86 protein-coding genes and 1 pseudogene (1 of these 87 only partly in view) are annotated in these 100,102 nt (G+C 70.6%); 42 read left to right on the top strand and 45 right to left on the bottom strand.

The window, feature by feature from the left end; genetic code table 11:
• Window positions 1–2,824: pseudogene (locus ACRWK7_RS21220) on the bottom strand (hypothetical protein); the annotation flags it as partial.
• 384 nt (window positions 2,825–3,208) lie between these two features.
• Here ACRWK7_RS21220 and ACRWK7_RS21215 point away from each other — a divergent pair.
• Window positions 3,209–3,916, top strand: a complete 708-nt coding sequence (locus ACRWK7_RS21215; RefSeq protein WP_431858274.1) for a LuxR C-terminal-related transcriptional regulator — start codon at window positions 3,209–3,211, stop codon at window positions 3,914–3,916.
• A 22-nt stretch (window positions 3,917–3,938) separates the two neighbouring features.
• Here ACRWK7_RS21215 and ACRWK7_RS21210 read toward each other — a convergent pair whose 3' ends face one another.
• Window positions 3,939–6,254 carry an ATP-binding protein gene (locus ACRWK7_RS21210; protein ID WP_431858273.1) on the bottom strand — a complete coding sequence of 772 codons (2,316 nt, stop codon included), beginning with the start codon at window positions 6,252–6,254 and terminating at the stop codon, window positions 3,939–3,941.
• A 182-nt stretch (window positions 6,255–6,436) separates the two neighbouring features.
• Window positions 6,437–7,297: a DMT family transporter gene (locus tag ACRWK7_RS21205; protein ID WP_431858272.1), complete on the bottom strand. Its 861-nt coding sequence runs from the start codon at window positions 7,295–7,297 to the stop codon at window positions 6,437–6,439.
• Window positions 7,298–7,435: 138 nt separating this feature from the next.
• Between ACRWK7_RS21205 and ACRWK7_RS21200 the strand changes: the two genes are divergently transcribed.
• Window positions 7,436–8,830 carry a PLP-dependent aminotransferase family protein gene (locus tag ACRWK7_RS21200; RefSeq protein ID WP_431858271.1) on the top strand — a complete coding sequence of 465 codons (1,395 nt, stop codon included), beginning with the start codon at window positions 7,436–7,438 and terminating at the stop codon, window positions 8,828–8,830.
• A gap of 55 nt (window positions 8,831–8,885) precedes the next feature.
• On the opposite strand, the gene ACRWK7_RS21195 is transcribed toward ACRWK7_RS21200, so the two are convergent.
• From ACRWK7_RS21195 to ACRWK7_RS21185, 3 genes are all read right to left on the bottom strand, one after another.
• Window positions 8,886–12,212 carry a DUF2126 domain-containing protein gene (locus tag ACRWK7_RS21195; RefSeq protein ID WP_431858270.1) on the bottom strand — a complete coding sequence of 1,109 codons (3,327 nt, stop codon included), beginning with the start codon at window positions 12,210–12,212 and terminating at the stop codon, window positions 8,886–8,888.
• Window positions 12,213–12,405: 193 nt separating this feature from the next.
• On the bottom strand, window positions 12,406–12,741 hold the full coding sequence (locus ACRWK7_RS21190) for a cupredoxin domain-containing protein (RefSeq protein WP_431858269.1): 336 nt from the start codon (window positions 12,739–12,741) through the stop codon (window positions 12,406–12,408).
• A 12-nt stretch (window positions 12,742–12,753) separates the two neighbouring features.
• Window positions 12,754–13,698, bottom strand: coding sequence for a metallophosphoesterase family protein (locus ACRWK7_RS21185; protein ID WP_431858268.1), 945 nt, complete (start codon window positions 13,696–13,698; stop codon window positions 12,754–12,756).
• A gap of 178 nt (window positions 13,699–13,876) precedes the next feature.
• On the opposite strand from ACRWK7_RS21185, the gene ACRWK7_RS21180 reads away from it, so the two are divergent.
• Together ACRWK7_RS21180 and ACRWK7_RS21175 are read left to right on the top strand one after the other, a co-directional pair.
• Window positions 13,877–14,446, top strand: coding sequence for a sigma-70 family RNA polymerase sigma factor (locus tag ACRWK7_RS21180; RefSeq protein ID WP_431858267.1), 570 nt, complete (start codon window positions 13,877–13,879; stop codon window positions 14,444–14,446).
• Window positions 14,436–15,203 carry an anti-sigma factor family protein gene (locus tag ACRWK7_RS21175; RefSeq protein WP_431858266.1) on the top strand — a complete coding sequence of 256 codons (768 nt, stop codon included), beginning with the start codon at window positions 14,436–14,438 and terminating at the stop codon, window positions 15,201–15,203. The genes ACRWK7_RS21180 and ACRWK7_RS21175 overlap by 11 nt, the downstream gene beginning before the upstream one ends.
• Before the next feature lie 136 nt (window positions 15,204–15,339).
• Here the strand turns inward: ACRWK7_RS21175 and ACRWK7_RS21170 are convergent, their stop codons facing one another.
• Genes ACRWK7_RS21170 through ACRWK7_RS21155 form a run of 4 tightly spaced genes read right to left on the bottom strand, consistent with a single transcriptional unit; the run spans window position 15,340 to window position 18,935 of the window.
• A complete protein-coding gene (locus ACRWK7_RS21170) occupies window positions 15,340–16,029 on the bottom strand; it encodes an ABC transporter ATP-binding protein (protein ID WP_431858265.1) in 690 nt (229 codons plus the stop codon).
• Between the two features lie 4 nt (window positions 16,030–16,033).
• Complete coding sequence (locus ACRWK7_RS21165) at window positions 16,034–17,167, bottom strand: ABC transporter permease (protein WP_431858264.1); 1,134 nt, start codon at window positions 17,165–17,167, stop codon at window positions 16,034–16,036.
• On the bottom strand, window positions 17,164–18,309 hold the full coding sequence (locus ACRWK7_RS21160; protein ID WP_431858263.1) for an efflux RND transporter periplasmic adaptor subunit: 1,146 nt from the start codon (window positions 18,307–18,309) through the stop codon (window positions 17,164–17,166). The genes ACRWK7_RS21165 and ACRWK7_RS21160 overlap by 4 nt, the downstream gene beginning before the upstream one ends.
• An 8-nt stretch (window positions 18,310–18,317) precedes the next feature.
• A complete protein-coding gene (locus tag ACRWK7_RS21155; RefSeq protein WP_431858278.1) occupies window positions 18,318–18,935 on the bottom strand; it encodes a TetR/AcrR family transcriptional regulator in 618 nt (205 codons plus the stop codon).
• A gap of 415 nt (window positions 18,936–19,350) precedes the next feature.
• On the opposite strand from ACRWK7_RS21155, the gene ACRWK7_RS21150 reads away from it, so the two are divergent.
• Window positions 19,351–20,325 carry an NADPH:quinone oxidoreductase family protein gene (locus ACRWK7_RS21150; protein ID WP_431858262.1) on the top strand — a complete coding sequence of 325 codons (975 nt, stop codon included), beginning with the start codon at window positions 19,351–19,353 and terminating at the stop codon, window positions 20,323–20,325.
• Between the two features lie 90 nt (window positions 20,326–20,415).
• Here the strand turns inward: ACRWK7_RS21150 and ACRWK7_RS21145 are convergent, their stop codons facing one another.
• The 13 genes from ACRWK7_RS21145 to ACRWK7_RS21085 form a co-directional block, all read right to left on the bottom strand.
• Window positions 20,416–21,327, bottom strand: coding sequence for an SDR family NAD(P)-dependent oxidoreductase (locus ACRWK7_RS21145; RefSeq protein WP_431858261.1), 912 nt, complete (start codon window positions 21,325–21,327; stop codon window positions 20,416–20,418).
• A 24-nt stretch (window positions 21,328–21,351) separates the two neighbouring features.
• A complete protein-coding gene (locus ACRWK7_RS21140; protein ID WP_431858260.1) occupies window positions 21,352–22,212 on the bottom strand; it encodes a TauD/TfdA dioxygenase family protein in 861 nt (286 codons plus the stop codon).
• A gap of 13 nt (window positions 22,213–22,225) precedes the next feature.
• A complete protein-coding gene (locus ACRWK7_RS21135) occupies window positions 22,226–23,062 on the bottom strand; it encodes an ABC transporter permease (protein ID WP_431858259.1) in 837 nt (278 codons plus the stop codon).
• Window positions 23,059–23,877: an ABC transporter ATP-binding protein gene (locus ACRWK7_RS21130; protein ID WP_431858258.1), complete on the bottom strand. Its 819-nt coding sequence runs from the start codon at window positions 23,875–23,877 to the stop codon at window positions 23,059–23,061. Before ACRWK7_RS21130 ends, ACRWK7_RS21135 begins: the two co-directional genes overlap by 4 nt.
• Window positions 23,864–24,388, bottom strand: coding sequence for a hypothetical protein (locus ACRWK7_RS21125; protein ID WP_431858257.1), 525 nt, complete (start codon window positions 24,386–24,388; stop codon window positions 23,864–23,866). The genes ACRWK7_RS21130 and ACRWK7_RS21125 overlap by 14 nt, the downstream gene beginning before the upstream one ends.
• Window positions 24,385–25,674 (bottom strand): 3-isopropylmalate dehydratase large subunit, encoded by a 1,290-nt coding sequence (locus ACRWK7_RS21120; protein WP_431858256.1) that lies wholly within the window; start codon window positions 25,672–25,674, stop codon window positions 24,385–24,387. The genes ACRWK7_RS21125 and ACRWK7_RS21120 overlap by 4 nt, the downstream gene beginning before the upstream one ends.
• 4 nt (window positions 25,675–25,678) lie before the next feature.
• On the bottom strand, window positions 25,679–26,545 hold the full coding sequence (locus tag ACRWK7_RS21115; protein ID WP_431858255.1) for an isocitrate lyase/PEP mutase family protein: 867 nt from the start codon (window positions 26,543–26,545) through the stop codon (window positions 25,679–25,681).
• A 46-nt stretch (window positions 26,546–26,591) separates the two neighbouring features.
• Window positions 26,592–27,665, bottom strand: a complete 1,074-nt coding sequence (locus tag ACRWK7_RS21110) for an ABC transporter substrate-binding protein (RefSeq protein WP_431858254.1) — start codon at window positions 27,663–27,665, stop codon at window positions 26,592–26,594.
• Window positions 27,666–27,735: 70 nt separating this feature from the next.
• Entirely contained in the window at window positions 27,736–28,569 is an 834-nt protein-coding gene (locus tag ACRWK7_RS21105; RefSeq protein WP_431858253.1) for an IclR family transcriptional regulator, read from the bottom strand.
• Between the two features lie 179 nt (window positions 28,570–28,748).
• Window positions 28,749–29,525 (bottom strand): enoyl-CoA hydratase/isomerase family protein, encoded by a 777-nt coding sequence (locus ACRWK7_RS21100; protein ID WP_431858252.1) that lies wholly within the window; start codon window positions 29,523–29,525, stop codon window positions 28,749–28,751.
• A complete protein-coding gene (locus ACRWK7_RS21095) occupies window positions 29,522–30,859 on the bottom strand; it encodes a phenylacetate--CoA ligase family protein (protein ID WP_431858251.1) in 1,338 nt (445 codons plus the stop codon). Before ACRWK7_RS21095 ends, ACRWK7_RS21100 begins: the two co-directional genes overlap by 4 nt.
• Window positions 30,856–31,497 carry a TetR family transcriptional regulator gene (locus ACRWK7_RS21090; protein ID WP_431858250.1) on the bottom strand — a complete coding sequence of 214 codons (642 nt, stop codon included), beginning with the start codon at window positions 31,495–31,497 and terminating at the stop codon, window positions 30,856–30,858. Before ACRWK7_RS21090 ends, ACRWK7_RS21095 begins: the two co-directional genes overlap by 4 nt.
• On the bottom strand, window positions 31,494–32,729 hold the full coding sequence (locus ACRWK7_RS21085) for an acyl-CoA dehydrogenase family protein (protein ID WP_431858249.1): 1,236 nt from the start codon (window positions 32,727–32,729) through the stop codon (window positions 31,494–31,496). Before ACRWK7_RS21085 ends, ACRWK7_RS21090 begins: the two co-directional genes overlap by 4 nt.
• 185 nt (window positions 32,730–32,914) lie before the next feature.
• Here ACRWK7_RS21085 and ACRWK7_RS21080 point away from each other — a divergent pair, with 185 nt between their 5' ends.
• The 5 genes from ACRWK7_RS21080 to ACRWK7_RS21060 are packed head-to-tail and all read left to right on the top strand — an operon-like array spanning window position 32,915 to window position 38,597.
• A complete protein-coding gene (locus ACRWK7_RS21080; RefSeq protein ID WP_431858248.1) occupies window positions 32,915–33,799 on the top strand; it encodes a MaoC/PaaZ C-terminal domain-containing protein in 885 nt (294 codons plus the stop codon).
• The gene (locus tag ACRWK7_RS21075; RefSeq protein WP_431858247.1) at window positions 33,792–34,955 is read left to right on the top strand and encodes an acyl-CoA dehydrogenase family protein; all 1,164 of its coding nucleotides are present in this window, start codon (window positions 33,792–33,794) and stop codon (window positions 34,953–34,955) included. The genes ACRWK7_RS21080 and ACRWK7_RS21075 overlap by 8 nt, the downstream gene beginning before the upstream one ends.
• A 10-nt stretch (window positions 34,956–34,965) precedes the next feature.
• The gene (locus ACRWK7_RS21070) at window positions 34,966–35,898 is read left to right on the top strand and encodes an SDR family NAD(P)-dependent oxidoreductase (RefSeq protein ID WP_431858246.1); all 933 of its coding nucleotides are present in this window, start codon (window positions 34,966–34,968) and stop codon (window positions 35,896–35,898) included.
• Between the two features lie 13 nt (window positions 35,899–35,911).
• Window positions 35,912–37,381 carry a 3-oxoacyl-[acyl-carrier-protein] synthase III C-terminal domain-containing protein gene (locus tag ACRWK7_RS21065; RefSeq protein WP_431858245.1) on the top strand — a complete coding sequence of 490 codons (1,470 nt, stop codon included), beginning with the start codon at window positions 35,912–35,914 and terminating at the stop codon, window positions 37,379–37,381.
• Window positions 37,382–37,397: 16 nt separating this feature from the next.
• Complete coding sequence (locus ACRWK7_RS21060) at window positions 37,398–38,597, top strand: acetyl-CoA acetyltransferase (RefSeq protein ID WP_431858244.1); 1,200 nt, start codon at window positions 37,398–37,400, stop codon at window positions 38,595–38,597.
• Between the two features lie 132 nt (window positions 38,598–38,729).
• On the opposite strand, the gene ACRWK7_RS21055 is transcribed toward ACRWK7_RS21060, so the two are convergent.
• Together ACRWK7_RS21055 and ACRWK7_RS21050 are read right to left on the bottom strand one after the other, a co-directional pair.
• On the bottom strand, window positions 38,730–38,939 hold the full coding sequence (locus tag ACRWK7_RS21055) for a hypothetical protein (RefSeq protein ID WP_431858243.1): 210 nt from the start codon (window positions 38,937–38,939) through the stop codon (window positions 38,730–38,732).
• Between the two features lie 11 nt (window positions 38,940–38,950).
• Window positions 38,951–42,397, bottom strand: coding sequence for a pyruvate carboxylase (locus ACRWK7_RS21050; protein WP_431858242.1), 3,447 nt, complete (start codon window positions 42,395–42,397; stop codon window positions 38,951–38,953).
• 488 nt (window positions 42,398–42,885) lie between these two features.
• On the opposite strand from ACRWK7_RS21050, the gene ACRWK7_RS21045 reads away from it, so the two are divergent.
• From ACRWK7_RS21045 to ACRWK7_RS21020, 6 genes are all read left to right on the top strand, one after another.
• On the top strand, window positions 42,886–43,872 hold the full coding sequence (locus tag ACRWK7_RS21045; protein ID WP_431858241.1) for an ABC transporter substrate-binding protein: 987 nt from the start codon (window positions 42,886–42,888) through the stop codon (window positions 43,870–43,872).
• A gap of 7 nt (window positions 43,873–43,879) precedes the next feature.
• A complete protein-coding gene (locus tag ACRWK7_RS21040) occupies window positions 43,880–44,692 on the top strand; it encodes an ABC transporter permease (RefSeq protein ID WP_431858240.1) in 813 nt (270 codons plus the stop codon).
• Window positions 44,689–45,390, top strand: coding sequence for a Crp/Fnr family transcriptional regulator (locus ACRWK7_RS21035; RefSeq protein ID WP_431858239.1), 702 nt, complete (start codon window positions 44,689–44,691; stop codon window positions 45,388–45,390). Before ACRWK7_RS21040 ends, ACRWK7_RS21035 begins: the two co-directional genes overlap by 4 nt.
• A 126-nt stretch (window positions 45,391–45,516) precedes the next feature.
• Window positions 45,517–47,742, top strand: a complete 2,226-nt coding sequence (locus tag ACRWK7_RS21030; RefSeq protein ID WP_431858238.1) for a TonB-dependent receptor family protein — start codon at window positions 45,517–45,519, stop codon at window positions 47,740–47,742.
• Window positions 47,743–47,744: 2 nt separating this feature from the next.
• Window positions 47,745–48,497 (top strand): ABC transporter ATP-binding protein, encoded by a 753-nt coding sequence (locus ACRWK7_RS21025; RefSeq protein ID WP_431858237.1) that lies wholly within the window; start codon window positions 47,745–47,747, stop codon window positions 48,495–48,497.
• Window positions 48,494–49,705 (top strand): NnrS family protein, encoded by a 1,212-nt coding sequence (locus tag ACRWK7_RS21020; RefSeq protein ID WP_431858236.1) that lies wholly within the window; start codon window positions 48,494–48,496, stop codon window positions 49,703–49,705. Before ACRWK7_RS21025 ends, ACRWK7_RS21020 begins: the two co-directional genes overlap by 4 nt.
• Window positions 49,706–49,798: 93 nt before the next feature.
• Here ACRWK7_RS21020 and ACRWK7_RS21015 read toward each other — a convergent pair whose 3' ends face one another.
• The 14 genes from ACRWK7_RS21015 to ACRWK7_RS20950 form a co-directional block, all read right to left on the bottom strand.
• The gene (locus tag ACRWK7_RS21015; protein WP_431858235.1) at window positions 49,799–50,533 is read right to left on the bottom strand and encodes a methyltransferase; all 735 of its coding nucleotides are present in this window, start codon (window positions 50,531–50,533) and stop codon (window positions 49,799–49,801) included.
• A gap of 99 nt (window positions 50,534–50,632) precedes the next feature.
• Complete coding sequence (locus ACRWK7_RS21010; protein WP_431858234.1) at window positions 50,633–51,106, bottom strand: TadE/TadG family type IV pilus assembly protein; 474 nt, start codon at window positions 51,104–51,106, stop codon at window positions 50,633–50,635.
• A 69-nt stretch (window positions 51,107–51,175) separates the two neighbouring features.
• Window positions 51,176–51,610, bottom strand: coding sequence for a TadE/TadG family type IV pilus assembly protein (locus ACRWK7_RS21005; RefSeq protein WP_431858233.1), 435 nt, complete (start codon window positions 51,608–51,610; stop codon window positions 51,176–51,178).
• A gap of 8 nt (window positions 51,611–51,618) precedes the next feature.
• Complete coding sequence (locus tag ACRWK7_RS21000; protein WP_431858232.1) at window positions 51,619–52,890, bottom strand: pilus assembly protein TadG-related protein; 1,272 nt, start codon at window positions 52,888–52,890, stop codon at window positions 51,619–51,621.
• Window positions 52,891–52,898: 8 nt separating this feature from the next.
• The gene (locus ACRWK7_RS20995; RefSeq protein ID WP_431858231.1) at window positions 52,899–53,717 is read right to left on the bottom strand and encodes a tetratricopeptide repeat protein; all 819 of its coding nucleotides are present in this window, start codon (window positions 53,715–53,717) and stop codon (window positions 52,899–52,901) included.
• A gap of 9 nt (window positions 53,718–53,726) precedes the next feature.
• The gene (locus ACRWK7_RS20990) at window positions 53,727–54,665 is read right to left on the bottom strand and encodes a type II secretion system F family protein (protein ID WP_431858230.1); all 939 of its coding nucleotides are present in this window, start codon (window positions 54,663–54,665) and stop codon (window positions 53,727–53,729) included.
• On the bottom strand, window positions 54,662–55,603 hold the full coding sequence (locus tag ACRWK7_RS20985) for a type II secretion system F family protein (RefSeq protein ID WP_431858229.1): 942 nt from the start codon (window positions 55,601–55,603) through the stop codon (window positions 54,662–54,664). The genes ACRWK7_RS20990 and ACRWK7_RS20985 overlap by 4 nt, the downstream gene beginning before the upstream one ends.
• Entirely contained in the window at window positions 55,600–57,000 is a 1,401-nt protein-coding gene (locus ACRWK7_RS20980) for a CpaF family protein (RefSeq protein ID WP_431858228.1), read from the bottom strand. The genes ACRWK7_RS20985 and ACRWK7_RS20980 overlap by 4 nt, the downstream gene beginning before the upstream one ends.
• A complete protein-coding gene (locus tag ACRWK7_RS20975) occupies window positions 56,997–58,181 on the bottom strand; it encodes an AAA family ATPase (RefSeq protein WP_431858227.1) in 1,185 nt (394 codons plus the stop codon). The genes ACRWK7_RS20980 and ACRWK7_RS20975 overlap by 4 nt, the downstream gene beginning before the upstream one ends.
• Window positions 58,178–58,828, bottom strand: a complete 651-nt coding sequence (locus ACRWK7_RS20970) for a CpaD family pilus assembly lipoprotein (protein WP_431858226.1) — start codon at window positions 58,826–58,828, stop codon at window positions 58,178–58,180. The genes ACRWK7_RS20975 and ACRWK7_RS20970 overlap by 4 nt, the downstream gene beginning before the upstream one ends.
• Window positions 58,829–58,845: 17 nt before the next feature.
• The gene (locus ACRWK7_RS20965; RefSeq protein ID WP_431858225.1) at window positions 58,846–60,237 is read right to left on the bottom strand and encodes a type II and III secretion system protein family protein; all 1,392 of its coding nucleotides are present in this window, start codon (window positions 60,235–60,237) and stop codon (window positions 58,846–58,848) included.
• A 5-nt stretch (window positions 60,238–60,242) separates the two neighbouring features.
• The gene (gene cpaB / locus ACRWK7_RS20960) at window positions 60,243–61,106 is read right to left on the bottom strand and encodes a Flp pilus assembly protein CpaB (protein ID WP_431858224.1); all 864 of its coding nucleotides are present in this window, start codon (window positions 61,104–61,106) and stop codon (window positions 60,243–60,245) included.
• 7 nt (window positions 61,107–61,113) lie between these two features.
• Entirely contained in the window at window positions 61,114–61,668 is a 555-nt protein-coding gene (locus ACRWK7_RS20955; RefSeq protein WP_431858223.1) for an A24 family peptidase, read from the bottom strand.
• 28 nt (window positions 61,669–61,696) lie between these two features.
• Window positions 61,697–61,996: a Flp family type IVb pilin gene (locus ACRWK7_RS20950; protein WP_431858221.1), complete on the bottom strand. Its 300-nt coding sequence runs from the start codon at window positions 61,994–61,996 to the stop codon at window positions 61,697–61,699.
• Between the two features lie 539 nt (window positions 61,997–62,535).
• Between ACRWK7_RS20950 and ACRWK7_RS20945 the strand changes: the two genes are divergently transcribed.
• The 8 genes from ACRWK7_RS20945 to ACRWK7_RS20910 all read left to right on the top strand — a co-directional run bounded on the left by ACRWK7_RS20945 (window position 62,536) and on the right by ACRWK7_RS20910 (window position 71,360).
• Complete coding sequence (locus ACRWK7_RS20945; protein ID WP_431858220.1) at window positions 62,536–62,625, top strand: K(+)-transporting ATPase subunit F; 90 nt, start codon at window positions 62,536–62,538, stop codon at window positions 62,623–62,625.
• An 11-nt stretch (window positions 62,626–62,636) separates the two neighbouring features.
• Complete coding sequence (gene kdpA, locus ACRWK7_RS20940; RefSeq protein WP_431858219.1) at window positions 62,637–64,346, top strand: potassium-transporting ATPase subunit KdpA; 1,710 nt, start codon at window positions 62,637–62,639, stop codon at window positions 64,344–64,346.
• Window positions 64,347–64,404: 58 nt separating this feature from the next.
• Entirely contained in the window at window positions 64,405–66,486 is a 2,082-nt protein-coding gene (kdpB, locus tag ACRWK7_RS20935; RefSeq protein ID WP_431858218.1) for a potassium-transporting ATPase subunit KdpB, read from the top strand.
• A 10-nt stretch (window positions 66,487–66,496) separates the two neighbouring features.
• Window positions 66,497–67,102 (top strand): K(+)-transporting ATPase subunit C, encoded by a 606-nt coding sequence (locus tag ACRWK7_RS20930; protein WP_431858217.1) that lies wholly within the window; start codon window positions 66,497–66,499, stop codon window positions 67,100–67,102.
• A 19-nt stretch (window positions 67,103–67,121) separates the two neighbouring features.
• Complete coding sequence (locus ACRWK7_RS20925; RefSeq protein ID WP_431858216.1) at window positions 67,122–67,262, top strand: hypothetical protein; 141 nt, start codon at window positions 67,122–67,124, stop codon at window positions 67,260–67,262.
• Between the two features lie 205 nt (window positions 67,263–67,467).
• Entirely contained in the window at window positions 67,468–70,182 is a 2,715-nt protein-coding gene (locus ACRWK7_RS20920) for a DUF4118 domain-containing protein (RefSeq protein WP_431858215.1), read from the top strand.
• The gene (locus tag ACRWK7_RS20915) at window positions 70,179–70,877 is read left to right on the top strand and encodes a response regulator (protein ID WP_431858214.1); all 699 of its coding nucleotides are present in this window, start codon (window positions 70,179–70,181) and stop codon (window positions 70,875–70,877) included. Before ACRWK7_RS20920 ends, ACRWK7_RS20915 begins: the two co-directional genes overlap by 4 nt.
• Window positions 70,878–70,904: 27 nt before the next feature.
• Entirely contained in the window at window positions 70,905–71,360 is a 456-nt protein-coding gene (locus tag ACRWK7_RS20910) for a PTS sugar transporter subunit IIA (RefSeq protein WP_431858213.1), read from the top strand.
• A gap of 71 nt (window positions 71,361–71,431) precedes the next feature.
• Here the strand turns inward: ACRWK7_RS20910 and ACRWK7_RS20905 are convergent, their stop codons facing one another.
• Both ACRWK7_RS20905 and ACRWK7_RS20900 read right to left on the bottom strand, forming a co-directional pair.
• On the bottom strand, window positions 71,432–72,325 hold the full coding sequence (locus tag ACRWK7_RS20905; RefSeq protein WP_431858212.1) for a pseudouridine synthase: 894 nt from the start codon (window positions 72,323–72,325) through the stop codon (window positions 71,432–71,434).
• A gap of 442 nt (window positions 72,326–72,767) precedes the next feature.
• Entirely contained in the window at window positions 72,768–74,858 is a 2,091-nt protein-coding gene (locus ACRWK7_RS20900) for a 4Fe-4S binding protein (RefSeq protein ID WP_431858211.1), read from the bottom strand.
• Between the two features lie 505 nt (window positions 74,859–75,363).
• Here ACRWK7_RS20900 and ACRWK7_RS20895 point away from each other — a divergent pair.
• Window positions 75,364–76,959, top strand: coding sequence for a cytochrome D1 domain-containing protein (locus tag ACRWK7_RS20895; RefSeq protein ID WP_431858277.1), 1,596 nt, complete (start codon window positions 75,364–75,366; stop codon window positions 76,957–76,959).
• Window positions 76,960–77,080: 121 nt separating this feature from the next.
• Entirely contained in the window at window positions 77,081–78,091 is a 1,011-nt protein-coding gene (locus ACRWK7_RS20890) for an FAD:protein FMN transferase (protein WP_431858210.1), read from the top strand.
• Here the strand turns inward: ACRWK7_RS20890 and ACRWK7_RS20885 are convergent.
• The gene (locus ACRWK7_RS20885) at window positions 78,074–79,348 is read right to left on the bottom strand and encodes a glycosyltransferase family 4 protein (RefSeq protein ID WP_431858209.1); all 1,275 of its coding nucleotides are present in this window, start codon (window positions 79,346–79,348) and stop codon (window positions 78,074–78,076) included. The two genes, ACRWK7_RS20890 and ACRWK7_RS20885, sit on opposite strands and share 18 nt — an antisense overlap.
• 292 nt (window positions 79,349–79,640) lie before the next feature.
• Here ACRWK7_RS20885 and ACRWK7_RS20880 point away from each other — a divergent pair, with 292 nt between their 5' ends.
• From ACRWK7_RS20880 to ACRWK7_RS20810, 15 genes are all read left to right on the top strand, one after another.
• Window positions 79,641–80,171 carry an RNA polymerase sigma factor gene (locus tag ACRWK7_RS20880; protein ID WP_431858208.1) on the top strand — a complete coding sequence of 177 codons (531 nt, stop codon included), beginning with the start codon at window positions 79,641–79,643 and terminating at the stop codon, window positions 80,169–80,171.
• An 83-nt stretch (window positions 80,172–80,254) separates the two neighbouring features.
• A complete protein-coding gene (locus tag ACRWK7_RS20875; protein WP_431858207.1) occupies window positions 80,255–81,193 on the top strand; it encodes a FecR family protein in 939 nt (312 codons plus the stop codon).
• Between the two features lie 165 nt (window positions 81,194–81,358).
• Entirely contained in the window at window positions 81,359–83,794 is a 2,436-nt protein-coding gene (locus ACRWK7_RS20870; RefSeq protein WP_431858206.1) for a TonB-dependent siderophore receptor, read from the top strand.
• A gap of 2 nt (window positions 83,795–83,796) precedes the next feature.
• Complete coding sequence (locus ACRWK7_RS20865; protein WP_431858205.1) at window positions 83,797–84,657, top strand: alpha/beta hydrolase; 861 nt, start codon at window positions 83,797–83,799, stop codon at window positions 84,655–84,657.
• Between the two features lie 17 nt (window positions 84,658–84,674).
• Complete coding sequence (locus tag ACRWK7_RS20860; RefSeq protein WP_431858204.1) at window positions 84,675–85,793, top strand: ABC transporter substrate-binding protein; 1,119 nt, start codon at window positions 84,675–84,677, stop codon at window positions 85,791–85,793.
• A 14-nt stretch (window positions 85,794–85,807) separates the two neighbouring features.
• Window positions 85,808–86,854: a FecCD family ABC transporter permease gene (locus ACRWK7_RS20855; RefSeq protein WP_431858203.1), complete on the top strand. Its 1,047-nt coding sequence runs from the start codon at window positions 85,808–85,810 to the stop codon at window positions 86,852–86,854.
• On the top strand, window positions 86,854–87,651 hold the full coding sequence (locus ACRWK7_RS20850) for an ABC transporter ATP-binding protein (protein WP_431858202.1): 798 nt from the start codon (window positions 86,854–86,856) through the stop codon (window positions 87,649–87,651). The genes ACRWK7_RS20855 and ACRWK7_RS20850 overlap by 1 nt, the downstream gene beginning before the upstream one ends.
• Window positions 87,648–87,941 (top strand): DUF2218 domain-containing protein, encoded by a 294-nt coding sequence (locus ACRWK7_RS20845; protein ID WP_431858201.1) that lies wholly within the window; start codon window positions 87,648–87,650, stop codon window positions 87,939–87,941. The genes ACRWK7_RS20850 and ACRWK7_RS20845 overlap by 4 nt, the downstream gene beginning before the upstream one ends.
• Before the next feature lie 227 nt (window positions 87,942–88,168).
• Window positions 88,169–88,828, top strand: a complete 660-nt coding sequence (gene paoA / locus ACRWK7_RS20840) for an aldehyde dehydrogenase iron-sulfur subunit PaoA (RefSeq protein WP_431858200.1) — start codon at window positions 88,169–88,171, stop codon at window positions 88,826–88,828.
• A complete protein-coding gene (locus tag ACRWK7_RS20835; protein ID WP_431858199.1) occupies window positions 88,825–89,775 on the top strand; it encodes an FAD binding domain-containing protein in 951 nt (316 codons plus the stop codon). Before paoA ends, ACRWK7_RS20835 begins: the two co-directional genes overlap by 4 nt.
• Before the next feature lie 3 nt (window positions 89,776–89,778).
• A complete protein-coding gene (gene paoC, locus ACRWK7_RS20830) occupies window positions 89,779–91,974 on the top strand; it encodes an aldehyde oxidoreductase molybdenum-binding subunit PaoC (RefSeq protein ID WP_431858198.1) in 2,196 nt (731 codons plus the stop codon).
• Between the two features lie 116 nt (window positions 91,975–92,090).
• The gene (locus ACRWK7_RS20825) at window positions 92,091–92,918 is read left to right on the top strand and encodes a phosphogluconate dehydrogenase C-terminal domain-containing protein (RefSeq protein WP_431858197.1); all 828 of its coding nucleotides are present in this window, start codon (window positions 92,091–92,093) and stop codon (window positions 92,916–92,918) included.
• Between the two features lie 95 nt (window positions 92,919–93,013).
• The gene (gene nanR / locus ACRWK7_RS20820; RefSeq protein ID WP_431858196.1) at window positions 93,014–93,733 is read left to right on the top strand and encodes a transcriptional regulator NanR; all 720 of its coding nucleotides are present in this window, start codon (window positions 93,014–93,016) and stop codon (window positions 93,731–93,733) included.
• Window positions 93,734–93,819: 86 nt separating this feature from the next.
• On the top strand, window positions 93,820–95,088 hold the full coding sequence (locus ACRWK7_RS20815) for a ribulose-bisphosphate carboxylase large subunit family protein (RefSeq protein WP_431858194.1): 1,269 nt from the start codon (window positions 93,820–93,822) through the stop codon (window positions 95,086–95,088).
• Window positions 95,085–96,446: a four-carbon acid sugar kinase family protein gene (locus tag ACRWK7_RS20810; RefSeq protein ID WP_431858193.1), complete on the top strand. Its 1,362-nt coding sequence runs from the start codon at window positions 95,085–95,087 to the stop codon at window positions 96,444–96,446. The genes ACRWK7_RS20815 and ACRWK7_RS20810 overlap by 4 nt, the downstream gene beginning before the upstream one ends.
• Window positions 96,447–96,459: 13 nt before the next feature.
• Here the strand turns inward: ACRWK7_RS20810 and ACRWK7_RS20805 are convergent, their stop codons facing one another.
• Entirely contained in the window at window positions 96,460–97,749 is a 1,290-nt protein-coding gene (locus tag ACRWK7_RS20805; RefSeq protein WP_431858192.1) for a dicarboxylate/amino acid:cation symporter, read from the bottom strand.
• A gap of 352 nt (window positions 97,750–98,101) precedes the next feature.
• On the opposite strand from ACRWK7_RS20805, the gene ACRWK7_RS20800 reads away from it, so the two are divergent.
• The gene (locus ACRWK7_RS20800) at window positions 98,102–98,767 is read left to right on the top strand and encodes an aldolase (RefSeq protein ID WP_431858191.1); all 666 of its coding nucleotides are present in this window, start codon (window positions 98,102–98,104) and stop codon (window positions 98,765–98,767) included.
• 303 nt (window positions 98,768–99,070) lie between these two features.
• Here ACRWK7_RS20800 and ACRWK7_RS20795 read toward each other — a convergent pair whose 3' ends face one another.
• Together ACRWK7_RS20795 and ACRWK7_RS20790 are read right to left on the bottom strand one after the other, a co-directional pair.
• Window positions 99,071–99,952, bottom strand: a complete 882-nt coding sequence (locus ACRWK7_RS20795; protein ID WP_431858190.1) for a LysR substrate-binding domain-containing protein — start codon at window positions 99,950–99,952, stop codon at window positions 99,071–99,073.
• Window positions 99,953–99,987: 35 nt separating this feature from the next.
• A protein-coding gene (locus ACRWK7_RS20790) for a zinc-binding alcohol dehydrogenase family protein (protein ID WP_431858189.1) crosses the window boundary here: on the bottom strand, window positions 99,988–100,102 show its 3' portion. 929 nt of this gene lie beyond the right edge of the window; only the last 115 of its 1,044 coding nucleotides appear in the window; the start codon falls outside the window, past its right edge; its stop codon occupies window positions 99,988–99,990.

Below are 100,102 nucleotides of genomic sequence, written 5' to 3'. Positions count from 1 at the left end.
TCTGGGTCAGCGCGATGGTGGCGGCGCTGTAGGGCGTGGCGAGCCCGACCCCGCCGGCGAGGCTGACCCGCGCGCCGGTGGCGATGGCGCCGGAGGAGTCGTCGACCAACCGCACGGTCAGGGCCGGCGTCGTACCGTTCCAGTCGGCGGCCGGCACGAAGCGCAGCAGCGCGCCGGCACCGACCAGCAGGGCCGATCCCTCGGACACCGTCCCGACGGCGGCCCAGGCCGAGCCGTCCCAGTACTGCCAGACGCCCTGCGCGGCGGTCGCCGCGTTGCCGACGACGGCGACGCCGGCCAGCCCGTTGGCCGAGGAGCCCTCCGCGACCGCGTCGGCCGCGTCCGAGAACAGCCCCCCGACCAGCGACGACACGGAGGCGCCCGCCGGACCAACGGTGTCTTCCGCGATGGTGCCCAGCATCGCCGCGGTTCCGGTCGCGACGGGCGCGTCGTTCACCGGCGTCACCTGCAGCGACAGGGCCACGGCGTCCGCCGACACGGGCGACGTGCCGCCGACCTCCGTCAAGGCGAACAGCGTCTTGCCCGTGCCGCTGAAACCGCCGCTCCAGCTCTCGTTCAGGGCGCGCACGCCGAGGGCGGGGGCCGTGCCGGACATGTCGTCGGCGGGCAGGAAGCGCAGCAGCGCGCGGCCCGGCAGCACCAGGGCGGCGCCGTCGCCGACCGTGCCGACCGCCTGCCATGCGGAGCCGTCCACGCTGTACTGCCAGACGCCCACTGGCGACCCGGGGTTCGCCACCACGGCCAGCCCGATCACCGTGCCGTCGGCCGTGCCCGGCCGGAACATCGCCTCGATCAGGTGGAAGACGGTGAAGCCGGCCGGCGCCGCCGTTCCTTCGGCGATGGCCAGGGCCTTGGCGAAGGCCGCGGCGTCGAAGCCCGGTGCGGCGACGGGCGCCGGGGTGAGCATGTCGCCCGGCGTGGCCGTGACGGCCTTCGTGACGGCCTTCGTGACGGTCTGCACGACGTTGCTCGGCGGCAGGGAAAAGGGATCCGCAACCGAGGCCGTCTTCGCCGAGGGCGCCGTGCCGCCGCCGACCGGCGGTGCGGCCGGTGCGCCCGGCGCACCGCCGGCCGCCGCCGCGCCGCTCTTGCCGGTGGCGGGGGTGAAGGCGGCCAGATCCACCATTTTGGGCGCGTCCGCCTTCGCGGCGGCCGGTGCGTCCGCCGCCGGCTTGTCGCCGCTGTCGGCCTTCTCGGCCGCCGTGTCTTTGGGGGCGCCTTCTTCCCCCTTCACGGCGCCTTCGCCCGTCGCCTGGCCGTCCGCCGCCGGCTTCTCGGCGTTCTCCTTGGCGGTGTCGCCGTCCTTGGCGGCGTCCTTCGTCGTCTCCTTGGTGTCCTTCGCGTCGGCGACCTGCTCCGGGGCTGCGTCCGGCGCTGCGCCGTCCTGGGCCTTGGGCGTGGCGAGATCGGCCATCGCCTTGTCTTCGGCCGACATCGGAACCGCGGTCTGCTGGGCGTTGTGCTGCGCGGTGTCCGCCGCCTGCCGGGCCGCGGCCATCGCCTGCCCGAAGGGTTGGCCGCTGGCCAGGGCCTGCCCCAGGGCCGCGCCGAACGTCCCGCCGCCGCCGAGCGCCTGGACCGCCGACGAAACGTTCTCCCCGCTGGCGAGCGCGGCCATGAGCGGGTCGCTCTTCACGCCCTGCGCCGCACTGGACAGAACCGACGCGGTCGCGACGGCGTTCTGCTGGGCCGCGCCCAGCGCGTTGGCGGCGTCGCTGCCGGACGACAGGGCCGCCGCCAACGCCCGGCCGAAGTCGCCGGCCACCGCCGGGTCCACGCCGGCCGCCGCGGCGAAGGACGTTACCGTCTCGGCGACATTCCGGCCGGAGGCCAGCGCCGCCGTCATGGCGTCGCCCGGCTTGGATGCCGCCGCCGCGCCGTCCATCAGCGCCGTCATGTCCGCCTGCGCCTTGGCGGAGGCGCCGAGCGCGGTGTCCGGCATCGCTCCACGGGCAAGCGCGTCGTTGAGCGTGCCGAGGAAGGCGCCGCCGTGGCTCCCGCCGGCCGCCGGCACGGCGTCGCCCTGGCCGCTGGCCAGGGCCGTCAACAGCCGGTCGCCGCCCGACGTTTCCACCGCGGCCGTGCGGGCCAGCGACTCGGCCTGCCCCGACCGGGTGGCGGCGGTGGCGATGGACGATTCGACGTCGCCCCCCGAGGACAGGGCACGCTCGACATCGCTCATGAAATCGGCGGACGCGTTCGGTCCCAGCGCCTGGATGGCCTCCGGCACGGCTCCGCCGGACGCAAGCGCCTGGGCCAGCTTCTCCGCCGGCGACAGCAGGACCGGAGCGGGCGCCGGAGGTTCCGACGGCACGTCGTTCAACGCCTGCGACAACGCCGAGATCGGATCCGCGCTCCCGGCCGGCCGGGACAACCGGTCCATGACGCCGTCGAACAGGGCCCGGTCCAAAGGTGCCGGTCCCGCCGGAGCGGTCGCCGGGCCGGCGATATCCGGCCCCTGGGTCAGGGCGGTCATCAGGCGCTGCTCGGCGGTCGGCGGGGTGGCGTCGCCGGCCGCCTCCGCCATCCGGGCGGCCGTGGCGTTCACCAGGCGCGAGGCCTGCGCCATGGACGCCTCGGGCGTCTCGGACGCGCCGACGCCCTCGACGAAGCTCTTCACCCAGCGGTCCGCCAGATCGCCGGCCGCCCGCCCCGACACGCCCTGGTCCTGCAACGCCGCCGCAATCTTGTGCTGCACGGCTTCGATCCCGTCGGCCTTCCCGCCGAGCAGCATCGTCGATGCCTCGGCGGTCAGCTCCGTCGGAATGAGCAGGCGCGAATGCGTGTCGGCGGACTCAACCATGTCGCGAGTTTCGGGCACAACCACTCCGATATGCGCAGGCAATCGCCCTTGGTCGTATCGGATATCGCAAAATATAATTAAAGAATCCTTTCGTTATTAAAAATTAGATATTCATCATTTATATCTATAGATGACCACCATGTGTCGGTTGTGAGCCCTATTTCTGTGTGGTTATTCATGGATACTCCCGAGACGATCAAATAGCTTTCGGGCGAAGCCGCGTGGCATCGTCGCGTGGGCGGTGTGGGGTTTGATGAGAAAGTCCGTCGAGCCCGTAATACGCACCGGCGCGGCGTGCCGATTGCGCGTTTCGTCTGTTTCCTTTCCGACCCCCCGGGGGACACGTCCGCAACTGGACGACGGGGACGAGAGGGAGGACGGATCATGAACCATCCGGTCGGCAACGCGCGGGTGCCGGTAGACAGCGCGTTCGCCAAGGCCCCGGCCGCGGCCGGGGCGCTGCGAGTCCTGATTGCCGACGACCATGCGCTGATGCGCCGTGGCCTGGCGCTGGTGATCAAGCTGCGCTTTCCCGGCACGACCGTGATCGAGGCCGGATCGCTGGCCGACGCGGTACGATGCGCGCAGGAAGAGAGTGATCTCTCCGCGGTCCTCTTCGACCTGCGGATGGGCGACACCGACGGATTGCCCGGGGTCGAGGCGATGCTGCGCGTCCTCGACGGCGTGCCTCTGGTGGTGATTTCCGGCACGCTCGACGCCTCGCTGATCTCCGCCTGCATCCGGGCCGGCGCGCGCGGGTTCCTGCCCAAGGGCAGCGAGGCCGAGGCGCTGGACCACGCGCTGCCGGTCGTCCTGGGCGGCGGCATCTACGCCCCGCTGCCGCGCGGTGCGATGGCTTCGCCCTCGCCGCCCGCTCCGCCGCCGCCCGGTATCCTCGACAGTCTCACCGCGCGCCAGCGCGAGATCCTGGCGCTGCTGCTGGAGGGCCGCTCCAACAAGGAGATCGCCCGCTCGCTCGGCATCCTCGAAGGCACGATCAAGGTGCACCTGCGCAGCGTCATGCAGCGCCTGGGCGTGCACAACCGGACGCAGTTGGCGCTCCTGGTCTCCAGGGCGGGGCCGCCGGCCTGACCGGGGCGATCCCCGCCGCCGTTCAGGCGTGCAGCGCCTCGCTCAGCGCCTGGACCAGCTCGAAGGGCTGGACCGGCTTGTGCAGCAGGCGGCAGCCGAGCGAACTGGCCTCGCGCAGGCGCTCGGGCGCGGTGTCGCCGGTGATGATGACGCCCGGCACGTCCCAGCGCCGCCGCACCAGCTCCACCACCGTGCGGCCGGTGGCGCCGCCGGGCAGGCGGTAGTCGGTCAGCACCACGTGCGGCCGGCTGCGCAGGCGGGGCAAGCGGGCCGCCAGCTCCTCGCTCGAGGACACCGCGACGACGCGCACGCCCCACCCCTTCAGCATCAAGGAGAGGCCGCGGCGCACGCGCTCGTCGTCCTCCACCAGCAGCACGGAACGGCCCTTCAGCCACGCCGCGGCGCCTTCGTCCAGCGATGGCGCGGCAAGGCGGAGCGGCTCCGGCGCGCGGGCGCGCGCAACGGTGACGGCGAAGACCGACCCGCGCCCGACCTCCGAGCGCACGCTCACCTCCAGACCGAGCAGGCGGACGATGCGGGCGACGATGGAGAGGCCGAGGCCGAAGCCCTGCGTCGGGTTGCGCTCCGGATTCTTGAGCTGGCGGAACTCCTCGAAGATGATGCCCTGCGCCTCCGGCGGGATGCCCGGGCCGTTGTCCCAGACCTGGAACTCGACTGCCCTCATCCGCCGCCGGACGCCGAACAGCACACGCCCGCGTCCCGCGGTGGCGCCGTGGGTGATGGCGTTGGCGATCAGATTGCGCAGCATGCGCTCCAGGAGTTGCGGATCGGTGGCGACCGCTTGCGAGGAGGTGACGCAGCGCAGCTCGACCCCGGTAACCCCGGCAACCCCGGTGAACTCGGCGGCGAGGCGGCGCATCAGGTTGTCCGGCACGAAGTCGACGACCGACACGTCCACCGCGCCCGCCTCTAGCCGCGACAGGTCGAGCAGGCCGCTCAGCATGCCGTTCAGGCTCTCGATGGAGGCCTTCAGCAGGTCCAGCGCCTCGGTCGCCGCCGGGTCGGGGCCGATGGAGGCGCGCAGCACGTGGGCGTAGAGCGCGGCGGCCTGGATCGGCTGGCGCAGGTCGTGGCTGGCGGCGGCGAGAAACCGGGTCTTGGCGCGGTTGGCCGCCTCCGCCGCCTCCTTGGCGCGGCGCAGCTCGTGCTCGGCGGCCTTGCGGTCGGTGACGTCCCAGACCAGGCCGGCGATGCGCGGCTTGCCGGTGAGCGGGTCGGGAGAGACGGTGGCGCGTTCCTCCAGCCACGCGGTCCGGCCGTCGCGCGGGCGTCGGATGCGGAACTCGCAGTGCCAGCTATCGCCGCGGGCAACGGCCTTCTCGACCAGACCGCGGTAGTGGGCGAGGTCGTCGGGGTGCACCAGCCGGAAGTTCTGCACGGCGTCCCGGAAAACCGCGCCGGGGTGCAGCCCGAGGACCTCCGCCGCGGTGTCCGACGCGGTGACGAGGCCCGTCTGAAGGTCCCAGGTCCACGCCGCCATCCCGCCGGCGGTCAGCGCCTCGCGCAGCATGCGCTCGCTGTCCTGCAGCGCGCGCTCGGCGCGCCGACGCTCGGTGACGTCGTGGAAGGTGACGGCGACGCGCCGCTTGTTCGGACCGCCGACCTTGAAGACGTAGAAGTCGAACCAGGCGCCCAGCGGCGCGGCGAACCGCTCCATCCGCGCCGGCTCGCCGGTCGTCGCGACGCGGCCGAGCACCTCATGCCAGTGCGGCTCGAAGCGCGGGTCGATCTCGCGCAGGCGGCGGCCGGTGACGTTCTGCCCCGTCATCCGCACGGCAGCGGGGTTGGCCTCCAGGTACAGGACGTCGGTCGGGTGGTCGCCGGCCATGATTACCTCGGCGAGGAGGAAGCCCTCGTCCATCGCCTCGAACAGCGTGCGGTAGCGCGCCTCGCTCTCGGCGAGCTGGGCGGTGCGCTCGCCGACTCGCTGCTCCAGCGTGGCGTTGCCGCGCTCCAGCTCCTCGATGAGCATCTGCAGCTCTTCGTAGGAGGCCTGGAGCTCCTCCTCGAGGTCGGATTCCTCGTGCCGCTTGGTGATCCGCCGCCGGTCGGCGCGGTCGAGCGCGTCTCGCAGCAACTCGCGCTCCGCCTCGACCTGGGCGAGGCGGTGGTGCAGACCGGCGATGGCGTGGCGTTGCTCGGTCAGCTCGTGGTCGAGCGCACCCCGCTCCTCGGCGAGGAGACGGGCCTCCTCCTGCGCATCCTCGGCGGCGACCAGCGCCTGCTCCAGCTGCTGGTCCAGCTCGTTGACGCGCCGCTCCAAAGCCGCCCGGTCAGCGTCGTCGTCGCGATCCTGGGTCGGCGCCGCGTTCGCCACGCTTCCTCCATCCGCACGTTGTAACACGCACCATCACACACACGTGTCCAACAGAGCAGCCCGTGATTCGTCCTAGGATGAAAGCGGCAAATCCGATGTGGTGGCGATCGCTCGCGGCGCGGCGGGTTTAATGCACCATGGACGCGCGCGACATCCTGGTGATCGGCGCCTCGACCCGCCGCTCAGGCGAACCGCTTCGCGCCCGCCACGCACAGCACGACCAGCCCGGTCACCGCGACCATCGTCCACGCGACCGCCTCGCCCAGCAGCAGCCCCGCCAGCGTCAGCCCGAAGAAGGGCTGGAGCAGTTGCAGCTGTCCGACGCCGGCGATGCCGCCGAGCGCCAGCCCCCGATACCAGAAGACGAAGCCGACCAGCATGCTGAACACGGAGACGTAGCCGAGCCCGATCCAGGCCGGGGCGCCGATGCCGGTCCATGCCTCCGGCATCGTGGCGAGCGCCGCGACCACCGTCGCGGGCGACGCCAGCACGAGCGCCCAGGAGATGACCTGCCAGCCGCCGAGCCGGCGGGCCAGGGTCGCTCCCTCCGCGTAGCCGAGGCCGCACAGCAGGATCGCCAGCACCATCAGCAGATCGCCGGCGAGCGACGCGCCGCCGCCCTGTGCCAGGGCGAAGCCGGCGACGGCGAGGCTTCCCGCCCCCGCGAACAGCCAGAAGGCCGGCTTCGGCCGCTCCCGGCCGCGAAGCACGCCGAAGGCGGCGGTGGCGAGCGGCAGGAGCCCGATGAAGACGATGGACCGCGCCGAGGTGATGTGCTGAAGCGCCAGGGCGGTCAGCAGCGGAAAGCCGGCGACGACGCCGAGCGCCACGATGGCGAGCGAGCCGAGGTCGCCGCGCGCGGGCCGCGCCTGCCGCAGCGCCGCCAGCAGCGCCGCCGCCAGCGCGGCCGCGATCACCGCCCGCGCCGCCGTCAGGAACAGCGGCGTGAAGCTGCCGACCGCGACGCGCGTCGCCGGCAGCGAGCCGCTGAAGATCACCACGCCCAGCATCCCGCTGCCCCATCCCGCCGTCGCCCGCTGCATGCCCGCTCCCTTTCCGTCCCCGCGCTCCGTTCATCGCGAGCCTAGCGTGGCGAGGGCTGGCGCGGATAGCGACAGTTCCATACACTTCCGCCGAACTGTATTGGGTATGGAAGCAACACAGTGGACGGCAGCCGACGCATGGAAGGCAGGGCGGGGACACGCACCGGCGAGGTGATGGACGCGATCCGCCGCAAGATGGCGAGCCGTGCGCTGTTGCCCGGGGACAAGCTGCCCTCGATCCGCCGCTTCGCCACCGCCATGGGCGTGTCGCCGTCGACCGTGGTGGAGGCCTACGACCGCCTCGCGGCGGAAGGCGTGATCCGCTCGCGGCCGGGCTCCGGCTTCTACGTGTCCGGCGCCCTGCCGCCGCTCGCGGTGGCCGAGGTGGAGCCGCGGCCGGACCGGGCGGTCGACCCGTTCTGGGTGTCGCGGCAGTCGCTCGACGCGGGTGCCGAGACGCTGAAGCCCGGATGCGGCTGGCTGCCGGCCGACTGGATGCCGAACGCCGCCCTGCGCCGCGCGATCCGTCGCCTCGCGCACGCCGACGACGCCGTGCTGGCGGACTATGGAGGCACGCGCGGATCGCCGGCGCTGCGCCGACTCCTCGCGCGCCAGTTCGCCGAGGAGGGGATCGCGGCGGGCGCCGACCAGATCCTCCTGACCGGGTCGGGAACCCAGGCGATCGACCTGATCTGCCGCTTCCTGCTGCGCCCCGGCGACGTGGTGCTGGTCGATGATCCGTGCTACTTCAACTTCCAGGCGCTGCTGCGCGCCCATCAGGCCCGGATCGTCGGCGTTCCCTACACGCGGGCGGGGCCGGACGCGGCCCTCTTCGCCGCGGCGCTGGAGGCGCACCGGCCGCGCCTGTACATCACCAACTCCGCGCTCCACAACCCGACCGGCGCGACGCTCTCGCCGCAGACGGCGCACAGGCTGCTCAAGGCCGCAGCGGCCCACGACGTCACCATCGTCGAGGACGACATCTTCGCCGGTTTCGAGCCGGAGCCATCGCCGCGTCTGGCCGTCCTCGACGGGCTCGCCCAGGTCATCCGGATCGGCAGCTTCTCCAAGACGCTCTCCGCCTCGATCCGCTGCGGCTACATCGCGGCGCGGCCGGACTGGGTGGAGTCGCTGGTCGATCTCCAGGTCGCGACGAGCTTCGGCGGCCCGAGCCCGGTCGCCGCCGATCTCATCCTCGCGGTGTTGAGCGACGGCAGCTACCGCAAGCACCTGGAGGGGCTCCGCCGCCGGCTGGCGCGGGCGCGGCGCGAGGCGGCCGAGCGGCTCGAAGCTCTGGGCCTGCGGCCATGGCTGATGCCGCGCGGCGGCTTCTACCTCTGGTGCGGCCTGCCGGGCGGCCGCGACGCCGCCGAGGTCGCGCGCGCTGCGCTGCGCGGCAACGTGCTGCTCGCCCCCGGCAACGTCTTCAGCGTCTCGCAGACGGCCGCGGACCATCTGCGCTTCAACGTGGCCCAGATGACCGATCCGCGCGTGTACGAGGTGCTGGCCCGTGCGCTGGCCGCGGGCGGGTAGGCTCGTCCGCGACGGAGCCGGCCCCCGCCGCGCGCTCGGCCGGCGGGGTGTCCGATCACCCCCACCGCAGGTCCAGGCACAGCGGCAGGTCGGGGTTGCCGGCGTCCGAGGGTGCCGCCATCCGTCCGTGGCTGTGCCCGTGGTCGAAGAAGCGCGCCCGGCGCCGCGCCTCCGCCTCGAAGGCGTTGACCGGGAAGGTGTCGTAGTTGCGGCCGCCCGGATGCGACACGTGGTAGGTGCAGCCCCCCACCGCGCGCTCCGACCAGCCGTCCACGACGTCGAACACCAGGGGCGCGTGCACCGGGATCGTCGGATGCAGGGCCGAGGCCGGATGCCAGGCGCGGTAGCGCACGCCGGCCACGTGCTCGCCGGGCACGCCGGTCGGGTGCAGCGGCACGCGGCGGCCGTTGCAGGCCACCCAGTGCCGGCTGCCGATCAGGTTCGACACCTTGACCTGCAGGCGCTCCACCGAGGAATCCACGTAACGCACGGTGCCGCCGCCGCCCGGCTCTTCGCCCATGACGTGCCAGGGCTCCAGCGCGGTGCGCAGTTCCAGCGCGAGGCCGTCGCTCTCGACGCTGCCGACCCGCGGGAAGCGGAACTCCAGGTGCGGGGCGAACCAGTCGTCCTGGAAGGCGAAGCCGGCGCGGCGCATGTCGGCCAGCACATCCCGCAGGTCTTCCGCCACGAAGTGCGGCAGCAGGAAGCGGTCGCGCAGCATGTTGCCCCAGCGCACGGTGGGCCGCGTGTACGGCTCGTCCCAGAATCGCGCGATCAGGCCGCGCAGGAGCAGCTGCTGGGCGAGGCTCATGCGCGCGTGCGGCGGCATCTCGAAGGCGCGGAACTCCACGAGGCCGAGGCGCCCGGTCGGGCTGTCGGGGGAGAACAGCTTGTCGATGCAGATCTCGGTGCGGTGGGTGTTGCCGGTGACGTCGATCAGCACGTTGCGCAGCACCCGGTCGACCAGCCAGGGCGGCACCGGCTGGCCGGTCGGGTCGAGCTGCCGCAGCGCGATGTCCAGCTCGTACAGGGAATCGTCGCGCGCCTCGTCGACGCGCGGCGCCTGACTGGTCGGGCCGATGAACAGGCCCGAGAAGGCGTAGGACAGCGCCGGATGGTTCTGCCAGTAGCGGATCAGGCTGGCCAGCAGGTCGGGGCGGCGCAGGAACGGGCTGTCCGGCGGTGTCTCGCCGCCCACCACGATGTGGTTGCCGCCGCCGGTGCCGGTGTGCCGGCCGTCCAGCATGAACTTCTCGGTGCCGAGCCGTGTCTGCCGGGCGTCCTCGTACAGGCCGGTGGTGATGCCCTTGAGCTGGTCCCAGTCCGCCGCAGGGTGGATGTTCACCTCGATCACGCCGGGGTCGGGCGTCACTTTGATGACCTTGATGCGTGGATCGTAGGGGGGCGGATAGCCCTCGATCTGTACCGGCGCAGCCAGCTCGCGCGCCGTGTCCTCGATGGCGGCGACGAGATCGAGGAAGTCGTCGATGCGCTCCACCGGCGGCAGGAAGACGCGCAGCTGGCCGTCGCGCGGCTCGATGCACAGCGCGGTGCGCACGCCTTCGGCCACAAGGCCGCGCGGCCCCGGCCTGGGGTCGAGCGCACCGGCCCGGCGCTGCTCGCGCACCGCGCCGGAGACCGGCTGCGGCGGGCCGTGGCGGTAACGCTGACCGGACTTGTCGGGGTTCGGCAGCGGCGGCAGCTCGCCCATGGGGTCGGCGGGCACGATGTGCGGGTAGTCCGCCGGCGCGATCCACGGCAGCGACGGCAGCGGCAGGCGGAAGCCCATCGGCGAATCGCCGGGCAGCAGGTACATGCGCTCGCGCCGCACCGGCCACGGCCCGGTCACCCAGGCGCGGCCGTCGGCGGCGTTCCAGCGCTGGATCGGCAGCGTGTAGCCGGTGACACTGGTCAGCCCCCTGGAGAAGACGCGGGCCAGCCGCACCCGCTCCTCCGGGTCGTCGAGGCGGGAGTCGAACGGATCGACGTTGGTCGGCAGCGCCTGTTCGCGCAGGATGTAGTGCACCGGATCCTCGTAGCCCGGCACCGCGTAGGCGGGATCGACGCCGAGGCGCCCGGCCAGCGTGCGGGCGAAACGTTCGGCCGCCTCGGCCGTCGGCCTGTAATCCGTCGCCTCGTCGCCGACCAGGGCCGGGTCGCGCCAGACCGGCACGCCGTCCTTGCGCCAGTACAGCGCGAAGGCCCAGCGGGGCAGCGATTCGCCCGGATACCACTTGCCCTGCCCGAAGGTCGGCAGCGCCCCCGGCGCGAAGCGGTCGCGCAGCCGGCCGAGCAGGTCCGCACCCAGACGCCGCTTGTTCGGCCCCATGGCGGCGGTGTTCCACTCCGGATCGTCGACGCTGTCGATGGACACGAAGGTCGGCTCGCCGCCCATGGTCAGGCGCACGTCGCCCGCCTTGAGGCGCTCGTCGATGGCGTGGCCGAGGGCGTCGATGGCGGCCCACTGCTCCTCGGTGTAGGGCTTGGTGACGCGCGGCGCCTCGCGAACGCGGGTGACGTGCATGTCGTGGCCGAAGTCGACCTCGCATTTCTCGACGGCGCCGGAAATAGGCGCGGCGCTCGACGGATCGGGGGAACAGGCGAGCGGGATGTGCCCCTCCCCGGCGAACAGGCCGGAGGTCGGGTCGAGGCCCACCCAGCCCGCGCCGGGCAGGTACACCTCGGCCCAGGCGTGCAGGTCGGTGAAGTCGGCGGCCGGCCCCTCCGGCCCCTCCAGCGGCTTCTGGTCGGGCACCAGCTGGATCAGGTAGCCGGACACGAAGCGCGCAGCCAGCCCCAGGTGGCGCAGCAGCTGCACCAGCAGCCATGCGCTGTCGCGGCATGAGCCGCTGAGCTTCTCCAGCGTCACCTCGCAGGTCTGCACGCCGGGTTCCAGGCGGATGGTGTAGCGGATCGCCTGCTGGAGCTTCTGGTTGAGATCGACCAGGAAGCCGATGGTTGGCGTCGCCGTGCGGTCGACAGTGGCGAGGTAGTCGGCGAACAGCGGCCCGACGTCCGGATCGCGCAGCAGGTAGGGGGCGAGTTCGTGCGCCAGCCCCGGATCGTAGGCGAAGGGGATGTGCTCGGCCTCCGGCTCCAGAAAGAAGTCGAAGGGGTTGATGACCGCCATGTCGGCCACGAGGTCGACGGTGACCGAGAACTCCCATGTCTTCTCGGGAAAGACCAGCCGCGCCAGATAGTTGCCCTGCGGGTCCTGCTGCCAGTTGATGAAGTGCTCCTTGGGAGTCACGTCCAGGGCGTAGGACAGGATCGGCGTGCGCGAGTGGGCCGCCGGACGCAGCCGCACGATCTGCGGCGACAGCGTCACCGGCCGGTCGTACCGGTACACGGTCTTGTGGGTGAGGGCGACGTGGATGGTCATGTCCGGGTCCCGGGTGGCGGAATGGCTGGGCGGGACGCGGGCGTTGCAAATCGCAGGCCGGCCGGGGCGGTGGATGCAGCGGCGTTTCCGGTGGACGGGTGAGCAAAGGCTGTGCAGGGCGCTTAATTCGCGGGCGGAAGGTCGGGCGGATCATTCCACACCCCCACATCCCTGCACCACCCTGACCGATGCCTCATTGGTCGGTAACGGTGACGGTGCCGGTCATGTGCGGATGCAGCGAGCAGAAATAGGCGTAGCGTCCCGGCTCCGTGAAGGTGAAGGAGAAGCGTTCATCGGTATCGAGCACCGGTGATTTCCATGGCCGGTCGTTGCCGGCGATCTTGTGGGGAATGTCGTCGGCGTTCAGCCAGGTCACGGTGGTTCCCTTGGAAACCGTGATGGCCGGCGGGGTGAAGGTGAAGTTGTCGATCCGCACCTGGACCGGCTCGGCGCCGACGGCCGTGAGCGGTAGTACGGGACCGAGAAGAATCGCCAGCGCTGCTCCGGTCAGCCGGGACATCGGGATCATGGCGGCCTCCCTTCAGGAACCGGTGACCAGCGGCGTGTCGATGAGCGCCAAGGGCGCCTTGCCGGCAACATACTCGACCCGGCTGACCCCCAGCATCCGGCGCAACTGGTCCGACGGCACCTTCATCGGCCCCGGCGAAGGCGCCGTGCCGGGGGCGGGCTGCGGAAACGCGGTGGACATGGCGGTGTGGAAGGCAATGTTGCCCTCGACCTTCTGCATCACTTGGTGAATATGGCCGTTGAGCACCGTGACGGATCCGAACCGCCTGAGCGCGGCCAGTGCACGCGCCGAATCCGCCGTGCCCCAGCCCCACTCGGGATAGACCGACCAAAGCGGAATGTGCGCCAGCACGACGATGGGCGTGCTCGCCCCGCGCCCTGCCAGATCGCTCTCCACCCAGGCGAGCTGCTCCTCGCCGAGGTTGCCAAGGCCGCCAGCCTTGAGATTCATGACGTTGACCAGCGCCAGGAAATGCACACCGCCCTCGTCGAAGCTGTACCAGCCGGTTCCGTGCGATTCTCTGGCGTACCGCTCGCGGAAGGCGGCGCCGGTCTCGTCCAGCACGTCGTGCTCGCCGGGGACCACGTGAATGGAACCCGCCTTCATGCTCCCGAGGATCTGGTCGGCGGCGTCGAACTCCGCCGGCTTCGACAGGTGCGTGACGTCGCCGGTGTGGACGACGAAGCCGGGACGCGCGGGCAGGGCATTGACCCCATCGACCGCGGCGCGCAACGTGGCGCCCACGTCGGGGTTGGCCTCCTTGTTGAAGCCGATGTGACTGTCGCTGATCTGAACGAAGGTGAAGCCGGCCGTCGGGGCGGCGAGGGCTTCGCCGATCAGGCCGACGGAGCGCGGCACGCCGCCGTCGACCGTCCACAGTACCCCGGTGCCCACCCAGGCCATGCACTTCAGCAGGGTGCGGCGTTCAACAACGTACGTCTTGCTGTTCCCGGACATCGCGGGTCCTCCCGGTATGGGGCGATGTCCGGTCCTACCGGGCGCGGCCCGGGGATATTCCCGGATGCTTCCTATGATGCAGGCCGGGCACCGCATTATCATGCTGGAATAAGCGGGGGTGGCTTCCGGTAGGTCTTGCCGTGGGCGTCATGCCATCACGCTTCCCGAGGGGCCGCCCATGCCGAACCGCAGCCCGGCGACGCGCTTCGAAGAGACCGTCCTGCCGCACCTCGACGCCGCCTACAACCTGGCGCGCTGGCTGACCCGCAACCACGACGACGCGCAGGACGTGATGCAGGACGCCGTTCTGCGCGCCTACCGGTTCTTTGGCGGTTGCCGTCCCGGCGACGCGCGGCCGTGGCTGCTGCGCATCGTGCGCAACGCGGCGTACGACTGGTTGCGTGCCAACCGCCCGGCAGAGGTGCGCGGCTTCGCCGATGTCGCCCCCGATGACAGCGACGGCACCTCGTACACGGAAGACGTCTTTCACGAGGCCGCGGACGATCCGGAAGCCGCAACGCTGAGAGCCGCGGACCGGCAGCTCCTCAACCGGCTGATCGCCGACTTGCCGGCCGAGTATCGCGAAGCCGTCGTCCTGCGTGAGTTGGAGGATCTGTCCTACCGCGAGATCGCGGACGTGACGGGCGTACCGGTGGGAACCGTCATGTCCCGGCTGTCGCGGGCCCGGCACCGACTGCAGGACGGCTGGAACACGGTGAGCAAGAAGGAGGTGGGCCGTGGAGCATGAGGACGTTCGCCATCTGATGGACGCCAGCATCGATGGTGAGCTGGACCTGTCCACGCAACTCGCCGTGGACACCCACCTCGCCGGCTGTGCCCCCTGCCGTGCCGTCTACGCTGAGCGGAAGGCGCTCGTTGACCGGACCCGTATCGGAATGGAGCGCTTTGCCGTGCCGGATGAGCTGCGTGCACGCCTGCGCGCCGCGTTGCCCGGTGCGCCGGTCTGTCCCCGGCGCCATTGGACAGCGGTGTGGACATGGCCCTGGCTGGCCGGGGGGTTGTCGCTCGCGTCGGCGGCACTGGCGGCGGGCCTGACGTTGTTCCTCGTCGTGCCCATGTCTCAAGACACCCTGCCGCAGGAACTCGTCGCCGCCCAGGTGCGCTCCCTGATGGCCGATCACCTGGCCGACGTGGCGTCCTCGGACCAGCACACCGTGAAGCCATGGTTCAACGGTCGGATCGACATTTCGCCGCCGGTGCCCGACTTGGAGGCGGAGGGCTTCCCCTTGATCGGCGGGCGCCTGGATTACATCGCCGGACGGCCCGCGGCGGCGCTGGTCTACGGACGCCGGCGTCACGTCATCAATGTGTTCGTCTGGGCCGATCCCGGGGCTCCGTCCAACGTCCCTGATCTGCTGGAGCGGCACGGGTACAGTCTGCTGCGCTGGAGCCTGCCCGGCCTCACCCTCTGGGCCGTATCCGATCTCAATCACGGCGAGTTGGCGGAGTTCCAGCGGCTCTGGGTGCAGGCCGCTGCGCGGTAGAGAGTGCTGCCAGCTCTGAACGGCCGATCATGGAAGCATTCAAGCTCCGGCCGTATGATCCGGGAAGGAGCACCGAACATGGCCTTCGGCGCTCCTCACCGCCTAGCCGAGTCGCTCCGAGGTTTGGGTCGCGACCTCACGCAGCGTCCACCACCCGACCGTCGCGCAGGGCGATCCTGCGATCGAAATGATCGAAGATCTTCTCGTCATGGGTGACGACGAGGATCGCCGCCTGCTGTTCCACCGCCACCTTGCGCAGAAGGTCCATCACGATGCCGGCGCGCTCGGAGTCCAGCGCCGCCGTCGGCTCGTCGGCCAGGATGATGCGCGGCCGGTTGGCGAGCGCTCGCGCGATGGCGACGCGCTGGGCCTCCCCGCCCGACAGCCGGGCCGGAAGCACGGCGAAACGATGACCGACCTGCAGGTAATCCAGCAGTTCGCGCGCGCGCCCCTGCGCCGCCGATCGGGAGTAGCCGGCGAGGTCGAGCACCACGGCCACGTTTTCCGACGCCGTCAGGAACGGCAGCAGGTTGTGGAACTGGAAGATGAAGCCGATCTTCTCCAACCGCAAGCGGCGCAGGTCAGCGCGCAGCCAGCGGTCGTCGAAGACGGTCTCTCCATCCAGCACCACGCGGCCGCGCGTCGGCTCGACGATGCAGCCAATCAGGTTCAACAGCGTCGTCTTGCCCGAGCCGCTGGGGCCGAGCAACCCGACCACCTCACCCGCGTGGACCCGCAGATCGGTGTCTTGGAGCGCGTGCACGGCGGCCTCGCCGCTGCCGTACGTCTTCGCGACACCCTGAAGTTCGACGAGCGGCGCACCCATGTCCTCACCCTCCGAGCGCTGTGGCGGGATCGACCTTGAGCGCCAGGCGGACACCCAGACCGCTGGCCACGATGCAGATCACCAGCACCGCGAAAGCCAGCATCAGCCCGTCCTCCGGCAGGAGCACCACGCGGCGCGGGAAGTGGTCCTTGACCAGAGCGATGAGCATGGCTCCGGTCGCCCAGCCGATCACACCCATGGCGATCGCCTGCTGGACGATCAGGCCGACGATCGTTCGGTCCGGTGCGCCGATCAGCTTCAGCGTGGCGATCTCCTTCACCTTGTCCATGGTCAACGTGTAGAGGATCAGCGCGATGATCACCGCCGAGACAACCAGCAGGATGGCGGTGAACAGGCCGATCTGCCGGCGCGCCTTCTCCACCACCGACTGGAGCAGCAGCGCTTCCTGCTGGTCCTGGCTCAACGCCGTCAGGTGCTTCCAACGGGTCGCCACTTCGGCCACGTCCGCCGGACGCACGCCGGGCCGTACGCGGGCGACAATGGCGTTGACGATGGCGGTGCCGGCCGGCCTGGCGCCGCGCGCCAGTTCGCGCCGTGCCGCCGGCGGGTCCAGCTCGAACTGCAGGCGCTGGCTGTCCTGGAGGGTGAGATAGGCCACCGGATCACCCCCGGAGGCCACCACTCCGTCCGTCAGTCCCACCACTGTGTAGTCGGAGCGTCCCAACCGTACCAGTTCGCCCAGCTCCAGGCCGGTGCGGTGATCGGCGACCATCTCGTAATGTCCACGGGTGATCGGCCGGCCGGCAGCGACCCGCGCCGGTCCGCCCGGGCGCCCCAGTTCGTAGCCGACGACATAGAGACGCAGCGTGCGACCGCGGTGCACGGTTTCAGCCGATTGGAAGGTGAGCCCGCCGGCATCGGCCACCCCCGCGAGCCGGGCCACCGCATCGCGTTCATCGCCCGGGATGCGCGAAGCCTCGGCGAACGGGCCGCGCGTTCCGGCTTCGACCACCCACAGATCGGCGCCTGGAGCGCGGACCAGGGTCAGTGCCTCGTCCACCAGTCCCCGATAGATGCCGATCATGGACAGGACCACGGCGAGAAGCAGGCTGAGGCCCAGGCAGGTCAGCAGGAAGCGTCCAAGGTTGTGCCGGACATCGCGGAGGGCGAGGTTCATGGCTCGGCTCCCGCGGTTTCGGCCGACCGGCCCTCGCGAAGCCCTGCGATGGGCACGGTCACCGCCCGCGCGTTGTCCGGAAGTCCGTCCACGACCTCCAACCGCCCGTCCAGCGTTCGCCGGCCGAAGCCGAGAGTGCGGCGGGCGAGGCGACCGTCCTCCACCGTCCACACGGTGCCACGCCGGCCGTCGAAGCGGTCGACCGCCGTCTGCGGCACCAGGATGGTGCTCGGCAGACGATCCACCGCGATCGTCGCCTCCACCTGCTCGGCCAGGAAGACGCGTGGCGGGCAGGCCTCGCACTTCAGGTAGACCTTGCGCTCCTCCGTGATGCGGTCGCTCTCCAACTCGATGCGCGCCACGCGCGCCCGGAAGGTCTGCGCTGGCAAGGAGCGCAGGCGGACCTCTGCGGGTTGCCCCTCCATCAGGCCTCCGGCCGATGCCTCGTCCACATGCACCAGAGCCCAGATGCTGTCGGGTGCGACGAGCGTGAACAGCGGTTCGCCGGGATTCACCGCGGCGCCGAGTTCCTTGTGGCGGGCCACAACCAGCGCGTCGAAAGGGGCCGTGAGCGTGTAGCGGTCCAGGCGCGCCACCTCATAGCGCAGGCGCGCCTCGGCATCGGCCAGCGCCGCCTCGGTGACGGCGAGATCGGACTGCGCGACGACCAACTCGGCTTCCGCGACCTTCAGATCGGCCGCGCTGTCCTGGGCGGTCTCCACGGACACGCTGCCTTTGGTGAGCAGCGCCTGTCGGCGCTCATTCGTCTGCCGGCGCTTCTCCAGCAGTGCGCGGGCCCTGGTGACGGCCGCCACCGCCTTCTCGCGCGCGGCACGGGCTTGTCCGACCGCCGCCTTCGCCTCGGCGACGCGCGCCTCCTGCTGACGGGTGTCGAGGCGGGCGAGCACGGTGCCCGCCGGAACCCGGTCTCCATGGTCGGCGAACAGCTCGGTGAGCGTGCCCGCCATCTCGAGTCCGACTGCGGAGCGCACGCGGGCCTCCACCGTGCCGATCCCGTAGACCTCGATCGGAACATCCTGCTCGGGAACGGCCACCGAAACCGTGATGGAGCTGAACCGCATGGCATAGAGGCCGCCACCGACCAGAGCCGCGGCGAACGAGACAAGCAGGATGGTCCGCACAAGCCTCCTCATGACCGATTTCCTCCGCCAGCCGCCAATCCGCACAGGCCCAGGGCGAGCAGGCGTTCACCCTCCCGGCACAGATCGAAGCTGCGCCCGGAGAGCGACCAGCGGACGATCACCCCCTGCATGATGGCGATGATCATGAACGCCGCCTCGCGCGCATCCAGTTCGGTCCGGAACGCTCCCCGGGCGCGACCCTCATCGATGATGCCGGCGAGGAGATCAGCGAAACGGCTCATCAAACCCAGAAAGGCGCTGCGCAACACTGCGTTGTCGGTATGCAACTCCCTCGAGAACAGGATGGCGGGGATCGCCGGCGTCTCCTGCACCAGCCGCAGCTGACCGCGGACCAGATGCGTCACACGCTCGCGAGCGCCGCCGCCGCTGGCGAGGACCTCGGCCCAACGTCTTTCCATCCGCCCGGTGATGCTGGTGGCGACGGCGTCCCAGAGATCCTGCTTCTTTGGGAAGTGGCGGAAGATGGCGGCTTGGGTGATGCCGATCGCCTCCGCCACCGCGCCGGTGGTCAGCCGATCCGGGCCAGCCTGATCGGCGAGGGCGAGCGCCGTCTCAACGATCTGGTCGCGGCGCTCATCGGCCGGCTTGCGTATCCGTGTGGCCATCACGCTCAACAGAGTCTCAGTTAGTGACTGAGAACTAACTAATGGACCGAATTGCCGACCGCAAGAGGGATCGCGGTGACGTATTGCCGCACGATGGGCACCGGCACGGATGCGTGAAGTGGCAAGCGAACCGGGCGGCGGCCGGCATCGACCTCCGGGAACGCGTCTCAGAACGCCGCAGTGGCGCTTGCGGGACGAACAGTGGTGCCCCTAGAATGCTGGACGGACGACTGGTGGTGACAGCCACAGCCCTGCCAGACCGCGCCCCCGCCGCAACGTCCCTGTTCAGCTTAACGTCGCATCACGTCCAGCACGGGCCGGAACGGCCCTGCTGCCCACCGCTTCTGAAAGCCGAGCGGACCCCGCCGTAATCTCCAACGGGCCGAGCTTCCCATCCGACACGGAGTGCTTCGATATGAAAGCCATGCAATGCACGGCCTATGGCGATCCCCCTGAACTGCGGGTCGGCGAGATCGGCGACCCGGTGCCTGGTCCGGGAGAGGTGCTGATCGCGGTGGAAGCCGTCGGGCTCGGCTATTTCGACGCCGTGCTGGTGAGCGGCAAGTACCAGGAGAAGCCACCGCTTCCCTTCGTTCCCGGCCGGGAGCACGCCGGGCGCGTGGTCGGGTTGGGTGATGGGGTCGATCCTGCCCTGCTCGGCGCGCGGGTGGCGGCGATTGCCTTTCAGGGCGCCTTGGCCGAGAGGTCCGTGGCGCACGCCGCCCATTGCCTGATCCTGCCGCCGGGCATGGACGCTGTGACGGCCGGTTCCCTGCTGTCGGCCTATGCGACCAGCCTCTACGCGCTGGAGACCTGCGGCGCCCTGCGGGCCGGGGAGACGGTTCTGGTGCTCGGTGGTGCCGGAACCGTGGGGGCCGCGGCGATCGACGTGGCGAAGGCCCTCGGCGGCCGCGTCGTGGCGGCCGCGTCCTCGGACGAGAAGCGCGCGTATTGCCGCCGGCGCGGGGCCGACATGGTCATCGACTACACCCAGCCGGCGTGGCGGGACGCCTTGAGAGAACTCGTCGGCGGCGTCGACGTGATCGTCGACACGGTCGGCGGGCCGGTCTCCGAACCGGCGTTCCGCAGCATCAATCCCGGCGGCCGGCACCTCGTCGTCGGGTTTGCGTCCGGCGAGATCCCCCGCATGCCGCTCAATCTTGCCCTGCTGAAGCGGGGCAGCATCGTCGGCGTCGACTGGGGCGGGTTCATGCAAAAGGACCACGCCGGCAACCGCGCCCTGATGGGACGGCTGCGCGATCTCCTGTGCGCGGCCCGCCTGCATCCAGAGCCGACGTCGGTGCACCAGCTCGACGAGGTCGGGCTCGTGCTGCGCAGCCTGGTCGAGCGGCGCAGCATCGGAAAGCCGGTCATCGACATGCGGGCATAAGGGCGCCGCGCCACCGGTTGATGGATCGCAGCTGGAAACGGGGATGGGGATCCCGTTTCCAGCTGCGATCCCCCGACCGGCCGGAACCGGTCAGATCGGGTCCCAGGAGAACACGTTGGTCGAGCGTTCGAGCGGCGAGAAGGACGACGACATCGCACCGGGCAGCAGGTCGGCGATGGTCTCGGGGGTCCATCCGTCGCTGCGGTGAATGGAGCGGACCGGCCGGGGCTGGCTCATCAGGAAGATTTCGTTGTTGCGCACGGTGAAGATCTGTCCCGAAACGTCCCGCGCGCGGTCGGAACCAAGGAAGACCACCAGGGGCGCGATCTTGTCCGGCGTCATCTGCTGGAGCTTGGCGACGCGCGCCTTGTCCGCCTCCGTCTCGGTCGGGATCGAGCTGATCATCCGGCTCCAGGCGAAGGGCGCGATGCAGTTGGCCCGCACGTTGAAGCGCTGCATGTCCATGGCGATCGACCGCGCCAGCCCGACCAAGCCCATCTTGGCGGCCATGTAGTTCGCTTGGCCGTAGTTGCCGATCAGCCCGGCCGTCGAGGTCATGAAGACGAAGGAGCCCGTCTCCTGCGCGCGCATGACCGGCGCCGCGGCGCGGGAGACGTTAAAGCTGCCGTTGAGGTGGACGTCGAGGACGGCGCGCCACTCCTCCGGCTGCAGCTTGTGGAAGATGGCGTCGCGCAGGATGCCCGCGTTGTTGACGACCAGATCGACGCGGCCGAAGCGGTCCATCGCCGTCTCCACCAGCCGCGAGGCCCCTTCCCAGGTGACGATGGAGTCGGTGTTGGCGACGGCCGCGCCGCCGCGCTCCTCGATGGCGCGCACCACCTCGTCGGCGATGGTGGCGTTCTCGCGCTCACCGGTCAGCGACACGCCGATGTCGTTGACCACAACGCTGGCGCCGCTCGCCGCCAGCCCCTCCGCGATCGCCCGGCCGATCCCCTGGCCGGCGCCGGTGACGATCGCGACCTTTCCTTCCAGCAATGCCATGTCTTATGTCCTTGAATGGGGCGCCTAGGCGGCTTCCATGAGGCGGCCCGAAGGGGCGCCCAGCAGCGTCGTGCGGTACATCACCCGCCGCTCGGATTCGCCGTAGTCGGCCAGCGCGATGTGGATGGCGCAGCGGTTGTCCCACATGAGCAGGTCGCCGGGCTGCCAGCTGTGGCGGTAGGTGTTCTCCGGCGCCACCGAATGCTCGTACAGGAAGCGCAGGATCGGCGCGCTCTCCTCCTCGCTCATGCCCTCCAGCGCCAGCGTGGTCATCTCGGCGACGTAGAGGGCTTGGCGGCCGGTCTCGTCGTGCACGCGCGCCACCGGCTGCAGCACCGGCGGGTTGCGGCGGCGGATCTCCGCCAGTTCCTCCGGCCCGCGGCGCATCCGCGTCTCGCGGGCGGCGGTCATGTCGTGCAGCGCCCAGCGGTCCTCCAGCATGCTGCGGAAGGCGGGGGAGAGCGTCTCCCAGCTCCGGTACATGTTGGCGAACATGGTGTCGCCCCCGGCCGGCGGCGCTTCCTGGCAGTAGAGCAGCGAGCCCATGGCCGGCTGCGTCGTCGTCGACAGGTCGGAATGCCACTGGCGACCGACGATCAGGCGCTTGCCGGTGTTCTCGAAGTTGGTGACGAGCAGGATCTCCGCGTGCTCCGGGTGGCGGAACTTCGGGATGGTGTCGTGGGTGTCGAGCGCGCCGAAGCGGCGGCTGAAGGCGATGTGCTGCTCGTGGGTCAGGTCCTGGCCGCGGAAGACCAGCACGAGGTGTTCCAGCCAGGCGGCGCGCAGCGCGCGGATGGTGTCGTCCAACAGGTCGCGGCGGAGGTCGAGGCCGATCACCTCGGCGCCGAGCGCGCTCGCGCGCTTCTTGATGGTGAAGTCCGTCATGGTGGCGCCTCCCTTACACGCCGGTGATCTTGGTTTGATCGGCCCAGAACAGCAGACGTCGCTGGATGCGGTGCATGATGACGTGCAGCGCGATGCCCATGGCCGACAGGCACACCAGCGCGCCGAAGACGCCCGGCGTGTCGAGGTTGAAGTTCATTTGCAGGATCAGGTTGCCGAGCCCCTTGTTGGAGCCGACGAACTCGCCGACGATGGCGCCGAGGATGCTGAAGATGATCGCGACCTGGAGGCCGGCGAAGATCATCGGCAGCGCGCTCGGCAGGCGCACCATCCAGAAGATCTGCCAGCGCGAGGCCCGCAGCGAGCGCATCAGCTCGATGCGCTGCACGTCGGTGGAGCGCAGTCCGGCGATCACGTTCACCAGGATCGGGAAGAACGAGATGATCGCCGCGACGATGATCTTTGAGGTGATGCCGAAGCCGAACCACATGATGAACAGCGGCGCGATGGCCACCTTCGGCGTGGTCTGGATAGCGATCAGATAGGGATACAGCGTCTTCTCGACGATGCGGAACTGGGCGATGACGCTGCCGACGGTGATCCCGGCCACCGCCGCGGCCAGGAAGCCGAGCAGCGCCTCGGACAGCGTGTACAGCCCATGCTCGATGTAGACGCCGCTGCCCAGCCGCTCGACCAGCGCCCAGCCGATGTCGGAGGGGGCCGGGAAGATGTAGACCGGCACGTCGAAGCCGCGGATGACCGCCTGCCACGCTGTCGTGGCGATGACGAACAGCAGCGGCACCAGCAGCCATTCCGGCCGTTCCCGCAGGAAGCGCCGGAAACGGCTGCGCGGCTTCGACGGGGCGATGTAGGCCATGGTCTGCGTCGTCATTCGATTCCTCCCCGGGCGTTGAACTGCGCGCGGATGCGGCGCGTCACCTGGCCGAAACGGTCGCTGCCCATGCTGTCGAGGTCGCGGTCCTCGGACAGGTCGACCTCCACCAGATCGGCGATGCGTCCCGGACGCGGCGACAGCACCAGCACGCGGCTGCCGAGGAAGACCGCCTCCGGGATCGAATGGGTGACGAACACGATGGTCTTGCCGGACTCCCGCCAGATGCGGCGCAGTTCCTGGTTCATGGTCTCGCGGGTCATGGCGTCGAGCGCGCCGAACGGCTCGTCCATCAGCAGGATGCTCGGCTCGTGCAGCAGGGCGCGGGCGATCGCCACGCGCTGCTGCATGCCGCCGGACAGCTCCGACGGGTACTTGTCCTTGAAGGCGCCCAGCCCGACCATGTCGAGCAGCGATTCCGCCCGCTTGCGGCTGGTGGCCTGGTCGAGGCCGAGCACCGCCGCCGGCAGCATGACGTTGGCCAGCGTGGTCTTCCAGGGCAGCAGCACGGGGCTCTGGAACACCATGCCGATGTCCGGCTGCGGCCCGACGATGGAGGTGTCGCGCACCCGGATGTCGCCGGCGGAACGGTCGATCAGCCCGGCCAGCATGCGCAGCAGGGTGGATTTCCCGCAGCCCGACGGACCGACGATGGTGATGAACTCCCCCTCGGCGACGTCCAGCGAGATGGGGCCCAGCGCCTGGATGCGCTCGCCGTCGCGGGTCTCGTAGATCTTCTCCAGCCCGTCGATGCGGATGGCCGAGCGGCGTGCGGCGGGCTCCATGGCGACCGCCTGCATTCTAACGCTTTGCATGGTCTGTTCCCTCCGCCTCCAGGAGCGCGCGGGCGTAGCTCAGCCCGCCGCCCACGGCGACGATGTCCTGCAGAAAGGGGGCGAGCGGCTCCACGTCGAAGCGGCGCCCGGTGGTCTGGTTGCGGATGACGCCGGCGGCGAAGTCGACCTGCAGCGCGTCGCCGTCGCCGAGGGCGGCGATCACCTCCGGCCCGGCCACCAGCAGCGGGATGCCGACGAACACGGCGAGGCGGAACGGCCCGCGCGAGATCGTCTCGCAGATCAGCCCGACGCCCATCTCCTTCATCGCCAGGAACGGGTGGCTGTGGTGGCTGCCGTTGGCGAAGTTCCGCCCGGTGACCAGCACGTCGCCGGCCCTGGCCTCGGCGGACAGCTCCGGCCGGACCTCGGCCAGCAGGTGGCGGCGCAGGACGGCCGGGTCGTATTCGAAGACGTGCTGCGGCGGGATGAGCTGGTCGCTGGCGAGATCGTCGCCGAAACGCCAGCAGCGGCCCGAGAAGACCTCGGTCATTGCGCTGCCTCCTCCATGGGGGCCGGTGTGCGGGCGGGCAGGTAGTCGCGCGGGTCGGCGATGCGGCCGGCGATGGCCGACGCGGCGACGGTGAGCGCGCTGCCCAGGAAGATCTGCGCCTCCCGGCTGCCCATGCGGCCGGGGTCGTTGCGCGTGCTCGTGCTGATCCGCGCCTCGCCGGCGGCCAATTGCGCCAGCCCGCCGAAACATGGGCCGCAGGTCGGCGGCGACACCATAGCGCCCGCCGCCGACAACCGGGCCAGCACGCCGTTCTCCATGGCCTGCTGGTAGACGCGCCGGGTCGCCGGGATGACCAGCATCTGCACGTCAGGGTGCACCGTGCGCCCCTCCAGCAAGTCAGCGGCGGCGGTGAGTTCGGCCAGCGAGCCCGAGGCGCAGGAGCCGATGTAGGCGTGCTGGATGCGGGTGTCGGCCAGCTCGGCGACCGGCCGGACGTGCGTCGGCGACGGCGGGATCGACACCTGCGGCGACAGCGTCGCGGCGTCCAGCGTGATCACGGCGGCGTAGCGGCAGCCGGGATCGGCGCGCACCGGCCGGGCGTCGGCCACTCCGCGTTCGGCGAGGAAGGCGACGCAGCGCTCGTCCACCTCGGCCACCGCCGACTTGGCGCCCATGTCGATGCACAGGCCGCACAGCGTCATGCGCTCGGGAACCGACAGGGCGGCGACCGCCTCGCCGCCGAACTCGATGACGCGGTAGTTGGCGAGATCGGCGTCCACCCGCGCCATGGTGGCCAGCACGAGGTCGCGGGCGGTGACACCGGGCGGGCACTGGCCGCCGATCTCCACCCGCACCGTCTCCGGCACCTTCACCCAGATCCGGCCGATCGCCAGGATCATGGTGAGCTCGATGCTGAACGGCACGCCGAGCGCGCCGACGCCGCCCAGCGACGGCGTGTGCGTGTCGGCCGCGGCGACGAAGTCCAGGGGCCGCACGAGGCCGCGCTCGACCACCAGCGGGTGGGTGATGCCCTCGCCGTCGAACAGGTGGCCGACCCCGGTCTCGCGGGCGAGCTGTCGGGTGCGGCGGTTGCGTTCGGCGCCCTCCTTGGAATGGACGGGCACCTCGTGGTCGATGGCGACCACCACCCGCTCCGGCCGGGCGAAGCGGTCGATGCCGTTCTGGCGCAGCCGGTTCACGTAGGCGGGGAAGGACACTTCCGGGGTGGTGACGAGGTCGGGCGTGACCCAGACGATCTCGCCCGGCTCGACCCGGTCGCGGCCGCTGGCGCGCGCCAGGATCTTTTCGGCCAAGGTAAGGGCCATGACGTCATGCCTCCTGGGAGAGGGAGCGCTCGAACGCGGCCAGCCCGTCCACGCCGAGCAGCGCGTTGAGCGCGCTGAACGGGGTCATGGACGGCAGCGCGTGCGCGGTGGTGCCGGTCTCCAGAAGCTCCCGCAGCAGGGCGCTCTGGGCGGCGGCGGAGATCTGGATGAGGGAGAGGGCGTAGATGGCCATGGCGTACCCCAGCTCGCCGAGCTGCCCCAGGGAGAAGATCGGACGGATGGTCTCGGCGGTCAGGTAGATCACCGGCACCGACACCGCCCCGGTGATCGCGGCCAGTTCCGCCGGCGTGGACAGGGACGGCACCATCACGGCGTCCGCCCCGGCCGCCTCCATGGCCTTCACCCGGCGCACGCACTCGTCGAGACCGTGCAGGGTCATGGCGTCGGTGCGCCCGATGATCAGGAAGTCCTCGTTGCGCCGGGCCTTGCGCGCCGCGGCGAGGCGCAGCGCCATCTCCTCCGGCGGGACCAGCGCCTTGCCCGGCATGGCGCCGCAGCGCTTGGGCATGATCTGGTCCTCAAGATGGATGGCGGCCACGCCGGCCCGCTCGAAGGCGCGAACGCACTCGGCGATGTTGGCAGGCCCGCCGTAGCCGGTGTCGGCGTCGGCGATGACCGGCAGGTCGCTGGCCTCAACAATCTGGGCGGCCCGGGCGACCATCTCGGTCATCGTCAGGATGCCGACATCCGCCTTGCCGTGGCTGGCCGCCACCGCGAAGCCGGACATGTAGACGGCGGGGTAGCCGGCCTCGGCGATCAGCTTGGCGCCGAAGGCATCATGGCACCCCGGCACGGGCGTGGTGCCGCCGCGGGTCAACAGGTCGCGCACGACCGCTCCGGGATGCGTCATGATGCATCTCCTCAGGCAGGGTAGGGGGGAAGCCGATGCCGGCCGTTCAGTTCATCGCCTTGGCGGCCTGGACGGCGGCCTGCTGGTCGAAGGCGTTGACCGCGTCGATGAACTGGTTGGTGTAGAGGTCGGCCGGGTTGACGTCGCCCTTCAGCTCGCCGGTCGCCTTCATGAACGCGACCATGTCGGAGACCGACTGCGGCGGGAACTCGCCCCACTTCTCGCCCTTGTCGAGTTCGAGGAACTCCGCGCGCACCTTGAGGACGTGCAGCCCCTGGCGGAAGGCCTCGTCGTCGGCCACGCCGGTGGGCTTGGTGGCCGGGTAGACCTTCCAGTGCGTCTTGACCGCGCCCACGGGATTCTCCAGCGCCATCACCGTGCCCTTGGCGACGCAGCGCAGCACCTTGGTGATCACCTCCGGGTGCGACTTGATGTAGTCGTCGCGCACGAAGTAGGAGCTGCCGAACGTCAGCTTCTCGGCGTAGGGCGAGGTGAAGCGCCGCAGCTCCAGGCCCATGTTCTCGGCGGTGGCGATCTGCGAATCCCAGGTGCCCCAGACGTCCACGCGGCCGGACTTCAGCGCCGCGACGGCCTGCGCGCCGACGCCGGTCTCGACGATGGTGATGTCCTTCTGCGGGTCCATGCCCGCCTCGGCGACCATGCCCTTGATGATGGCGACGAGCTGCGCGCCGTAGGAGACGACGCCCATGGTCTTGCCCTTGAAGTCGGCGATCGACTTGATCGGGCTGGAGGCCAGGACCACCGGAAACTGGAAGTTCTTGCGCATGTTCATGTAGACGGCCTTGAGCGGCGCGCCCTGCGAGCGGGCGATCACCGCGCGGCCCGGCCCCATCAGCACGAACTGCGCCTGGCCGGAGAGCACCGCCTGCGTCGCGGCCGAGGAGTTCGTCGGCTGGATCGTCACGTCCAGCCCCTCGTTCTCCCAGCACTTGCTGGCGATGGGAACCGAGGTGTTGTTGGCCTGCGAGGTGTCCAGCACGTTGGTGCCGATGGCGATGGTCACCGCCTGACGCTCCGCGGCCGACGCGGAGCCCGCCGACGCGGCGAGAGCGCACAGGCCGGCGGCGAACGCCGTGCCGACCGTCAATGCCGATTTCATGTGTGTCCCTCCCATTGGGTTGATGCGTGGTGCGGAGCGCCGCCTTCTCGTGGGCGGCTGGACCGCACGGTCAGACCGGGCCGAGCGCCGCGACCGGCGCCAGTTCGCTCCTGGCGGGCTTGCGACGTTCGGTGTTCGGCGCGCCGTAATGCGCCGAGATGTCGTCGGCCGCCGCCACGACGGCGGCGCGCATGGAATCGTGCTGGCTCAGGAAGCGCTGGGTGACGGCGCTGAGGTTCAGGCCGGCGATCACCTCGCCGTCGCGCCCGAAGATCGGCGCCGACACGCCCGACGCTCCGACCTCCCGCGTGTCGATGGATTCCGCGAAGCCGCGGGCGCGGATTGCGGCGAGGTCGGCGCGCAGCGCCTCCGGCGTGGTCAGCGTGTTCTCGGTGAAACGTTCGAGCCGCGTCGCCCCGAGATACGCCTCGATCCGCTCCGGCGGCAGGAAGGCGAGCTGCACGCGCCCGATGGACGTGCAGTAGGCCGGGCGCAGCGGGCGGTCGTCGGTGTCGTAGCGCACCTCCTTCGGGCTGACGACCTTGTGCAGGACGCGGACCTGCAGATCGGCGCTCAGCGTGCCGAGGAAGCAGGTCTCGCCCGTCCGCTCGACCAGCGCCGCCATCACCGGGCGGGCGACGTGGAGCAGGCGGGCATGGAGACCGCCGACCCAGCCCGAAGCGTGCTGGAACAGCGGGTGCAGCCGGTAGCGCCCGTCCGGGCCGCGGGCGGCGTAGCAGCGCGCGTCCAGCGTCTTCATCAGCATCGTCGCGCTGCTCTTCGGGATCCCCAGCCGGTCGGCGATGTCGGTCAGCCGCAGACCGCGATCCTGCTCCAGCGAGAGCATTTCGAGCACGTCCAGAACCCGTTCCGCCGACTTGACCACCGCTGCCTCGCTGTTCATATATGTGAACGCTGATCATCAGCTCGTACAGCGAATGTGTACGCGGCAACCGCGGCCGTCAACGGTATTTTCTAAGTACAAGAACGAATTTTCGTTCACGAAAGCAGCCACGCACGATAAATGCCCATGACTCCGCCACACAAAGTGGCGGAGCGCATGAGTTGTTAACAATAATTCTGTCAGCGTCCGGAAAAGACCGGCGATCTTCGTTCCATGAAGGCGTTTCTTCCCTCGACGAAATCTTCCGTGCTGAAGAGAAGTGTTTGATGGTCGAGTTCGGCGTCGAGAATTTGGTCGAGCGCGGCCGGCCCGCGCGCGAGGACGGCCTTGGTCGCCGCCACCGCGAGCGGCGGCGCCTCGGCCAACCCGCGCGCCAGGATGCATGCTTCCTCGACCAGGGCTTCGGGAGCCACGCAGCGGTCCACGAGGCACAAGCCGAGCGCCGCGTCGGCGTCGAGCATTGCCGACGTGAACAGCAGGCGCCGGGTCTGCGCGACGCCGATCCGTTGCGGCAGCGACCACAGCAGGCCCATGTCGCCCATCAACCCGACCTTGCCGAAGACCGCTCCGAAGCGTGCCGCCGGCGACGCCAGCACCACGTCGCAGGCGGCGGCCAGCGACAGCCCGGCCCCGAAGGCGTGGCCGTTGACCGCGGCGATCACCGGCTTCGGCCCGGCGACGATCAGGCGGAGCAGGTCGTGCGAGCGGGCGAGGCGCCGGCGGATCGCCATGGGGTCGTGATCCGGCAGACTGTTCAGGTCGCCCCCGGCGCAGAAGGCGCTGCCCGCGCCGGTGAGCACGATGGCCCGGCACGCCGGCGACGCCACGAGGCCGGACAGCGCCTCCATCAGGGCGTCGCGCAGGCTCGGCGTCAGGGCGTTGCGGGTGGCCGGTTCGTTCAGCGTGACGATGGCGACGGCGTCCGCCGTCTCGACGAGGACGGAGGGGACGCTCATGGCGCCACCACCAGCCGTTTGGCCTTGTGCTGCGCGCGCGGCAGCGTGCCGGGGGGCAACGTCTCGACTACGGCGCGCACGCGCAGACGGTCCTTCACGGCCGCCGCCAGCGCCGCCGCGACGCGGGTGGCGTCGGCGTCCGCCAGGGCTTCCACCTGCAGGCGGATGGCGTTGGGCAGGCCGGTGTCGGCGCTGCGCACCGAGGCGTCCACGACGATGCGGTATTCGTCCGACAGGCCGGGCGTGCTGCGCACCACCTCCTCGACCGCCGAGGGGAACAGGTTGATTCCGCGGATCACCAGCATGTCGTCTGCCCGGCCGCGGACCCCGCCGACGAGGCGCGCGTGGGTCCTGCCGCAGGCGCACGGGCGGCTGTCGCGGCACACCACGTCGCCGGTCCACCAGCGCACCAGCGGCCCCGCCTCCTTGTCCAGGTGGGTCAGCACCAGCACGCCCGGCGTGCCGTCCTCCACCGGCTCGCCGGTCTCGGCGTCGATGATCTCGGCGTAGGCGAAATCCTCGGCGAGGTGCGGCCCGTCCTGCACCGGGCAATCGAAGCCGATGGGCTGGAACTCCAGGCTGCCGTAGGCGTCGCAGCAGCGCGCACCCCACAGCTCCTCGATCCGCCGCCGGGTCGCCGGCACCGCGCCGCCCGGCTCGCCGCCGACGATGATGCGGCGCACCGTCGAGGCCGCGGGGTCGTAGCCCATCTCTCGGGCGACCGCGCCCAGGTGCACCATGAAGGACGGCGTGCCGCACAGCACCGTCGTGCCGAACTCGAAGACGGTGCGGATCTGGCGTTCGGTCTCCTGGCTGCCGGCCGGGATGACCGTGGCGCCGAGGCGCTGGAACCCGGCCGTGGCGCCCAGCCCGCCGACGAACCACGTGTAGGTGAACAGGCACTGGAAGAGGTCGCCCGGCCCGATGCCCTGGCCGTGGGCGTAGCGGGCGTAGAGGTCGGCCCAGCGCTCCAGGTCCTTCGCCGTCCAGTACTGCGGCACTGGCGCCGCCGTGGTGCCGGAGGAGAAATGGATGCGGGCGATCCGCTCGCGCGGCACGGCGGCGAACTCGCCCCACGGCGCGGCCGCCGCGATGCTGGCGCTGTAGTCGGCCTTCTTGGTGAGGGGCAGCCGCCGCAGATCCTCAAGCGAGCGGACGTCCCGCGGATCGAAGCCCAACTCTGCGAAGCGCCGGCGGTAAAAGGCGCTGTCGCGCCCGACCCGCTCCAGCTGGCGCGTCAGGCTGGCGGTCTGATGCGCGACGAGTTGGTCGCGCGACCACGTCTCGCAGGGATCCCACGCCGCGGTCGCGACGGTGTCGTCAAGAACGGTCATAGCGTCGCTCCCAATCCGCGAAGCGCGAAGCGCGCGATCTGTTCCGCCATGCGGCGCCGTTCCGCCTGCGACTGGTTGCGCCGCTGGCGGTACCAGATGGTCGTCCAGTTCAGCGCGCCCATGAAGGGCTTCACCACCAGCCGCACGTCCTGTTCCGGCAGCGCTCCGGCCTCGGCCGCCCGCGCGATCTCGGCGGCGAAGAGCCCCTCGTACTCGTCGCGCAGCGCCAGGATTTCGCGCAGCGTGCTGCGCTGCTCCGGCGTCGTCTGCCCGGCGAGGTGCATCTCCAGCCCCTGCACGGCGACGCGCTGGTAGGCCAACTCGTTCATGATGACCATCAGGTGGGCGATGGCCATCTCCAGCAGCCGTTCGACGGGCGACTGGTCGTCGCGCATGCAGGCGCGGACGGCGGCGAGGTCCATCGCCATGCCGCGCTTGTGGACGTCGAAGAACAGGTCCGCCTTGCTGCGGTAGTGGTGGTAGATCCGTCCCTTGGTGCAGCCCAGCACCTCGGCCACGTCGTCGATGCTGGCCGCGGCGTAGCCCTTGCGCATGAAGGCCTTGGCGGCGGCGTCGAGGATCTCGCCGCGCGAGCGATCGCCGTCCAGGCCGGCGATGGTGTCTATCGTGGTGCTCATTGCGCCGCCATCAGTCCGGTGGGGGTTGCTTCGACCTCGGGGCGGGGCGTGTGCTCCGCCTTCACCGCGCGGGCGATGACCAGGCGCTGGATCTCCGAGGTGCCCTCGTAGATCTCGGTGGCGCGCTGGTCGCGGTACAGGCGCTCGGCGAGGTTCGGCTTGACGAATCCGGCGCCGCCGAAGACCTGGACGCCGACGTCCACCGCCTCGTGCGCCATCTCGCTGCAGAACAGCTTGGCCTGCGCGCCGATGACCGTGACGTCCTCGCCGGCGTCGAAGGCCGCCGCCGCCGCGTACGCCATCATCCGCCCGGCCGACAGCCGTGCCGCCAGATCGGCGAGCTGGAAGCCGACGCCCTGGTGGTCGATGATCGGTCGGCCGAAGGTGGTGCGCGTCGCGGCGTGCCGCGCGGCGGCGCGGAAGGCCGCCATGGCGATGCCGCAGGATTGCGCCGCGACGGAGATCCGCCCGACCTTGAGCGCGGCGAGCGCCAAGGCGAACGCCTCGCCCGGCGGAGCGAGCAGCGCATCGTTCTCGACGACCGTATCCATGACGAGGCGCGCGTTGACGGTGCCGCGCATCCCCATCTTGTCTTCGACCTCCGGCGCCGCCACGCCCGGCTGGCCGGCGTGCACGAGGAAGGCGGCGATGCCGCGGTGCCCGCTGCCGGGATCCGTCTGCGCGAAGACGACGTAGGAATCGGCGACGCCGCCGCCGCCGATCCAGCATTTCTCGCCGCGCAGCCGCCAGCCGCTTCCCTCGCGCGTCGCCGCCATGGTCATGGCGGCGGGGTCGGAACCGGCGTCCCGTTCGCTGAGCGCGAAGGACACGCCCTTGAGGCGGCCGTCGGCGTGGGTGAGGAACGCCGCCTTCTGGCGCTCGGTCCCGGCGAAGATCAGCGGGCTGGCGCCGAGCTGGAGCGTCGCGACGATTCCCGACGTCGAGGCGCAGCCCGCGGCGATCGCCTCGATCACCGCGCACAGCGCCGTGAGGGACGCGCCGTCACCATAGGGCTTCGGCAGGAACAACCGGTCGATGCCGGCCTCGGCCAGCAACGCCACGTTCTCCGTGGGATAGCGCTGGGCGGCGTCGACGGCCGCGGCGCGTGGCGCGAAATGCTCCTCCGTCAGGCGCCGGGCAACCGATTGCCAGCGCCGCGCCTCCTCGCCCAACACCGGTTCCCACACGGTCGCCGCGACCTTGCGGTCCCGTTCCTTCCGGGTCGTCTCCACGCGGCCTTCCCTCCCATGCTTATCAAATCCGCTTGCATTCAACGTACTCGGTAGTATGTTTGTCGTCAACATGGTTCGCCAAACCATTGATAAATCCCACGATACGCGGCCCAATGAATCGCATCACGGATCTGAGCCGTGAATGCCGGGGCGGCTGGTGGGCGGTAGGGAGGACAAGACACCCGATGGCCATCGACCTCGATCGCCTGATGAGCTGGCCGGTTCCCGAAGGGCGGCAGACGCTCACATCCAAGGACTGCATCCTGTACGCGCTGGGGATCGGGCTGGGCGCCGACCCGACCGACGAGCGGCAACTGCGCTTCCTCTACGAGAAGGACCTGCGGGCGCTGCCGACCATGGCGGCGGTGCTGGCCTATCCGGGCTTCTGGCAACGGGACCCCGCCCTCGGCCTCGACTGGGTCCGGCTGCTGCACGCCGAACAGGCGGTCGAGATCCACCGGCCGCTGCCGGTTAGCGGCACCCTGACCGGACGGACGCGCGTCACAGGTGTCATCGACAAGGGCGCCGCCAAGGGAGCCCTGCTTTTTCAGGAGCGCCGGGTCGAGGACGCGGACGGCAACCCGATCTGCACGGTATCGATGACCTCCTTCTGCCGCGGCGACGGCGGCTTCGGCGGCCCCGGCGGGCCGGTGCCCGAGCCGGCGGCCGTGCCGGACCGCGCCCCCGACACGGTCTGCGACCTGCCGACACTGCCGCAGGCGGCGCTGATCTACCGGCTGTCCGGCGATTTCAACCCGCTGCACGCCGACCCGGCGGTGGCGCGCGAAGCCGGCTTCGAACGCCCCATCCTGCATGGCCTCTGCACCTTCGGTGTGGCCGGGCACGCGGTGCTCGCGTCGTGCTGTGGCTACGACCCGGACGCCATCCGGTCGATCCGCGCGCGCTTCACCGCGCCGGTCTATCCGGGCGAGACGCTGCGCACGGAGATGTGGGTCGAAGGGCCGGACGACGTCCGCTTCCGCACCCGCGTCGTCGAGCGGAACGTGGTCGCGCTCAACAACGGGCAGGTGCGCACCTCGGCTCCCGTGCGGAGTGCGGCCGATGCTTGACGCCGACACCCGCCGTCAGATCGCGGAGACGCTGTCCCGCTTCGTCGCCGAGGAGCTGATCCCGGCGGAGCCCATCGTCGCCGAGGAGGGCGCCGTCCCGCGCCGCCTGATCGACGCCATGGCCGAATTCGGCCTGTTCGGCATGGCGCTGCCGGAGGAATGGGGCGGCCTGGGCCTGACCATGGAGGAGGAGGTCGAGATCCTCTTCATCCTGTGCCGGGCGAGCCTGTCCTTCCGCTCGGTGCTCGGCATCAACAACGGCGTCGGCTCCTTCGGCATCCTGAAGTTCGGAACCGAGGAGCAGAAGCGCCGCCACCTGCATCACCTCGCCAGCGGCGAGCGGATCGCCGCCTTCTGCCTGACCGAACCGGATTTCGGCTCCGACGCCGGCGCCGTGCGCACGCGGGCCCGGCGCGACGGCGACTCCTACGTGCTGGACGGCACCAAGCGCTTCATCACCAACGCACCGCACGCCGGCGTCTTCACCGTGATCGCCCGCACCGACCCGGAAAGCACCGACCACCGCGGCCTCAGCGCCTTCCTGGTTGAGCGCGGGACGCCCGGCCTGTCGGTCGGCCCCATCGACCGCAAGCTGGGGCTCGCCGGGTCGCACACCGCCGACGTGATCCTCGACGGCTGCCGCGTCCCGGCCGACGCGATGCTCGGGCGCGAGGGCGACGGCTTCAAGATCGCCATGTCGGCGCTGGAGCGGGGCCGCATCGGCATCGCCGCCTCGGCGGTCGGCATGGCGCAGCGCCTGATCGACGAGGCCCTGGCCTACGCCATGGAACGCCGCACCTTCGGCAAGCCGATCGCCGAGCACCAGCTCGTCCAGGCGATGCTGGCCGATTCCGAGGCCGAGGCCTTCGCCGCCCGCGCCATGGTGATCGAGGCGGCACGCCGCCATGACGCCGGCCTGCCGTGCGGCAAGGAAGCCTCGTGCAGCAAGCTCTTCGCCACCGAGATGGTCGGCCGCGTCGCCGACCGGGCGCTGCAGATCTTCGGCGGCGCCGGCTATATGCGCGACTACCCCATCGAGCAGCTCTACCGCGACGTCCGCGTGCTGCGGATCTACGAGGGCACCTCGCAGATCCAGCAGCTCATCGTCGCCAAACACATGATCCGCGACGGCGCCTCGCCGCTGCGCCGTCGCTAGAGGAGCATCCATGAGCGAACATCACGATCCCGACCGCATGCTGGACGGCAAGGTGATCCTGGTCACCGGCGCGGCGCGCGGCATCGGCCGCGGCATCGCCCTGCTGGCCGCCGCACACGGCGCGAAGGTCGTCGTCAACGACGTCGGCGCCAGCGGCGACGGCCAGGGACAGGACGCCACTCCCGGCGAGTTGGTGGTGGCCGAGATCCGCGAGGCCGGCGGCGACGCCGTGGCCAACAGCGATTCCGTCGCCAGCTATGCCGGCGCCGAGCGCATGGTCCAGCAGGCGCTGGACAGTTTCGGCCGCATCGACGGCGTGGTGAACAACGCCGGCATCCTGCGCGACACCATCTTCCACAAGCTGGCGCCGGAGGACTGGGACGCCGTGCTGGCGGTGAATCTCACCGGGCCGTTCAACGTGTCGCGCGCGGCGGCGCCGCATTTCCGCGCCCAGAACGGCGGCGCCTTCGTCCACATGACCTCGGCGTCGGCGCTGGTCGGCAACTTCGCCCAGGCGCACTACTCGGCCGCCAAGCTCGGCGTCACCGCGCTGTCCAAGTCGATCGCGCTGGACATGCAGCGCTTCGGCGTCCGCTCCAACTGCATCTGCCCCTTCGCCTGGACCCGGCTGGTCGCCACCATTCCCGGCGACACCCCGGCCGAGCAACAGCGCGTCGAGCGGATGAAGCAGATGGCGCCCGAGAAGATCGCGCCGCTGGCCGTCAGCCTGCTGTCGGACGCAACGGCCAAGGTGACCGGGCAGGTCTTCGCCTCGCGCAACCACGAGATCTTCCTGATGGGCCAGTCGCGCCCGCTGCGCGGCATGCAGCGCGAGGCGGGCTGGACGCCGCATCAGATCGCCACCCATGCCATGCCGGCGCTGGAGGCGATGTTCTACCCGCTGGACCGCTCCAGCGACGTCTTCGGCTGGGACCCGGTGTGAGGAGGGACGACCCATGGCATCCGACACGACCACGCCGTCCATCGGCATCACCGGCTACGGCGCCTGGATTCCCCGGCGCCGCATCGCCCGCAAGACCATCGCCGGGGCGCACGCCTGGTTCAACGCCGCCCTGATGGGTGGTGCCCGCGGGCGGCGCGCCCAGGCGGGCTGGGACGAGGACAGCGTCACCATGGCGGTCGCCGCGGCGCGCGGCGCCTTGGCCGGAACCGAACCGGCGCGGGTGGCCTCGCTGTGGCTGGCGTCCACGACGCTGCCCTTCCTCGACCGCCAGAACGCCACGTTGGTGGCGGAGGCCTGCGGCCTGCCGCCCGCCGTGCGCACGCTCGACCTCGGCGGGTCGCTGCGCGCCGGCACCGGCGCCCTGCTGTCCGGCTTGCTGGACGCCGGGCTGCCGGCGGGAGGGACCGCCGTCCACGTCGCCGCCGACACCCGCCGCGCCAAGCCGGCGAGCCCCGACGAGCTGGCGTTCGGTCACGGGGCGGTGGCCTTCACGCTGGGCCACGAGGGCGTCATCGCCCGGCTGTTGGGCTGGGGCAGCGTGAGCGACGACTTCGTGGACCATTACCGGGCGGCGGGCCAGGAGCACGACTACCGCTGGGAGGAGCGCTGGGCGCGCGACGAGGGCGTGGTGCGGCAGGCGCCGGCCGTCGTCCGCGCGCTGCTCGGCGACGCCGGGCTGGCGCCGGCGGACATCGCCCGGGTCATCGTCCCGGCCGCCGGTGCCGGCGACGCCCAGCGCATCGCCAAGGCCTGCGGTCTGGCGCCGGAGCGCGCCGCCGATCCGCTGGCCGACGGCTGCGGCCACACCGGCGCCGCGCACCCGCTGCTTCTGCTGGCGCGGGGGCTGGAGGACGCCGCCCCCGGCGAGCGGATCCTGCTCCTGGGCTTCGGCCAGGGCTGCGACGCGCTGCTGTTCGAGGCGACCGAGGCGATCCGTGCGTACCGGTCGGCTGCTCCGGTCAGCGCCGCCCTGGAGGGCGGCTGGGAGGACGACAACTACCTGCGCTTCCTGGCCTTCGAGGGCGCCATCGCGCTGGAGACCGGCATTCGCGCCGAGGCCGACCTCAAGACCGCGCATTCGGTGGCCTACCGTTCGCACGCCGCGGTCACCGGACTCCTGGCCGGGCGCTGCGCCGCCTGCGGCACCGTCCAGTTCCCGCCCGACCGCGTCTGCGTCAACCGCGACTGCGGCGCCATCGACCGCATGGAGCCGTACCGGCTGGCCGACCACACCGCGCGCGTCGTGTCCTTCACCAGCGACGCGCTGGCCTACCACCCCGACCCGCCCAGCCGCTACGGCATGGTCGAGTTCGACGGCGGCGGCCGGCTGCTGGTCGAGTTCACCGAATGGGAGCGCGCCGAGCTGACCGTCGGGGCCGCCGCGCGGCTGGTCTTCCGCATCAAGGACCACGACCGCACCCGCGGCTTCCGCCGCTATTTCTGGAAGGCCGTACCGGCTTGACACGGAGACCGACATCATGGCGAGTGGCATCAAGGACAAGGTCGCGATCATCGGCATGGGCTGCAGCCGCTTCGGCGAACGCTGGGGCGACAGCGCCGAGGATCTGATGGTCGAGGCGTTCACCGAGGCGCTGGGCGACGCCGGCATCGCCACGGCCGACATCGGCGCGGCATGGCTCGGCACCTCCTACGAGGAGATCGGCGTCGGCAAGTCGGCGATTCCCCTGGCGGCGGCCCTGCGCCTTCCGAACCTGCCGGTCACGCGGGTGGAGAACCTGTGCGCCTCCGGCTCGGAGGCGGTGCGCGGCGCCGCCTACGCGGTCGCCGCCGGGGCCTGCGACATCGCGTTGGCGCTGGGGGTGGAGAAGCTGAAGGACACCGGCTACGGCGGATTGCCGGTGCGCACCCGCGGGTCGTTCAACGATCTGTGGATGCCCAGCATGTCGGCGCCGGGGCTGTTCGCGCAGCTCGCCTCCGCCTACGCTGCCAAGCACGGGTCCGACCCGCGCGACCTCAAGCGGGCAATGGCCCATGTCTCGGTCAAGAGCCACCGCAACGGCGCGCTCAACGAGAAGGCCCACCTGCGCCGCGCCATCACCGAGGAGCAGGTGCTGAACGCACCGGTGGTGGCGGAGCCGCTGGGGGTCTTCGACTGCTGCGGCGTGAGCGACGGAGCGGCCTGCGCCATCGTCACCACGCCGGAGATCGCCGCCCGGCTGGGAAAGAACCCGATCGTCACCATCAAGGCCATGCAGATCGCTGCCAGCGACGGCAGCGAGATGTCGCACACGCTGTGGGACGGCACCACGGTCGCCAACACCCGCATCGCCGCCGCCCGCGCCTTCGCCGAGGCCGGCGTGTGCGACCCGGCGCGGGAGATCGGCGCCATCGAGGTGCACGACTGCTTCTCGATCACCGAGCTGGTGACCATGGAGGACCTGGGATTCTCGAAGGAAGGGCGCGCGGTCCACGACATCCTGGACGGCCGCTACGACCATGACGGGGCGGTGCCTTGCCAGATCGACGGCGGACTCAAGTGCTTCGGCCACCCCATCGGGGCATCGGGAATTCGTATGCTCTACGAGCTGTACCTGCAGCTTCAGGGACGCGCCGGGAAGCGCCAGCTCGCCGACCTGCGGCTGGGGCTGACCCACAATCTCGGCGGCGCACCGATGTCCAACGTGGCCAGCGTCAACATCATCGGCCGTCTTGAATAACGCGGTGGTGGGCCGAGGCCGGCGCAGCTACAGGTGCGGGAGGGACGCAGAACGCCCTCCCGCAACCGAATACCGTCATCCCGCTACGAGCGGGCCACCAGGCAAGATCGGGCGCAAGCAGTCCACGGTCGCTCAATGAGCGTCCGCTGTGCGTCCGTGCGCTTTCGGCCGAAAGCTGCTCATGGCGCGTTCCAGAAGCGCATCCTCGGTGAGGACGGTGTCGTCGAGCCAGTGGAGCCGCCGCCGCCGGTCGTGACAGCGCACCTCGTGGCCCAGCTTGCGGAGGTGCAGGACGGCCTCATACAGCCGGGCCGGCGGGTAGGCGGTGCGTCGCAGGGACATGCCGTTCCCCCTCAGTCGGACACGACGACGAGCAGGTCCTTGGTTTCGACGCTCCGCCCCTGCTCGATGGCGATGCGCTCGACCGTGCCGGCGCGCTCGGCGCGCACGATGGTCTCCATCTTCATGGCCTCCAGCGACAGCAGCGCGTCGCCGGCCTCGACCCGCTGGCCCGGCCGCACCAGGATCGCGGTGACCAGCCCGGGCATCGGCGCCCCGACGTGGGCGCGGTTGCCATCCTCCGCCTTGGGCTGCGCGGCCCGCGCCGGGGTCACCGAGCGGTCCGCCACCTTGACGGTGCGCGGCTGGCCGTTCAGCTCGAAGAACACCGCGCGCCGTCCGGTCTCGTCCGCCTCGCCGGTCGCGAGGTAGCGCACGATCAGCGTCTTGCCCGGTTCCAGGTGCAGCGACACCTCCTCGCCCTGCACCAACCCGTGGAAGAACACCGGGGTCGGCAGCACGCCGACGTCGCCATACGCCGCGCGGTGCTTGGCGTAGTCGGTGAACACCTTCGGGTACATCAGGTAGGCGGCGAGCTGGTGGTCGTCCACCGCGTGGCCGACCGCGCGCTCCGCCGCGGCGCGCTCCGCCTCCAGGTCGGCCGGCGGCATCAGCGCGCCGGGGCGGCCGGGCAGCGGCTCCCCGCCCTTCAGCACCTTGCGCTGCAACGCCGCCGGGAAGCCGCCCGGCGGCTGGCCGATCTCACCGCGCATCAGTTGCACCACCGAGTCGGGGAAGGCGATCTCCTTCGCCGGGTCGAGCACGTCCGCCTCGCTCAGCCCGCTGGTGACCATCATCAGCGCCATGTCGCCGACCACCTTCGACGTCGGCGTCACCTTGACGATGTCGCCGAACATGCGGTTCACCGCGGCGTAGGCCTCGACCACCTGGTCCCAGTGCTCCTCGACGCCGAGGGCGCGCGCCTGCTCGCGCAGGTTCGTGTACTGGCCGCCGGGCATCTCGTGCCGGTAGACCTCCGAGGAACCGGAGCGCACGTCGCTCTCGAACGGCGCGTAGCAGCGCCGCACCTGCTCCCAGTAGTGCGACAGCGCAGTGACCGCCCGCCCGTCCAGCCCGGTGTCGCGCGCCGTGTGCTCCAGCGCCGCGACGATGGAACCCAAGGGCGGCTGCGAGGTCAGCCCCGACAGGCTGTCCATGGCGGCGTCCACCACGTCCACCCCGGCCTCCACCGCCGCCAGCACGCTGGCCGCGCTGGCGCCCGAGGTGTCGTGGGTGTGGAAGTGGATCGGCAGCCCGACCTCCTCGCGCAGCGTGCGCACCAGCAGCGCGGCGGCGGCCGGCTTGCACAGGCCGGCCATGTCCTTGATGCCGAGGATGTGGGCGCCCGCCGCCTCCAGCTCCCTGGCGAGGGTCACGTAGTATTTCAGGTCGTACTTCGGCCGGCGCGGGTCGAGCAGGTCGCCGGTGTAGCAGATCGCCGCCTCGCACAGCGCTCCGGTCTCGCGCACCGCGTCGATGGCGACGCGCATGTTCTCGACCCCGTTCAGGCTGTCGAAGACGCGGAACACGTCGACGCCGCCGGCCGCCGCCTGCTGGACGAAGTGGCGCACCACGTTGTCCGGGTAGTTGGCGTAGCCCACCGCGTTCGAGGCGCGCAGCAGCATCTGCAGCAGCAGGTTCGGCATCGCCGCGCGCAGGCCGGCGAGACGCTCCCACGGGTCCTCCTTCAGGAACCGCATGGACACGTCGAAGGTGGCGCCGCCCCAGCACTCCACCGAGAACAGCTGCGGCAACAGCCGGGCGTAGGCCGGCGCCGCGGTGAGCAGGTCGGCACCGCGCACGCGGGTGGCCAGCAGCGACTGGTGGGCGTCGCGCATGGTGGTGTCGGTGACCAGCACCTTGCGCTGCTCGCGCACCCAGCGGGCCAGGGCGTCGGCACCGTCCAGCTCCAGACGTTGCTTGAGGCCCGGGGGCGGCGCGTCCGCGGACACGGTGGGCGGCTTCGGTTGAGCCGGGCGGGGGAGGGCCTTGCCCTTCAGCTCGGGATGGCCGTTGACCATCACCTCGGCGACGTAGGTCAGCAGCCGGGTGGCGCGGTCGCGGCGCGGCGGGCGCTGGAACAGCTCGGGCGTGGTGTCGATGAAGCGGGTGGTGTAGGTGGCCGCGCGGAATTGCGGGTGTGCGATCAGCGCCTCCAGGAAGGCGAGGTTGGTCGCCACGCCGCGGATGCGGAACTCGCGCAGCGCCCGGTCCATGCGGGCGATGGCCTCGTCCGGCGTCGGCGCCCAGGCGACCACCTTCTCCAGCAGGCTGTCGTAGTGCCGCGTGATCAGCGCGCCGGAGAACGCGGTGCCGCCGTCCAGACGAATGCCGAAGCCGTTGGCGCCGCGGTACAGGCTGATGCGGCCATAATCGGGGATGAAGCTGTTGTCCGGGTCCTCGGTGGTGACGCGGCACTGGATGGCGTGGCCGGACAGGCGGATGTCGGCCTGGGCCGGGACACCGCTCTCCTCACCGCCGATGCGGGCGCCGGCGGCGATGCGGATCTGGGCCTTCACCAGATCGATGCCGGTGACCACCTCGGTGATGGTGTGCTCGACCTGGATGCGCGGGTTGACCTCGATGAAGTAGAAGGCGCCGGTGTCGGCGTCCATCAGGAACTCCACGGTGCCGGCGTTGCGGTAGCCGGCGGCGCGGGCGAGCTTGAGGGCGGCCTCGCACAGCCCGGCGCGCTCGTCGGTCGTCAGGTAGACGGCCGGGGCGCGCTCGACGACCTTCTGGTTGCGGCGCTGGACGGAGCAATCGCGCTCGAACAGGTGGACGAGCGTGCCGTGCGCGTCGCCCAGCACCTGCACCTCGACGTGGCGGGCGCGGCGGACGAGCTTCTCCAGGTAGACCTCGCCGTTGCCGAAGGCGGCCTGCGCTTCGCGCCGCGCTGCGGCGAGCAGGTCCGGGAGTTCCTCGGCCGTCTCGACGACGCGCATGCCGCGCCCGCCGCCGCCCCAACTGGCCTTCAACATGAGTGGATAGCCGATGTCCGCGGCAAGGCGCGCCGCTTCGGTGACGTCGTCGGGCAGCGCGCCGGTGGCGGGCATGACGGGAACGCCGGCCGAGACGGCAAGCGCGCGCGCCGCCACCTTGTTGCCGAGCAGGCGCATGGTGGCGGCCGACGGGCCGATGAAGGTGATCCCCGCCGCGGCGCAGGCTTCGGCGAAGTCCGGGTTCTCGGACAGGAAGCCGTAGCCGGGGTGGATGGCGTCGGCGCCGGTGCGGACCGCGGTGGCGATGATGGCGTCGATGTCGAGATACGCCTCGATGGGCCCCTTGCCCTCGCCGATCAGATAGCTCTCGTCCGCCTTGAAGCGGTGCAGCGCGAAGCGGTCCTCGTGCGCGTACACCGCGACGGAGGGGATGCCCAGCTCGGTCGCGGCGCGCAGAACGCGGATGGCGATCTCGCCGCGGTTGGCGACGAGCAGTTTGCGGAAGGGGGGCGTGCGCATGCGGCGGCTCCTCGAAAGGCAAGAGTCGGTGGAAAGGCGCAGGACTGCGGATGAAGACGGGACGGGGTGGCCCCGGGTGGTCAAACCGGCGTGGCCGGGACGCGGGTTGCGGACGGGCAGCCGTCAGGCGTCGGAACGGCGTGGCGGGGGCGGCGGAACGGTGACCACGGCATGCTTTCCTCCCTTTGCGGCTTCGCGCCGGAGCGGTGCCGGACGGCCGTGCGGCTTGCGCCGGCGTTTCGTCCGCTGCCTCCCCTGACGATCAGCGCGTCGATCACCTTGCGCCGTTGGATATCTCATCTTACCAGATTCAACAATGGTAAAATGATTTGACCATAACTGACCTGAGCTGCCCCCATCCGGGGGGCGCTGCGTCATCACGCCGCACCTCTGCATATTATTGCGAATGACTCTCATCCGCATTATGTGCTAGGGAACGGATGCCGTGAGGGTTTCCGCACACGGCGTGTCTCTGCACAGGTCCGTCCATGCTCCCCATCACCCGCCGCACCATGCTCGCCGGCATGGCCACGACCCTGTCGGTGTCCGCCCTCGCCTCCGCGTCGGCGGCGAAGCCTCTGGACGAGTTGGTGCTCTGGGGGCCGCCGGCGGGACCGTCGGTGACCCTCCTGCACGCCATCGCCTCGGGGGCGTTCCGCGAGCTGGCGGGCACTGTGACGTTCAAGGCGTGGCGCAGCCCCGACGAACTGCGTGCCGGGCTGACCTCGGGCACCATGCAGACCTTCGTGCTGCCGACCCAGTCGGCCGCCAACCTGTTCAACAAAGGGCTGGGCGTCCGGCTGGTCAACGTGATGTCCAACGGGCTGCTGTACCTCGTCGCGGCGGACGCGTCGCTGACTTCGATCGCCGCCCTGAAGGGCAGGACGGTCGCCGTTCCCTTTCGCAACGACACCACCGACGTGCTGTTCCGCCGCCTGCTGAGCGCCGAGGGCTTGGCGCCCGACGCCGGCATCGCCGTCCAGTTCACCGGCACGCCGATGGAGGCGGTGCAGCTTTTGCTCACCGGGCGCGCCGACGCGGCGCTGCTGCCGGAGCCGGTGGCGACCGCGGCGATCCTGCGCGCCGGAATGGCCGGAACGGCGCTGACGCGGGTCATTGACGTCCAGCAGGCGTGGAGCAAGGCCACCGGCCTGCCGCCGATGCTGCCGCAGGCCGGACTGGGCGTCTCCGCCGCCTTCCTGGAGGCGCACGCCCCGGTGGTCGAGGCGCTGCACGAGGCGCTGGTCACCGCGACCGCCTCGGCGAACGCCGACCCGGCGCGCGCCGCCGGCGACGCGGCGGGCCCGCTGGGCCTGCCGGCGCCCGTGGTCGCGGCGGCGATCCCGCACTCCAACCTCGTGGCCCTCCGCGCCCGCGAGGCCCGTCCGACGCTGGAGGCGGTGTTCCGGGCGGTGGCGGACTCCGACCCAAAGATCATCGGCGGCAAGCTCCCCGCCGCCGAGTTCTACCTGTAGGCCGCGCATGACGGGGGCGGTCGCGGAGCGGTTGGGCCGGCTGGGCCGGTTCCTGTGGTCGGGCTGGGCTGGGCTGGCCGGGCTGGCGCTGTTCGCCGCCGTCTGGCAGGCCGGGCACGAGCGCTTCGGCGCGTTCATCCTGCCGGCACCCCTGGCGACGCTGGCTGCTGGCCGGACCATCGCCGGCGACCCCGCCTCCTGGGCGCTGGCGGCCACCACCACGCTGCGCGCGCTGGAGGGGTTCGCCCTGGCCGGGCTGGCGGGGACTCTCGGCGGCATCGCCGCGGGCTATTCGCCGGCGACCATGCGGCTGGCGCGACCGATCCTGACGGTGCTGCTGGGCGTGCCACCGATCGCCTGGATCGTGCTGGCCATGATCTGGTTCGGCTCGACCGAAGGGACCATCGTCACCTCCATCGTCGTCGCCTCGACGCCGGTGGTGTTCGTCGGCGTCGCCGAGGGCGCGCTGACCCGCGACCGCGGCCTGGACGACATGGCGCGCGCCTTCGGCGCCGGCCCGCTGGCGCGGCTGACCACGCTGGGGCTGCGCCACATCGCCGCCTTCCTGTTCCCGGCGCTCACCGTGGCGCTGGGGTCGGCGTTCAAGGTCGCGGTGATGGCCGAGCTGCTGGCCAACACCGGCGGCATCGGCGGCGCCCTGGCGATGGCGCGCGCCAACCTCGATGTCGCCGAGGCCCTGGCCTGGGTGCTGATCGCCGTCGGCGGGCTGATTCTGGTCGAATACGCGCTGGTCCACCCGGTCCGCGCCGAGTTCGAGCGCTGGCGAGAGGCGGCACGCCCCTGGGGCGTGAAGCGGTGACGCCCGGCCCGAGCGACTGGGCACGAATCCGCCGGGCGAGCGTTTTCGCCTCGCTCGGCGACGAGGAGTTCCGCCTGATCGTCGGCCGCCCGCGCTGCGAGACCTTGCCGGAGGGACAGACGCTGTTCTTCCAGGGCGACCCGGCCGATGCCTTCTTCGTGGTGCTGGACGGCTGGGCGGCGCTGTCGCGCGACACCAGCGACGGCACCCGCACCGTCATCAAGATCATCGGCCCCGGCGAGTCCTTCGCCGAGGCGCTGATCACCGAGGGCGCGCGCTACCCGGTCAGCGCCGACGCCGCGTCGCCGCTGCGTCTGGCACGGTTCGAGACGGCGGCGCTGCGCGCGCTGGTCGCCGGCAACCCCGGCCTCGGGTTGTCCATCGTCGCCGCGACCTTCCGCCAGATGCAGAAGCTGGTCGAGCAGATCGAGCACCTGAAGAGCTGGTCGATCGAGCGCCGGGTCGCCGCCATCCTGCTGCAGATGAGCGGCGGCCGGGACGCCGGCAGCTTCACCCTGCCTGTCGAGCAGCACCTGATCGCCGCCCGCCTCGCCATCACCCCGCCCACCCTGTCGCGCACGCTGCGCAAGCTGGCGGCGCTGGGCGTCGAGGCAAACCGCGGCCGCATCACCCTGCACGATTCCGCCCGCCTTGCCCGCTTCGTCGAGGGGGAGGAGGACGACGGCGGCGCGTCGTAAGCGGGCGTACGATTTCCCGCCCCGACTTGTCCGCGGACAAGAGGGTGCCGGCTCCGGCTCCCTATACTGCGAATGCAAATCATTCGTAATTGCCGGGCGCGGCGCCGGCCAGGGGACCCCATCGCCATGACCATTCGCAGACAGCACCGTGCCTTCCTCGCCGCCACGTCCGTGCTGGCGCTCGCCGCCGGCAGCGCCTACGGCCAGTCCGCCGCTCCCGGATCCGCGGTCGTCCTCGATCCTGTCACCGTCGAGGGGAGCGCAGGCGGCAACGGGACGCTGCGCAAGCGGCTGGAGGCGATCCCCGGCGGCACCGCTCTGGTCACCGAGGAGGAGCAGGCCGGCAAGCCGGCCGTGACCATCGGCGACGTGCTGGCGACGGTGCCCGGCGTGGTGGTGCAGAACTTCTTCGGCGGCAACGACCAGCCGCGCATCCAGATCCGCGGCTCCGGCCTGCAGCAGAATCCGGTGGAGCGCGGCATCCTCGCCCTCCAGGACGGGTTGCCGCTCAACCGTGCCGACGGCTCCTACATCGTCGGGCTGGCGAACCCGCGGCAGGCGGAGAGCACCGAGATCTACCGCGGTTACACCAGCAACCGCCTGGGCGCCACGGTGTTGGGCGGCGCCGTCAACTTCGTCTCGCCCACCGGCTCCTCCGCGCCGGGCGTGCGTTTCGGCATCGAGGGCGGCAGCTTCGGCCAGTTCAACACCACCGCGCAGGCCGGTGGACGCGCCGGAACCCTGGACGGGCTGGTGCAGATCCAGCGCGGCCGGCGCGACGGCTACCGCGACCACAACCAGTCGGAACGCACGAGCGTCGACGCCAACGTCGGCGCCCAGCTGTCGGACAACGTCCGCACACGCTTCTTCGCCGGCTACACCGACCTGTCCTTCGACGTGCCCGGCCCGCTGACCAAACAGGCGCTGGGAAGCGACCCGCGGCGGGTCCACACCGGCCCGCGCGTCGTCGGCGGCGTGGCGACCGAGGCGGGACCGAACGTGGTGCGCGACCAGCCGCAGCGCGACGCGCGCCAGTTCCGCGTCGGCAACCGCACCACCGCCACCTTCGGGGCGCACCTCTTCGACGCCGCGGTGGGCTACACCCACACCGACGACACCTTCCGCTTCCCGATCTCCTCCGGCATCCGCAAGACCGAGGGCGGCGACGTCACCGTCGTCGGCCGCTACGCCTACAGCCCCGACCAGAGCCAGCCGCTGCCGCTGTTCGAAACCACCGTGCGCTACGTGGTCGGCTCGGCCGACCGGCAGGATTTCCTCAACCGCGCCGGCACCCAGGGGCCGCTGCTCGGCCAAAGCAAGCTGGACGCCAGCACGCTGTCGGTGCACAGCGGCCTGAACGTGCCGCTCGGCGGCGGCGTCACGGTCTCCCCCGGCGTGACGGTCGCGCACGCCACGCGCGACAACGACGACACCTTCCCCGGCGCCCGGCGCCCGACCATCGCCTACAACCCGATGAACCCGATGCTGGCGCTGCCGGCCGGTTCGATCCCGGCGGGCGACACCAGCTACTCGCGCTCCTACACCGGCATCAGCCCCAGCCTGGGCCTGACCTGGAAGCCGGCCCCCGACCACACCGTCTACGGCGCGGTCAGCCGCGGCTTCGAGCCGCCGACCCACGACGACCTGATCGCCACGGTGAACGGCACGCCGAACAGCAGCCCGGGCCGCCCCAACCCGGCCAGCCCGGCGACGGTGTCCGCCGCCTACCGCACGCCCGACCTCAAGGCGCAGACCGCGACCACCGTCGAGGCCGGCTGGCGCGGCCGCCTCGGCCCGGCGATGCTGGATGCCGGGACCTACTATTCCTGGGTGAAGAACGAGCTGCTCAGCCTGCGCGACGTGACCGGGGCGCCGCTCGGCGCGGTGAACGCCGACCGGACGCGGCACTTCGGCGTCGAGCTGGGGGTATCCGCCGTCCTGACCGACACGCTGAGCGGGCGCGTCGCCTACACCTTCCAGGACTTCCGCTTCGAGGGCGACCCGCTGCGTGGCAACAACCGGCTGGCCGGGGCGCCGCCGCACGTCGTCAACGCTGCGCTGCGCTACGACGTCACCCCCGCCTTCTTCGTGCAGGCGGAGGTCGACTGGCGACCGGGCAAGACGCCGGTGGACAACATGAACACGGTCTACGCCGATCCGTTCGCCACGGTGAACCTGCGCGCCAGCTACGACCTCAACGAGCACGTCAGCGTCTACGGCGAGGTGCGCAACCTGTTCGACAAGACCTACGCCTCCTCAACGCTGATCGTCGACCAGGCGAGCCCGACCCAGGCGGTCTACCTGCCGGGCGACGGCCGGGCCGTCTACGCCGGCCTGAAGGCGAAGTTCTGACCATGGCGGCCGTCCTGGGGCTGAAGGGCCTTGGCCACGCCTACCTCGGCCGCACCGTGCTGGACGCGGTGGACCTGACGCTGGCGGCGGGCGAGGTGGTGGCGCTGGTCGGCCCCTCGGGTTGCGGCAAGAGCACGCTGGCGCACATCGCCGCCGGCGTGGTCGAGCCGCTGCGCGGCCGGGTCGAGCGGGGCTACCGTCGCCACGGCATGGTGTTCCAGGAGCCGCGCCTGCTGCCCTGGGCGACGGCGCGCGACAACATCGCCTATCCGCTGCGCGTCCAGGGGCTGCCGCGCGGCGAGCGGCGAGTGCTTGCCGAGGCCGCCGCCGCGCGCGCCGCGCTGGAGCCCGCCGACCTCGGCAAGTACCCGGTGGAGCTGTCGGGCGGCATGCGCCAGCGCGTGGCCATCGCCCGCGCGCTGGCGATCGAGCCGGACTTCGTCTATTTCGACGAGCCGTTCACCGCGCTCGACGTCGCGCTGAAGCGCCGCATGCAGGATCTCGTCATCGGCGCCGCGCGCGCCCTGCGCTTCGCCGCCCTGTTCATCACGCACGACCTGATGGAGGCGGCCCGCGTCGCGCACCGCATCGCCGTCATGGACGCGCACGGCCGCGGCATCGCCGGGGAGCGCACCGTGGACGGTACACCGGGCGAGCGCGGCGACGGCGACCTGCACCGGATGGTGTCGGCGTTCCTGACCGACGACCCGCTGTTCCGCCACATCCACGACATCGACGAACGGCGGGCGCCATGAATGCGGTTCAGACGAGCGCGCGTCCGGCACTGTGGGCGGTGCTCGGCGACGAGGGGCTGCGCCTGTTCTTCCCGCTGTCGGCGCTGCACGCGGCGCTGTGGCCGTTCCTGTGGGTGGTCGTCCACGGCTTCCAGCTGCCGGGCGCGAGCGCGCTGCCCTCAGGCCTGTGGCACGCGCACGAGATGATCTTCGGGTCCTACGGCGCAGCCCTCATCGGCTTCATCACCACCGCAATTCCCGAATGGTCCGACACGCGGCGCCTGCGCGGCCGCCCGCTGTTCGCGCTGGCCGGCCTGTGGGCGGCCGGGCGGGTCGCCGGGTTCGTCGGCACCGACACGCTGGCGGTGGCCGGCGGGGTCGCCGATCTCCTCTGGCTGTTCGCGCTTCCGCTTTACGTCGCCGCGGTGTCGTGGCGTAAGCGGACCACGCGGCTGGCCGCCATGATCGGCTGGCTGGGTGCCCTGGCACTGACCGGCGCCGCCGTGCGCCTCGGCGTCCTCACCGGCGACGCCGACCTCGCCCGCGCCGGGCTGCACCTCGCCGCGCTGGTCTTCCTCGGTCTGCTGGGTCTCGTGCTGGCGCGCATCGGCGTGCCGGTGACCAACCTGGTGCTCGACCCCAGCGAGGAGACGTCGCCCTACCGGCCGCATCCCGGCCGACGCAACCTCGCGCCGGGACTCGTCGCGCTGGTGATCGCCGGAACGCTGGCGGGCTGGTCGCCGGCGGTGACCGCCTACCTGACCATCGCCGCCGGCGCCGCATTCCTCGACCGCGTCGCCGAGGGCTTCGTTGGCCGCGAGGCGGCGCGGGCGGAGATCCTCGCCCTTTCGGGGTCGAGCCTTCTGGCCGGGGTGGGGCTGCTGCTGGTCGGTGCGGCGCGCCTGGGGGCACCCTTCCCCGAGACCGCCGCCCTGCACCTGTCGCTGATGGGCGGTTTGGGGCTCGGCGTGCTGGCGGTGTTCGCCATCGCCGGCCTGTTCCACACCGGCCGCCCGCTGCCTCTCCCGCGCGCCGCGCGGGTGGCGTTCGCCCTGCTCGTCCTGGCGGCGCTCGCCCGGACCCTGCCTGACCTCGGCGCCCTTCCGTCACCGCCCGGCCCGCCGTTCGCCCTGGCCGCGGCGCTGTGGGCCGCGTCCTTCCTGGTCTGGCTGACGGCGTATTGGCCGTTCCTATCCACGCCGCGCGCTCCGGACGGCCGCGGCGGCTGAGCCGGAGCCGGACTTTGCGGGGCGGTGGAACGCTGTGGCCGGTAGGGTGGCGAGCCGGTGTGGCGGGAACGCTTCCCTACCCGCCATGGCCCTCTACCCCACCCGTCGTCCGATCTGCGCGCCAACGTCGCCCTTCACCAGTTTGGGGAAAAGCCGTGGGGTCCGCGCCGCATAGGCTGCATAGTCGGGGAACGCGATCCACAGCACCTGTTCCTCGTTCAGCATGCGGCGGATCTGGAACATGAACTGCGTGCATAGGATGAGCAACGCCTGCCACGAGGCGACCTGCAGAAAGAATCCGACGCCCGCTACGGCCTCACAGACGTAAAGCGGGTGCCTGACCAGAGCGTAGGGACCATCCACGACCAGACGGCGCGCCTGCGGCGTGAGGCTCAGCGATGTCCCCAGGAAATGCAGAACGTACAGCGACGCGCACATCCCCGCACAGATCAGCAGGAATGAGGCCATCTGCCCCGCATTCCCGATCTCCGCGCGCGGCAGGAGCATCAGCGCCATGGGAAGGAATGTTCCAGCCAGCGCGTCGAGGCGCGGCATGATACCCGGTAGCCGGTGCGTGGCGCCGTGACGGCGCCAGACGAACACGATGAACATGGTCGTGAACATGGTGGTTGAGAAGGCGGAAAGAACGCGCGCCATGCTGGACAGCGAGCCGCCGGCTTCCGAAAAGGCCAGCAGGCCCGCACCCGTGGAGAGCATGTTCAAGCCCCAGATCGTGGCGAACGTGGCGATGAGGGCCACCTTGCCGATCAACTCCCGGGGATCTTGGGCACGCCCGGATTCGTCATCGGCTTGGCTCTTGGTCTCCATTGGCGGCTCCCGGTTTCTGGTGGTGGGTTGGCGGCGTGTGTGTGCGCCGGACCGCGCGCCGCCCCCGCGCTCCGGCGTGCCCGACACCCACCTTCGCGGTCAGGAAATCGGCATGCGGGCTCGCCCGAGCAGCGTGATCGGCCCCACCGGCACAAGCCCGGTGACCGACTGGAATGGCGTCGTGGCGGTCACCACCACGTAGCTGCGCGCCCCGCTGGTCTGGAAAGCCACGCCCACCGTGGCCGCGCCTTGGCCGATGGCGGTAAGGCGCCGGTTCAACTCGGCCTCGATCTGCGTCGTCGTCGCCGTCGGACGGACAACCGCCCAACGGGCCGCCTCCTCGGCGGCGAACTGGACCGAGTTGCGCACCCACATGGCGCGCCCGACCTCCACGGCTCCGAGCGACAACGCGAAGAAGAACAGCGCGATGACCGCGAATTCAATCGACGTGGTGCCGTCCGTGCGCGACAGACGGCTTCGCGGGATGCGGGACCGCGTCGTGGCGGAGCTGACGGCGCGGCACAGGGCCGCCATCCGCCTCGCGCGATCGTCCCGCTCAGGGATGGCAGTCATGGGCTCCTCACGGTTCGAGGTTGCACGCACGCGCTTTCCCGAGCGCCTTCGGCCGCCGCCGGGAATCTCTCATTGCGTTCGGACGACGGCGCGGGCCGTGAGCACCGACGGCACCACGACCGTGAGCAGGTTCGAGATCCGGCCGAAGTCGCGCTGGACGTCGACCTGCACGAAGCGCCGCAGCGCACCCGACGCACAACCTGTGTCGCAGCTCGACGCCGCGCCGTTCGGGCATTCGCAAAAGCGCACCGGGGCGGACACCCGGATGCTGCCGGCCGGAAGTCCGGACGCGGCGGACGCGGCGGCGACGATGCCCGCGTTGTCGTTGGGTTCCAGCCAGGCGTATTGGGCACCCGCCCGTGCGGCGCCGGCGAGCGCCGCGTTGTCGTAGACGGCGCGGCCGAGCTCGATGATGCCGCCGAGCAGGAGAAGCAGAAACGGCGCGATGAGCGCAAACTCGACAGCGGCCGTTCCGCGACGGCACACCCATGAAGCAAGGCGCATGGCGGGCCTCATTCGGTGAGCCTGGCGAAGGCCAGGCTGATCGGCTGCAGGCCGAGAGCGGCGCAACCGGTGTTGGTCAGGGACGTGTCGCCCGAGATGGTGACCGTGTCGGCAATGATCTGCGTGCAGCCGGCGGCGGTCGAATTGCCGTTCCAATCGACGGGCGAGCTTGGAAAGTAGAGTGCCCCGGTCAGCTGTAGGTTGCTGCCGCCGTTCAGGTGGTTGACCGTGTTCGAGGTGCTGCGGCGATCCTGGAAGAACAGGATGCCGGGATAGGGGTAGCCGGCGGCGCTGGGCGCCCGGAGCGTGACATGGGCCTGACCGTTGATGGTGACGCTGCCGATCCTGTTCACGGTCTTGGAACTGGTCAGCACTATGGTCACGCCGGACCCGGCGGCGGTGCAGGCGCAGGTGACGGTTGCGTTGGATCCCACGCTGAAGTCGCCCTGGTCCAGGTAGTAGGTGCCGGGGTTCAGGACCACGGTGGCGCCGGAACCGACGTTGATGCCGCCGCAGAACACGCCGGGCGACAGCGTCGTCGAACTGAATGTCACCGCCCTCGGGTTGTTGCAATTTGGGGCCGGCGGAAGCGTGATCGTCAGTCCGGCGTAGGGGTCCTGGACCGGCCAGGCGAAAGCGAGCGTTCCCCCGGGGAACTGCGGCGTCGACGAGCCGCTTTGAACGATGCCGCCGGCCGACCACGCGGTCGGCGCCGACACCTGTGAACTGCCGGAGAAGTACATGCTCTCCGCGTTCGACGAGTTCGAGGCGAGCGAGCATTCGTTCATCTGGACGACGCTGTTGCCGGTCGTCTGCAAGGCTCGTCTGGCGGTGCGGTCGAGGGCCAGTATGCAGGCGTTGCCGAGTTGGGTGAGGCTGGCCACGGCGCGGGCCGTGATGTTCTCGGGGCCGGCGATGAACAGGGCCGCGAAGCGGACCGGCTGTTGCTGGGTGACGATGACCTCGACTGCGTTGGCGTTGCCGGCCTGTGGCCCTGTCGTCGGCGGGACGTTCACCGCCACGCTGATCGGGGCACCGTTGGGATAGCCGTTCCGGGCGCTTTCCCCCAGCGCCACCGGTTGTGCCTGCCCGCGATCGCCCCGGGCGATTTCAAGCGCGCCGGCGTAGGCTGCCGCATCAGCCGCGGTCTGCGCACGACGCTTGAGCAGAAACCACTCCCCGGCTTCGACCCCAAGGCCCGCCACGCCCACGGTTACCGGCAGGGCAAGGGCGAACATGATGGCGACCACGCCCCGCCGGTCGCCGAGCAGCGTGCGCAACCTCTGCCTCATGACGCGCCGTTCTCCTTCCCGGTGTGGTGCAGCAGTGGCCGGATCGTCTCCAGAAAGCGCTCGTTGCTGGCGATCTCCTCGGACGTGAGATCGAAGCTGGCGACCGACCGGGCCCGCTGCACGTTGCCGGACAGACCCAGCGCCAGCGCGAGGTTCTGGCGGACCCGCGGCGGGGTGTCGGCGGCCTGCGCCATCCGCTCCAGACGCTGCACGGCTTCCGACGTCTGGCCGGAAAGCGCCAGCGACAGCGCCAGGTTGTTCGACGCGCTGCGGTCGCCTGGCTTGATCGCCAGAACCCTCTGGTATTCCGCGGCGGCCTCGTCGTGTTGCCCAAGCAGATCCAGCGCGACGCCCCGGCCGTTGCGCGCCTTGATGTCTTTAGGATCGAGGGCGACGGCTTCGCTGAAACGGTCGAGCGCGGGCTTCGGCTGCTGCATCTGCAGATAAAGCCGGCCCAGCCGGACGCGCGGCGCGGTGGCCCGGGGCGAGGCCTTGGTCGCCCGCTCGTAGGCGTTGGCCGCCTCGTCCCACGTGCGCATTCTGACAAGGGCGTCGCCGAGGCCGAGCAGGGCTGCTCCGTTCTGCGGGTCGCGGTCCACCACCTCGCGGTAAAGCTGCGCGGCGGCCGAGACGTTGCCCGCCGCCAGACTGGCGGCGGCCAAGCGCACGCGCACCGTCGTGTCGTCGGTGGCGGCGACATGGTCCTGGGGACCGAGAGAGACGGGGTCTGCGCCGTTGGCCGGCGCGCCGGCGCACGCGGCGAGCGACGCGGTGGCGATCAGCAGGCAGGCGGTGGTTCCGATGCGGATATTCATGACTGCCTCTCACATGCTGCCAAGGACTTTGGCGAGATCGATGAAGGACGGGCCGCCGGCCACGATGAAGACGCACGGCAGGATGCAGAGCACCATCGGCAGGGTGATGAGCACCGGCAGCCGGGCCGCCCGCTCTTCCATGCGGAGCTGGTAGGCGCTGCGCATCTCGCCGCTGAGGACCCGCAACGCCGTGCCGAGCGGCGTGCCGTAGCGGGACGCCTGCGACAGCGTCGTCGCCAGGGCGCGGGCGCCGTCGGTGCGGATGCGCTCGTGCAGGTTGGCGAAGGCCATGCTGCGCTCCGGAAGAATGCGGAGTTCGGCTGACACAGTGGCGAACTCGGCGGCGATGTCCGGACTGGCGCTGGCGATTTCGCGCACCAGGCGATCGACGCTGGCCTCGACGCTGAGCCCGGCCTCGCCGCAGACGACGAGCAGATCGATGGCGTTCGGCAGCTCACGGTCCAGCCGCGCCCGGCGCCGCTTGCCCATGTAGTCGAGGACGATCATCGGACTGCGCCACCCGAGCAGAAGCCCGATCAGCGTCACGAGCAGCAGCGGCGCACCGGACATCGGGTGCGTCGTGTGCGCCCACAGAACGGGACCGAGCATGCCCGCGAACAGGCCGAGAACGCGCAGCCCCATCAGCTTGTTCAGGGCAGCGCGGCCGCGGAAGCCGGCGAGCATCAGGGCCTGTTCGGTCTCCTCCACCCCTTTGCGTCCGATCATGGCGGTCTGCGCCGCAGCGGATCCCAGCCGGTGAAGCAGGCTGGAACGCGGCCGCCGCCGCCCGCCGGCCGGCCGTCCAGCCTGCCCGGGCTGGCGCGTGCCGGTGCGAAGAAGCGCGCGCCGACGCCGTTCGGTTTCCCAGAGGACCAGGGCTGCGACGCTGAAGAGCGCGATCAGTCCGGTAATGATGGCGATGCGTTCCGGGGGGAGCGTGAGGGTCATCCAAGCCTCCGGATCATGAGCTGCATGCTGCCGACGCCAACGGCGAGCAGAGCGCCGGCCAGTCCGAGCAGCGTGTGGCCGCTCTGCGTGTGGAACAGCTTGTCCATGTACTGCGGGTTGAGCGCCGAGAGGGCCGCACCGGACACGAAGGGCAAGGCCGACAGCACGTACACCGAGGTGCGGGCCTCCGAGGACAGGGCCTTGGCCTTGAGGCGAAGTGCCTTGCGGGCGCGGATCACGCTCGCGAGATTCGTGAGCGTCTCGCCGAGGTTGCCCCCGGTTTCCCGCTGCAGGCTGATCGCGGTGACGAAGAACCGGTATTCCGGCATCCCGGTGCGCTCCGCCATGGCTTCGAGGGCGTCCTCGAGCGGCGTGCCCACCAAAGTCGCCTGGACCACCATGAGGAACTCCTCGGCCGTCGGCGACGGGCATTCGTTGGCGACGAGCCGGGCGCCGTCGGTGACGGGAATTCCCGTGCGCACCGCCCGCACCAGCAGGCCGAGCATGCCGGGCATCTGGTCGAGAAGCAGGAAGCGCTGACGGGCAAGGCTGACGCGGCAGACGACGCGAGGCGTGGCGAGGAAGGCCAGAAGGGCCGCCGCAGCCCCCAGCCCCGCTGGCGCCGCCAGGAACAGGTGCACGAACAGATGGGCTCCCGCGGCGCTCAGCGCACCCAGCGCGAAGCCGATGGGGCGGGTCACCGGCAGGGGCGCCGCCAGGGGCGCATGCCGCCCGATGACCGCGTCGAGGATGGAGCCGGCGTCGCGCCGCGACGACCGGAGAAGCGGGCGGGTCACCGTCTTCGGCCGATCTGCGGCCTGACTGAGCGCGATGACGCGCCGCCTCGCCTGGGTCCGGCGACGGTCCAGAAGCCAGAGGCATGCGGCGGCCAGGAAGGCGAGCAGCGCCAGACCGGCCAGGATCATCGTCCGGTTCATGACGTTGCCTTCTCGGCGGCAAGGACTTCGGCCAACTGCGTGTGCAGACCCCAGATCCGTGCCTTCTCCCAGAACCGCGGCCGGATGCCGGTGCCGCGGTGCGTGCCGACCACCGAGTCGCCGGTGCCGTCGTCCTCGATCTGGAAGGTCATCAGGTCCTGCAGCGTCACGACGTCGCCTTCCATGCCGACCACCTCGCTGACCTGCACGACCTTGCGGCTGCCGTCGCGCAGGCGTTCGACCTGGACGATCAGGTCGAGCGCCATGGCGATCTGTTCCCGGACCATGCGGGCCGGCAGGTTGGTGGACCCCATGGCCACCATGGTCTCCAGGCGGCTCAAGGCCTCGCGCGGGGAGTTGGCGTGCACGGTGCTCATTGATCCGGGATGGCCGGTGTTCATGGCCTGCAGCAGGTCGATGGCCTCGGGCCCGCGCACTTCGCCGATGATGATCCGCTCCGGCCGCATACGCAGGCTGGCCTTGAGAAGCGTGCGCATGGTGACCTCGCCGGTTCCCTCGATGCTTGGCGGCCGGGTCTCCAGGCGCACGACGTGCGGCTGCTGGAGCTGCAGCTCGGCGGAGTCCTCGATGGTGATGATGCGCTCGCCGTGGTCGATGTTGCTTGTCAGGCAGTTCAGCAGCGTGGTCTTGCCGCTGCCCGTGCCGCCGCTCACCAGGATGTTGCAGCGGACCCGCGATGCGATGTTGAGGAGGAGCGCGCATTCCCGCGACATCGTTCGCATGCCGATGAGCTTGTCGACGGTGAGGCGCTCCTTGGCGAATTTGCGGATCGTCAGCGTCGTGCCGTCCAGCGCCAGCGGCGGCACGACGACGCTGACGCGCGAACCATCGGCCAAGCGGGCGTCGCAGATCGGGCTGCTTTCATCGACCCGGCGGCCAACCGCGCCAACGATGCGCCGGCAGATGTTCTGCAGCTGTGCTTCGTCCCGGAACGTGATGTCCGTCCGCAGCAGGCGCCCACCGATCTCCACCCAAACCTGGGTCGGGCCGTTGACCATGATCTCGGTGATGTCGGCCCGCGCGAGCAGCGGTTCGATCGGACCCAACCCGAGCATATCGTCGACGAGTTCGGCGGCCAGGGCAGCCTGGTCGCGAGCGTTCAACTGGGCCCGCACGTCGGTGGCCGCCGCGTCGATCGCCCCCTCCAGCTGCACGCGCAGGACATCCCGGGGGGTCGCCGCGGCTTGCGCGTGGTCGATGCGGCGGAGCACTTCGGCACGGACCAGCTCGGCCGCGTCCGAACGGCTGCGCACGCTGAGCTCCGCGTCGAGCCTCAGGTACGGAACCTGGGGGGACGGCGCGATGGCCGCCGGTGCGGGGGCGGAGACCGGCGTTTCGCTCGGTCGCCCGCGCCGTCCGAAGAGAACCCCGCTCATCGCCCGAGCACCCGGTCCAGCATCGAGCGGCGCGGCGCCGGCCGGCCCGACACTTCCTGGGCGATACGGCCGATGGCGGCGGCCAGGCGGCGGCTTTGCTTGAACGCAGGCGTTCCGGTGGCGGCGGCATCGGTGAACGCGCTTGGCAGGAACGGCACCGAGAAGTCGGGTCGCCGGCCGAGGATGCGCTCCAAGTCGGCGATGGCGATCTGTCCGGGCGCGCCGGCGCGGTTCAGGACGGCGCGGCCGTCCACGCCGGCTGCCGCGAGGTCGCGCAACAGGCGCGCGGCATCGCGCGCGCAGGCGAGCGAACCGTCCATGACCAGCAGAACCATGTCAGCGCTGGTGAGGACGTCCGGCAAGGACGCCGTTATCGAGGCCGGGATGTCGGCGACCGTGTAATGGTAGATCGAGCGAACGAGATCGAACACCTGGAGGAAGGCGCCCGCGTCGAGATGGGCCGCCGCCGGCCGCTCGCCGTCCGAGCCAAGCAGATCCAGGCGCTCGTCGATGCGCACCATGGCGCGTTCCAGGAACTTGGCGTCGAGCCGGTCCGGGGCTGCCAGGGCTTCGCGCAACGCGGCGTTCGGGGTGACGTTCAGCAGCAGGCCGCACGTGCCGGCCGCGATGTCGTAGTCCGCCAGAGCGACCCGCCGGCGCTGGACCTGCGCAAGGTAGGCCGCAAGATTGACCGCCAGCGTCGACGTCCCGGTCCCGCCGCGCGCGCCGGCAACGCACACCAGCTTGCCGAACCGTTCGGTCCTGCGCCGCGACGGCCGGTTCAGTGCGATCCGGATCGCGTCTTCCAAGAGCGGCTGCGTGAGCGGCCGGTATAGATATTCGACGACGCCGAGGTTCCGCAGATGCCGATAAAGCCCGATGTCGTTGCGCTCGCCGACGGCGATGACCTTCACGTGCGGTTCGCACACGTGGGCGAGCGCTTCCATGGCGCTGAGTTCGTCGTCGATGCCGGACAGGTCGACGAGCATCGCGTCCGGACACCGCTCGCCGTCGATGGAGCGCACCGCCGTGCGAATGGTGCCCGTCTGCATCGAGAGATCCAGCTTGAGCGCTTCGGCCGCGCCGCGCGCCGCCGCCTGATCCTCCTTGTCGGTCAGGAAGGCGCGAAAGGTCAGGCGGGTATCCGCCGCGGGGGCGGCGGTGGTCGTCGAGTAGGTCATTTCTGCCCCTCCTTGTAGACGTCGCTCGCCGACTCCCGAGGCAGCGGCCTGACCTTGTCCTCCATGTAGCGCTGGACGCCCGCAGCCTCCTTTTTGGCGAGCGACGGTTCCAGCGCCCGGCCAACCACCAGATCGCGGGGATCCTGCACCATCATCTGGAAGTTCCGCGTGTTGGCGCAGCCGAGCGGGATGGTCGGGGCGTTGCTGACGTAATTTTCCAGCAGGTCGCCCCAGGCGGGACATTCGGCCGGCGTGACCGTGAACCGGGTCAACGATACGGTCAGTGCCGGCCCGGACGCCGCTTCGCCGGAGAACACGACGTTGGCGCGCGGAATGCCGAAGCGGTCCAGGTAACGCAGGGCGGCGCGGCGGGTGCGGTCGGTGCCGGCCCCGGAGACCACCGCGTGCGTGCTTTGCGGCTCGCCTAGGGAGCCGACGGCCTGGGCCATCGCCCGCACATCGGCCTCCGGGGCGTTGCCGGCCGGATCGACCGTCGCGACGACGACCTGCCGCCGCGTCTCGATCGCACCGGCGTTGCGCGTCGCGCGGATGCGGGCCGCGTCGTAGGCGTCGATTTGCGGCGTGCAGCCCGCGGTCAGCGTGGCGAGGACGGTGAGGACGGAGGCCAGGGAACGGTTCACGGACATGGGTCTTCTCCTCCGCCTCAGTCGACCATGAACCCGACGTCGCCCGTCAGACGGGCACCACCCGGGCCGATCGGCGGCGTCGTGCCTCCGGGCGTGTTGATCCGGCCGAGGAAGATCCGCTCGAGATCGCTGGCTGGCTGGACCGCGTCGGCAGGGGTGGCCATCGCGGTTGGCTGCGAGACCGGACGAACGATGTAGGGGGTGACGATGATGACCAGTTCCGTCTCGTTGCGCTGGAAGCGGCTGGAGCGGAACAGCGCGCCCATGATGGGCACGTCCCCCAGCCCGGGCACTTTCTCGACGTTGGTCCGGCTGCTGTTCTGCAGGAGGCCGGCGATCGCGAAGGACTGGCCGCTGCCCAACTCGATGGTGGTCTCGGCGCGGCGGACGGACAGGGCGGGGATGCGCAGGTTGTTGATGACCACGGCGCCCTGGTCGGTCAGTTCGCTGACCTCCGGGCGCACGCGGATGCTGATGCGGTTGGCGGACAGCACGGTCGGCACGAAATCGAGGCTGACGCCGTACTTCTTGAATTCGATGGTGATCTCGTCGTACCGGCGGGCCACCGGGATGGGGAACTCGCCACCGGCGAGGAAGCTGGCGGTTTCGCCCGACTGCGCTACGAGGTTGGGTTCGGCCAGCAGGGAGATGAGGCCGTCCTGCGCGAGCGCGTCGATCATCACGTTCACGTCCGCGGAGCTGGTGTGATAGCGCCCGAGAAGGCTGGAGACCCCGTTCTCCCCGCGCAGGAACGTCGGGGCGGCCGCGTTGACGGCGCTGGACACGATGTCGCGCCCGGTTGCCAGCCCAAAGGCGAAGTTGCCGACGTTGACCAGGGACTCCCAGTTGAAGCCGAGCTGCTTGCTGATGGCGCGCGACACCTCGGCGACCCGGACGCGCAGATTGATCTGTGCGCCGGAGGCGACCGTCATGCGGTTGATGACCGCCTGTTCCTTGCCGCTATGAATGCGGGCGATCTCCATGACGCGCTGGGCCTCGACCGGCGTCGCGACCTGGCCGCCCAGGATCAGCCCCCCCGGCGCCGATTCCACGGAGATCTGGCGATCCGGCAGTTCGGCCGCGAGCCTTTGCCGCAGGGGGGTGATTGGAACGGTGACCGTGACCGCGTAGCTGACGACCGGCTGCTTGTTGGCGTTCAGCGCAACGACGGTGGTGCGCCCGGGGGCCTTGGCAAAGAGGAAGAGGGCGTGGCCGTCTGCTCCGGATTGGACGTCGGCGATGTCCGGGTCAGCGACGAACACCGTGGCGACGGAGCCGGCGACGGTCAGGCTCTGGCCGGTGCGCGCCTCCATGGTGATGGACTGCTCGGCCGCGTGCGCGGCGGGCGTCACCAGCAGCACGACGGTCAGGAACAGCGGGGCCAAACGGCGGGGCAGGAGGGTGTGCATGAGGGTCAGTCCTGCGTGTTGGGCGTTGCGGCGCGCGTTCCACGGATGATTTCGATGCCGCGCGCACGTGGCCCGGTGGAAGGGGGCGGCTCGTTCCCGCGCAGCGCCAGCGACACGTCGGACGCCCACGTCGGATGCTGGTCGGCGGCGTTCGATGCGGCGTCCTGCGCCGTGCCGACGCTGCGCAGCGAAAGGGCAAGGTTTCCCAGGCTGGCGGCGACGCGCAGGGCTTCGCCCTGCTGGGGCGACACCTCCAGCGTCACCGTACGCGGTCCCTGCCGCTCGGTGGCCGCCTGGCCGGCCTGCGCGCCTGTTGCCTCGCCCAACCGCTGGTCGATGGCGAGAACACGGATGTCGCGCAGCACGGTCTCGCCGGAGACCTTGCGGGCGTCGTGGTCGCCCTTGCGGAAGGTCTGCGTGAGGAGCACGTCGACCCGATCCCCGGGCCAGATCAGTCCGCTCGCCGCGCTGACCACGTCCACGGCCACGGAGACGGCGCGCATGCCCGGATTCAGGACGGCCGCGAGAAAACCGCGTTCGCCGGGCGCGACGATCTGGCCGGCAACAAGAGGCTCGCCAGGCGCGAAGGGACGGCGGAGGACCGAACCGACGACCTCCTCCTCCTTGGAGCGGCCATGCTTGAAGTAGCCTTCGGGAACGTCCGCCAGCGCCCACTTCTCCCAGCGAATGTCGCCTTCGCGCAGAAGCGTGCCGGAGGTGAGCGCGCGCGCTGCCACCAGCACGGAGGCCGTTGCCGGTTCCGGCGGCGGGGCGGCGATCGCAAAGCCCGGAGAATCCCGTGTGGCGACGAAGGCCAACGAGCCCATGGCTCCGATCATGACAAGAATAAGGAACGCGCGTAGCAGCATGGAATCCTCACATCGACTGGAATCCAAGCGTCACAATCGCGCCGAAGGCGATCGCCACGCCGTAAGGCAGCGGTCCGCCACGCCGAACGCGCCGGCATTCGGCACGCCACATGAGGCGCAGCCGTAGCGGATCGACGGGTGCGGGGCGGAACGTTCCCGGACGGGTGCGACGGTATCGGGCGCGAGCAATACAGCCGGCCGCCAAATAACCGAGGGACAGAACGCCGCCAGCAAGCAAAGTGGTGTACAGGAAATGGAAAGAATTGATGGCGCCGACCATGACGACGCTGGCTGAGATCAGCTTGACGTCGCCGCCGCCGATCAATCGCGCCGCGCACAGCAAGGACAGTGCAAGGAAGCACAAAGAAGAGGCCCCGACGGCGACCGCGAGCTCCATCATCTGGCCACCGTATAAATGTCTGCCGACAGCGACCGCGACGATAGCCATGGAAATGGAGTCCGGGATCACGCGGAGCGTGACGTCGTATGCCGCCGCTGCGGCGTACAATGCGAAAATCGCCAGGAGGACTGTGCCGTCGGAAAGCAGAGCAGCCGATATCATGGCAAGTCCCCCCGGCGATCTCGAGGCCTTAGCCGAGGGCAGCGGTAATGGCAGCCCACGTGCCCTGCAGTGCCGCCGCCGCCGGGGGCACGGCAACCGTCAGCATGATCACGATGGCGGCGGCGATCACGCCGTACTCAAGGGCAGTGACGCCCTTTTTGTCCTTCGCGGTGGATGACACGGAAAGGGAGACGCCATCAATGATGGCGCGAATAATTCTCATCGCGACCTCCAGTTTATAGATTGTTTGATGACAAGGAAGCGAATACTTTGCTTTCCTTGTGAAAGCATTAAGGCAAAAACAATGTTCCGGTGTCACTACCGTCATGGATGTTAATTCTTTGGGGCGACAAGAATCCTCAAAGACTAGCCAAAGGGACTAGGTGAGCCTTGGTGCGTCCAACGGAAACATTCAATCTGTTTGAAGACAATGATGGCATGGACGAGCGCTGCAATCCGTGAGGATGTGACGCTTGGTTTCCGGCCGGCTTCATCGGCGCGGGCAGCGGAGCGATACGCGACCACGGACGCTCGGGAAGGCGGGGAGCAGCCGATCGCGGCGCGGTCTCGCGGCCGTCTCCCGGAGCATGGCGTATATGAGTTCTATATACGGGAGAGGCCCGCCCCACCTCGAATTTATACGCGCTTCGGGCGCACCCTGGATCCGGCGGAGGAACGTCGCAAGCGGCTGCGCTTCACCTGGATTGAGGCGGACTCAGCCGCACGCGCCCAGCCCTGCCATCACGACAAACCGCGTGCCTCGGAGGCCGACCATGCTCGACATCATCGCCCTGGCGATCACCCTCGCGTTCTTCGCCGCCTCGGTCGCATACGTCCACACCTGCGACCGGCTGTAGGGAGAGTGCCATGATCCTCAACTACGCCCTGGCTGGGCTGGTGACCGCCGGCCTGCTCGCGTACCTGGTGTACGCGCTGATCCGCCCCGAACGGTTCTGAGGAGCCCTCCCATGACCGTCCTTGGCTGGACCCAGATCCTCCTCTTCGTTGCCGTGGTGGTCGCCGTCACCCGGCCGCTCGGCGGCTTCATGACGCGCGTCTTCACCGGTGAGCGTACACTCCTGACACCGCTGCTCCGCCCGGTCGAGCGCGGGCTCTACCGCCTCGCCGGCGTGGACGACGCGGCGGAGCAGCACTGGGTGACCTACGCCGTCTCCATGCTGCTGTTCAGCGCCGCCGGCATGCTGCTGCTCTACCTGATGCAGCGCGTCCAGGGCGCGTTGCCCTTCAATCCGGCCGAGATGGCCGCCGTCCCCGCCGACCTCGCCTTCAACACCGCCGCCAGTTTCACGACCAACACCAACTGGCAGAACTATGGCGGCGAGAGCACGATGTCCCACTTCGTGCAGATGGCCGGGCTGACGGTGCAGAACTTCGTCTCGGCAGCGACCGGCATCGCGCTGGCCGTGGCGCTGGTGCGCGGCTTCACGCGGACCTCGGCGCGCACGGTGGGCAATTTCTGGGTCGATCTGACGCGCGGCACGCTTTACGTCCTGCTGCCGCTCTGCCTCGTCTACGCGCTGTTCCTGGTCTGGCAGGGCGTGCCGCAGACGCTGGGCGCCGCGGTGGAGGCCACGACGCTGGAGGGGGCGAAGCAGACCCTGGCGCTCGGTCCCGTGGCCTCGCAGGAGGCGATCAAGATGCTGGGCACCAACGGCGGCGGCTTCTTCAACGCCAACTCGGCCCACCCCTTCGAGAATCCGAACGCGCTGACCAATCTGGTGCAGATGGTGTCGATCTTCGCGCTCGGCGCCGGACTGACCAACCTGTTCGGCCGCATGGCCGGCGACGAGCGCCAGGGCTGGGCCATTCTCGCCGCCATGGGTGTGCTGTTCCTCATCGGCGTCACCATCGCCTACTGGGCCGAGGCCCAGGGCAACCCGGCCTTCGCCGGCTTCGGCGTCGATCCGGCGGCCGGCAACATGGAGGGCAAGGAGACCCGCTTCGGCGTCGCCCTGAGCGCGCTGTTCGCCGTGGTGACCACGGCGGCTTCGTGCGGCGCGGTCAACGCCATGCACGACAGCTTCATGCCGCTGGGCGGCATGGTGCCGATGGTCAACATGATGTTGGGCGAGATCATCATCGGCGGCGTCGGCGCCGGCCTGTACGGCATGCTGCTGTTCGCCATCGTGGCGCTGTTCGTCGCCGGGCTGATGGTCGGCCGCACGCCGGAATACCTCGGCAAGAAGCTGGAGGCGAAGGAGGTCAAGATGACCATGCTCGCCGTGCTGTGCCTGCCGCTGATGATGCTGGGCTGGACCGCCATCGCCGTGGTGCTCGACACCGGCACCGCTTCCATGGCCAACGCCGGGCCGCACGGCTTCTCGGAGGCGCTCTACGCCTACGTCTCCGGTGCGGCCAACAACGGCAGCGCCTTCGGTGGGCTGACCGGCAACACGCTCTGGTACAACCTGACGATCGCCACCGCCATGCTGGTCGGCCGCTTCTTCGTCATTGTGCCGATGCTGGCCATCGCCGGCTCGCTGGCTGCCAAGAAGCGCGTCCCGGCGTCCGCCGGCACCTTCCCGACGCACGACACGCTGTTCGTCGGCCTTCTGGTCGGCGTCATCCTGATCGTTGGCGGCCTGACGTTTTTCCCGGCGCTGGCCCTCGGCCCCGTGGTCGAGCACCTGGCGATGAACGCCGGCACCCTTTTCTGATCGGACCACGCTCATGCAATCCCCGTCGAAAAAAAGCAAACGGTCACCGGTTGCCACGATGCTCGATCCGGCGATCCTGGGGCCGGCGCTGGCTGAGTCCGTCCGCAAGCTCGACCCGCGGCTTATGGTCCGCAATCCCGTCATGTTCTGCGTCGAGGTCGTCGCGGCGCTGACCACGCTGCTGTTGCTGCGCGATCTGGCGACCGGTGCCGACGGCATCGGCTTCGCCCTGCAGATCGTGATCTGGCTGTGGTTCACGCTGCTGTTCGCCAACGTCGCCGAGGCGGTCGCCGAGGGGCGCGGCAAGGCACAGGCGGCCAGCCTGCGCCGGACCAAGACCGAGACCAACGCCCGCCTGCTCGGCCCGGACGGCGAAGTCAGGCAGTTCGTGCCGGCCACCAGCCTGAAGCCGGGCGACGTGGTGCTGGTCGAGGCCGGCGACCTGATCCCCTCCGACGGCGAGGTGATCGAGGGCGTCGCCTCGGTCAACGAGGCCGCCATCACCGGCGAGTCGGCGCCGGTGATCCGCGAATCCGGCGGCGACCGCTCGGCGGTCACCGGCGGCACCCAGGTGATCTCCGACCGGATCAAGGTGCGCATCACCGCGGCGCCCGGCTCGACCTTCCTCGACCGCATGATCGCGCTGGTCGAGGGGGCGCAGCGCCAGAAGACGCCGAACGAGATCGCACTGAACATCCTGCTGACCGGCATGACGATCATCTTCGTCATCGCCGTGGCGACCATTCCAAGCTTCGCGGCCTACGCTGGCGGTTCGGTGAGCGTGCTGGTGCTGGTGGCGCTGTTCGTCACGCTGATCCCCACCACCATCGGCGCGCTGCTGTCGGCCATCGGCATCGCCGGCATGGACCGGCTGGTGCGCTTCAACGTGCTGGCGATGAGTGGACGCGCGGTCGAGGCGGCGGGCGACGTGGACACGCTGCTGCTCGACAAGACTGGCACCATCACGCTGGGCAACCGGCAGGCCGCCGAATTCCTGCCGGTGGCCGGGGTCGGCGAGCGCGACCTCGCCGATGCCGCGCAGCTGGCCTCGCTGGCCGACGAGACGCCGGAGGGCCGCTCCATCGTCGTGCTCGCCAAGGAGAAATACGGCATCCGCGGCCGCGAGATGACGGACCTGCACGCCCACTTCATCCCGTTCTCCGCCCAGACCCGCATCAGCGGCATCGACACCGACGGCGTGTCGGTCCGCAAGGGCGCGGTGGACGCGGTGCTCACCCACGTGCAGGGGACCGGGCGGAGCGCGCTGTCCGGCGGACGTGGCGGCGCCGTCGCGGCGGTCCGCCCGGTCCCGGCGGCCGATGCCGTCGAGCGCGAACTCCAGGCCATTGCCGAACGCGTCGCCAAGGCCGGCGGCACGCCGCTGGCGGTGGCGAAGGACGGCCGGCTGCTCGGCGTCATCCACCTGAAGGACATCGTCAAGGGCGGCATCTGCGAGCGCTTCGCCGCGCTGCGCCAGATGGGCATCCGCACGGTGATGATCACCGGTGACAACCCGATGACCGCGGCCGCCATCGCCGCCGAGGCCGGGGTGGACGACTTCCTCGCCCAGGCGACGCCGGAGGCCAAGCTGCAGCTCATCCGTGACGAGCAGGCGAAGGGCAAGCTGGTCGCCATGTGCGGCGACGGCACCAACGACGCGCCCGCGCTCGCCCAGGCCGATGTCGGCGTGGCGATGAACACCGGCACCATGGCGGCGCGCGAGGCCGGCAACATGGTCGACCTCGACAGCGATCCGACCAAGCTCATCGAGATCGTCGCGATCGGCAAGCAGCTGCTGATGACCCGCGGCGCCCTGACCACCTTCTCCATCGCCAACGACGTGGCGAAGTATTTCGCCATCATCCCGGCGATGTTCCTCGCCTTCTACCCGCAGCTCGGCGCGCTGAACGTCATGGGACTGGCAAGCCCGGAGAGCGCCATCCTGTCGGCGATCATCTTCAACGCGCTTATCATCGTCGCGCTGATCCCGCTGTCGCTGAAGGGCGTCCGGTACCGGGCTGTCGGCGCCGCCGCGCTGCTGCGCCGCAACCTGCTGATCTACGGCCTGGGTGGCCTCGTCATTCCGTTCGCCGGCATCAAGGCGATCGACGTGATCGTCACCGCCATCGGCCTCGTGTGAGGATCCGGACATGCTCAAGGAACTGCGTCCCGCGCTGGTCATGACCGCCGCCCTGACGGTGATCACCGGCCTCGTCTACCCGCTTGCGGTCACCGGAATCGCCCAAGGGCTCTTCGGGCACCAAGCCAACGGCAGCCTGATCGTCAAGGACGGCACCGTGATCGGCTCCGAGCTGATCGGCCAGTCCTTCACCGGCGAGCGCTACTTCCAGCCGCGCCCATCGGCGACCACCGGCCCCGACCCCACCGACCCGGCGAAATCGGTGGCGGCGCCGTACAACGCGGCCAACTCGATGGGCTCGAACCTCGGTCCGACCTCGAAGGCGCTGGTCGAGCGCGTGCAGGCCGACGCCGAGCGGCTCAAGGCGGAGAATCCCGGCAAGCCGGTGCCCGTCGATCTGGTCACCACCTCGGCCAGCGGGCTCGATCCCGACCTCTCGCCGGCTGCGGCCGAGTTCCAGGTGCCGCGCGTCGCCAAGGCGCGCGGGCTGCCGGAGGAGCGGGTCCGGCGGCTGGTCGAGGAGAACACCGTGCCGCGCCTGTTTGGCCTGCTCGGCGAGCCGACGGTCAACGTGCTGAAGCTCAACCTTGCCCTCGATGCGGCGTTGTCCCGATAGGAGGCAAAGGGGAACCGCCATGCCCGACGCCGGCCCGCACGTCCTCGTCGCCGACAGCGGCCCCGCCATCCGGTTCCATCGCCACAGGAACCTGAAGGCCGAGGGATACCCCACCGACGCGACGTGCGGCCGGACGGTGCCGCAGGCCGCCGTCGGGTGAGGAGTCTTCGGGAATTGCGTGGGGCCGTCTGGGGCACGACCCCGCCCGGGCGGCTCCCATATCTCCGCGTCGCCATCCGCGCGCCGCGGCGTAAGATCGAGCCGGACCAGGAGCCACTCCGGGATATCCTGGCGGAGCCGCGTGTCGGCCATCGGCTGGCGCCGCCGGTGCGCTGGGCCGGGCCCGGCGAGACGAGGGCATGCGCATGAACGACGACTCATCCGGGCGCACCATCCGCCCCTCGCCCGACGCGCTGCTGCGTCAGGCGGAGCGGGAGGAGGGCGGCCGGCTCAAGATCTTCCTCGGCGCCGCGCCCGGCGTCGGCAAGACCTACGAGATGCTGCAGACGGCGCACGCCAAGCGCCGCGAGGGCCTCGACCTCGTCGTCGGCATCGTCGAGACGCATGGCCGGCGTGAGACCGAGGCGCTGCTCGCCGGGTTCGAGGTGATCCCGCGCCGGCGCGTCGAGTACAAGGGGCGCGCGCTGGAGGAGATGGACCTCGACGCCATCCTGGCCCGCCGGCCGCGGATCGTCCTGGTGGACGAGCTGGCCCACACCAACGTGCCGGGCAGCCGCCACGCCAAGCGCTACCTGGACGTCGAGGAACTGCTGGCCGCCGGGATCGACGTCTACACCACGCTGAACATCCAGCACGTCGAGAGCCTCAACGACGTGGTCGCCAAGATCACCCGCGTGCGGGTGCGTGAAACGGTGCCGGATTCGATCCTCGACCGCGCCGACGACATCGAGATCATCGACCTTGCGCCCGAAGACCTGATCCAGCGCTTGCATGAGGGCAAGGTCTACGTGCCGCGTACGGCGGAGCGCGCGATCCGCCACTATTTCTCGCCCGGCAACCTGACGGCGTTGCGCGAGCTGGCGCTGCGCCGCACGGCGCAGCGGGTGGACGAGCAGTTGCTGACCCACATGCAGGCGCACGCCATCTCCGGCCCCTGGGCCGCCGGCGAACGCCTGCTGGTGTGCGTCAACGAGGACCCCAACGTCGCCGCGATGGTGCGCTACGCCCGCCGGCAGGCCGAGCGCCTGCGGGCACACTGGACGGCGGTCCACGTCGAGACGACGCGGGCGTTGCGGCTCAGCGAGGCCGACCGCGACCGCATCGCCGATGCGCTGCGGCTGGTCGAGCGCCTCGGCGGCGAGGCGGTGACGGTCCCCGGTACCGACGTGGCGTCCAGCGTCGTCGCCTACGCGCGGGCCAACAACGTCACCCACATCGTCATCGCCAAGTCGGGCCGCTCGCGCTGGTCGGAACTGCTGCACGGCTCGGTGGCGCACGACCTGATCCGTTGCGCCGGTGACATCAGCGTGCACGTGATCGCCGGCGATTCCGGCGAGCCGATCCCGCCGAAGACGGTCAGGACCGCCCCGGTGCCGCGCAAGCCGGTCGAGTGGTGGCCCTATCTGGCGAGCACCGGGTACGTCGCCGTGGCGCTCGGCGCCGTCCACGTGCTGCGCCTCGTGCTCGACCTCAACAACATCGCGCTGGTGTTCCTGACCGCGGTGCTGGCCAGCGCCGTCACCGGCGGCCTGGGACCGTCGCTCTTCGCCAGCCTGATCAGCGTGCTGGCCTTCAACTTCTTCTTCCTGCCGCCCTTGCACACCTTCACCATCGCCGACCCGGAGAACATCGTCGCGCTGTTCTTCTTCGCGTTGGTGGCGGTGATCGCCAGCAACCTGACGGCGCGGGTGCGCGCCCAGGCGGTGGCGGCGCGCCAGCGCGCCAAGACCACCGAGGACCTCTACCGGTTCAGCCGCAAGCTGGCCGGCGTCGTCACCATGGACGACCTGCTGTGGGCCACCGCCTACCAGATCGCCGCGATGCTCAGGGTCCGCGTGGTGGTGCTGCTGCCGGAAGGGGAGACGGTGGCGGTGCGCGCCGGCTACCCGCCGGAGGACGTCATCGACGACGCCGATCTGGCGGCGGCGAAATGGGCGTGGGAGCACAATCGGCCCGCCGGCGCCGGTGCCGACACGCTGCCGGGCGCCAAGTGGCTGTTCCTGCCGATGCGCACCGGCCGCGGCGCCGTCGGCGTGGTGGGGATCGATACCGACCGGCCCGGCGCCCTGCTCACCCCGGACCAGCGCCGCCTGCTCGACGCGCTGATCGACCAGGCAGCGCTGGCCATCGAGCGGGTCACCCTCGCCGAAGACGTGGACCGCGCCCGATTGGCGGCGGAAACCGAGCGGCTGCGCTCGGCGCTGCTGACCTCCATCTCGCACGACCTGCGCACGCCGCTGGCGTCGATCCTCGGCTCGGCCACCAGCCTGAACAGCTATGGGCCGATGCTCGACGAGGCGGACCGCAAGGAGCTCACGACGACCATCCAGGAGGAGGCGGAGCGCCTCAACCGCTTCATCGCAAACCTGCTGGACATGACGCGGCTCGAATCCGGCGCGATCCGTCCGCGCACCCTGCCGGTCGATCTCGCCGAAGTGGTCGGCAGCGCGCTGGAGCGGGGCGGGAGGATCCTCGCCGGGCACCGGGTGGAGGTCGACCTCGCCGGCGACCTGCCGATGCTGAACCTGGATTCCGTGCTGTTCGAACAGGTGCTGTTCAATCTGCTCGACAACGCCGCCAAGTACGCGCCGGCCGGCTCGCGGATCGACGTGCGGGCACGGCGTGAGGGAGAGGGCGTGCGTGTCGAGGTCCAGGACGAGGGCGACGGCATCCCGCCGCAGGATCTGGAACGGATCTTCGACAAGTTCTACCGTGTTCACGCCCAGGACCGGCAGCGGGCAGGCACCGGGCTGGGGCTCGCCATCTGCCGCGGCTTCGTGGAGGCGATGGGCGGGACCATCGTGGCCGGAAACCGTCGCGACCGACCGGGGGCTCTGTTCACCCTCACGCTTCCGGCCGCAGCCGAGGTGCCCAGGATGGAGGAGGAGATGGCGCCATGAAATCGGACAGCGTGCCGGTGCGGGTGCTCGTCGTTGATGACGAGCCGTCGATCCGCCGCTTCCTGCGCACCAGCCTGGCGGTGCAGGGCTACGACATCACCGAGGCGGACGACGGCGCCAGGGCGCTGGACGAGGTGCGCCGCCGCACGCCCGACCTGATCGTCCTCGACCTCGGGCTGCCGGTGATGGGCGGGCAGGAGGTGATCCGCCGGCTGCGGGGCGAAGGAGTGACGCTTCCCATCATCGTGCTGTCCAGCCGCATGGACGAGGCCGGCAAGGTGGAGGCGCTCGATCTCGGCGCCGACGACTACGTGACCAAGCCCTTCGGCATGGATGAACTGCTGGCGCGCATCCGCGCCGCGCTGCGTCATCGCCTGCAGCAGCAGGGCGAACGGCCGGTGTTCCGCAGCGGCGACCTGACGGTCGATCTGGTGCGCCGGCTGGTGACGGTGCGCGGGGCGGAGGTGAAGCTGTCGCCCCGCGAGTACGACCTGCTGCGCCTGCTGGTGGCGCACGCCGGCAAGGTGTTGACGCACCGCTTCATCCTGAAGGAGGTCTGGGGCGGCGAGACCGACATCCAGTACCTGCGCATCTACATCCGCCAGCTGCGCCAGAAGATCGAAGCGGATTCCGAACGCCCCCGGCACATACAGACCGAGACCGGCGTCGGCTACCGCCTGCGCGCGCCGGACTGAGACACGCTGCCCCTTGAGAGTGCGACCATGGACGTTGCTGACCTCCTGAGCCCCGGCCACGTTATCGCGAAGCTGCCGGCGGGCGACAAGCGGACGTTGCTGACCGACCTTGCACGCCGTGCCGCCGCCGCGACCGGGCTGCGGCAGTCGGCGATCCTGGAGGCCCTCAGCGGACGCGAGGCCCTGGGCTCCACCGGCGTGGGCGGAGGCGTGGCCATTCCGCACGCCCGTATCGCGGGCCTGGACCGCTTCTTCGGGGCATTCGCCCGTCTGGAGCGGCGGATCGACTACGACGCGGTGGACGAGCAGCCCGTGGATCTCGTCTTTCTGCTCCTGGTGCCGCCGCACGCGGCGAATGAGCATCTTCAGGCGCTTGCGTGCGTCTCACGCCGGCTGCGTGATCGGAGCATGGCGGATCTCCTGCGCCGGGCGACGGATGCGGAGGCGCTGTATGCGGCGCTGGCAGGGGAAGCTGGTCGCTGAGACCCACGCCGGATCAGGGGGCGGCCGGGGCTTCGCCGTCCGCTCCCCTATCGAACACCCTGCGGATGGCGTCACGCTTGGTGGTGCGCACGCCAAGGCCGTCCTGCTCCGGCGGCACGGTGGTCGCGATGAGGGGCGCCGCGGGCGCCGGCGCTCGCAACGAACTTCGGAGCGCCAACGGGACCCGATGTGGTCCGGATTGGAACATCGAGCATCGCCTTTTCAGCCGGCGTGAGGTGTCGGACCGTACCCGTCGGCAGATCGCCCAGCCGCACTCCGCCCACATTGATGCGCACGAGGCGGAGCACCTCCGCCCCGACAGCGCCGAGCAGGCGCCGGATCTGGCGGTTCTTGCCTTCGCAGAGGACGACTTCGAGCCATGCGTTGCGTGCGCCGGCCCGGAGCAGGCTTGCCGACTTTGCGACAAGGCGTTCGCCATCGAGCACCATGCCCGCCTCCAGGCGTTCCAGCATGCCCTCGTTCGGCAGGCGGTCGATCTGGACGTGATAGATCTTCTCAACGTTCGATGCGGGATCCAGCACGCGTTGCGCCCAACGGGTGTCGTTGGTCAGGAGCAGCAGGCCCTCGCTCGCCTTGTCGAGACGTCCCACGGGCGCAACGAACGGGAGATCGATCCCCTCCAGGCAGTCGTAGACCGTTGCGCGCTCGTGCGGATCATCCCGGGTTGTGACGAGGCCCCGCGGCTTGTTGAGCATCAGGTAGACCTTGCGCTCGGCCACGACCGGCGCGCCATCGACGGTGATGCGGGCGCGTCCGGGATCGACGCGGGCCGTCGCGACGCGGACGACCCGGCCATCGACACGCACGCGCCCCTCGCCGATCAGTGCCTCGGCTTGCGTGCGGGAGCAGAACCCGAGCTTTGACAGGGCGCGCGGCAGGCTGACGATGGCGCCATTCGGCCCCCTCGATCCAGCCGTTCCCCGCGATGGGGATGGCCTTCTCATAATGGTGTCGCCCCTGCATCGAGCAACGGGGGCACGCAGTGCCGTTGCCCGGTGTCGCAGTCCGCAAACGCGACCTGGGAGCCAAAGGTGACATTTGACTTCGGCCAGGAGCCGTCCGCCCCCTCCGGAGCCTGTCCAGGCGGCCGATCAATCGCTCGCGGCAGGCATCCGTAGTCCGGCCCTCCGATCCAGATCAGCGGCCGGTCTGCTCCCATGGTCATCTTGGCGTATCCTCGAACGCACCGCGACCGCGATGCAGGCTGGGAGGAATTCTCGCCGATGCGACCCGCCGGCTGCTATCCGTATGATTGCGGAATGCATGCTGTAAGCGAGTTGACTGGGGTATTTTGTAAGTTGACGGCGGGTTTTTTTGGTTCCGTATTGTTGCGGATATTCTGGTTTGGCGGTTGCTGACTGCCCTTTTGAGAAGCGAGTCTCGGGATCAGGGCTCGCCGGCTGCCTCGGGCTGCGAGCGCCGCGCCTCGCGGCGCTTGCGGCGGACGATCATTGGCGGGCAGACATGCTCGTTGAAATAGAGTGTCTGGCACTTCAGGCATTGGATGCATTCGTTGGGGTTGATCTCCCCCGTCGGGTGGATGGCCTGGACCGGGCAGCGCTGTTCGCAGATCCGGCATTCCCGGCCGCACTGGTGATGCCGCTTCAGCCACTGGAACATCCGCAGCCGCGCCGGGATCGCCAGCGCCGCCCCCAGCGCGCACAGATAGCGGCAATAGAAGCGCTCGATGAAGAGGCCGGCCGCCAGCAACGCCAGCGGAAACAGCACCCACGGCCCGTCCCTTAGGAACCGCAGCGTGATGGCGGTCTTGAAGGGCTCCACCTCGGCCCCGGCGGTCGCCAGTTCCATGGACGTGAGCGACAGCGCGAACAGGACGATGACGGTGACGTACTTGATCGGCCAAAGCCGCTCGTTCAGGCCGAACGGCAGGCGGACCTGCGGCACGCGCAGGGCGCGCGCCGCGCGGTTCGTCAGCTCCTGAAGCGCGCCGAAGGGGCACAGCCAGCCGCAGAAGACGCCGCGTCCCCAGAACAGCAGCGCGATGGCGACGTATCCCCACAGGATGAACATGAGCGGGGCGAGCAGGAAGAAGTTCCAGTCGAAGCCGGTCAGCAGCGCGTTGGTGAAGGTCAGCACGTTGATGACCGAGAGCTGCGCGTTGGCGTACCAACCGATCCAGACCAGGGTGAACAGCAGCAGGCCGATCCGGATTCGGTCGTGCAGGCGCGGCCGGCGGGCGATGGCGTCCTGGAAGACGAGGATCCCGGTCAGCGCCAGGAGGCCGACGCCGAGCACGGCGATCCGGACGCGCTGGCTCCACCACACGTCCCGCCAGTCGGGTGCGGCCACCGGGGCCGACGACCGTGCGCCGGCCGTGGCCGGAAGATAACGGTCCGGCAGTGAATACGGCAGCGTGAAGCTGGCGAAGACGGGGTCCCCTCCAGCGCCTTGCGCGGTGACGAGCAGATCGAGGCGCCAGGGCCGCGTCGGATCGAAGCCGGAATCCGCGGGCATGACGAACAGCGCGGTTTCCCGGAACTCCGGCGCGCCGGCCAGCACAACCCGGTCCACCGGGCGGTGCTGGCGCGCCGCGAGGCGGAACGTCCTGGTTCCCTGCACCACCTGAACGCGGTCGAACAGCCCGGCCCTCCGCCACTCGGTTCCCTTGAAGGAGTAGAGGCCGCTGCCGCCGACGAACAGCGCGGACTCGCCCGGCGCCAGCCCGCCGATCAGCTCGGTGTAGGCCCGGTCGCCCAGCAGGTTGCGGCCGATCCGCGCGGGATCGACCAGCGCCACGGCCAGCGTGCTGAAGTTGCCCTCGTCCGGGCCGTCGAGCCCCGGAAGCTCCTGCGCCCCGTGGCTGCGCAGGGCGGTGCGCACCGCCCCCACGGACAGGTGGAGAAGCCGGATCGAGCCGTCGGTGCGCAGGTCTTCCCAGGACGCCGGGGCGAAGGCCTCCGCCCGGAAGCGGGGTTCCGTGCCGCCGCCCGCGCGGCCGAGCCCGAGGGTGTCGGCGACGATGCGGCTGGCCCCGGTGATCAGCGCGTTCAACGACAGCGACGTCACCGTGGCGCCGCTGATCCCGTCCACCGCCTCGCCATCGGGCAGCGTCATCGCGCGCAGCCGGACGGGCCGATCCGCCGAAAGGCCGCGATACTGGTCCACAAAGGCCTGGATGTGCCGGTCGTCGATGCCCAGCACGAGGATCGGTTCGTGGTGCTCCACCAGCCGCACGCCGGTGATCCGGCCATCCAGGTCCAGGCCGATGGCCACGTTGATCGGCTTTGTCGAATAGCCCGCCGAACTGACCACATCGGCGCTGAAGAACGCGTAGCCGACGACGCGCCCGTCCTTGTACGCCGGATAGGCCTTAACCTCGGCCAGAAGCTCGCCAAAGCTTTCCGCTCCGGGAACGGTCGCGGCCAGGGCGGTGTCCGGCCGTTCCGGTGCCGCAGCGGCGCTGCCGGACCACAGGGCGGTGAAAAGAATTAGGGAAACTAAGCAAATTGTCAGCAAACTGCCGGCCGATCCAGGGCGAGCGGTTCGAGCTTTCGCGATGTGGGTAATACTCATGGTCATACGGCCAATAAACCTATCGCGGAATCGGATGTTCGACTCGCCTGCGCATCGTAGTATAAGTGTTGTGTGAACAGAATAACTCTGTGATCGCTTCCCATGCGCGTGCCAACAAGTTGATCAAACGACTTCCGTCAAGTCTGGACGCCAAACGAGGGGTGAAGAAATGACGTTCGTCAATTGGACCGCTGGTGTGAGTGTCGCGGCTGCGGTCGCGCTGTCGCTCGGCGCCGCGCCGGTGTCGGCCCAGCAGCCGAAGACGCAGCAGCCCTCGGCGCAGAAGCCTTCCGACGATCCGGCGTCCGACCAGGCCCGGCGGGACCAGCAGGCCCAACCCCGGCAGCAGTCGGTCGAGCAGCCGGGCGGGCCGCAACAGGGCGAACACCCGAAACCCGAGGTCGTGCACAAGACCCAGCCGGGCGACCAGTACCAGCCCAGCCACAACATCCTGTCGGAAGAGACGAAGGACCAGCCCGGCGCCAGGCCCGGCGTCCCGCAACTCAGCGCGGCGGAGTTCGAGCAGGCGAAGACGATCTATTTCGAGCGGTGCGCCGGCTGCCACGGCGTCCTGCGCAACGGGGCCACCGGCAAGCCGCTGACGCCGAACCTGACGCGGGAGCTGGGCTACGACTACCTGCGCAACTTCATCACCTACGGCTCGCCGGCCGGCATGCCCAACTGGGGCTCGTCGGGCGAGTTGAATCCGCAGCAGGTCGAGCTGATGGCCAAGTACCTGCTCAACGACCCGCCGCAGCCGCCCGAATTCGGCATGGGCGAGATGCGCAAGTCCTGGAAGGTCGTGGTGCCGCCGGACCAGCGCCCGAAGCAGAAGATGAACACGCTCAACATCGAGAACCTGTTCTCGGTGACCTTGCGCGATGCCGGGCAGGTGGCGCTGATCGACGGCGACACCAAGCAGATCGTCAACATCATCACCACCGGCTACGCGGTTCACATTTCCCGCCTGTCGGCGTCCGGGCGCTATCTCTACGTCATCGGCCGCGACGGCAAGATCGATCTGATCGACCTGTGGATGGAAAAGCCGGACACCGTGGCGGAGATCAAGATCGGCCTCGAGGCCCGCTCGGTCGAGACGTCCAAGGCCAAGGGCTGGGAGGACAAGCTCGCCATCGCCGGTGCCTACTGGCCGCCCCAGTACGTCATTATGAACGGCGACACGCTGGAGCCGCTGCGCATCGAATCGACCCGCGGCACCATCGTCGATACCCAGGAATACCATCCCGAGCCGCGCGTGGCCTCGATCGTCGCGTCGCACTTCTCGCCGACGTTCATCGTCAACGTGAAGGAGACCGGCAAGATCCTGGTCGTGAACTACGAGGACCTGAAGAACCTCAAGGTCACCAGCATCAACGCCGACCGCTTCCTGCATGATGGAGGGTTCGACTCGACCCGGCGGTACTTCCTCGTGGCGGCCAACGCCCGGAACAAGGTCGCGATCATCGACACCAAGACGAACGAGCTGGTGAAGATCGTCGAGACCGGCACGACGCCGCACCCGGGGCGCGGCGCCAATTTCGTCCATCCGACGTTCGGCCCGGTGTGGGCGACCAGCCACCTCGGCAGCGAGGCCATCAGCCTCATCGGCACCGATCCGGAGAAGCACCCGCAGCAGGCGTGGACGGTCGTGCAGGAGCTGCTGGGGCAGGGCGGCGGATCCCTCTTCATCAAGACGCACCCGAACTCGCGGAACCTGTGGGTCGACACCCCGCTCAACCCCGAGCCCTCGGTGGCCGGCAGCGTCGCCGTGTTCAACCTCGACGATCTCGGCGCCGGGATCCAGGTGCTTCCCATCGCCGAGTGGGCCGGCATCACGGACGGCAATCCCCGCATCGTCCAGCCGGAATACAACAGGGACGGTTCGGAGGTTTGGTTCTCCGTCTGGAACGGCAAGGAGAAGACGTCGGCCATCGTCATCGTCGACGACAAGACCCGCAAGCTGAAGACGGTCATCAAAGACCCGCGGCTCGTCACCCCGACCGGCAAGTTCAACGTCTTCAACACGCAGAACGATGTCTATTGAGGTCGGTCCGGTGCGGAGCGTGGTGACGGGCAGGAACGCTGGCAGGACGGGCGGCGGGGAAGGGCACCGCCGGAGCGCCGCCGTCAGCGCCGCGATCGGCCAAGGGCGCGGAGGGTAGCCCATGCGCCTGTCGCGGCGGCGGTTCCTGACCATCACGGCGTCGGTGGCGGCGCTCGCGGGGAGAAGCGCCCCGGTGCGCGCCGCGACCCTGGCCGAGACCCTGGTGGAGTGGCGCGGCACGGTGCTCGGCGCCGCGGCGTCCCTGCGGCTCCACCATCCCGACACGGCGGCAGCCGAGCGGCTGGTCGCCGCGTGCGTCGCGGAGGTCGAGCGTCTGGACGGGGTGTTCAGCCTCTATCGCGCGGACTCGGCGCTGTCGGTGCTCAATCGCCGGGGCGTTCTCGAGGCCCCGCCATTGGATCTCGTCGAACTCCTCGGCGAGGCGCTGCGGTTCGCGGCCCTGACGTCCGGCGCGTTCGATCCGACGGTGCAGCCCTTGTGGGTTCTCCATGCCGCGCATTTTTCGCGGGAGGGTGCGGATCCCCACGGCCCGGACGCCGGAGCCGTCGCCACGGCCCGGGAACTCGTCGACCACCGCCGCGTCGCGGTGGGGCCCGCGCGCATCGCCCTGGCGCGGCGCGGCATGGCCATCACCCTGAACGGCATCGCGCAGGGGTTCATCACCGATCGCGTCGCCGACCTGCTGCGGCAGGCGGGGATGCGGGACGTGCTCATCGACATGGGGGAGATCGCGGCCCTGGGGCGGCGTCCGGACGGGCGCCCCTGGTCGGTGGGGCTCGACGGCCACGGCGATCCGGCGCCGGTGCTGCCGGTCGGCGACCGGGCGGTCGCCACGTCCAGCCCCGACGGGACCCGGTTCAGCCCGCTCTGCCACCATCTCTTCGACCCGGCAACCGGCCGCTGCGCGGACCGGGTGGACGCCGTCACCGTCGTGGCTCCGCGGGCCACGACGGCGGATGCGCTGTCGACGGCGCTCGCCATCGTGCCGCCGGAGCACGCAGGCCCCCTCCTGGAGGCCGCCGGACCGGCCTGGGCCCTCGTCACCCGCGCCGGTGAGCGGCGCCTCGTCGGAGACCTCCGGTGGGGCGATCCCCTACCGTCCTTGCGCTGATGCGACACGCCCGCCCAGGCCGGCGGTCGGCGCCACCGCCTGCAGGAATCGCGCGGCCAAGACCTGATAATCGTGATGCTGCAGCACGAAGCGCCGGCCGTTCGCGCCGAGGCGCTGCCGCTCGGCAACGGGCATCCGCCGCAAGGCGAGGATGGCCTGCGCCAGCGCGGCCGGATCGTCGGGAGCAACCGTGATCCCGCACTCGGCATCGCCGACAAGGTCGTTGCTGGCGTCGCTTCCCTGCACCACCGGGCGGCCGGCCAGCATGTAGTCGAAGATCTTGTTGGGCGAGATGCCGTAGCGATAGAGCGGGCTGCGCGCCCAGGAGACGACCAGCGCGTCCTGCCGTGTCAGGAAGGTCTGCACCGCCCGCTTGGGAATCCGGCCGAGCAGGTGGAAGTTGTCGAGCCCGTGGCGCGCGGCCTGCGCCCGCAGGGCGTCCTCGTGGTTGCCGCTTCCGACCAGCAGGAACGACACGTCCTCGTGCGCCAGCAGGCGCGCCGCCTCGACCAGGGGCTCCACCGCGTTGGACAGGTTCAGGCCGCCCGCATAGCCGATGAGAAAGCGCCCGCGCGCGCGTTCCCGTTCGATCACCGCCTCCACCTCGGCCGGCAGGTCGCCGTCGAAGGACGCCTGCGGGTGGGCGAGAGGGATGCCGTTCGGGACATGGATGAACTTCCGCGGGTTCATGCCCCGGGTCACCATGTGCTCCAGCGTGTGGGGCAGGATGGACACGACGGCATCCGCGCGGCGGTAGGCGGCGTCCTCGGCCATCTGCATCAGGCGGATGTAGGGATGGCGGGGCGAATAGCCGCCGAGCAGCATCGGGCTCAGCGGCCACAGGTCGTGCACCTCGAAGACCAGCCGCGCCCCGCTCAGCCGGGCGATCCGCGCGCCGGGATAGATGTCCAGCGGGTAGGTGGAGGAGCAGATCACGAGATCCGGCCGCACCTCGCCGGCGATATGGTCCGCGTACGCCATCAGCTTGCCGACGAAGGTCATCATGTTCACGACCCGGCCGAGGCCGTTCCCGGCGTAGCGGCCGGTCCGCAGCCAGCGGAAGCGGATCCCCTCCTCCTCGGTCGCGTCGAGGTCGGCGCGGATCTCGGGCCTGTGGGTGCGCAGGTGCGAGAAGCTTGATCCGATGACGGTCACCGCGTGCCCTTGCGAGGCCCACTCGCGGCCCAGGTAGAACGGACGATACTCCATGCCCAGGCGGTCGGAGCCGGCATAGTGGTTGATCACCAGGATGTTCATGACCGTCCTTCTGCAACGGGAACTGGAACGTGGCGGCCGGCCTGCGGCCCGCTGCCAAGCCAAGGTTTCGACGCAGGCCGGGCCGGCGATCCTGCGCCGCCCTTTCGAGGCACCTCGAATGGCGATGCGGACGTCGGCGGAGAACAGGGACGGTTCACAAACACGCAGTGCAAATGCGACTTAGTCGCAAATCAATCTTGACCGCTGCCCTGGCGAAAGGTTAGGACGCGTAGGGATAGCACTTCACCCGCTCCGGTGCGGTGCGACCGCAGCGCCCACAGGAGGTCCGGACGTGCCCAGCGAGCGGCAGCGATCCAACGGTCTGATCGCCAGCGTCCAGGAACACTATGCGGACCTGCTCCGCTTCCTGGCGCGGCGGATGGGCGATCCCGACCGGGCCGCCGACGTCGCGCACGACACCGTCCTGCGTCTGGCGGCGGCGGGGGACGCGGTGGCGGAGGTTCAGGACCCGCGCGCCTATCTGTTCCGCGTCGCCGGCAACCTCGCCATCGACACGCTGCGGCAGAACGCCCGGCGCGCCGCGGTCGCGGCAAGCGACGACGCGGTGGAGGCGGTGCCGGACCCCGCCCCGCTGCCGGACTCCACGCTGCTGGCGCGCGAGCGGGTCCGCCAGCTCGGCGCGGCGCTCGACGCGCTGCCGGCCAAGCCGCGGCAGGCGTTGCTGCTCAGCCGGATGGACGGGATGACCCACGCCCAGATCGCGGCTCGGCTCGGCGTGTCGGAGAGCATGGTGGCCAAGTACATCGCCCAGGCGCTGCGGCACTGCCGCGACCGCCTTGATCCCCCGAACGCTGGAGAATAGCGCATGCTCGCGCTGTCGTTCCGCCCCGCCGGATTCGTCGTGTGGACAGGGGAGGCGCGGCCTCCGTTGCCGGGACGCCCATGATGCCGAACGAACCACACCCGCCCATCCCGTTCCCGCCGCGGCTGAGCGACGAGGCGATCGACTGGGTGGTGCGGCTGCGCTCCGGCCGGGCGACCGCGGAGGACCACGCGGCCTTCGCGGCGTGGCGCCGGCGCAGCCCGGCGCACGCGGCGGCGGCGGCGCAGGCCGAGATGCTGTGGCGCGACATCGGCGCCGTCGGCGCACGGCCGGAGCGGACGCGGACACTCGGCCGGCGCGCCGTGCTGGGCGGCGCGGTCGCGGCCTCGGCCGCCGCGCTGGCGGTCGGCAGCGGCGTGGTCGGCCCGCTGGCCGGGCTGTACGCCGACCACGCCACGCGGGTCGGCGAGCGGCGGGAGGTCCGCCTGCCCGACGGCTCGCTGGCCGCGCTCAACACGGCGACCGCGCTGTCCGTCGCCTTCTCGGCCGGCGAGCGCCGTGTCGTGCTGCACGAGGGCGAGGCCCAGTTCGAGGTTGTCCGCGACGCCGCACGCCCGTTCGTCGTGCGCGCCGACGGCAGCGAGGTGCAGGCGCTCGGCACCGTGTTCAGCGTGCGCAACACCGGTGGGGCGGTCGAAGTGGTGGTCAGCGAGGGCAGTGTCGAGGTGCGCGGCGGCGTGCACGCGGTCCGCCTCGTCGCCGACGAGCGCGTGGCCTTCGGCATGGGCGGCGAACCGGGCGCGCCGGAGCGTGTGGACGCCCGGACGGAGACGGCGTGGCGGCGTGGCAAGCTGATCTTCAACCGCCGTCCGCTGGGCGATGTCGTAGCCGAGATGCAGCGCTACCGCCCCGGCCGCATCGCCGTGGTGGACGACCGGCTGCGGGCGCTGGAGGTCTCGGGCATCTTCGACCTCGGCGACGCCGACGGCCTGCTGCGCACGGTCGAGCAGACCATGGCCGCCCGCGTCGTCCGCATGCCGTTGCTGACGGTGATCTACTGACGGTGCGGATTGAGCCCTCCCCCCAGCGGGGCTGGGGGAGGGAACACCGCCCGAAAAAATTTTCCGCCGGGCGCTGCAAGGTCGCTCCCCTTCGTTCGTCGTAGGCTTGGAGAATGCGAATGGTTCTCGTTCGCAGAACAAACAAGAAGTGAAGAGGCTTTTGGCATGGCTGAGCGGCTGGGGTGCGTGGCGGTCGATCGGGATCGGGTGAGCAACATGCGGGCGCTGCTGCTGCTGTCCACCGCGGCGGCGCTGTGCGCCGTTCCGGCGCTCGGCCGCGCGGCGGAGGCGCCGCGGCAGACGGCACAGGCGGAGCAGGGGGTGCGCTTCCAGATCCCGGCGCAGGAGCTGGACACGGCGCTGACCGCCTTCGCCGACCAGGCCGGCCTGCGGCTGCTGTTCGCCTCGCGCGACCTCGCCGGCCTGCGGACGGCCGGGCTGAGCGGCACGCTGACGCCGGCGCAGGGGCTGCGCCAGCTGCTGTCCGGCACCGGCTACACGTGGCGGTTCAGCGACGCGCGCACCGTGGTGCTGGAGAAGGTCGCCGCGGCGCCGGGCGTCGTCGTCACCGACCCGGTCTCGGTGGAGGGGCGGCGCAGCAGCCGCGACCCCGGCGCGACCGAGGGCAGCGGTTCCTACGGCGGGTCGGTGACCACCGTCGGCTCCAAGATGCCGACGACCCTGCGCGAGACGCCGCAGTCGGTCAGCGTCGTCACCCGCCAGCGCATCGACGACCAGAACCTGAACCGGCTGGAGGACGCCATGCGCGCCACCACCGGCATGACGGTTCTGACCAACGACCAGGGCCGCTCCAGCATCTTCACTCGCGGCTACGAGCTGGACAACGCGCTGGTGGATGGCCTTCCCGCCCCGCTGTCCAGCGTCTACGGCACGCAGCCGGACCTCGTCATGTTCGACCGCATCGAGGTGCTGCGCGGGCCGTCCGGCATGCTGTTCGGCACCGGTGAGCCGGGTGGCACCGTCAATCTGGTGCGCAAGCGCGCCCAGGACCGCTTCACGGCGACGGGCTCGGCGACCATCGGGTCGTGGGAGTACCGGCGCGCCGAGGTGGACGTCGGCGGGCCGCTGACCGAGGCGGGGCGGGTGCGCGGGCGCCTCGTCGGCGCCTTCCAGGACCGCGACACCCACGTGAACGTCAACCACAACCGCACCAAGGTCGGCTATGGCACCGTCGACGTCGACCTGACCGAGAACACCACGCTGTCGCTCTCCGCGGCGCGGCAGGAGGCCGCCGTCAACCCGTTCAACGGCCTGCCGGCCTACGCGTCCGGGCAGCTGCTGGACGTCGATCGCTCGACCTTCATCGGCGCCGACTGGAACCGCTTCAAGAACGACATCACCGACGGCTTCGCCGAGCTGGAGCACCGTTTCGAGGGCGGCGGGCGCGCCCGCGCCGCCGTCCGCTACAGCGACCGCGACGTCGACTTCAAGTACGCCTACTCGCGCAGCGCCGTCGACCCGCGCACCAACACCACGGGCCTGACCGTGCTGGCGCGCCAGTACTGGGAGGAGTCGCTCTCGGCCGACGCCAACGTCAGCCTGCCGTTCAGCCTGCTGGGCCAGACGCACACCGTGCTGGCCGGCGTCGATTACCGGCGCTACCAGCAGAAGCTGTACCAGGGGCAGGCCAACTTCGGGCCGGCCATCAACGTCTACAACCCGATCTCCAACGTGGCTGAGCCGGCGACGCCCTTCACCACGCGCACCGAGAACGAGCCGATCCAGTACAGCGCCTACGGCCAGCTGCGCCTGAAGCCGGTCAGCCCGCTGACCGTGCTGCTGGGCGGGCGGCTCAGCCGCTACGAGAACACCTCCACCAACCTGGTCAACGGCGCCGTCACCACCTTCACCGAGGAGGGCAAGTTCACGCCCTACGCCGGCCTGATCCTCGACCTGACCGACACGGTGTCGGCCTACGCCAGCTACACCGACATCTTCCAGCCGCAGACCGCCACCGGCGCCAACGGCGCGGTGCTGCGGCCACGCACCGGCACCCAGTACGAGACCGGCCTGAAGGGCGAGTTCCTCGGCGGTGCGCTGAACGCCCACGCCGCGCTGTTCCGCTTGACCGACGAGAACCGCGCCATCGCCGACGCCACCCGCCCCACCGTCTCCATCGCCGCCGGCAAGGTGCGGGTGCAGGGCTTCGAAGCGGAGGTCAGCGGCACCGTGATGCCGGGCTGGGAGGTGTTCGCCGGCTACGCCTACACCCAGACCGAGTACCTGACCGCCCCGCCGGGGCAGTCCGGCACCTTCAACACCTGGACGCCGAAGCACTCCGCCACGCTGTGGACGCGCTACACCTTCCAGGACGGCCCGCTCGACGGCTTCCACGTGGGCGGTGGCCTGCGCGCCTACAGCGGCTACTTCGCCCAGTCGGGCGCCGTGCGGTTCGAGCAGGGGGGCTACACCGTCGCCGACGCCCAGATCGGCTATCAGGTCACCAAAGCCGTGGGTGTCGCGCTGTCGGTCAACAACCTGTTCGACACCAAGTACTATTCGCGCGTCGGCGGGCCGACCGTGTTCAACTTCTACGGCGAGCCGCGCAGCGCCTGGCTCAAGCTGACGGCGAAGTTCTGAGCATGCGCCGGCTCGCCCGCCTGATCCTGCCGCTGCTGCTGGCCGCCTCCCCGGCGACGGCGCAGCCCTCCGCCGTCACCGTGCCGAACAGCGAGGTGCGCGTGATGCACGCCCGCGACGACGGGCGGGAGTACCGCATCCTCGTCGCCCGGCCGGCGGGCGCGCCGCCGCCCGCCGGCTTCCCGGTGCTCTACGTGCTCGACGGCAACGCGGCGTTCGCCACGGTGGCGGAGGCGGTGCGGGTGCAGAGCCGCCGCGCCGCGGCCACCGGCGTGGCGCCGGCCGTCGTCGTCGGCATCGGCTATCCCACCGACGGGCCGTACGACGAGACGCGGCGCATCCGCGACTTCACGACGCCGGCCGATCCGGCCCGGCTGCCGCCGCGTCCGGACGGTTCGCCCTGGCCGGCCAACGGCGGTGCCGACGCCTTCCTGCGTTTCCTGGTGGAAGAGGTGAAGCCGGCCATCGCCCGCGACGTTCCGGTCGACCGCACGCGCGACGCGCTGTTCGGCCACTCGCTGGGCGGGCTGTTCGTGCTGCACACCCTGTTCACCCGCCCCGACGCCTTCCGCGCCTACGCCGCCATCAGCCCGTCCCTCTGGTGGAACGACCGCGCGATCCTGGAGGAGGAGCGGCGCTTCGCCGCCTCATCCCCGCCGTCTGGCCGCCGCCTGCTGATCGCCGTCGGCGGGCTGGAACGCCAGCGCAACATGGTGGACGACGCCGAGGCGCTGGCCGCCCGGCTGTCCGCCCCGGGCACCCTCCAGGTCGTTCAGCGCACGTTCGAGGGCGAGAACCACGGGTCCATCGTGCCGACCGCCCTCAGCCATGCCCTGCGCGCCACGCTGGGGCCGGTTCCATGAGTCCGAAAGGTCCGCCGATGCTGAGAATCCTGCTGTCCGCCCTGGCCGTCCTGCTGCCGCTGGCGTCCGCCGCGGCGGCCGACCGCGTCGAGGTCACCGACCTCGCCGGCCGCACGGTGTCGGTGCCGGCCCGTGTGGAACGCGTCATCCTCGGCGAGGGGCGCTACGTCCCGGTGCTCGCCATCCTCGACCGCGACGACCCGACGAAGCGCGTCGTCGGCCAGATGGGCGAGTTCCAGATGCTCGACCCCGGCACCTTCGCGCAGTACCGCGAACGCTTCCCGAAGCTGGCGGAGATCCAGCCCATCGGACGGGTGTCGGCGGACAGCTTCAACGTCGCCCAGGCCATCACGCTGCAGCCGGACGTCGCCATCTTCGGGCTGGAGGGGCACGGCCCCTCGCCCAAGGCCACCGAGGTCATCGCGCAGCTGGAGGCGGCGGGCATCGCCGTGGTCTTCATCGACTTCCGCCGCGATCCCCTGCTGAACACGCCGCGCAGCGTCGCGCTGCTCGGCAAGGTGCTGGGCCGCGAGGCGGAGGCTGCGGAGTTCACCGCGCTCTACGACGCCGAGCTGAGGCGCGTCACCGACCGGATCGCCACCCTTGCGGAGCGCCCGACGGTGTTCCTGGAGAGCCGGGTCGGCCTCAACGACCAGTGCTGCGAGACCATGGTGAACGGCATGATGGGCCGCTACATCGACGTGGCCGGCGGGCGCAACGCCGCGGCCGGCCTGGTGCCCGGCGAGACCGGCACCGTCAACGTCGAGCACCTGCTGACCCGCGAGCCGGACGTCTACATCGGCACCGCCACCGGCGCGCTGGCCACCATGGACAAGACGCCCAACCGCATCGTGCTGGGCGTCGGGGTGACGCCGGAGCTGGCCCGCGCCTCGCTGGAGCGCGCGACCAGGCGCACCGGCATCGCCGAGCTGACCGCGGTGCGCGAGAAGCGTGCCTTCGCCATCTGGCACCACTTCTACAACTCGCCCTTCAACGTCGCCGCCGTGCAGGCCTTTGCCACATGGCTGCACCCGCAGGCCTTCGCCGACCTCGACCCGCAGGCGACGCTGCGCACGCTGTACGAACGCTTCCAGCCGATCCCGCTGAACGGCACGTACTGGGTCGGCCTGAAATGACGGATGGCGGGGAGATGGTGGCCACGCCGCCGCTGGCGCGCGCCTACGCGCGCTTCGTGCGGCTGCGCGTCGTTCTGCTGGTCGGGCTGGCTGTGGCGCTGGTGGCGTCCTTCCTGGTGGACATCGCCACAGGACCGGCGGCGCTGCCGCTGCGCGACGTGGCCGCGGGCCTGCTCGATCGGGCGGCGCTGCCGCGCGCGCAGGGGGTGATCCTGTGGGACGTGCGGCTGCCCTACGCCGCCATGGCGGTCTTCGTCGGCGCCGCGCTGGGGCTGGCCGGGGCGGAGATGCAGACGGTGCTCAACAACCCGCTGGCCAGCCCGATGACGCTCGGCGTGTCGTTCGCCGCCACCTTCGGGGCGTCGGTCGCCATCGTGCTGGAATTGGACCTGCTCGGGCTGGGCGCCAACGTCGCCATCGCCGCCAGCGCCTTCGCCGGCGCGGCCGGGGCGACGCTGCTGATCTACGCGCTGTCGCGCAGCGTCGGGGCGACCAAGGACACCGTGGTGCTGTTCGGCATCGCCATGTTCTTCACCTTCAACGCCCTGGTCTCGCTGATTCAGTTCGTGGCGAACACCGATGCCTTGCAGCAGATCGTGTTCTGGACCATGGGAAGCCTGGCGCGCGCCACCTGGGGCAAGATCGCCGTGATCGCCGCGGTGCTGGCGCTGTGCGTGCCCCTCTCGCTGCGCGACGCCTGGGCGCTGACCGCGCTGCGCGGCGGCGAGGAGCAGGCGCGCAGCTTCGGCATCCCGGTGGAGCGGCTGCGCCTCACCGTGCTGCTGCGCGCCAGCCTGCTGGCGGCGGTGGCCGTGGCGTTCGCCGGGGCCATCGGCTTCATCGGGCTGGTCGGCCCGCACATCGCGCGCCTGCTGCTGGGCGAGGATCACCGCTTCTACCTGCCGGGCAGCGCGCTCGCCGGGGCGGTGGTGCTGTCGGCGGCCTCCATCGCCAGCAAGCTGCTGATCCCCGGGCTGATCGTGCCCATCGGCATCGTCACGGCGCTGGTCGGCATCCCGCTGTTCATGGCGCTGGTGCTCGGCCAGAGGAGGGCGTCGTGATGAGGGGATTGTCTCTGCACGGCGTGAGCGTCGGCTACGGCCGCCGCACCGTGCTCTCTGGACTGGAGCTGGAGACGGTGCCGCCCGGCGCGCTGGTGGCGGTGATCGGGCCGAACGCCGCCGGCAAGTCGACGCTGCTGAAGGCCATCGCCGGCCTGCGCCCGGCGTCCGGCCGCATCCTGCTGGACGGCGAGGACCTGACCGCCATGCCGGCGCACCGCCGGGTGCGGATGGTCGGCTACCTGCCGCAGGCGCTGCCGCAGGGCACCTCGCTGGTCGCCTACGAGGCGGTGCTGGCCGCGCTGCGGGCGGTGCGCGGCGACGGATCGGCGGAAGCGGCCATCGACGCCGTGTTCGACCAGCTCGGCCTGCGCGACCTTGCGCTCCGCCGCCTGGGCGAGATGTCGGGCGGGCAGCGGCAGATGGTCGGGCTGGCGCAGGCGCTGGTGCGCCGGCCGCGGCTGCTGCTGCTCGACGAGCCGACCAGCGCGCTCGACCTGCGCTGGCAGCTGACGGTGCTGGAGACGGTGCGCGCCATCGCCGCGCGCGACGGCTCCATCGCGCTGCTGGCCATGCATGACCTCAACCTGGCGCTGCGCACCTGCGACGTTGTGGTGGTGCTGGCGCACGGCCGGCTGCTGACCGCGGGGCCGCCGGAGCAGGCCATGAGCCCCGACGTGCTGCGCCGCGCCTACGGCATCGAAGGCCGGGTCGAGCGCTGCTCGCAAGGCTTTCCCATCGTCCTTTCCGATCGCGCCGTGCCGCGGTCCGAACCGTCCGGGAGCACCACGCCATGATCGTCTCCGAAGCCAGGGTGACGACCGCGCTGGCCAGCCGCTACCTCGTCCAGCTCTGCAAGCATTTCCGCCACAAGATCGCGGTCGAGTACGACGACGCCCGCGGCCGGGCGGAGTTCGCCATGGGCGTCTGCGTCATGGAGGCGGACGGCGGCGCCTTGTCCCTACGCTGTGAGGCGCCGGACGCGGCGGCGCTGATGCAGGTGGAGAGCATCGTCGGCCAGCACCTGGAGCGCTTCGCCTGGAAGGAGAAGCCGTCGCTGTCCTGGACTCCCGCCGGGGCGGCGTAACCGTCACGGGAGCGCGACGGCGGCAGGAAAGGACAAAACCCTAGACAACCGCTGTTCGCCGGTTCCGTTTCATGACTCAGCTTCATAAGCGCTATCGCAAATGAACGGCTGATCGCGAGCCCCTGCCCGAACAACTTCCCATCCGATGCGCAGGTGGAATGGCCGCCTCCGCATGCCGGACTGGCTTTGCCCATCCGGCAGGCCGGTGCAGAGGATGGGAGCACGACATGGACTTTCCCGGCGACCTTGACATGACCCGGCGCGGCCTGTTGCTCGGGAGCGCCGCGACCGTGGCGATGACGACGGTGCCGTTCCCCCCGCCGGCGCGCGCCGCCCCCGTTGAGACGCCCATCCCATCGCCCGCCCTGTCGCCGGTTCGGTCGAGGGTGTCGTTCACCGTGAACGGCGGATCGCACACGCTGGAGCTCGACACGCGGACCACGCTGCTCGACGCCCTGCGCGAGCATCTGCATCTGACCGGAACCAAGAAGGGCTGCGACCACGGCCAGTGCGGAGCCTGCACGGTGATCGTCGATGGGCGGCGGATCAATTCCTGCCTGACGCTGGCGGTGATGCACGAGGGCGACAGCATCACCACCATCGAGGGCCTGGGCACGCCGGGCAACCTGCACCCCATGCAGGCGGCCTTCGTGAAGCACGACGGCTACCAGTGCGGCTACTGCACGCCGGGGCAGATCTGCTCGGCCGTCGCGGTGCTCGACGAGATCAAGGCGGGCATCCCGAGCCACGCCAGCGCCGATCTGACCGCCGCGCCCCAGGCCACGGCCATCGAACTCCGCGAGCGCATGAGCGGCAACATCTGCCGCTGCGGCGCCTACTCGAACATCGTCGATGCGATCACCGAAGTCGCACGGAGGGAGGCATGAAGCCCTTCACCTACGAGCGTGCGGAGTCGCCCACGGCCGCCGCCGCGGCCGTCGCGCGCACCCCGGGCGCCAAGTTCATCGCGGGCGGAACCAACCTGCTCGACCTGATGAAGCTGGAGATCGAGGCGCCGGCGCACCTGGTCGATGTCAACGGCCTCAAGCTCGACACCGTCGAGCCGACGCCGGACGGGGGCCTGCGCATCGGTGCGCTGGTGCGCAACACCGACCTTGCCGCTGACCCGCGCGTGCGCCGCGACTACGGCGTGCTGTCCCGCGCGCTGCTCGCCGGCGCCTCCGGCCAGCTGCGCAACAAGGCGACGACGGCGGGCAATCTGCTCCAGCGCACCCGCTGCCCCTACTTCTACGACACCAGCCAGCCCTGCAACAAACGCCAGCCCGGCAGCGGCTGCGCCGCCATCGGCGGGTTCAGCCGCCAGCTCGCCGTCATCGGCGGCAGCGAGGCCTGCATCGCGACCCATCCCAGCGACATGGCGGTGGCGATGCGCGTGCTCGATGCCATGGTGGAGACGGTGCGGCCGGACGGCGCCACGCGGACCATCCCGATCGCCGACTTCCACCGCCTGCCCGGCGACACGCCGCACGTCGAGACGGCGCTGACCCCCGGCGAGCTGATCACGGCGGTGGCGCTGCCCCGGCCGGTCGGGGGCGCCCACGTCTACCGCAAGGTGCGCGACCGTGCCTCCTACGCCTTCGCGCTGGTCTCCGTCGCCGCGATCGTGCAGCGCGACGGCAGCGGACGCGTGGCGCTGGGCGCCGTCGCCCACAAGCCATGGCGCGTCGAGGCAGCCGAGGCGGAGATGCCGCGCGGCGCCAGAGCGGTCGCCGCGCGGCTGCTCGCCGGCGCCAAGCCGACGCACGACAACGCGTTCAAGCTGCCCCTGGCCGAGCGCACGCTCGCCGCGGTGCTGAGCGAAGCGAAGGGCTGAGCCATGAAGTTCGACACGCCTGCGGCCACCAACCCGATCGACCAGCTCAAGGTGATCGGCAAGCCGACCGACCGCATCGACGGCCCGCTGAAGACCACGGGCACCGCCCCCTACGCCTACGAACACCACGAGCCCGTGCCGGACGCGGCCTACGGCCATGTGGTGGGCTCGGCCATCGCCAAGGGGCGGATCACCGCGATGGACGTGGCCGCCGCCAAGGCCGCGCCCGGCGTGCTCGCCGTCGTCACCGCCGGGAACGCCGGCAAGCTCGGCAAGGGCAAGCGCAACACGGCGACGCTGCTCGGCGGCCCGGAGATCGAGCACTACCATCAGGCCATCGCGCTGGTCGTGGCGGAGACCTTCGAGCAGGCGCGGGCCGCCGCGCAGCTGGTCCGGGTCGAATACGCCCGCGAGAATGGCGCCTTCGACCTCGCCCGCGCCAAGGGCACGGCGAAGGTGAGCGACAAGAATCCGGACCTCACCGCCGGCGATTTCGACGGCGCCTTCGCGGCGGCCCCCGTCACGCTTGACGAGACCTACACCACGCCCGACCAGACCCACGCGATGATGGAGCCGCACGCCTCCATCGCCGCCTGGAACGGGGACCGGGTCACCGTCTGGACCTCCAACCAGATGATCGACTGGACCACGGGCGATCTGGCGCAGACCCTCGGCATCCCCAAGGAGAAGGTGCGGCTCATCTCGCCCTTCGTCGGCGGTGGATTCGGCGGCAAGCTGTTCCTGCGGGCCGACACGCTGCTTGCCGTGCTGGGCGCGCGGGCGGCCGGGCGGCCGGTCAAGGTGGCCTTGCCGCGCCCGCTGATGATGAACAACACCACCCACCGGCCGGCCACCATCCAGCGCATCCGCATCGGCGCCACCCGGGACGGCACGATCACCGCCATTGCGCACGAGAGCTGGTCCGGCAACCTGCCCGGCGGCAATCCCGAGACGGCGGTCGACCAGACGAAGCTTCTCTACGCCGGCGCCAACCGCCTGACCGGGCTTCGGCTCGCGCGCCTCGACCTGCCGGAAGGCAACGCGATGCGCGCGCCGGGCGAGGCGCCGGGCATGATGGCGCTGGAGATCGCCATGGACGAAATGGCGGAAAGGCTGGGCATGGACCCGGTCGAGTTCCGCATCCGCAACGACACGCAGGTCGATCCGGCCAACCCCGCCCGTCCCTTCTCGCAGCGCCAGCTCGTCGAGTGCCTGCGCATCGGGGCGGAGCGCTTCGGGTGGAGCAAGCGCAACCCGCGGCCGGGTGCGGTCCGTGACGGCCAATGGCTGGTCGGCATGGGCATGGCCGCCGCGTTCCGCAACAACCTGCTGACCAAGTCGGCGGCGCGGGTGCGGCTCGACACGCGCGGAGTCGTGACGGTCGAGACGGACATGACCGACATCGGCACCGGAAGCTACACGATCATCGCCCAGACCGCCGCCGAGATGATGGGCGTGGGGCTGGACCGGATCGTGGTGCACTTGGGCGACTCGACCTTTCCCGTGTCGGCGGGGTCCGGCGGACAATGGGGCGCCAACAACGCGACCGCGGGCGTCTATGCCGCGTGCGTGAAACTGCGGGAGGCCGTGGCGCGGAAGCTCGGCGTCAACTCCGCGGACGCCGTGTTCGCCGACGGCCACGTCCGATCGGGCAACCGCAGCGTCTCGCTGGCCCAGGCCGCGGGCGACGGCGACCTGACCGCCGAGGACGGCATCGAATACGGCGATCTCGACAAGACGTACCAGCAGTCGACCTTCGGCGCGCATTACATCGAAGCCGGCGTGGACGCCGCCACCGGCGAAGTCCGCGTGCGGCGCATGCTGGCGGTGTGCGCGGCGGGCCGCATCCTCAATCCCAAGTCGGCGCGCAGCCAGGTGATCGGGGCGATGACCATGGGCGTGGGAGCGGCGCTGATGGAGGAGCTGGCGGTCGACACGCGCGTCGGCTTCTTCGTCAACCATGACCTCGCCGCCTACGAGGTGCCGGTCCACGCCGACATCCCGCACCAGGAGGTTCTCTTCCTCGACGAAACGGATCCGGTGTCGTCGCCGATGAAGGCCAAGGGCGTCGGCGAGCTCGGCATCTGCGGCGTCGGCGCGGCCGTCGCCAACGCCGTCTACAACGCCACCGGCGTGCGCGTGCGCGATTATCCGATCACGCTCGACAAGCTCATCGACCGGCTGCCGCAGGTCGCGTGACCGGAGGCGCGGCGCCGGGCACCCGCAGGGGGGCTTTACCAACTGATGTGATGATTGACTCATCATACCAGTTTGCCTAGCGTTGGCTGGCTAACCAAACTGCGGGGTCAGCAAACATGACGGCGATTGCGTTGTTCGGCGCCGGCGGGAAGATGGGCTTCCGCCTGTCGAAGAACCTGCAAGGATCGCGCTTCGAGGTCCGGCACGTGGAGGTCGGCGAGGCCGGCCGGCAGCGGCTCTCCCAGGAGCTCGGCGTCTCCTGCGTGTCGGCGGAGGCGGCGCTCGACGGGGCGGAGGCGGTGATCCTCGCCGTGCCCGACACCCTCATCGGCACCGTCGCGGCCGGCATCGAACGCCTGCTGGCGGCGGGCACCATGGTGATCGCGCTGGACGCCGCCGCGCCGTTCGCCGGCCATCTGCCGGACCGCAAGGACCTGACCTACTTCGTGACCCATCCCTGCCACCCGCCGATCTGGAACGACGAGACCGACTTGGCGGCCAAGCGCGACTATTTCGGCGGCGTCGCGGCGAAGCAGCACATCGTCAACGCGCTGATGCAGGGGCCGGAGGAGCACTACGCGCTCGGCGAGGAGATCGCCCGGACCATCTACAAGCCGGTGCTCCGCGCGCACCGGGTCACGGTCGAGCAGATGGCGCTGCTGGAGCCCGGCCTGTCGGAGACCGTGTGCGCGACGCTGGTCCAGGTGATGCGGGAGGCGCTGGACGAGGTCGTCGCCCGCGGCGTGCCGGAGCAGGCCGCGCGCGACTTCCTGCTCGGCCATCTCAACATCCTCGGTGCGGTTACCTTCGGCGAGGTCCAGGGCGCCTTCTCCGACGCCTGCAACAAGGCGATCGAGTTCGGCAAGCCGCAGCTCATGCGGCCGGACTGGAAGAAGGTCTTCGAGCCGGACGAGATCGCCGCGTCCATCCGCCGGATCACCTGAGCGGGCGAACGTCCGCCGGACGGAACCGGCGTGGCTCCGCTGGCCGGATGCCGGTAGGATCGTCCGCCGGGGCATGATGCGGGAAGGACGCCACGATGACCGCCACCGAGCCGATCGCCCGGCGCAAGCTCTACCAGGAGGTGGTGGAGCGCATGCTCGACTGGATCAAGACCGGCCGCTACGCGCCGGGCGACCAGCTGCCGTCCGAGCGCCAGCTGATGGAGACCTTCGGCGTCGGCCGGCCGGCGGTGCGCGAGGCGCTGCTGGCGCTCCAGCGCATGGGCATGATCTCCATCGTCCACGGCGAGCGCGCGCGGGTGCTGGCGCCGACCGCCGACACCATGCTGGAGCAGGTGTCGGCCATCGCGCAGCACATGCTGGCCTCGTCGCCGGACGCGCTTGGCCACATGCGCGAGGCGCGGGTCTTTTTCGAGACCGGCATGGTCCGCATCGCCGCGCAGCGCGCCACGGCCGACGACGTCCGGCGGCTGGAGGCGATCCTGGAGGAGCACCGGCGGGCGGCGCCCGGCACCCCGGCCTTCCTTGACCGCGACATGGCGTTCCACCGCGCCATCGCCGAGATCTCCGGCAACCCGATCTTCTCGTCGCTGAGTTCGGCGATGTTCACGTGGCTCTCCGCCTTCCACGCCGACCTGATCCGGGCGCCGGGCGCCGAGCGGCTGACGCTGGAGGAGCACGGCCGCATCCTGGCCGGCATCGCCGCCCATGACCCGGAGGAGGCCGCCGCCGCCATGGACGCGCACCTGACCCGGGCCAACGCGCTCTACGCGCAGCTTCTGAAGACTCCGCGGTAATCAAGGGGGCCGGCCGTCGGGCGGGTCGCCGTGTGCTCCAACCGGCATGAATGCCTGACAGCAAGAGCGGAAAGGGGAGGGCAAGCATGGGCGAACCGAGGTTCCGCGCCACCTACCTGATCGAGACGGCGTATCCCCTGGCCGACGCGGCGGCGGCGCTGGCCGGCGAGCAGTCTACCGGCACCTTCATCCGGCTGCCCGGCGAGACGGACGAGTTGCTGGAGCGCCACGCCGCCCGCGTCGAGGCCATCACCGAGGTGGAGCCGGTTCCGACGCCGTCGCTGCCCGGGGCCGGGCGGCCGAAGGGGGCGGATCTCGTCCGCCGCGCGCGCGTGACGATCTCCTGGCCGCTGGCGACCATCGGGCCGTCCCTGCCCAACCTGATGGCCACCGTCGCCGGCAACCTGTTCGAACTGAAGCAGTTCTCCGGCGTGCGCCTGCTCGACCTCGACCTGCCGCCCGCCTTCGCCGAGGCCTATCCGGGGCCGCAGTTCGGCGTTGCCGGAACGCGGGCGCTGGCCGGCGTCGAGGGCCGGCCGCTGGTCGGCACCATCATCAAGCCGAGCGTCGGCCTGTCGCCCGCGGAGACCGCCGCGCTGGTCGACACGCTGTGCGAGGGCGGCATCGACTTCATCAAGGACGACGAGCTGCAGGCCAACGGCCCGCACTGTCCGCTGGCCGACCGCGTCCGCGCCGTGATGCCGGTAATCGACCGGCACGCGCAGCGGACCGGGCGCAAGGTCATGTACGCCTTCAACATCACCGACGACCTCGACGCCATGCTGCGCCACCACGACACCGTGCTGGCGGCCGGCGGCACCTGCGTCATGGTCAGCCTCAACAGCTGCGGGCTGGTCGGGCTGAGCGCGTTGCGCCGGCACAGCCGGCTGCCGATCCACGCCCACCGCAACGGCTGGGGCTACCTGTCGCGCTCCCCGGCCCTGGGCTTCGAGTACGCCGCGTGGCAGAAGGTCTGGCGCGTGGCGGGCGTCGACCATATGCACGTCAACGGCCTGCGCAACAAGTTCTCCGAGCTCGACGCGTCGGTGATCGCCTCGGCCCGGACCTGCCTCGCCCCGATGTTCGCCCCGCCGGCGCCGGGGTTCGCGATCATGCCGGTGTTCTCCTCCGGGCAGTGGGCCGGGCAGGCGCCGGACACCTTCCGCATGCTGGGGTCGGTCGACCTGATCTACGCCTGCGGCGGCGGCATCGTCGCCCATCCCGGCGGCGTCGCCGCCGGCGTGGCCAGCATCCGGCAGGCGTGGGAGGCCGCGGTGTCCGGCCAGGATCTGCACGCCTACGCCGAGACCCACGCTGAGCTGCGCCAGGCGCTCGACCAGTACGGTGCCGCATGACGGGGCTGCCCCATCTCCTCCTCGCCTACTATGGCGACGACTTCACCGGCTCGACCGACGTGATGGAGGCGCTGACGCTCAATGGGCTGCCCACCGTGCTCTTCCTCCAGCCCCCGACCGAGGAGCAGCGGCGCGCGTTCGCCCATTGCCGCGCCATCGGCTTCGCCGGGATCAGCCGCAGCAAGGACCCGGCGTGGATGGACGCCCACCTGCCGGCGATCTTCGCCGGCATGAAGGCGCTGAACGCCCCGGTCAGTCAGTACAAGGTTTGCTCGACCTTCGACTCGTCGCCCACGGTCGGCAGCATTGGCCGCGCGCTCGACATCGGGCGGGCGGTGTTCGGAGGGCAGGGGTGCACGCCGGTGCTGGCCGGCGCGCCGGCGCTGGGCCGCTACACGGTGTTCGGCAACCATTTCGCCACCGCGGCGGGGCAGCCGCACCGGCTCGACCGCCACCCGACGATGGCCCGCCACCCGGTCACGCCGATGGCCGAGGCTGACCTGCGGCGGCATCTGGCGGCGCAGACCGCGGCGACGGTTGCGCTCTTCGACATCCTGGCCCTTCAGGCCGGGGACGCCGACGCGCGGTTCGACGCGCTGCTGGCCGGCCGGCCCGACGCCGTGCTGTTCGACGCGCTGGACCGCGCCTCGCTCGCCCAAACCGGCCGGCTGATCTGGGAGCGCTTGGCGGCGCCCCGCTTCTGCGTCGCCTCCTCTGGCCTGGAATACGCTCTGGTCGAGCACTGGCGCGCTGCCGGCCTGCTGCCGGACGCCCCTTCGCCGTCGCCGTCCGTCCCGGCGGACCGCATCATGGCGGTGTCGGGCAGTTGCTCCCCGGCGACGGCGGAGCAGATCGGCTGGGCGCTCGGCCACGGCTTCGCCGGCATCCGCCTCGATCCCGCCCGTGTGGTCGCGGCGGAGAGCCGGGACCAGGAAATCCACGCCGCCGTGCGGGCGACGGCGGCGGCGCTGGCGGCCGGCGCGAGCCCGCTGGTCTACACCGCCCGCGGGCCGGACGACCCGGCGGTCGGCGCCTTCGATGCGTTCCTGGCGCGCACAGCGCTGTCCAGGGAGCGGGCCAACGAGGGCGTCGGGCGGGCCCTGGGCCGCATCCTGCGCGAGGTCGTCCTGACCACCGGCCTCCGGCGCGCCGTGGTGGCGGGGGGCGACACCTCCGGCCATGTGAACGGCGAGCTGGGGGCCTACGCGCTGACCGTCGCTGCGCCCCTCGCTCCCGGTGCGCCGCTGTGCGCGATGCACGCCGCGGATCCCCGCCTGCGTGGGCTGGAGATCGCGCTCAAGGGCGGCCAGATGGGACAGGCCGACTTCTTCGGGGCGGTCCGCCGTGGCGGCGGGTGACGGACGGCGGCTGTCAGTCCGCCACGGCGGCGGGAAGCGCAGCCTCCGCCAGCTCCTCGGCGGTCTCCTCCTCGGTCCCGATGGCGTCTTCCCACTTGCCGACCACGGCGGTGGCGATGGCGTTGCCCAGCACGTTGGTGGCGGTGCGCCCCATGTCGAGGAAGTGGTCGATGCCCATGATCAGCAGTACGCCGGCCTCCGGCAGGTTGAACATCGGCAGAACGGCGGCCACCACCACCAGCGACGACCGCGGCACGCCGGCGATGCCCTTGCTGGACACCATCAGCACCAGCAGCATCAGCATCTGCTGGTCCAGGCTGAGCGGCAGGTTGTAGGCCTGCGCGATGAACAGCGACGCGAACGTCGTGTAGATCATCGAGCCGTCGAGGTTGAACGAATAGCCGAGCGGCAGCACGAAGCCGATCACCCGCTCCTTGATGCCGAAGCCCTTCAGTTCCTCCATGACGCGGGGGTAGGCGGATTCGCTGGAGGCGGTGGAGAACCCAAGCAGCATGGGCTCGCGCACCGTCCGGACCAGGCGGAAGACGTCCTTGCGCAGCACCAGGAAGCCGGCGCCGATCAGGAACGCCCACAGCACCACCAGCGTCACGTAGAAGCTGCCCATGAACTTGCCGTAGACCAGCAGCACGCCCAGCCCCTGCGTGGCGACCACGTTGGCGACGGCGGCGAAGACGCCGATGGGGGCGAAGCGCATGACGTAGTCGGTGACGGTCAGCATCACCGGCACCACCTCCTCGATGGACTGGACCAGCGTGCGCGCCTTGGTCTCGCGCAGCTTGCCGAGCGCCAGGCCGACGAACACCGAGAACACCAGGATCTGCAGGATCTCGTTGTTCGCCATCGCCTCGAAGAAGTTGCGCGGGAAGACGTGGGTGACGAACTCCCGGAGGTTCAGCGCCGACGTCTTCAGGCCGACCGCGGCGCTCACGTCGGGCAGGGGCACGCCGACGTTGGCGCCGGGCTGGAACAGGTTGGCGAAGATCAGGCCGATGGTCAGCGAGGCCAGCGAGGCCATCAGGAACCAGCCCACCGCCTTGCCGCCGATGCGGCCCACGGTGCGGGCGTCGCCCATGCCGGCCATCCCCGCGACCAGCGTCGAGAAGATCAGCGGCGCGATGATCATCTTGATCAGGCGCAGGAAGATGTCCGTCACCATGGCGAAATAGCCGGCGATCTCCTTCGCCGCCGCCGGGCCGCCGCTCAGGACGTTGCAGGCGTAACCGACCACGATGCCCAGCACCATGGCGACGACGATCAGGGCCGTCTGCTTGTTCATCTTCATGGGAACTCTCCTCCTCGGCCGGCGCGTGCGCCGTCCGAGGTCCGGGTCAAAGACTGGGGACGATCAGCGGCGCGGCCGCGGTGAAGGGTGGGCCGGGCTGGGCGCGCAGGAGGCGGGACGGCCGCGCCGGGCGCGGGTGGTGGCTGCGGTCATCGTCGTTCGTCGCTCTCCATGCGCCATCCGGTTCCCACCGGCCGCCGGCGTCCGGCGACAAAGGCGCATACCACTTACGCCCTAGATGAACGGCATATCAATATACCAGTTTGGTTAATGCTGTGACATTCCGCGCGGCGGTGGCTGTGGCAAGGCGCCGGGAACTGGGCGATCATCGGGAGAAGGGGAGGGCAAGGCCATGTCGGAAAGCACGATGCGGGAAGACGTCTGCCGATTCGGACGCTCGCTGTTCGAGCGCGGATTGACGCCGGGATCGTCGGGGAACATCTCGGTGCGGCTGGACGACGGCGGCTGGCTGGTGACGCCGACCAACGCCGCGCTCGGCTTCCTCGATCCGGCGCGGCTCGCCCGGCTCGACGCGCAGGGCCGGCTGGTGTCCGGCGACGCGCCGACCAAGGAGATTCCGCTGCACACCGCCGTCTACGAGACGCGCGGATCCGCGCGCGCCATCGTGCACCTGCATTCGACGCACGCGGTGGCCGTGTCCATGCTGCCGGAGATCGACCCGCGCGCCGTCCTGCCGCCGCTGACCGCCTATTCGTTGATGCGGGCGGGGCAAGTGGCGCTGGTGCCATACCACCGGCCGGGCGACCCGGCGGTGGCCGATGCGATCCGCGGGCTGGCCGGGCGCTATTCCTCGGTGCTGCTGGCCAACCACGGCCCGGTGGTGGCCGGCGACAGCCTGGAGGCCGCCGTGTTCGCCACGGAGGAGCTGGAGGAGACGGCCAAGCTGTACCTGCTGCTGCGCAACCTGAACCCGCGCCACCTGACGCCGGCCCAAGTCGCGGATCTGGTCGCGACCTTCGGCCTCGACCTCCCGCATCCGCCGCACGACCACGCCTGACCGGCGTCGGGCGGCATGGCGGGGGAGGTAATCGTCTCCGAACCGACGCTCATCGCCTGGGTCGAGCCCGAGGCGCCCGCGCTGCTCCCGTTGCTGGGGTTCGCGATTGCGCTCGTTCTGATGGGGCGGCTCCGGTCCGTTCCCGTGGAGCGGGCGGCCGTGGCCGCCATCCCCTTCCTCGACGTCGGCAAGGCGGCGCTGCTGTTCGAGATCCTGTACTACGGCGCGCACGTCATCGTGTTTGCGCTCCTTCCACTCTACCTCTGGCTGGCGTGAGCCACAGGGCCGGCGCGGGCCGGGCCGCTACGCCACCAGAGTGAGCGGGCCGCCCTTCGACAGGCTCTCGGTCAGGTAGGTCACCAGCGGCCGGATCAGGTCGGCCGCTGCGGACTCCTCGCCGATCACGGTGATCTCCGTCATCGGCAGGGTCGGCCAGTGGTCGGGCGCGTGCAGGATCTGCAGACCGTCCTGCACGAAGGACTTGCCCAGCACCGTGACCCCCAGCCCGCCGGCCACCGCCGCCTGGATGCCCATCAGGCTGCTGGCCGTGCAGGCGACCTCCCAATCGCGGCGGACGGAGTCGAGCGCGCCGATCATCAGCTCGCGGTAGGTGCAGGGCGGCGGCAGCATGACGAGGCGCGCCGGGCGCGCGGCATCGACCTGATGGTCCGCCGCCGCCAGCCAGACCAGCGGCTCGCGCCAGATCACCCGGCCGCGTTGGGCGGTGCCGTCCTTCTTGGCGATCACCGCGTCCAGCCGGTCCTCGTCGTAGGCGGCCAGCAGGGCGCAGCTGAGCCCGGTCATCAGGTCGATCCGCATGCCGGGATAAAGGCGGCTGAACCGCGCCAGCAGCTTCGGCAGCTCCTTCGGGATGAAGTCCTCCGCGATGCCGAGCCGCAACGTGCCGGATGCCGCCGGTTCCCGCACGCTGCGGATCACCGCGTCGTTGAACTCCAGCATCTGGCGCGCGGCGACGAGCAGGCGCTCGCCGTCGCGCGTCAGGCTGAGCGACCGGCTGTTGCGGTCGAAGACGCGGCGCTGCAGGATCTCCTCCAGCCGCAGCACCTTCTGGCTGACCGCCGACTGCGAGCGCCCGACCACGTCGGCCGCCGCCGTGAAGCTGCCGGTCTCCGCCACGGCGACGAAGGCGCGCAGGAGGTCGATCTCCAGGTCCGGGTATCGCATGGTCCGAACGGTCCTTTCGCCGGCGGCTGCCCGAGCTAAGCGTCTTCCGGGGCCTGCGGCAAGCCTCGGAAGCCGGAGAGCACGATCTTGCCGATGCTCCGCCCGCTCTCCACGGCCTCGTGGGCGCGGCGCAGGTTGGCGGCGGTTATG

The sequence above is a fragment of the Azospirillum sp. genome (assembly GCF_050789165.1).
Note: the sequence above shows the minus strand (reverse complement) of the source record. Positions and strands in the feature narration are given on the sequence as shown.

Coding starts and splice junctions, on each gene's coding strand:
- ACRWK7_RS21215 (WP_431858274.1), top strand. CDS start 3,209: ATGAACCATCCGGTCGGCAACGCGCGGGTGCCGGTAGACAGCGCGTTC.
- ACRWK7_RS21205 (WP_431858272.1), bottom strand. CDS start 7,297: ATGCAGCGGGCGACGGCGGGATGGGGCAGCGGGATGCTGGGCGTGGTG.
- ACRWK7_RS21200 (WP_431858271.1), top strand. CDS start 7,436: ATGGAAGGCAGGGCGGGGACACGCACCGGCGAGGTGATGGACGCGATC.
- ACRWK7_RS21195 (WP_431858270.1), bottom strand. CDS start 12,212: ATGACCATCCACGTCGCCCTCACCCACAAGACCGTGTACCGGTACGAC.
- ACRWK7_RS21190 (WP_431858269.1), bottom strand. CDS start 12,741: ATGATCCCGATGTCCCGGCTGACCGGAGCAGCGCTGGCGATTCTTCTC.
- ACRWK7_RS21185 (WP_431858268.1), bottom strand. CDS start 13,698: ATGTCCGGGAACAGCAAGACGTACGTTGTTGAACGCCGCACCCTGCTG.
- ACRWK7_RS21180 (WP_431858267.1), top strand. CDS start 13,877: ATGCCGAACCGCAGCCCGGCGACGCGCTTCGAAGAGACCGTCCTGCCG.
- ACRWK7_RS21170 (WP_431858265.1), bottom strand. CDS start 16,029: ATGGGTGCGCCGCTCGTCGAACTTCAGGGTGTCGCGAAGACGTACGGC.
- ACRWK7_RS21165 (WP_431858264.1), bottom strand. CDS start 17,167: ATGAACCTCGCCCTCCGCGATGTCCGGCACAACCTTGGACGCTTCCTG.
- ACRWK7_RS21155 (WP_431858278.1), bottom strand. CDS start 18,935: ATGGCCACACGGATACGCAAGCCGGCCGATGAGCGCCGCGACCAGATC.
- ACRWK7_RS21150 (WP_431858262.1), top strand. CDS start 19,351: ATGAAAGCCATGCAATGCACGGCCTATGGCGATCCCCCTGAACTGCGG.
- ACRWK7_RS21145 (WP_431858261.1), bottom strand. CDS start 21,327: ATGGCATTGCTGGAAGGAAAGGTCGCGATCGTCACCGGCGCCGGCCAG.
- ACRWK7_RS21140 (WP_431858260.1), bottom strand. CDS start 22,212: ATGACGGACTTCACCATCAAGAAGCGCGCGAGCGCGCTCGGCGCCGAG.
- ACRWK7_RS21135 (WP_431858259.1), bottom strand. CDS start 23,062: ATGACGACGCAGACCATGGCCTACATCGCCCCGTCGAAGCCGCGCAGC.
- ACRWK7_RS21130 (WP_431858258.1), bottom strand. CDS start 23,877: ATGCAAAGCGTTAGAATGCAGGCGGTCGCCATGGAGCCCGCCGCACGC.
- ACRWK7_RS21125 (WP_431858257.1), bottom strand. CDS start 24,388: ATGACCGAGGTCTTCTCGGGCCGCTGCTGGCGTTTCGGCGACGATCTC.
- ACRWK7_RS21120 (WP_431858256.1), bottom strand. CDS start 25,674: ATGGCCCTTACCTTGGCCGAAAAGATCCTGGCGCGCGCCAGCGGCCGC.
- ACRWK7_RS21115 (WP_431858255.1), bottom strand. CDS start 26,545: ATGACGCATCCCGGAGCGGTCGTGCGCGACCTGTTGACCCGCGGCGGC.
- ACRWK7_RS21110 (WP_431858254.1), bottom strand. CDS start 27,665: ATGAAATCGGCATTGACGGTCGGCACGGCGTTCGCCGCCGGCCTGTGC.
- ACRWK7_RS21105 (WP_431858253.1), bottom strand. CDS start 28,569: ATGAACAGCGAGGCAGCGGTGGTCAAGTCGGCGGAACGGGTTCTGGAC.
- ACRWK7_RS21100 (WP_431858252.1), bottom strand. CDS start 29,525: ATGAGCGTCCCCTCCGTCCTCGTCGAGACGGCGGACGCCGTCGCCATC.
- ACRWK7_RS21095 (WP_431858251.1), bottom strand. CDS start 30,859: ATGACCGTTCTTGACGACACCGTCGCGACCGCGGCGTGGGATCCCTGC.
- ACRWK7_RS21090 (WP_431858250.1), bottom strand. CDS start 31,497: ATGAGCACCACGATAGACACCATCGCCGGCCTGGACGGCGATCGCTCG.
- ACRWK7_RS21080 (WP_431858248.1), top strand. CDS start 32,915: ATGGCCATCGACCTCGATCGCCTGATGAGCTGGCCGGTTCCCGAAGGG.
- ACRWK7_RS21075 (WP_431858247.1), top strand. CDS start 33,792: ATGCTTGACGCCGACACCCGCCGTCAGATCGCGGAGACGCTGTCCCGC.
- ACRWK7_RS21070 (WP_431858246.1), top strand. CDS start 34,966: ATGAGCGAACATCACGATCCCGACCGCATGCTGGACGGCAAGGTGATC.
- ACRWK7_RS21065 (WP_431858245.1), top strand. CDS start 35,912: ATGGCATCCGACACGACCACGCCGTCCATCGGCATCACCGGCTACGGC.
- ACRWK7_RS21060 (WP_431858244.1), top strand. CDS start 37,398: ATGGCGAGTGGCATCAAGGACAAGGTCGCGATCATCGGCATGGGCTGC.
- ACRWK7_RS21055 (WP_431858243.1), bottom strand. CDS start 38,939: ATGTCCCTGCGACGCACCGCCTACCCGCCGGCCCGGCTGTATGAGGCC.
- ACRWK7_RS21050 (WP_431858242.1), bottom strand. CDS start 42,397: ATGCGCACGCCCCCCTTCCGCAAACTGCTCGTCGCCAACCGCGGCGAG.
- ACRWK7_RS21045 (WP_431858241.1), top strand. CDS start 42,886: ATGCTCCCCATCACCCGCCGCACCATGCTCGCCGGCATGGCCACGACC.
- ACRWK7_RS21040 (WP_431858240.1), top strand. CDS start 43,880: ATGACGGGGGCGGTCGCGGAGCGGTTGGGCCGGCTGGGCCGGTTCCTG.
- ACRWK7_RS21030 (WP_431858238.1), top strand. CDS start 45,517: ATGACCATTCGCAGACAGCACCGTGCCTTCCTCGCCGCCACGTCCGTG.
- ACRWK7_RS21025 (WP_431858237.1), top strand. CDS start 47,745: ATGGCGGCCGTCCTGGGGCTGAAGGGCCTTGGCCACGCCTACCTCGGC.
- ACRWK7_RS21020 (WP_431858236.1), top strand. CDS start 48,494: ATGAATGCGGTTCAGACGAGCGCGCGTCCGGCACTGTGGGCGGTGCTC.
- ACRWK7_RS21015 (WP_431858235.1), bottom strand. CDS start 50,533: ATGGAGACCAAGAGCCAAGCCGATGACGAATCCGGGCGTGCCCAAGAT.
- ACRWK7_RS21010 (WP_431858234.1), bottom strand. CDS start 51,106: ATGACTGCCATCCCTGAGCGGGACGATCGCGCGAGGCGGATGGCGGCC.
- ACRWK7_RS21005 (WP_431858233.1), bottom strand. CDS start 51,610: ATGCGCCTTGCTTCATGGGTGTGCCGTCGCGGAACGGCCGCTGTCGAG.
- ACRWK7_RS20995 (WP_431858231.1), bottom strand. CDS start 53,717: ATGAATATCCGCATCGGAACCACCGCCTGCCTGCTGATCGCCACCGCG.
- ACRWK7_RS20990 (WP_431858230.1), bottom strand. CDS start 54,665: ATGACCCTCACGCTCCCCCCGGAACGCATCGCCATCATTACCGGACTG.
- ACRWK7_RS20985 (WP_431858229.1), bottom strand. CDS start 55,603: ATGAACCGGACGATGATCCTGGCCGGTCTGGCGCTGCTCGCCTTCCTG.
- ACRWK7_RS20980 (WP_431858228.1), bottom strand. CDS start 57,000: ATGAGCGGGGTTCTCTTCGGACGGCGCGGGCGACCGAGCGAAACGCCG.
- ACRWK7_RS20975 (WP_431858227.1), bottom strand. CDS start 58,181: ATGACCTACTCGACGACCACCGCCGCCCCCGCGGCGGATACCCGCCTG.
- ACRWK7_RS20970 (WP_431858226.1), bottom strand. CDS start 58,828: ATGTCCGTGAACCGTTCCCTGGCCTCCGTCCTCACCGTCCTCGCCACG.
- ACRWK7_RS20965 (WP_431858225.1), bottom strand. CDS start 60,237: ATGCACACCCTCCTGCCCCGCCGTTTGGCCCCGCTGTTCCTGACCGTC.
- cpaB (WP_431858224.1), bottom strand. CDS start 61,106: ATGCTGCTACGCGCGTTCCTTATTCTTGTCATGATCGGAGCCATGGGC.
- ACRWK7_RS20955 (WP_431858223.1), bottom strand. CDS start 61,668: ATGATATCGGCTGCTCTGCTTTCCGACGGCACAGTCCTCCTGGCGATT.
- ACRWK7_RS20950 (WP_431858221.1), bottom strand. CDS start 61,996: ATGACGGTAGTGACACCGGAACATTGTTTTTGCCTTAATGCTTTCACA.
- ACRWK7_RS20945 (WP_431858220.1), top strand. CDS start 62,536: ATGATCCTCAACTACGCCCTGGCTGGGCTGGTGACCGCCGGCCTGCTC.
- kdpA (WP_431858219.1), top strand. CDS start 62,637: ATGACCGTCCTTGGCTGGACCCAGATCCTCCTCTTCGTTGCCGTGGTG.
- kdpB (WP_431858218.1), top strand. CDS start 64,405: ATGCTCGATCCGGCGATCCTGGGGCCGGCGCTGGCTGAGTCCGTCCGC.
- ACRWK7_RS20930 (WP_431858217.1), top strand. CDS start 66,497: ATGCTCAAGGAACTGCGTCCCGCGCTGGTCATGACCGCCGCCCTGACG.
- ACRWK7_RS20925 (WP_431858216.1), top strand. CDS start 67,122: ATGCCCGACGCCGGCCCGCACGTCCTCGTCGCCGACAGCGGCCCCGCC.
- ACRWK7_RS20920 (WP_431858215.1), top strand. CDS start 67,468: ATGAACGACGACTCATCCGGGCGCACCATCCGCCCCTCGCCCGACGCG.
- ACRWK7_RS20915 (WP_431858214.1), top strand. CDS start 70,179: ATGAAATCGGACAGCGTGCCGGTGCGGGTGCTCGTCGTTGATGACGAG.
- ACRWK7_RS20910 (WP_431858213.1), top strand. CDS start 70,905: ATGGACGTTGCTGACCTCCTGAGCCCCGGCCACGTTATCGCGAAGCTG.
- ACRWK7_RS20905 (WP_431858212.1), bottom strand. CDS start 72,325: ATGAGAAGGCCATCCCCATCGCGGGGAACGGCTGGATCGAGGGGGCCG.
- ACRWK7_RS20890 (WP_431858210.1), top strand. CDS start 77,081: ATGCGCCTGTCGCGGCGGCGGTTCCTGACCATCACGGCGTCGGTGGCG.
- ACRWK7_RS20885 (WP_431858209.1), bottom strand. CDS start 79,348: ATGAACATCCTGGTGATCAACCACTATGCCGGCTCCGACCGCCTGGGC.
- ACRWK7_RS20875 (WP_431858207.1), top strand. CDS start 80,255: ATGCCGAACGAACCACACCCGCCCATCCCGTTCCCGCCGCGGCTGAGC.
- ACRWK7_RS20870 (WP_431858206.1), top strand. CDS start 81,359: ATGGCTGAGCGGCTGGGGTGCGTGGCGGTCGATCGGGATCGGGTGAGC.
- ACRWK7_RS20865 (WP_431858205.1), top strand. CDS start 83,797: ATGCGCCGGCTCGCCCGCCTGATCCTGCCGCTGCTGCTGGCCGCCTCC.
- ACRWK7_RS20860 (WP_431858204.1), top strand. CDS start 84,675: ATGCTGAGAATCCTGCTGTCCGCCCTGGCCGTCCTGCTGCCGCTGGCG.
- ACRWK7_RS20855 (WP_431858203.1), top strand. CDS start 85,808: ATGGTGGCCACGCCGCCGCTGGCGCGCGCCTACGCGCGCTTCGTGCGG.
- ACRWK7_RS20850 (WP_431858202.1), top strand. CDS start 86,854: ATGAGGGGATTGTCTCTGCACGGCGTGAGCGTCGGCTACGGCCGCCGC.
- ACRWK7_RS20845 (WP_431858201.1), top strand. CDS start 87,648: ATGATCGTCTCCGAAGCCAGGGTGACGACCGCGCTGGCCAGCCGCTAC.
- paoA (WP_431858200.1), top strand. CDS start 88,169: ATGGACTTTCCCGGCGACCTTGACATGACCCGGCGCGGCCTGTTGCTC.
- ACRWK7_RS20835 (WP_431858199.1), top strand. CDS start 88,825: ATGAAGCCCTTCACCTACGAGCGTGCGGAGTCGCCCACGGCCGCCGCC.
- paoC (WP_431858198.1), top strand. CDS start 89,779: ATGAAGTTCGACACGCCTGCGGCCACCAACCCGATCGACCAGCTCAAG.
- ACRWK7_RS20825 (WP_431858197.1), top strand. CDS start 92,091: ATGACGGCGATTGCGTTGTTCGGCGCCGGCGGGAAGATGGGCTTCCGC.
- nanR (WP_431858196.1), top strand. CDS start 93,014: ATGACCGCCACCGAGCCGATCGCCCGGCGCAAGCTCTACCAGGAGGTG.
- ACRWK7_RS20815 (WP_431858194.1), top strand. CDS start 93,820: ATGGGCGAACCGAGGTTCCGCGCCACCTACCTGATCGAGACGGCGTAT.
- ACRWK7_RS20810 (WP_431858193.1), top strand. CDS start 95,085: ATGACGGGGCTGCCCCATCTCCTCCTCGCCTACTATGGCGACGACTTC.
- ACRWK7_RS20805 (WP_431858192.1), bottom strand. CDS start 97,749: ATGAAGATGAACAAGCAGACGGCCCTGATCGTCGTCGCCATGGTGCTG.
- ACRWK7_RS20800 (WP_431858191.1), top strand. CDS start 98,102: ATGTCGGAAAGCACGATGCGGGAAGACGTCTGCCGATTCGGACGCTCG.
- ACRWK7_RS20795 (WP_431858190.1), bottom strand. CDS start 99,952: ATGCGATACCCGGACCTGGAGATCGACCTCCTGCGCGCCTTCGTCGCC.